This window comes from Sphingobium sp. FG125 (genome assembly GCF_057809795.1).
Window position 1 is genome coordinate 1 of sequence record NZ_JBMDKQ010000001.1, and the last position, 111682, is coordinate 111682.

The 111682-nt window shown below is 62.5% G+C and carries 116 protein-coding genes, 3 tRNA genes and 1 pseudogene (1 of these 120 cut by a window edge); 55 read left to right on the forward strand and 65 right to left on the reverse strand.

Translation table 11 applies throughout. The features are described from left to right. Positions 1-24 precede the first annotated feature (24 nt). Both ACODSR_RS00005 and ACODSR_RS00010 read right to left on the reverse strand, forming a co-directional pair. Positions 25-339: a hypothetical protein gene (locus ACODSR_RS00005; RefSeq protein WP_489072540.1), complete on the reverse strand. Its 315-nt coding sequence runs from the start codon at positions 337-339 to the stop codon at positions 25-27. 63 nt (positions 340-402) lie between these two features. Beyond that, entirely contained in the window at positions 403-918 is a 516-nt protein-coding gene (locus ACODSR_RS00010) for a MarR family winged helix-turn-helix transcriptional regulator (RefSeq protein WP_489072542.1), read from the reverse strand. A 123-nt stretch (positions 919-1041) separates the two neighbouring features. On the opposite strand from ACODSR_RS00010, the gene ACODSR_RS00015 reads away from it, so the two are divergent. Then, positions 1042-1116 (forward strand) — tRNA-Gln (locus tag ACODSR_RS00015). Between the two features lie 84 nt (positions 1117-1200). Here the strand turns inward: ACODSR_RS00015 and ACODSR_RS00020 are convergent. The 8 genes from ACODSR_RS00020 to ACODSR_RS00055 all read right to left on the reverse strand — a co-directional run bounded on the left by ACODSR_RS00020 (position 1201) and on the right by ACODSR_RS00055 (position 12700). Beyond that, positions 1201-5865: an NAD-glutamate dehydrogenase gene (locus ACODSR_RS00020; RefSeq protein WP_489072544.1), complete on the reverse strand. Its 4665-nt coding sequence runs from the start codon at positions 5863-5865 to the stop codon at positions 1201-1203. Positions 5866-6397: 532 nt separating this feature from the next. Next, positions 6398-6673, reverse strand: a complete 276-nt coding sequence (locus ACODSR_RS00025) for a type II toxin-antitoxin system RelE/ParE family toxin (protein ID WP_489072546.1) — start codon at positions 6671-6673, stop codon at positions 6398-6400. After that, the gene (gene relB, locus ACODSR_RS00030) at positions 6673-6855 is read right to left on the reverse strand and encodes a type II toxin-antitoxin system RelB family antitoxin (protein WP_489072548.1); all 183 of its coding nucleotides are present in this window, start codon (positions 6853-6855) and stop codon (positions 6673-6675) included. Before relB ends, ACODSR_RS00025 begins: the two co-directional genes overlap by 1 nt. Before the next feature lie 76 nt (positions 6856-6931). After that, positions 6932-7150, reverse strand: coding sequence for a DUF433 domain-containing protein (locus ACODSR_RS00035; protein WP_489072550.1), 219 nt, complete (start codon positions 7148-7150; stop codon positions 6932-6934). Between the two features lie 79 nt (positions 7151-7229). Then, positions 7230-8327, reverse strand: coding sequence for a ComEC/Rec2 family competence protein (locus tag ACODSR_RS00040; RefSeq protein ID WP_489072552.1), 1098 nt, complete (start codon positions 8325-8327; stop codon positions 7230-7232). Next, positions 8311-8943, reverse strand: coding sequence for a hypothetical protein (locus ACODSR_RS00045; RefSeq protein WP_489072554.1), 633 nt, complete (start codon positions 8941-8943; stop codon positions 8311-8313). Before ACODSR_RS00045 ends, ACODSR_RS00040 begins: the two co-directional genes overlap by 17 nt. Before the next feature lie 30 nt (positions 8944-8973). Next, the gene (uvrA, locus tag ACODSR_RS00050; protein ID WP_489072556.1) at positions 8974-11958 is read right to left on the reverse strand and encodes an excinuclease ABC subunit UvrA; all 2985 of its coding nucleotides are present in this window, start codon (positions 11956-11958) and stop codon (positions 8974-8976) included. Between the two features lie 601 nt (positions 11959-12559). Then, positions 12560-12700: a hypothetical protein gene (locus ACODSR_RS00055; protein WP_489072558.1), complete on the reverse strand. Its 141-nt coding sequence runs from the start codon at positions 12698-12700 to the stop codon at positions 12560-12562. Between the two features lie 135 nt (positions 12701-12835). Here ACODSR_RS00055 and ACODSR_RS00060 point away from each other — a divergent pair, with 135 nt between their 5' ends. After that, positions 12836-13168, forward strand: a complete 333-nt coding sequence (locus tag ACODSR_RS00060; protein ID WP_489072560.1) for a UrcA family protein — start codon at positions 12836-12838, stop codon at positions 13166-13168. Between the two features lie 129 nt (positions 13169-13297). Here the strand turns inward: ACODSR_RS00060 and ACODSR_RS00065 are convergent, their stop codons facing one another. Both ACODSR_RS00065 and ACODSR_RS00070 read right to left on the reverse strand, forming a co-directional pair. Next, positions 13298-14041 carry a LytR/AlgR family response regulator transcription factor gene (locus ACODSR_RS00065; protein WP_489072562.1) on the reverse strand — a complete coding sequence of 248 codons (744 nt, stop codon included), beginning with the start codon at positions 14039-14041 and terminating at the stop codon, positions 13298-13300. A 5-nt stretch (positions 14042-14046) separates the two neighbouring features. Beyond that, positions 14047-15159: a sensor histidine kinase gene (locus ACODSR_RS00070; RefSeq protein ID WP_489072565.1), complete on the reverse strand. Its 1113-nt coding sequence runs from the start codon at positions 15157-15159 to the stop codon at positions 14047-14049. Between the two features lie 138 nt (positions 15160-15297). Between ACODSR_RS00070 and ACODSR_RS00075 the strand changes: the two genes are divergently transcribed. The 3 genes from ACODSR_RS00075 to ACODSR_RS00085 all read left to right on the forward strand — a co-directional run bounded on the left by ACODSR_RS00075 (position 15298) and on the right by ACODSR_RS00085 (position 16545). After that, complete coding sequence (locus tag ACODSR_RS00075) at positions 15298-15510, forward strand: hypothetical protein (protein ID WP_489072567.1); 213 nt, start codon at positions 15298-15300, stop codon at positions 15508-15510. Positions 15511-15593: 83 nt separating this feature from the next. Continuing rightward, positions 15594-15848: a hypothetical protein gene (locus ACODSR_RS00080; RefSeq protein WP_006963603.1), complete on the forward strand. Its 255-nt coding sequence runs from the start codon at positions 15594-15596 to the stop codon at positions 15846-15848. 148 nt (positions 15849-15996) lie between these two features. Further along, complete coding sequence (locus ACODSR_RS00085; protein WP_217672843.1) at positions 15997-16545, forward strand: hypothetical protein; 549 nt, start codon at positions 15997-15999, stop codon at positions 16543-16545. A gap of 180 nt (positions 16546-16725) precedes the next feature. Here ACODSR_RS00085 and pgl read toward each other — a convergent pair whose 3' ends face one another. The 5 genes from pgl to ACODSR_RS00110 form a co-directional block, all read right to left on the reverse strand. Further along, positions 16726-17415 (reverse strand): 6-phosphogluconolactonase, encoded by a 690-nt coding sequence (gene pgl, locus ACODSR_RS00090; RefSeq protein ID WP_489072569.1) that lies wholly within the window; start codon positions 17413-17415, stop codon positions 16726-16728. 4 nt (positions 17416-17419) lie between these two features. Beyond that, the gene (locus tag ACODSR_RS00095) at positions 17420-17896 is read right to left on the reverse strand and encodes a YbaK/EbsC family protein (RefSeq protein WP_489072571.1); all 477 of its coding nucleotides are present in this window, start codon (positions 17894-17896) and stop codon (positions 17420-17422) included. Then, entirely contained in the window at positions 17893-18891 is a 999-nt protein-coding gene (gene galE, locus ACODSR_RS00100; RefSeq protein ID WP_489072573.1) for a UDP-glucose 4-epimerase GalE, read from the reverse strand. Before galE ends, ACODSR_RS00095 begins: the two co-directional genes overlap by 4 nt. A 95-nt stretch (positions 18892-18986) precedes the next feature. After that, positions 18987-21164, reverse strand: a complete 2178-nt coding sequence (locus ACODSR_RS00105) for a 3-hydroxyacyl-CoA dehydrogenase NAD-binding domain-containing protein (RefSeq protein WP_489072575.1) — start codon at positions 21162-21164, stop codon at positions 18987-18989. A gap of 119 nt (positions 21165-21283) precedes the next feature. Continuing rightward, positions 21284-22492, reverse strand: a complete 1209-nt coding sequence (locus tag ACODSR_RS00110) for an acetyl-CoA C-acetyltransferase (RefSeq protein ID WP_489072576.1) — start codon at positions 22490-22492, stop codon at positions 21284-21286. A 181-nt stretch (positions 22493-22673) separates the two neighbouring features. Here ACODSR_RS00110 and ACODSR_RS00115 point away from each other — a divergent pair, with 181 nt between their 5' ends. Beyond that, positions 22674-24335: an MFS transporter gene (locus tag ACODSR_RS00115; protein WP_489072577.1), complete on the forward strand. Its 1662-nt coding sequence runs from the start codon at positions 22674-22676 to the stop codon at positions 24333-24335. Positions 24336-24600: 265 nt separating this feature from the next. Here the strand turns inward: ACODSR_RS00115 and ACODSR_RS00120 are convergent, their stop codons facing one another. Continuing rightward, on the reverse strand, positions 24601-25203 hold the full coding sequence (locus ACODSR_RS00120) for a nucleotidyltransferase family protein (RefSeq protein WP_489072579.1): 603 nt from the start codon (positions 25201-25203) through the stop codon (positions 24601-24603). A gap of 158 nt (positions 25204-25361) precedes the next feature. Here ACODSR_RS00120 and folE point away from each other — a divergent pair, with 158 nt between their 5' ends. The 5 genes from folE (at position 25362) to ACODSR_RS00145 (ending at position 31504) form a co-directional block, all read left to right on the forward strand. After that, a complete protein-coding gene (folE, locus tag ACODSR_RS00125) occupies positions 25362-25967 on the forward strand; it encodes a GTP cyclohydrolase I FolE (protein ID WP_489072581.1) in 606 nt (201 codons plus the stop codon). Continuing rightward, a complete protein-coding gene (locus ACODSR_RS00130; RefSeq protein WP_489072583.1) occupies positions 25964-26800 on the forward strand; it encodes an SDR family oxidoreductase in 837 nt (278 codons plus the stop codon). The genes folE and ACODSR_RS00130 overlap by 4 nt, the downstream gene beginning before the upstream one ends. Before the next feature lie 82 nt (positions 26801-26882). Further along, on the forward strand, positions 26883-27659 hold the full coding sequence (locus ACODSR_RS00135) for an enoyl-CoA hydratase-related protein (RefSeq protein ID WP_489072585.1): 777 nt from the start codon (positions 26883-26885) through the stop codon (positions 27657-27659). Positions 27660-27890: 231 nt separating this feature from the next. Further along, on the forward strand, positions 27891-30275 hold the full coding sequence (locus ACODSR_RS00140; protein WP_489072587.1) for a TonB-dependent receptor: 2385 nt from the start codon (positions 27891-27893) through the stop codon (positions 30273-30275). Continuing rightward, positions 30275-31504 carry a dipeptidase gene (locus ACODSR_RS00145; protein ID WP_489072589.1) on the forward strand — a complete coding sequence of 410 codons (1230 nt, stop codon included), beginning with the start codon at positions 30275-30277 and terminating at the stop codon, positions 31502-31504. Before ACODSR_RS00140 ends, ACODSR_RS00145 begins: the two co-directional genes overlap by 1 nt. A gap of 110 nt (positions 31505-31614) precedes the next feature. Here ACODSR_RS00145 and mmsB read toward each other — a convergent pair whose 3' ends face one another. The 3 genes from mmsB to ACODSR_RS00160 form a co-directional block, all read right to left on the reverse strand. Continuing rightward, entirely contained in the window at positions 31615-32622 is a 1008-nt protein-coding gene (gene mmsB / locus ACODSR_RS00150; RefSeq protein WP_489073130.1) for a 3-hydroxyisobutyrate dehydrogenase, read from the reverse strand. A 21-nt stretch (positions 32623-32643) separates the two neighbouring features. Then, positions 32644-33702 (reverse strand): enoyl-CoA hydratase/isomerase family protein, encoded by a 1059-nt coding sequence (locus ACODSR_RS00155; protein ID WP_489072591.1) that lies wholly within the window; start codon positions 33700-33702, stop codon positions 32644-32646. 175 nt (positions 33703-33877) lie between these two features. Further along, positions 33878-35020 (reverse strand): acyl-CoA dehydrogenase family protein, encoded by a 1143-nt coding sequence (locus tag ACODSR_RS00160; protein ID WP_489072593.1) that lies wholly within the window; start codon positions 35018-35020, stop codon positions 33878-33880. 25 nt (positions 35021-35045) lie between these two features. On the opposite strand from ACODSR_RS00160, the gene ACODSR_RS00165 reads away from it, so the two are divergent. After that, entirely contained in the window at positions 35046-35402 is a 357-nt protein-coding gene (locus tag ACODSR_RS00165; protein WP_489072595.1) for a GIY-YIG nuclease family protein, read from the forward strand. Between the two features lie 71 nt (positions 35403-35473). On the opposite strand, the gene ACODSR_RS00170 is transcribed toward ACODSR_RS00165, so the two are convergent. Beyond that, the gene (locus ACODSR_RS00170) at positions 35474-36970 is read right to left on the reverse strand and encodes a CoA-acylating methylmalonate-semialdehyde dehydrogenase (RefSeq protein ID WP_489072597.1); all 1497 of its coding nucleotides are present in this window, start codon (positions 36968-36970) and stop codon (positions 35474-35476) included. Between the two features lie 108 nt (positions 36971-37078). Here ACODSR_RS00170 and ACODSR_RS00175 point away from each other — a divergent pair, with 108 nt between their 5' ends. The 4 genes from ACODSR_RS00175 (at position 37079) to ACODSR_RS00190 (ending at position 40422) form a co-directional block, all read left to right on the forward strand. Continuing rightward, entirely contained in the window at positions 37079-37981 is a 903-nt protein-coding gene (locus ACODSR_RS00175) for a LysR family transcriptional regulator (protein WP_489073132.1), read from the forward strand. A gap of 38 nt (positions 37982-38019) precedes the next feature. Further along, a complete protein-coding gene (locus ACODSR_RS00180) occupies positions 38020-38649 on the forward strand; it encodes a class I SAM-dependent methyltransferase (RefSeq protein WP_489072599.1) in 630 nt (209 codons plus the stop codon). Positions 38650-38722: 73 nt separating this feature from the next. Beyond that, positions 38723-39655, forward strand: a complete 933-nt coding sequence (locus ACODSR_RS00185) for an ABC transporter ATP-binding protein (RefSeq protein WP_489072601.1) — start codon at positions 38723-38725, stop codon at positions 39653-39655. Next, a complete protein-coding gene (locus tag ACODSR_RS00190; RefSeq protein WP_489072603.1) occupies positions 39652-40422 on the forward strand; it encodes an ABC transporter permease in 771 nt (256 codons plus the stop codon). The genes ACODSR_RS00185 and ACODSR_RS00190 overlap by 4 nt, the downstream gene beginning before the upstream one ends. 148 nt (positions 40423-40570) lie before the next feature. Here the strand turns inward: ACODSR_RS00190 and ACODSR_RS00195 are convergent, their stop codons facing one another. The 6 genes from ACODSR_RS00195 to ACODSR_RS00220 all read right to left on the reverse strand — a co-directional run bounded on the left by ACODSR_RS00195 (position 40571) and on the right by ACODSR_RS00220 (position 44651). After that, a complete protein-coding gene (locus tag ACODSR_RS00195) occupies positions 40571-40891 on the reverse strand; it encodes a hypothetical protein (protein WP_294130888.1) in 321 nt (106 codons plus the stop codon). A gap of 79 nt (positions 40892-40970) precedes the next feature. Next, complete coding sequence (locus tag ACODSR_RS00200; protein ID WP_489073134.1) at positions 40971-42281, reverse strand: MATE family efflux transporter; 1311 nt, start codon at positions 42279-42281, stop codon at positions 40971-40973. Positions 42282-42478: 197 nt separating this feature from the next. Further along, on the reverse strand, positions 42479-43408 hold the full coding sequence (locus tag ACODSR_RS00205; protein ID WP_489072605.1) for a DUF808 domain-containing protein: 930 nt from the start codon (positions 43406-43408) through the stop codon (positions 42479-42481). Positions 43409-43706: 298 nt separating this feature from the next. Beyond that, positions 43707-43940, reverse strand: coding sequence for a hypothetical protein (locus ACODSR_RS00210; protein ID WP_489072607.1), 234 nt, complete (start codon positions 43938-43940; stop codon positions 43707-43709). Beyond that, positions 43937-44266: a hypothetical protein gene (locus ACODSR_RS00215; RefSeq protein WP_489072609.1), complete on the reverse strand. Its 330-nt coding sequence runs from the start codon at positions 44264-44266 to the stop codon at positions 43937-43939. Before ACODSR_RS00215 ends, ACODSR_RS00210 begins: the two co-directional genes overlap by 4 nt. A gap of 55 nt (positions 44267-44321) precedes the next feature. Beyond that, positions 44322-44651, reverse strand: coding sequence for an ArsR/SmtB family transcription factor (locus tag ACODSR_RS00220; protein WP_489072611.1), 330 nt, complete (start codon positions 44649-44651; stop codon positions 44322-44324). Positions 44652-44938: 287 nt separating this feature from the next. Here ACODSR_RS00220 and ACODSR_RS00225 point away from each other — a divergent pair, with 287 nt between their 5' ends. Then, the gene (locus ACODSR_RS00225; RefSeq protein WP_489072613.1) at positions 44939-46069 is read left to right on the forward strand and encodes a site-specific DNA-methyltransferase; all 1131 of its coding nucleotides are present in this window, start codon (positions 44939-44941) and stop codon (positions 46067-46069) included. 95 nt (positions 46070-46164) lie between these two features. Next, entirely contained in the window at positions 46165-47292 is a 1128-nt protein-coding gene (folP, locus tag ACODSR_RS00230) for a dihydropteroate synthase (protein ID WP_489072615.1), read from the forward strand. Positions 47293-47441: 149 nt separating this feature from the next. On the opposite strand, the gene ACODSR_RS00235 is transcribed toward folP, so the two are convergent. Together ACODSR_RS00235 and ACODSR_RS00240 are read right to left on the reverse strand one after the other, a co-directional pair. Beyond that, positions 47442-48077: a hypothetical protein gene (locus ACODSR_RS00235; protein WP_489072617.1), complete on the reverse strand. Its 636-nt coding sequence runs from the start codon at positions 48075-48077 to the stop codon at positions 47442-47444. Positions 48078-48136: 59 nt separating this feature from the next. Continuing rightward, positions 48137-49585 carry a sigma-54-dependent transcriptional regulator gene (locus ACODSR_RS00240; RefSeq protein WP_489007558.1) on the reverse strand — a complete coding sequence of 483 codons (1449 nt, stop codon included), beginning with the start codon at positions 49583-49585 and terminating at the stop codon, positions 48137-48139. A 153-nt stretch (positions 49586-49738) separates the two neighbouring features. Between ACODSR_RS00240 and ACODSR_RS00245 the strand changes: the two genes are divergently transcribed. The 6 genes from ACODSR_RS00245 (at position 49739) to ACODSR_RS00270 (ending at position 53907) form a co-directional block, all read left to right on the forward strand. Next, complete coding sequence (locus ACODSR_RS00245; protein ID WP_119744163.1) at positions 49739-49864, forward strand: aa3-type cytochrome c oxidase subunit IV; 126 nt, start codon at positions 49739-49741, stop codon at positions 49862-49864. 36 nt (positions 49865-49900) lie between these two features. After that, a complete protein-coding gene (locus ACODSR_RS00250) occupies positions 49901-51022 on the forward strand; it encodes an NAD(P) transhydrogenase subunit alpha (RefSeq protein ID WP_489072619.1) in 1122 nt (373 codons plus the stop codon). Then, complete coding sequence (locus tag ACODSR_RS00255) at positions 51019-51396, forward strand: hypothetical protein (RefSeq protein ID WP_489072620.1); 378 nt, start codon at positions 51019-51021, stop codon at positions 51394-51396. The genes ACODSR_RS00250 and ACODSR_RS00255 overlap by 4 nt, the downstream gene beginning before the upstream one ends. Continuing rightward, entirely contained in the window at positions 51396-51680 is a 285-nt protein-coding gene (locus ACODSR_RS00260; RefSeq protein ID WP_006950157.1) for a proton-translocating transhydrogenase family protein, read from the forward strand. Before ACODSR_RS00255 ends, ACODSR_RS00260 begins: the two co-directional genes overlap by 1 nt. Continuing rightward, positions 51680-53101 carry an NAD(P)(+) transhydrogenase (Re/Si-specific) subunit beta gene (locus ACODSR_RS00265; protein WP_489072622.1) on the forward strand — a complete coding sequence of 474 codons (1422 nt, stop codon included), beginning with the start codon at positions 51680-51682 and terminating at the stop codon, positions 53099-53101. The genes ACODSR_RS00260 and ACODSR_RS00265 overlap by 1 nt, the downstream gene beginning before the upstream one ends. A gap of 116 nt (positions 53102-53217) precedes the next feature. Beyond that, a complete protein-coding gene (locus ACODSR_RS00270) occupies positions 53218-53907 on the forward strand; it encodes an aspartate/glutamate racemase family protein (protein WP_489072624.1) in 690 nt (229 codons plus the stop codon). Between the two features lie 11 nt (positions 53908-53918). Here the strand turns inward: ACODSR_RS00270 and ACODSR_RS00275 are convergent, their stop codons facing one another. The 9 genes and pseudogenes from ACODSR_RS00275 to ACODSR_RS00315 form a co-directional block, all read right to left on the reverse strand. Then, positions 53919-54296: a SpoIIAA family protein gene (locus ACODSR_RS00275; protein ID WP_489072626.1), complete on the reverse strand. Its 378-nt coding sequence runs from the start codon at positions 54294-54296 to the stop codon at positions 53919-53921. 91 nt (positions 54297-54387) lie between these two features. After that, positions 54388-54804 (reverse strand): DUF2147 domain-containing protein, encoded by a 417-nt coding sequence (locus ACODSR_RS00280; RefSeq protein WP_489072628.1) that lies wholly within the window; start codon positions 54802-54804, stop codon positions 54388-54390. A gap of 131 nt (positions 54805-54935) precedes the next feature. Then, positions 54936-55925, reverse strand: coding sequence for a type II secretion system F family protein (locus ACODSR_RS00285; protein ID WP_489072630.1), 990 nt, complete (start codon positions 55923-55925; stop codon positions 54936-54938). Between the two features lie 15 nt (positions 55926-55940). After that, positions 55941-56939 (reverse strand): type II secretion system F family protein, encoded by a 999-nt coding sequence (locus ACODSR_RS00290; RefSeq protein WP_489072632.1) that lies wholly within the window; start codon positions 56937-56939, stop codon positions 55941-55943. Between the two features lie 53 nt (positions 56940-56992). Beyond that, positions 56993-58288: a pilus assembly protein CpaE gene (locus ACODSR_RS00295; RefSeq protein ID WP_489072634.1), complete on the reverse strand. Its 1296-nt coding sequence runs from the start codon at positions 58286-58288 to the stop codon at positions 56993-56995. Position 58289: 1 nt separating this feature from the next. Continuing rightward, complete coding sequence (locus ACODSR_RS00300) at positions 58290-58934, reverse strand: CpaD family pilus assembly protein (RefSeq protein ID WP_489072636.1); 645 nt, start codon at positions 58932-58934, stop codon at positions 58290-58292. A gap of 16 nt (positions 58935-58950) precedes the next feature. After that, the gene (locus tag ACODSR_RS00305) at positions 58951-60480 is read right to left on the reverse strand and encodes a type II and III secretion system protein family protein (protein ID WP_489072638.1); all 1530 of its coding nucleotides are present in this window, start codon (positions 60478-60480) and stop codon (positions 58951-58953) included. A 1-nt stretch (position 60481) separates the two neighbouring features. Then, positions 60482-61495, reverse strand: coding sequence for a Flp pilus assembly protein CpaB (gene cpaB / locus ACODSR_RS00310; RefSeq protein WP_489072640.1), 1014 nt, complete (start codon positions 61493-61495; stop codon positions 60482-60484). A 51-nt stretch (positions 61496-61546) separates the two neighbouring features. Beyond that, a pseudogene (locus ACODSR_RS00315) lies at positions 61547-62024 on the reverse strand (A24 family peptidase). Between the two features lie 41 nt (positions 62025-62065). Between ACODSR_RS00315 and ACODSR_RS00320 the strand changes: the two are divergent. The 3 genes from ACODSR_RS00320 to ACODSR_RS00330 are packed head-to-tail and all read left to right on the forward strand — an operon-like array spanning position 62066 to position 64329. Next, entirely contained in the window at positions 62066-63028 is a 963-nt protein-coding gene (locus ACODSR_RS00320) for an alpha/beta hydrolase (protein ID WP_489072642.1), read from the forward strand. Further along, the gene (locus tag ACODSR_RS00325; RefSeq protein ID WP_489072644.1) at positions 63025-64128 is read left to right on the forward strand and encodes an NAD(P)/FAD-dependent oxidoreductase; all 1104 of its coding nucleotides are present in this window, start codon (positions 63025-63027) and stop codon (positions 64126-64128) included. The genes ACODSR_RS00320 and ACODSR_RS00325 overlap by 4 nt, the downstream gene beginning before the upstream one ends. Positions 64129-64152: 24 nt before the next feature. Then, positions 64153-64329 (forward strand): YegP family protein, encoded by a 177-nt coding sequence (locus ACODSR_RS00330; RefSeq protein ID WP_489072646.1) that lies wholly within the window; start codon positions 64153-64155, stop codon positions 64327-64329. A gap of 166 nt (positions 64330-64495) precedes the next feature. On the opposite strand, the gene rplI is transcribed toward ACODSR_RS00330, so the two are convergent. Genes rplI through rpsF form a run of 3 tightly spaced genes read right to left on the reverse strand, consistent with a single transcriptional unit; the run spans position 64496 to position 65784 of the window. After that, the gene (rplI, locus tag ACODSR_RS00335) at positions 64496-65092 is read right to left on the reverse strand and encodes a 50S ribosomal protein L9 (protein ID WP_119744142.1); all 597 of its coding nucleotides are present in this window, start codon (positions 65090-65092) and stop codon (positions 64496-64498) included. A 13-nt stretch (positions 65093-65105) separates the two neighbouring features. Further along, the gene (gene rpsR / locus ACODSR_RS00340; RefSeq protein ID WP_006950194.1) at positions 65106-65330 is read right to left on the reverse strand and encodes a 30S ribosomal protein S18; all 225 of its coding nucleotides are present in this window, start codon (positions 65328-65330) and stop codon (positions 65106-65108) included. A gap of 13 nt (positions 65331-65343) precedes the next feature. After that, on the reverse strand, positions 65344-65784 hold the full coding sequence (rpsF, locus tag ACODSR_RS00345; RefSeq protein WP_489073136.1) for a 30S ribosomal protein S6: 441 nt from the start codon (positions 65782-65784) through the stop codon (positions 65344-65346). A gap of 278 nt (positions 65785-66062) precedes the next feature. Between rpsF and ACODSR_RS00350 the strand changes: the two genes are divergently transcribed. Next, positions 66063-67463, forward strand: coding sequence for a GntP family permease (locus ACODSR_RS00350; RefSeq protein WP_489072648.1), 1401 nt, complete (start codon positions 66063-66065; stop codon positions 67461-67463). Between the two features lie 6 nt (positions 67464-67469). Here the strand turns inward: ACODSR_RS00350 and ACODSR_RS00355 are convergent, their stop codons facing one another. From ACODSR_RS00355 to ACODSR_RS00380, 6 genes are all read right to left on the reverse strand, one after another. Beyond that, complete coding sequence (locus ACODSR_RS00355) at positions 67470-67877, reverse strand: BLUF domain-containing protein (RefSeq protein WP_489072650.1); 408 nt, start codon at positions 67875-67877, stop codon at positions 67470-67472. Between the two features lie 145 nt (positions 67878-68022). Further along, positions 68023-68427, reverse strand: coding sequence for an RcnB family protein (locus ACODSR_RS00360; RefSeq protein ID WP_489072652.1), 405 nt, complete (start codon positions 68425-68427; stop codon positions 68023-68025). Between the two features lie 197 nt (positions 68428-68624). Next, entirely contained in the window at positions 68625-69830 is a 1206-nt protein-coding gene (locus ACODSR_RS00365; protein WP_489072654.1) for an ABC transporter permease, read from the reverse strand. A gap of 193 nt (positions 69831-70023) precedes the next feature. After that, positions 70024-70725 (reverse strand): ABC transporter ATP-binding protein, encoded by a 702-nt coding sequence (locus ACODSR_RS00370; RefSeq protein ID WP_489072656.1) that lies wholly within the window; start codon positions 70723-70725, stop codon positions 70024-70026. A gap of 5 nt (positions 70726-70730) precedes the next feature. Next, entirely contained in the window at positions 70731-72212 is a 1482-nt protein-coding gene (locus ACODSR_RS00375; RefSeq protein WP_489072658.1) for an efflux RND transporter periplasmic adaptor subunit, read from the reverse strand. Next, a complete protein-coding gene (locus ACODSR_RS00380) occupies positions 72209-73675 on the reverse strand; it encodes an efflux transporter outer membrane subunit (protein ID WP_489072660.1) in 1467 nt (488 codons plus the stop codon). The genes ACODSR_RS00375 and ACODSR_RS00380 overlap by 4 nt, the downstream gene beginning before the upstream one ends. A gap of 158 nt (positions 73676-73833) precedes the next feature. Between ACODSR_RS00380 and fabD the strand changes: the two genes are divergently transcribed. From fabD to fabG, 4 genes are all read left to right on the forward strand, one after another. Continuing rightward, a complete protein-coding gene (fabD, locus tag ACODSR_RS00385; protein ID WP_489072662.1) occupies positions 73834-74769 on the forward strand; it encodes an ACP S-malonyltransferase in 936 nt (311 codons plus the stop codon). Then, positions 74760-75566: a crotonase/enoyl-CoA hydratase family protein gene (locus ACODSR_RS00390; RefSeq protein ID WP_489073138.1), complete on the forward strand. Its 807-nt coding sequence runs from the start codon at positions 74760-74762 to the stop codon at positions 75564-75566. Before fabD ends, ACODSR_RS00390 begins: the two co-directional genes overlap by 10 nt. A gap of 144 nt (positions 75567-75710) precedes the next feature. Continuing rightward, the gene (locus tag ACODSR_RS00395) at positions 75711-76130 is read left to right on the forward strand and encodes a GxxExxY protein (protein WP_489072664.1); all 420 of its coding nucleotides are present in this window, start codon (positions 75711-75713) and stop codon (positions 76128-76130) included. A 12-nt stretch (positions 76131-76142) separates the two neighbouring features. Beyond that, the gene (gene fabG, locus ACODSR_RS00400) at positions 76143-76880 is read left to right on the forward strand and encodes a 3-oxoacyl-[acyl-carrier-protein] reductase (protein WP_294131028.1); all 738 of its coding nucleotides are present in this window, start codon (positions 76143-76145) and stop codon (positions 76878-76880) included. A gap of 116 nt (positions 76881-76996) precedes the next feature. Here the strand turns inward: fabG and ACODSR_RS00405 are convergent, their stop codons facing one another. Together ACODSR_RS00405 and ACODSR_RS00410 are read right to left on the reverse strand one after the other, a co-directional pair. Further along, the gene (locus ACODSR_RS00405) at positions 76997-77386 is read right to left on the reverse strand and encodes a hypothetical protein (RefSeq protein ID WP_489072666.1); all 390 of its coding nucleotides are present in this window, start codon (positions 77384-77386) and stop codon (positions 76997-76999) included. Positions 77387-77446: 60 nt separating this feature from the next. Then, on the reverse strand, positions 77447-78226 hold the full coding sequence (locus ACODSR_RS00410) for a glycosyltransferase family 87 protein (RefSeq protein ID WP_489072668.1): 780 nt from the start codon (positions 78224-78226) through the stop codon (positions 77447-77449). Positions 78227-78431: 205 nt separating this feature from the next. Here ACODSR_RS00410 and ACODSR_RS00415 point away from each other — a divergent pair, with 205 nt between their 5' ends. The 3 genes from ACODSR_RS00415 to mltG all read left to right on the forward strand — a co-directional run bounded on the left by ACODSR_RS00415 (position 78432) and on the right by mltG (position 81267). Continuing rightward, complete coding sequence (locus tag ACODSR_RS00415; protein ID WP_006950224.1) at positions 78432-78665, forward strand: acyl carrier protein; 234 nt, start codon at positions 78432-78434, stop codon at positions 78663-78665. A gap of 179 nt (positions 78666-78844) precedes the next feature. After that, positions 78845-80104 (forward strand): beta-ketoacyl-ACP synthase II, encoded by a 1260-nt coding sequence (fabF, locus tag ACODSR_RS00420; protein ID WP_489072670.1) that lies wholly within the window; start codon positions 78845-78847, stop codon positions 80102-80104. Positions 80105-80295: 191 nt separating this feature from the next. Continuing rightward, on the forward strand, positions 80296-81267 hold the full coding sequence (mltG, locus tag ACODSR_RS00425) for an endolytic transglycosylase MltG (RefSeq protein ID WP_489072672.1): 972 nt from the start codon (positions 80296-80298) through the stop codon (positions 81265-81267). 97 nt (positions 81268-81364) lie between these two features. Here the strand turns inward: mltG and ACODSR_RS00430 are convergent, their stop codons facing one another. Both ACODSR_RS00430 and ACODSR_RS00435 read right to left on the reverse strand, forming a co-directional pair. Further along, complete coding sequence (locus ACODSR_RS00430; RefSeq protein WP_489072674.1) at positions 81365-81784, reverse strand: sugar transporter; 420 nt, start codon at positions 81782-81784, stop codon at positions 81365-81367. 43 nt (positions 81785-81827) lie between these two features. Further along, on the reverse strand, positions 81828-82247 hold the full coding sequence (locus tag ACODSR_RS00435; protein ID WP_489072676.1) for a sugar transporter: 420 nt from the start codon (positions 82245-82247) through the stop codon (positions 81828-81830). 110 nt (positions 82248-82357) lie between these two features. Here ACODSR_RS00435 and ACODSR_RS00440 point away from each other — a divergent pair, with 110 nt between their 5' ends. Continuing rightward, complete coding sequence (locus ACODSR_RS00440; protein ID WP_489072678.1) at positions 82358-82897, forward strand: peroxiredoxin; 540 nt, start codon at positions 82358-82360, stop codon at positions 82895-82897. After that, entirely contained in the window at positions 82894-83397 is a 504-nt protein-coding gene (locus ACODSR_RS00445; protein ID WP_489072680.1) for a 2'-5' RNA ligase family protein, read from the forward strand. The genes ACODSR_RS00440 and ACODSR_RS00445 overlap by 4 nt, the downstream gene beginning before the upstream one ends. 134 nt (positions 83398-83531) lie before the next feature. Here ACODSR_RS00445 and ACODSR_RS00450 read toward each other — a convergent pair whose 3' ends face one another. The 5 genes from ACODSR_RS00450 to ACODSR_RS00470 all read right to left on the reverse strand — a co-directional run bounded on the left by ACODSR_RS00450 (position 83532) and on the right by ACODSR_RS00470 (position 89631). Next, positions 83532-84758 (reverse strand): NAD(P)/FAD-dependent oxidoreductase, encoded by a 1227-nt coding sequence (locus ACODSR_RS00450; protein WP_489072682.1) that lies wholly within the window; start codon positions 84756-84758, stop codon positions 83532-83534. Positions 84759-84892: 134 nt separating this feature from the next. Continuing rightward, positions 84893-85699, reverse strand: coding sequence for an ABC transporter ATP-binding protein (locus tag ACODSR_RS00455; RefSeq protein ID WP_294131059.1), 807 nt, complete (start codon positions 85697-85699; stop codon positions 84893-84895). 13 nt (positions 85700-85712) lie between these two features. Further along, entirely contained in the window at positions 85713-86669 is a 957-nt protein-coding gene (ntrB, locus tag ACODSR_RS00460; protein ID WP_489072684.1) for a nitrate ABC transporter permease, read from the reverse strand. 14 nt (positions 86670-86683) lie between these two features. After that, positions 86684-87967, reverse strand: a complete 1284-nt coding sequence (locus ACODSR_RS00465) for a CmpA/NrtA family ABC transporter substrate-binding protein (protein WP_489072686.1) — start codon at positions 87965-87967, stop codon at positions 86684-86686. Positions 87968-88302: 335 nt separating this feature from the next. Further along, a complete protein-coding gene (locus ACODSR_RS00470) occupies positions 88303-89631 on the reverse strand; it encodes a PAS domain-containing protein (RefSeq protein ID WP_489072688.1) in 1329 nt (442 codons plus the stop codon). Positions 89632-89820: 189 nt separating this feature from the next. On the opposite strand from ACODSR_RS00470, the gene ACODSR_RS00475 reads away from it, so the two are divergent. Continuing rightward, positions 89821-89896 (forward strand) — tRNA-Thr (locus ACODSR_RS00475). Positions 89897-90041: 145 nt separating this feature from the next. On the opposite strand, the gene ACODSR_RS00480 is transcribed toward ACODSR_RS00475, so the two are convergent. The 4 genes from ACODSR_RS00480 to ACODSR_RS00495 all read right to left on the reverse strand — a co-directional run bounded on the left by ACODSR_RS00480 (position 90042) and on the right by ACODSR_RS00495 (position 91633). Next, a complete protein-coding gene (locus ACODSR_RS00480) occupies positions 90042-90566 on the reverse strand; it encodes a hypothetical protein (protein WP_489072690.1) in 525 nt (174 codons plus the stop codon). Between the two features lie 36 nt (positions 90567-90602). Further along, positions 90603-91061, reverse strand: coding sequence for a GIY-YIG nuclease family protein (locus tag ACODSR_RS00485; protein WP_489072692.1), 459 nt, complete (start codon positions 91059-91061; stop codon positions 90603-90605). A 20-nt stretch (positions 91062-91081) separates the two neighbouring features. Then, entirely contained in the window at positions 91082-91267 is a 186-nt protein-coding gene (locus ACODSR_RS00490) for a hypothetical protein (protein ID WP_489072694.1), read from the reverse strand. A 147-nt stretch (positions 91268-91414) separates the two neighbouring features. Further along, a complete protein-coding gene (locus ACODSR_RS00495; RefSeq protein WP_489072696.1) occupies positions 91415-91633 on the reverse strand; it encodes a helix-turn-helix domain-containing protein in 219 nt (72 codons plus the stop codon). Positions 91634-91786: 153 nt separating this feature from the next. Between ACODSR_RS00495 and ACODSR_RS00500 the strand changes: the two genes are divergently transcribed. The 11 genes from ACODSR_RS00500 to ACODSR_RS00550 all read left to right on the forward strand — a co-directional run bounded on the left by ACODSR_RS00500 (position 91787) and on the right by ACODSR_RS00550 (position 100428). Further along, complete coding sequence (locus ACODSR_RS00500) at positions 91787-92143, forward strand: hypothetical protein (protein WP_489072698.1); 357 nt, start codon at positions 91787-91789, stop codon at positions 92141-92143. Positions 92144-92157: 14 nt separating this feature from the next. After that, positions 92158-92676 carry a DUF4352 domain-containing protein gene (locus tag ACODSR_RS00505; protein WP_489072700.1) on the forward strand — a complete coding sequence of 173 codons (519 nt, stop codon included), beginning with the start codon at positions 92158-92160 and terminating at the stop codon, positions 92674-92676. Continuing rightward, positions 92673-93305, forward strand: coding sequence for a DUF4230 domain-containing protein (locus tag ACODSR_RS00510; RefSeq protein WP_489072702.1), 633 nt, complete (start codon positions 92673-92675; stop codon positions 93303-93305). The genes ACODSR_RS00505 and ACODSR_RS00510 overlap by 4 nt, the downstream gene beginning before the upstream one ends. 80 nt (positions 93306-93385) lie before the next feature. Next, positions 93386-93739: a hypothetical protein gene (locus ACODSR_RS00515; protein ID WP_489072704.1), complete on the forward strand. Its 354-nt coding sequence runs from the start codon at positions 93386-93388 to the stop codon at positions 93737-93739. Positions 93740-93846: 107 nt separating this feature from the next. Further along, complete coding sequence (locus ACODSR_RS00520) at positions 93847-94224, forward strand: hypothetical protein (protein WP_489072706.1); 378 nt, start codon at positions 93847-93849, stop codon at positions 94222-94224. Between the two features lie 511 nt (positions 94225-94735). Continuing rightward, positions 94736-96082, forward strand: coding sequence for a VapE domain-containing protein (locus ACODSR_RS00525; protein ID WP_489072708.1), 1347 nt, complete (start codon positions 94736-94738; stop codon positions 96080-96082). 238 nt (positions 96083-96320) lie between these two features. Further along, positions 96321-97487, forward strand: a complete 1167-nt coding sequence (locus ACODSR_RS00530) for a site-specific integrase (RefSeq protein ID WP_489072710.1) — start codon at positions 96321-96323, stop codon at positions 97485-97487. An 88-nt stretch (positions 97488-97575) separates the two neighbouring features. After that, on the forward strand, positions 97576-97986 hold the full coding sequence (locus ACODSR_RS00535; protein ID WP_489072712.1) for a hypothetical protein: 411 nt from the start codon (positions 97576-97578) through the stop codon (positions 97984-97986). A gap of 102 nt (positions 97987-98088) precedes the next feature. Next, the gene (locus tag ACODSR_RS00540) at positions 98089-99117 is read left to right on the forward strand and encodes a DNA cytosine methyltransferase (RefSeq protein WP_489072714.1); all 1029 of its coding nucleotides are present in this window, start codon (positions 98089-98091) and stop codon (positions 99115-99117) included. 58 nt (positions 99118-99175) lie between these two features. Continuing rightward, positions 99176-100078 (forward strand): NaeI family type II restriction endonuclease, encoded by a 903-nt coding sequence (locus ACODSR_RS00545; protein WP_489072716.1) that lies wholly within the window; start codon positions 99176-99178, stop codon positions 100076-100078. Between the two features lie 125 nt (positions 100079-100203). Continuing rightward, positions 100204-100428: a hypothetical protein gene (locus ACODSR_RS00550; protein ID WP_489073140.1), complete on the forward strand. Its 225-nt coding sequence runs from the start codon at positions 100204-100206 to the stop codon at positions 100426-100428. 353 nt (positions 100429-100781) lie between these two features. On the opposite strand, the gene ACODSR_RS00555 is transcribed toward ACODSR_RS00550, so the two are convergent. Then, complete coding sequence (locus tag ACODSR_RS00555; protein WP_489072718.1) at positions 100782-103229, reverse strand: TonB-dependent receptor; 2448 nt, start codon at positions 103227-103229, stop codon at positions 100782-100784. Between the two features lie 86 nt (positions 103230-103315). Beyond that, positions 103316-104206 carry a LysR family transcriptional regulator gene (locus tag ACODSR_RS00560; protein WP_489072720.1) on the reverse strand — a complete coding sequence of 297 codons (891 nt, stop codon included), beginning with the start codon at positions 104204-104206 and terminating at the stop codon, positions 103316-103318. An 86-nt stretch (positions 104207-104292) separates the two neighbouring features. Between ACODSR_RS00560 and ACODSR_RS00565 the strand changes: the two genes are divergently transcribed. Then, positions 104293-105438: an isovaleryl-CoA dehydrogenase gene (locus ACODSR_RS00565; protein ID WP_489072722.1), complete on the forward strand. Its 1146-nt coding sequence runs from the start codon at positions 104293-104295 to the stop codon at positions 105436-105438. Between the two features lie 122 nt (positions 105439-105560). On the opposite strand, the gene ACODSR_RS00570 is transcribed toward ACODSR_RS00565, so the two are convergent. Further along, positions 105561-105899, reverse strand: coding sequence for a DMT family protein (locus ACODSR_RS00570; protein ID WP_489072724.1), 339 nt, complete (start codon positions 105897-105899; stop codon positions 105561-105563). A gap of 203 nt (positions 105900-106102) precedes the next feature. Between ACODSR_RS00570 and ACODSR_RS00575 the strand changes: the two genes are divergently transcribed. Then, positions 106103-107704: a carboxyl transferase domain-containing protein gene (locus ACODSR_RS00575; protein ID WP_489072726.1), complete on the forward strand. Its 1602-nt coding sequence runs from the start codon at positions 106103-106105 to the stop codon at positions 107702-107704. Positions 107705-107846: 142 nt separating this feature from the next. Here ACODSR_RS00575 and ACODSR_RS00580 read toward each other — a convergent pair whose 3' ends face one another. Further along, positions 107847-108164 carry a GIY-YIG nuclease family protein gene (locus ACODSR_RS00580; protein ID WP_489072728.1) on the reverse strand — a complete coding sequence of 106 codons (318 nt, stop codon included), beginning with the start codon at positions 108162-108164 and terminating at the stop codon, positions 107847-107849. A gap of 67 nt (positions 108165-108231) precedes the next feature. Between ACODSR_RS00580 and ACODSR_RS00585 the strand changes: the two genes are divergently transcribed. From ACODSR_RS00585 to ACODSR_RS00600, 4 genes are all read left to right on the forward strand, one after another. Beyond that, a complete protein-coding gene (locus tag ACODSR_RS00585) occupies positions 108232-110076 on the forward strand; it encodes an acetyl/propionyl/methylcrotonyl-CoA carboxylase subunit alpha (RefSeq protein WP_489072730.1) in 1845 nt (614 codons plus the stop codon). Between the two features lie 238 nt (positions 110077-110314). Beyond that, positions 110315-110767, forward strand: coding sequence for a MaoC family dehydratase (locus tag ACODSR_RS00590; protein WP_489072732.1), 453 nt, complete (start codon positions 110315-110317; stop codon positions 110765-110767). 84 nt (positions 110768-110851) lie between these two features. Next, positions 110852-110927 (forward strand) — tRNA-Ala (locus tag ACODSR_RS00595). A gap of 138 nt (positions 110928-111065) precedes the next feature. Then, positions 111066-111682, forward strand: partial view of a threonine ammonia-lyase gene (locus ACODSR_RS00600; protein ID WP_489072734.1) — the 5' portion only. The gene runs 370 nt beyond the window's last position; the window shows 617 of its 987 coding nt (coding positions 1-617); it begins with the start codon at positions 111066-111068; its stop codon lies beyond the right edge, outside the window.

Sequence of the window (111682 nt, forward strand, 5' to 3'; positions counted from 1 at the left end):
TGTGGGCCGCCCACCCCGGACAGATCATTCGTTCTTCAGGTCCTTGCCTGCTTCTTCCAGCGACGCGCCGACATCGCGCTTGGCGGCGTCCGCCTTGCGTTCTGCGTCGCTGGTTGCCTCGCTCGTCGCCGCGCCGATCTTGTCCGCGCCTTCGTCGATCGCGCGTCCGGCCTTGTCCAGCCCATTGTCGATCTTGTCGCCTGCGCGATCGACCGACTGGCTGATATCATTGCCGATCGAAGCACCGGCATTTTCGACGCTATCCTCGGTCTTTTCCGAGCAGGCCGACAGGCTGGCGACCGACAGGACCGCAAGTGCGGCCAGAACAGATGTGCGCATGATGGCTCCTTTTCCCATTTGCGTGGAGTGACATAAGCGCAGCAGGCGCGATAAGGTTGCGTGCTATCCGCCGCGTAGCCCGAACACCATCGACCGGTCCTGATCGGGGATCAGCCCTTCCAGTACCCGCCAGAAGCCGGTGACGGACCCTTGCCCGGCCTGCGCATAGGCGGCCGCCATCTTCTCGCGCAGCGCGCGGAACAGTTCCGCCTCCAGCGCCGCGCCCGCCGCGCTCAGCCGCAGCAGTTTCTGGCGGCGGTCGTTGGGACCGGGCCGCGTTTCGATATAGCCGCGCTCGATCAGGTCATTGAGCACCCGCCCCAGCGATTGCTTGGTGATCGCCAGCAACCGCAGCAGATCCTTGACCGTCAGGTCAGGCTGGCGCGAAATGAAATAGAGTGCGCGATGATGCGCCCGGCCCAGCCCCAGCGCCGCCAGCCCCTCGTCAATCGACCGGGTCAGCGCCGAATAACCGAAATAGAGCATCTCGATCCCGCGCCGTATCTCATCCTCGCGCAGGAATAGCGGGGAGGCGGGCGACATTTGGGCCGATGAAGGGGACGAACTCACGATGGTCATGGCGGCGATCATCCAGCACGGGAGGAAAGTGTCTTATTGCCGTCGCAAAAGGATGATGACTAGGCTTTCCTTTCGCTAATCACACGCTATATGCCTGACCGCGCCAACGAAAGTTGGCCCTGCTGGGGCGTCGCCAAGCGGTAAGGCAGCGGCTTTTGATGCCGCCATGCGCAGGTTCGAATCCTGCCGCCCCAGCCAATTTTCCTGAACATCACCGAATCACCCTGACATGGGGAGGCGGAGAAGGTTTCTACCTTTCGCGCCTCCCGTCATGGGCCTGTCTTACCGCCCCAGCAGCCCGCGTGCCTGGCCCGCAATCTCCGCCAGCATGGCGACATTGGGCGTCGCCGCCGCCTTGGCGCGCTGCACCAAAGTGCGGAATTGGCGGATGCGGGGACCGCGCTGGATCAGCCAATGTTCGACATGGTCTGATATGTCCTTGCCCTTGCCTTGCGCCAGGAAGTCGAGCCGCACCTGTTGCATGTCGCGGGCGACGCCGGAAATCAGCAGCCGTTCCCACGGGTCGGTCGGTTCCATGCGCGCGGCGGCGGACTGGACCCAGTCGATGCCCACCGCTTCGCCCAGATGGGTGAAGGCGCGGGTCAGCGCGATTTCGTCCACGCCCATCTTTCCGGCCAGCGCTGCAATGCCGACAGCACCGTCCAGTTTGAACAGCCCTGCTGTGCGCCGCGCCAGCGCCTCTGGCGCGCCAAGCGCCAGCAGCCTGTCCGTCACCGCATTGGTGCGGCGCTGCGCCTCGCTGGTCAGCAGATCATCGACCTGCGCCGCCAGTGATCCGACGCCCTGGGTCAGCGCCGCCAGCCCTGCGCTCGGCAGCGTGCCTGCTGGCTGGCTGCGCAAGATATCGGCAATCTGCGCCCTCATGCCCCCTGCAATATCGCCGAACAAGGCGAGCCGCGCGCTTTCCGCCATCTCGGCGGCGTCAATGTCCGCCCATAGCGTGCCGATGTCATAGAGCCGCTCGGCGATCAGGAAAGCGCTGGCCATGTCGCCCAGCGAACAGCCTTCCTCCTCCACCAGCTCGAACGGATGGATCAGGCCCAACCGGTTGACGATGCGGTTGGCGACCTTGGTGGCGATGATTTCCTTGCGCAGGGCATGGGCAGCGATCGCGTCGGCCTCCTTCTCCTGCATCGCAGGGGGGAAGGCGGCCATCAACTCGCCGATCATGCTTTCATCACTGGCCAGGTCGCCTTGCTCGATCGCATCCTGCAAGGTCAGCTTCGCGGTGGAGAGCAGCACGGCCAGTTCCGGCCGGGTCAGCCCCTGTCCATCCTGTCCGCGCCGCAGCAACTGGTCATTCGCGGCCAGTCCTTCAACCTGCCGGTCCAGTCGCCCGCTTTCCTCGAACGTCTCGATCAGCCGCACATAGCTGGCCAGATCCGCCGCGCCGCCGCTCTCGGCAATCGACAGGCCCAGCGCCTGCAAGCGGTTATCCTCCAGCACGATGGCGCCGACCGCATCGGTCATGCTTTCCAGCAGCGCGTTGCGCGCCTCAAATGGCAGGCGACCTTCGGCCATCTCCTTGTTGAGGGCGATCTTGATATTGACCTCATTATCCGAACAATCGACGCCTGCGCTATTGTCGATAAAGTCGGTGTTGATCCGCCCGCCACGCAGCGAAAAGGCGATACGCCCTGCCTGTGTCGTACCCAGATTAGCGCCTTCGCCAATTACCTTGACCCGCAATTGCTCTGCATTGACGCGCAGCCGGTCATTGGCCGGATCACCCACATCGCCATGGCTCTGCGCCGTCGCCTTCACATAAGTGCCGATGCCACCGAACCAGAGCAGGTCGGCAGGGGCTTTGAGGATCGCGGAAATGAGCGCCGTCGGCTCCATCTCCGCTTCCGTCACGCCCAGTATCGCCTGGATTTCTGGGGTCAGCGGGATGCTCTTGAGCGCGCGGGAAAATACGCCGCCACCCTTCGAGATCAGCGCCTTGTCATAATCTTCCCAGCTCGACCGGGGCAGCTGGAACAGCCGGTTGCGCTCCTCCCAGCTCGTGGCCGGATCGGGAGCCGGGTCGAAGAAGATATGGCGATGGTCAAAAGCGGCGACCAGTTTGATCGCCTTGCTGAGCAGCATCCCGTTGCCGAACACGTCACCCGACATGTCTCCACAGCCCACGACGCTGACCGGCTCGCTCTGCACATCGACGCCCATTTCGGCAAAGTGCCGCTGCACCGAAATCCACGCGCCGCGCGCGGTGATGCCCATCGCCTTATGGTCGTAACCATTCGACCCGCCGCTGGCGAAGGCGTCGCCCAGCCAGAATTTGCGGTCGAGGGCGATGGCGTTGGCGACGTCGCTGAAGGTCGCGGTCCCCTTGTCGGCGGCGACCACGAAATAGGGATCGTCGCCGTCGCGCACCACGACTTGCGCCGGATGCTTCACATGGTCGTTGACGATATTGTCCGTTACCGACAGCAGCGCGCGGATGAAGATGCGATAGCTTTCCGTCCCCTCCGCCAGCCAAGCGTCGCGATCAGCCTGCGGATTGGGCAATTGCTTGGGATAGAAGCCGCCCTTCGCGCCGGTCGGGACGATGACGGCATTTTTGACCCGCTGCGCCTTCATCAGGCCCAATATTTCGGTGCGGAAATCGTCGCGGCGGTCGGACCAGCGCAGCCCGCCGCGCGCCACCGGCCCGGCGCGCAGATGGATGCCCTCGACCCGCGGGCTATAGACCCAGATTTCGCGCCATGGCAGCGGCGCGGGTAGGCCGGGAACCTGCGCACTGTCCAGCTTGAACGCCAGCGCCTCGACCGCCGCCTTGCTGAAGAAATTGGTGCGCAACGTCGCATTGATGACCGCGCGCAACAGGCGCAGCACCCGGTCCTCGTCAATCGCGGTCACCGCTTCCAGTCCGGCATCGATCGCCGCCTGCGCATCCGCCACCCGTGCGTCCGCGCCATCGCGCGCGGCGGGATCGTGCAGTGCTTCGAACAGGGTGATCAGATTGACCGCAACCCCCTGTGCGCGGCGCAGCGTTTCGGCAAAGGTCGCCATGCCATAGGCCATGCCCGTCTGGCGCAGATAGCGGAACAGCGCGCGGAACAGCACCACCGATCGCGGCGTCAGCCCGGCGGTAACGATCAGTTCGTTGAACCGGTCATTTTCCGCCCGGCCTTCCAGCACCTGCGCGATCGCTTCGGTGACGATGTCGGCACGGGCCACCACGCCCTGCGCATCGCCGCCCGCGGGCAGTTCCAGCACGAAACGCTGGACATGGCCCAATGCGCCGCCATCGATCGCCGTCGTCATCTCCTCGATCACGCGGAAACCGAAATTCTCGAACGCCGGGACCACTTCGGACAAAGCGATCGTCACATGGCTGTATAGTTTGAGCCGCAGCCGTTCGGCGCTGTCCTCCGGGTTGCGATAGATGCGGATCGCCTTGTCGCCAGCCCCCGACAGGCCGTGGATCATGCGAATGTCGATCGCAGCTTCGGCTGGCCCCGCGCCATTGCGATAGACCGCCGGGAAGCCTCCGGCGTAACGCTGCGCCAGCGCAGCGGCCCGGCCCGGCTCCTCGGTCTGGGTCAGCGCTTCCTCGACAGCGGGCAGCCAGCCGCGCACCATTTGCTTCAACTGATGGTCCAGCGCCACATCGTCAGGCACCACGCCGCCTTCACGCAGGTCGAGCGTGATGCGCAGCAGCGCGAGGCCACCTTCCTCCAGCGCGATCGACCAACTGAGCACCGGGCCATTGGCGGCTTCCGACAGCATGTCCTGCACCGCCAACCGGCGCGCGGTCGATAATTCGTCGCGCGGCAGCCAGACGAAGGCGTAGAGGTGGCGTGCCAGCGCGCTGGTCGCCAGCGCCAGCTTGGGCCGGGGGCGGTCGGTCAGCGACATGAAGGTCAGCGCCAGCCGCTCCAGCGTCTCGCGATCGAAACCGATGGTAATGTCATGGGGCAGGGCGGTCAGCGCATGAGCCAGCGTCTTGCCCGCATGACCCGCCGGGTCAAAGCCGAACTTGTCCATCAAATTGGACAGCGTCGATCGCAGCAACGGCACCTTGTCCGGGGTCGCCGACAGGCCCGAACTGGTCCACATGCCCGCATGGATCGACAGCGCCTTGACCTCGCGCCCTTCGCGCACGGGGATGATGATCAGGTCGAGCAGCACATGGCGATGGATGCGCGAGATGCGGCTGGACTTGATGATCAGCGGCGTGCGCTTGCCTTCCTCGAACCAGACGAACGCCGCCTCCAGCGATGAGGGCGCGATCAGCGTCTTGTCGCGCAGCGTGCAGATGCCCAGCCGCGACTGGCTGGTGCCATCGCGGTGGCACAGCTCATGTCCGGTCTGGGTGAAATGGCGCGCCAGGAACCAGCGCAGCAGCGCCGCGCCTTCCTCGTCCGGCACCGCGTCGGCGTCCGCCGCCATCGCCGCCTGCATCGGCGCCCAGTCGGCCACTGCCGCCCGCACGTCCGTCAGCGTATCGCGCAGCGCCTTTTCCAGCGCCCGGCGCGCCTTGGCGTCGGCCCGGTCGGCCTCGATATAGATCATCGATTCGCGGCGCGCACCCGGCACGTCATCGTCCAGGATCGCGGCGAGCGTTCCGTCGGCATGGCGCGTCACCGACAGGACGGGATGCAGCAGGCGGTGGATGGTGATGTCGGCGGCGGCCAGCGTGTTGGCAATGCTGTCGACCAGGAACGGCATGTCGTCATTGACGATCGCGATCCGCATATAGCGGCCATTGGCGCCTTCGCCCAGCGTTTCGACCATGATCGCGGCGTCGCCCGGCTTGCGCCCGTTGGCGGTGCGGCCCAGAAAGGCGGCGGCGGCCGCTATGCCCTGTTCGTCCAGTCCTTCGCGTTCGCCGGGCAAGGCACCCCGCTCCAGCGCTGCCTCCAGCGCCTCCCGGATGAACGTATCGACTTCCTTGATGTTCGCGTCCGCCAGCGCCGTCATTCGTCTAACCTCTCACGCGGGCTTGTCCCGCTTGGAATTGAACGGAGGAGACGCTGGATCGCCGCCATGCGACTCCTCGGCTTTCGACCGTCTATATGCCTCCGCCCATGGGGAGGCTCAACCCTGTTTGTGAAATAAAGTGTCTTAGCGTTGAAATAATATGATGCAGCGCAACATGCTCCGCGCGTGGTGGCGGGCCAAGTGGTGGCGCGACTATCGGCCAGCCCGCGCCGCATGTCGAGCGCGGATAAGGGCGCTTCTGGAGCATTTTACCGCGATCCGCACCGACCGGGCAGCGCGTCGTGCTGCCCCGCCCAAAGGGAGGGCAGCCCCTATTATTGCGTGAACATATTTTTGCCGGTGACGACCAGGTTGGTGACGCCGCAATAGTCGACCGGGTTGTTAAATTCGCTGGCGTCGGCAAAGACCACGCGGGTCCGCACTTCGCAGCGTTCGTCGCCTGCCAAGAATGTGAGCGCGCGGGTAGCTGCGAGCTTGGGTCAAGGGGTTAGCCGGTGTTGGCAGGTGTGGACTAGGGATATTGTTGGCGGGTGTGGACGACGGCCAGAATTTCTATGGCGTTGGCCCCGACCCGATAGACGAGCATATAGTTGGGCGTAACAATCGCTTCCCGCGTGTCCGGCAGGCGCCCGGCACGATACATATAGGGATGGTCGGCCAGTCGTTCGGCGCAATGCTGGAACAGGTCGGCATGGCGCAGAGCGGCGGCAGGATTGCGCTCCGCAATATAGGCGGTGATCCGGCGTGCATCCTCTCGCGCCGTTTTGCGCCAGACAACATGCGGCATTAGGCTTGGCTGGCCGTTTTCGCTTCGATGATCGCGCGTAGTTCTGCCATCACCTGATCATGCGGAATGGGCGGTGTCGTATCAACCAAGGATGCCTCGACCTTTGCACGGAACCATGCGTCATAGGCTTCGGCTTCCTCCGTCGTCGCGAATTCGGACTCGATGGGGGTGAGCTTAGTCATGGCAAGATGATAGCAGGTTGCTGTGAGTTTATCCATATCTGGGACCGTGCGAACGTCTTGATCCGTCCATAATGGATCAGGCGGCTTGCACGACCGTATGATCGACAGCCCGTGCGCCATAGCTCAGACAGGCATGGACGTCCTCACGGGTGAGATAGGGGAAGTCGGCCAGCAGTTCTTCGATCGCCACGGACGATGCCAACGCGTCAAGCACGTCGCTGACGCGCATCCGGGTGCCGACGACAATGGGCCGACCGCCGCAGACGTTTGGGTCGATGACGATGCGCGTGGTCATGGGTGGATTATGTGGGGGCGGTGAGGGCAAGTCCATGTGCTTTTTAGCGATCGAATAAACTGAGAACGGAATTCCAACGTCATTCCTCTTGCTCGTTAGGATAGGGGCGTGACGGAACCACGCTCCACCCTGCTCGATCGGGAGCATTCCAACCAGTACTCTTATTACTTCCTTCCGTAGCAATAACGCATCCGCCACGATGATGCATTGCTCGCTCTACGGCTTTGCGGGGGTGATCAAGGTCCGCCTCTGCCGAACTTATCAAAGCTGTAAAAATTTCATTCCCTGCCCCTAAATGGTAATCCAATCTAGGCCCAAGTATCTGATCGAGCAGTTCTGTTGAAACATTGCGTCGAGATCCGTGATGAGGAACTTGAAAGCGATGGATTCCAGGCAGAGCGATACCTACAGAAGGAGCGTAATCTACAGCTTCGGCTAATGCCTCTCGCCCCGCATCCCCAGTTAGAAGAATTTTTAATCCACCAATTTCTGCATACTGAATTAAACTCATCTCATTTTCGCAGCTTGTACCGGAAGATGAGAAGATTTCCTCTCCCCATGCTGCCTGAAGCAGATTCGATGCTGCATTTATGACAAATTGTAGCGATTCTAGCGCCTTTGTTAACGCTCGTGCAGTCGTTACTTTAGCCGATGGGGTCTTATCAGAGTCGACTATAAGATCTAAATACCTATTATAAGATGGAGAAAGTACTCTGAAATGGCCAATGGTCTCGCCTTGGAACGCTTCAAATATCGGAATTTCTCGTTCGAGAGCTATATCTTCGAGTGCGGCGACGTTGGGATAGCACTCGCGTAACTTTGTCCGTAGATTATTAACATTAGTAAAATTAGAGAACCGATCTATGATTTGATCGGCATACAGCCAAGGCCTATTCATCCAAAGAGCTCTAACCGTTTTGTTCTCCAGAACGTACTTAAGGCCACGAGCATGGTCCCCGTCAGGGTGAGTTAAGACAACGTTATCTATATATGGTTGATTAGTATAATATTTTTCTAAGTGCTCGACAATTTTTTCACCCATATCGGTGAATCCGCCATCGATAACATTTATGTATTGGATACCGTCTATAGCTGATCTCATTGTAATCGCGTCACCGCTTTTTGCAGTTTCTACAGCTAAAAAATCTAACTCGAAAAAGTTATTCGGATACGTCATGGGCCCCCTCCCTAGTTTCGTACGAAAAAACCTGAAAAATAAGTTCTTGCGCGGATTGGCGCGCTGCAAATGAAGTAAATAGAAAACCAACAAATGTTCCGGCTGTTAGCTTAAGTGATATTGCCAGCGGAAAATCTCCTATCCCATGGGCTGATGGAGCCGTTATAATAGTAAGTATCATAAGGATAGTTGATGAATCCCGCCACGCTAAATACCGAAAACTATAATGCTCAACACTTGGTTCATTGGAAAATTTTTTGTAAAGCGAGTAGAATATTCTTTGCTGGCTTGCGCTGTCCAGCATTCCAAGTGCTGACCAATTCAATATCTTAAAATAGTCAAATCGATCAGGTCGTTCGAATTGTGCGGAGAAAGCGCGATGCCCAGGCAGGCGATCATTAAATCTAAAAAACACCAAGGACTCTTTAAGCCACTTTGGAATCAAATCCTGAGCCAATGCCATGGCAGCGACCAAACCCGCCACCCCACCTGCATAAGGGGCGAGCTGCTCAACGTTAACGTGTTCACCCGTAAATAAATACGCCGCAAGTGTAAAATAACCAAGCGCGATCGGCGTAAGATATTGGATAACCACCTTCGTTTTGTGACTTAGCATTGCCCCCTCCAATTCCCCGATCTAGACTCATCACTCCGCCGCCACACTCTCCAACCCCAGCAACGGCGCGAGATAGTGCCCGGTAAATGAGCGCGGCTCCTTCGCGACCTTTTCCGGCGTGCCTTCTGCCACCACTTCGCCGCCCTTGACGCCGCCCTCTGGTCCCATGTCGATGATCCAGTCGGCGGTTTTGATGACGTCGAGATTATGTTCGATCACGACGACGCTATTGCCCTGGTCGACCAGCGCGTGGAGGACTTCGAGCAACTTTCTCACATCCTCGAAATGCAGGCCGGTGGTGGGTTCGTCGAGGATGTAGAGGGTCTGGCCGGTGGCGCGGCGGGCGAGCTCCTTGGCGAGTTTGACGCGCTGGGCTTCGCCGCCTGACAGGGTCGTGGCCTGCTGGCCGACCTTGACATAGCCCAGGCCCACTTCGGCGAGCATGGCCATCTTGTCGCGGATCGGCGGGACGGCCTTGAAGAATTCGACCGCATCCTCGACCGTCATGTCCAGCACGTCGGCGATCGAGTGGCCCTTGAACTTCACCTCCAGCGTTTCGCGATTGTAGCGCGCGCCGTGGCACACGTCGCAGGTGACATAGACGTCGGGAAGGAAGTGCATCTCGATCTTGATCAGGCCATCGCCGGTGCAGGCTTCGCAGCGGCCGCCCTTGACGTTGAAGGAGAAGCGGCCGGGTTTGTAGCCGCGCGCGAGGCTTTCGGGCAGGCCCGCGAACCAGTCGCGAATGTTGGTGAAGGCGCCGGTATAGGTGGCCGGGTTGGAGCGGGGGGTGCGGCCGATGGGCGACTGGTCGATGTCGATCACCTTGTCGCAATGTTCGAGGCCCGTCACCTTGTCATGCGCGCCAGCCAGGATGCGCGCGCCGTTGAGGGCGCGGGCGGAGGCGGCGTAAAGCGTGTCGATGGTGAAGCTGGACTTGCCGGAGCCGGAGACGCCGGTGATGCAGGTGAAGGTGCCGAGCGGGATGGACGCGGTCACGCCGGTCAGGTTGTTGGCGCGGGCGTTGTGGACGGTGATCTTCTTGCCATTGCCCTTGCGGCGCTTGGCCGGCACGTCGATACGGCGGGTGCCGTTGAGATAATCGGCGGTGAGGCTGTTTTTGGCTTTCAGGATTTCAGGCAGCGTGCCTTGCGCCACGATCTGGCCGCCATGGATGCCTGCGCCCGGACCCATATCGACAATATAGTCGGCGTGGCGGATCGCGTCCTCGTCATGCTCGACGACGATGACGCTGTTGCCCAGGTCGCGCAGGCGTTTGAGGGTCACGAGCAGACGGTCATTGTCGCGTTGGTGCAGGCCGATCGAGGGTTCGTCGAGGACGTAGAGAACGCCGGAAAGGCCGCTGCCGATCTGGGAGGCGAGGCGGATGCGCTGGGATTCGCCGCCTGACAGGGTGCCGGACGTGCGGTCTAGGTTGAGATAATCGAGGCCGACATTGTTGAGGAAGCCGAGGCGCTCGACAATTTCCTTGAGGATGGCGCGGGCGATCTGGTTCTGCTGGTCGTTCAGCTTGTCCGGCATGGCAGTGAAGAAATTGAGCGCGTCCACCACCGAGCGGCGGGTGGAGAGGGAGATGTCCTCGCCCGCGATCTTGACCGCGAGCGCTTCGGGTTTCAGGCGCGCGCCGTGGCAGGTTTCGCAGGGCTGGGCGCGCTGATATTTGCTGAGTTCCTCGCGCATCCAGGCGGATTCGGTCTGGAGAAGGCGGCGGTTCAAGTTGCCGATGACGCCCTCAAACGCCTTCTTCACCTCATAGCTTTTGCGGCCGTCCATGAATTTCAATGTGACCGGCTTGCCGCCGGTGCCGTGGAGGATGATGAGCTTTACCTCGCCGGGCAGGTCGGCCCAGGGGGTGTCGAGGCTGAACCCGAATTCCCTGGCGAGGGAGCCGAGGACTTGCATATAATAAGGCGATGGCGGGTTGGATTTGGCCCAGGGGACGACCGCGCCTTTTTTGAGGGACAGGGCTTCGTTGGGGACGACCAGTTCGGGGTCGAATTCCTGCCGTTCGCCAAGCCCGTCGCAGGCTGGGCAGGCGCCCATCGGAGCGTTGAAGGAGAAGAGGCGCGGCTCAATTTCCGCGATCGTGAAGCCGCTGACGGGACAGGCGAATTTCTCGCTGAACACGATGCGGTTGGCGGGGACTTCTGCGCCTTTCATTTTCTTCTTTTCCGTCATGCCAGCGGAGGCTGGCATCTCAGGCGTCAGCGCGCCATTGCCTGAGGCCCCAGCCTGCGCTGGGGCGACGGCGGAAGTAAGGTCGGCGACAGTGCCGTCGGCCAGATCGACAAATGCCAGCCCGTCCGCGAGTTTCAGCGCCTGCTCGAAGCTGTCGGCGAGGCGCGTGCCCATATCGGGTTCCACGGCCAGGCGATCGACTACGACTTCAATGTCATGCTTATATTTTTTGTCGAGCGCGGGCGCGTCCTCGATCAGCATCATTTCGCCGTCGATGCGGACGCGGGTGTAGCCCGCCTTCTGCCATTCGGCCAGTTCCTTGCGATATTCGCCCTTACGCCCGCGCACGACGGGGGCGAGGAGGTAGAAGCGCGTGCCTGCGGGCAAGGTCGCGACGCGATCGACCATCTGGCTGACGGTCTGGGCGCTGATCGGCAGGCCGGTCGCGGGGCTGTAGGGGATGCCGACGCGCGCCCACAGCAGACGCATATAATCGTAGATTTCGGTGACGGTCGCGACGGTGGACCGCGGATTTTTCGACGTGGTTTTCTGCTCGATACTGATCGCGGGGCTTAAGCCTTCGATATGCTCGACATCGGGCTTCTGCATCATCTCCAGAAACTGGCGCGCATAGGCGGACAGCGATTCCACATAGCGCCGCTGCCCTTCGGCATAGATGGTGTCGAAGGCGAGCGAGCTTTTGCCCGATCCCGACAGGCCGGTAATGACGATCAGGCTGTCGCGCGGCAGATCGACATCGACGCCCTTGAGATTATGCTCGCGCGCGCCGCGGACGGATATGTGGGTCAGACTCATGGGGCGTGTTGTTCCATATTTGTTCTGATCGGGCAAGACCATCTGCCGGTCGCCCCGACAAATGGGGCGAGGGCATGGATTTGAGAAGGGAAAATCCGCAGGGTGGGGCGGAAAGGGGTTTGTCCTGTACCAAAGACATGGGCGCGCGGTCAGATGCTATGTCGGATTTTCTTAGCCATGACGTAGCGTTATCGGCCCAATTCGAGGGTGCGCTGGCTATCGCTGGATGGCCGCCGTTGGACGCATGATGTCGTTGGTGGATGCAGGTTGACGGTTTGTCGCCCGATCATGCTGCCGGGCGTGTTGCGGGGGCAGATTGTCGAACGGCGGGTTCGCGGGGCCGTATTGCGGTTATGATGGGCGTCATAGGGAATACGGTTTCGCCCAAGTGGCATCGTCCTTCCCGCAACAGTTCATCCTGATCCCGGTGCCCGACAGCATCCTGGATACGCCCCCGGCCATCCCTTGCGCCGGGGGCGTTTTTGCGTCTGGGCGATGGGGCATCCCGTCGATGAGAGGGTGGCGCCCCTCCGTCACGCCTTCGCCGCGCGCCCCTCCCCGGCAAGGGGAGATTTGTTGTCATTGCGATTCCCGCTTTCCGTTACGGCAGATGTCGTTTGGCGGGGCGTTGATGTCGTTCGTCGCGCTGTTTGTCTGTGCCGCGCGGCGCTTTGTCGATGGCAGTGTCGTTGGCCGATGCGGGGTGCTGCCGGTCGAAGCGGGCGGGCGCGCTGACCGCCATGCGCCTAAACAGGATGGGCGAACGGGCGATGGCGCCGCCCCAAAGACCCAAAGGCCCGCCCCGTTCGCACCCGGACCGCCGCCAGCCCCTAACAGGCAGCGGCCGGGCCACAGCAGATTTTGAGGAGACAAGCCGATGTTCCGTTCCACCCTTTTCGCCGCGCTGGGTTCGCTCGCGCTGATCGCCACCGCCGGTTCGGCCAGCGCCGGAGAATTTATTTCCAACGGTCGTACGAGTGAAGTGCGCCATGGTGACCTGGACCTGTCCAAGGCGTCTGACCAGCAGCAACTGCGCCAGCGCATCGCCCGCGCGGCAAGCAAGGTGTGCAAGTCTGACGACCGCTCCACCGCACAGGCGTGCAAGGCTATGGCGATCGCGCAGGTCGAAGCGCCGATCAGCGCCGCCATCGCCCGCGCCGAAACCAGCGAACGCTATGCCGATGCAGGCGCGAAGGGCTTGCAGAACTGATCGCGGCAATGCCAGCCCCCAAGTGAAGAAGCCCGGTGATTGCCGGGCTTTTTTCGTGGGGCTTGTGCCATGGCCCCCCGTCAACGCTTCGCGCTGCCACCTCCCCAAGACAAGCTTGGGGAGGATTTTTTAGCGCCCAGTCATGGCTCTGGCGTTGGCGAGGAAGGTGCGGCCGATGCGGATTTCATTGCCGTCGGTTAGGGCGGCGAACCAGACGCCGCTGCCGTCGTGGCGCAGGCGGGCGATATGGTCGCGGCGGACGATGTGGGAGCGGTGGAGGCGGACGAATTGCTGCGGGTCGAGCCGCTCCTCCAGGCTGCTGATCGTCTGGTGTAGCAAATAGCTGTGGCTGCCGACATGGAGGCGCATATAGTCGCGCTCCGCCTCTATCCGGTCGATCTGGTCGGTGGCGATGCGGATCAGTTCGGAGCGGTGGGGCACCCAGAATTCCTCGGCCCAGGCGGGTTGTGGCTCGGCAGGGGCGGGGGTGCCTTCGGGCGCGCGGTTGCGCAGCGCCGCCTCGACCCGGTCGATCGCACGGGTCAGGCGATCATGCGCGACGGGCTTGAGCATATAGTCGATGGCGGCAAGGTCGAAGGCTTCGACCGCGAAGCCCTCAAAGGCGGTGACGAAGATGACGGCGGGGCGGATGCCCATGCGCCCGACCGCGCGGGCGACGCCGATGCCGTCGAGCAGAGGCATGGCGATGTCGAGCATGACAAGGTCGGGCTTCAGCCCCTCGATCAGGCGCAGCGCGGCCTCGCCATCGGTGGCGGTGCCGACCAGGGCAATGCGCGGTTCGCGCGCGCACAGCATCTGGAGCCGCTCGACTGCGAGGGGTTCATCGTCAACGATCATGGTGCGGATGGGCATAGGCGTCAGCAACCCCGGCGGATGATGGGCAGGGTGAGAAGGACGGAAAAGCCCTTCCCCTCGCGGGGACCATAGGCGATTTGGCCCTGATCGCCAAAGCGCGCGGTCAGCCGATCCCGCACATTGGCCAGGCCAATGCCGCTGCCGCTGTCCGACAGGCTGGGCGGGTTGTCGCCATCGTCGGTGACGGCGATGTGCATCAAGCCGCCATCCTCCCGCGCTGTGATGCGGATCTCGACCGGGCTGGAGGTGCGCGAAACGCCATATTTGATCGCATTCTCGACGAGTGGCTGGAGGATGAGGCCGGGGACGCAGGCGCTCATCAGGGCGGGGGGGATGTCGATCACCGTATTGAGCCGGTCGGGGAAGCGGACCCCTTCAATATCGAGATAGAGTTTCTGGAGATGGACTTCCTCCTCCAGCGGCACGTCGTCCAGCGGATCGCCGGTCAGGCTGGTGCGGTAGAAGTTGGAAAGCGACATGATCATCTGCTCAGCCTCGTCCCGCCGATCCTTCATGACCAGAGAGGAGAGGGAGTTGAGCGTGTTGAACAGGAAATGCGGGTTCACCTGATAGCGCAAGGATCGCAATTCGGCCTGCTGGGCGGCGCGCTCCAGCCGGGCGGCGCGGCGTTCGGTGCGGTGCGCTTCGCTGGCGTAGGAGAGGGCGAGATAGAGACCGGCCCAGGCGGCGAGGAAGAAATAGCGGCTGATCGCGTCTTCCACGATTTGGATCAGGGCGAAAGCTTCTTCGCTGGCATATTTGCCACGGTCGCCGTCGGCAAAGATGTTCACCGGGTCATAGACGTTGAACATGTAGAAATTGGCCGACGCCATGGCGAGCGCGAAGGGCGCGGCAAGCGAGAAGGCGGCGACGATGCGGACGCTCAAGGGCTTGGCGTCGAAGCGGCGCAGTACCAGATAGAGAATCCAGGTGACGACGATGCCGATCACCGTGACGACGGCGCGGCGGACGCCCAGTTCACCCTGCGATTCAAAGCCCATCACGGCGGCGCGCAGGGTCACGAGTATGGCGTAGAAGAGCCAAAAACCCAGGATGGAGTAAAGCGCGATCGCGGGCGATACGCCGCGTTCGCCGTCGTCGGGAAGGCTTGTCATCCTGTCCTTTTACGCGCGGCTGCGGGAAATGTCGCCCCAGCCGCGCGTAGCTGGTCGAACTGGCCCGACAGTTGGTCGAACGGAGCGGGGAACCGCAGTCCTCCGCTACCCGTTGATCAGGGGAATGAGGAGAGAGCGATGAACGAGCAAGATGGCGTCCGTCCCAACAGCCGCGAGGAAGTAGGCGACAACCGCGAATCAGATGCGCAGGACCATGTGCTGAGCGAAGAAGAGAAGCTGGATGAAGGGCTGAAAGATTCGATGGATGCGTCCGATCCGCCCGCGGCGACGAGGCCGGGGGATCATGGTAATCCGGTGCCGTCATCGGGCTTTAAACAGCATCAGGATTGATGGTTATTTGCCGGGAATCATGCTAGTTTTGGTTCGCAGGACAGCGAATACGCGCCTGCGCTTTTGAGAGGAGCGACCAATCCATGCCGACATCTGCCACCCCCGCGATCGAACGCATTGCCCGCGTCTTGGCCGGCCGCCAGCTGAGCCATAATGGCGGCGGCAGCGATCCCCATGCGGCCGGCGCAGTGGATGCGGCATGGCCCAATCATGTCGATGACGCCTATGCCATATTACACACGCTGCGTGAGCCGGATGCGCAGATGGCGCAGGCCGGCGACGTGGCAGTATGGCGCAGCATGATCGGGGCAGTGCTGGAGCGGCGACCGGGCGCGTGACGGTCCCTGGAAGGCTGTGACATTTTCATGTTGCGCCGCACAAAAAAATCTGGTCCCTTGTGAATGGCCGTGGAACAGGTGCTTAAGCCTATAGTAACCATAACAGGCGCATGTTCTGACGATCGACTTCAAGTCGGAGGGCATGACAATGGGTACGAGTGCAAGACCTGCGGACGGGGCCGTTACCTTGGCGGAATTGCGTGAATTCGCCAGTTTCCCGTCTGCCACACAACGCTATATTCGCCGGTCGCTCGACATCGGCCTGCATCGCCGCGATGCGATGAAGCTATGGTCGCGCGATCTGGTGGAGGAAGCGTCCATCCGGGCGCAGGCGCGGATCTATGGCCGGATCGAGGAAATCAAGGCGCGCGTCCCCGATGACAGCGGGCTGGACCAGGTGGAGCCATTCATGGCCCCGCTGGTGACCATCTCAGCCTTCGACCTGGGGCAGGACCGGCTGGCGAGTTTTTCGGCCTATCGTTTTCTCTATGAGCGGCTGCTGGGTGCGGGCGCGCGGCCATGGTTGCCGGGCGCCTTCTGCGCGGCGGCAAGCCTGCCGCATCTGCATCCTGAAAAGCGCCGCGTGCTGCTCCAGTCGATCAGCGAAGCGGCCGCGACAGCGGTGGGCTGGTCCAACCGCGAGCCGACCTTCTACCCTGAATGGGTGGAGAAGGTGGATTTGAGCAAGGCCAACTGAGGCCGGGCAGGGCGCCGCTTCCGGGGGGAGGCGGCGTTTTGTCGTGAATCCTCCCCTGTAAGGGGAGGTGGCTGGCCGTAGGCCAGGCGGAGGGGGGATGCGTTCGCTCCCAGAGGGTGGGTCAGGACGCCCGCCCCCTCCACCGGCTTCGCCGATCCCCTCCCCGTGCCGGGAGGAATTTTAGGCGCTGATCCAGACTTCTACCGGGGTTTCGCCTTGCAGCAGGGCGAGGCGGATCGGGAGCTGTTCTACTGGGCCTTCCTCCAACGCCTGCGCATAGACGCCCTTTTTGGCGTCTCCGCTGATTTGCAGAAACACATGGCGCGCTGCCAGGATTGCGCTGGCGGTCAGTGACATACGCTGGTGTGGCGCGGCGGGGGGCGTGATGGCGATGGTGCGGGCGGTGCTGGTGAGGCCGCTGGCGAGTTCGGTAGCGGCCGGGAAGAGCGAGGCCGTGTGGCCATCCTCTCCCATGCCCAGCAGCACAATATCGAGTGGCCAAGGGATGGCGGCGAAGGCGGCTTCGACGGCTGGCTGACCGGCATAGGCGTCGGGCGCGTCATTCTTCATCGGCACGAAATGCGCGGCGGCGGCGGGGCCGGTCAGCAGGGTTTCGCGCAGCAGCCGTTCGTTGCTGTCGGGCGCATCCGGGGCGACCCAGCGTTCATCGACCAGAGTGACGACGACCTTGCTCCAGTTGAGCGGGGTGCGGGCCAGCGCCTCCAGCACGGGCTTGGGCGAGCGACCGCCGGACAGGGCCAGGCTGGCAGTGCCGCGCGTGGCGATCGCTTCGCCCAGCAACGTGGCGATGCGGGTGGCGAGGTGTGCGGCGGCGTCATCGCCGTTGGCAAAATGATATTCGGTGGGCATGCAATTATTCCACGGTTTCGGGCAGGGTGCAGATGTCGATCCATTTGGCATCGGTCAGATCAGCGAGGCGTAATGGACTGAGTTCGACCGAGCTGGTGCGTGACCCGGCGGCGGGAAAGACGGTGGCGAAGGCTTGCAGCGAGACGTCGCAATAGACGGGCAGGGGCGTGGCGAGGCCGAAGGGGCAGACGCCGCCGACCGGGTGGCCGGTGATCGCCTCTACTTCGTCCGCGCCCAGCATCCGGGGTTTGGCACCGAGTGCGGCTTTTGCCTTGGCATTGTGCAGTCGCGCGTCGCCGCGGGTGCAGACCAGCGCAACCATTTCGCCGACGCGCAGCGACAGCGTCTTGGCGATGCGGGCGGGTTCGACGCCCAGCGCTTGCGCAGCCTCGATCACGGTCGCGGTGCTGACGCCCTGGTCGATGATGGCGATGTCGGGTGCATTTACGGCGAAGAAGGCGCGGACAGAGGCTTCGCTCATGCGCGTTCGCTTAAAGTCCGCTCCCACGCCAGCGCATGGCGGACGATAAGGTCCAGGTCGGCGTAGCGCGGCTCCCATGGAAAGGTGGCGAGGATGGCACGATTGTCGGAGATCAGCGCGTCTGGATCGCCCGCGCGGCGCGGTCCCATGGTGCGCTCGATCGTCATGTTGGTGACGCGATCGACCGCGTCCAGCACTTCGAGGACCGAAAAGCCCTTGCCATAGCCGCAGTTGAGCAGATGGCTGCGCGTGGGATCGGCGATCAAGGCTTCGAGGGCGAGGACATGAGCGGCGGCCAAGTCGCTGACATGGATATAGTCGCGCACGCCGGTGCCGTCGGGGGTGTCGAAGTCGGTGCCGAAGACCGAGACGCTCGCGCGCTTGCCCAGCGCTGCTTCGACTGCGACCTTGATCAGGTGGGTCGCGCCAGCGGTCGACTGGCCGCTGCGGCCCTGCGGGTCGGCACCCGCGACGTTGAAATAGCGGAGCGCACAGAAGTTCATCGGGTGGGCCGCGGCGACGTCACGCAGCATATACTCGGTCATGAGCTTCGACATGCCGTAGGGATTGATTGGCCGCTGCGGCGTTGTTTCCTTGACCGGGCTTTCTTCTGGGATGCCGTAGGTGGCGGCTGTCGATGAGAAGATGAAATGTTTGACGCCGATGCGGACTGCGCTTTCGATCAGGTCGCGGGTCTTGGCGCTGTTATTGTGATAATATTTGAGCGGATTTTCGACCGATTCCGGCACCACGACCGAGCCTGCAAAGTGCATGATGGCGGTGATATTGTGATCGCGCAGGGTAGCTTCGACCAGCGGCTGATCGGCAATGTCGCCGCGCACCAGCGGCACGCCATCCGGCACGGCCCAGTCGAAGCCGGTGACCAGATTGTCGATGACGACGACGCCATAGCCTGCGTCCTTGAGCGCCAGCACGGCATGGCTGCCGATATAGCCTGCGCCACCTGTGACCAATATGGTTGGCTTTGTGGTCATGCTCTCACCCCATAATGTGGCGTGTTCCCGCCTGCGCGGGAACACGATGTATGGGAGGGAGACCTAAACGAGGGACGTTACGAATTACAGTCTTTTCATGCTGCGGCGCGGGACGGGGTGGGGCGGTAGAAGGTGCCGCCGGTCGCCGCCATGGCGCGCAGTTGCTCGGTCGCGGCGAAACGCTCGCCATGGGTGGCCCGCAAGCGGTCCAGCACAGCGACGACGTGGGCGATGCCGACCGTGTCCATGTGAGCAAACGGCCCGCCGGTATAGGGCGCAAAGCCCCAGCCGAAGATCGCACCAATGTCGCCATCTTCGGGTGTTTCCAGCACGCCTTCCTCATGGCAGCGCGCGCATTCGACCAGCTGACGATAGAGGAGGCGTTCCTTCACTGCTTCGACATCGGGCTGGTTGTCGGCGCGGGGGAAACGGTCGGCAATGCCGGGCCAGAGCGCCTTTTTCCCGTTTTCAGGATAGTCGTACCAGCCCTTGGCATTTTTGCGGCCCAAGCGGTCGAGTTCGACCATCTGCGTCATAACGTCGTCGGAGCGTTGCGGGACATAGGCGTCGCCCAGTTCCTTCTTCGCCGCCGTCATGACCTTATAGCCCAGTTCGATCGACACTTCGTCGCTGACGGCAAGGGGGCCGACCGGCATCCCCAACTGCTTGCCCGCATTTTCGATGAGCGCGGGGTTGATCCCTTCGGCGACCAGTTCTGCGCCCTCCTGCACATAGGTGCCGAAACAGCGCGAAGTGTAGAAGCCGCGCGAGTCATTGACGACGATCGGCGTTTTCTTGATCTGGGCGACGAAATCGAGCGCCTTGGCAATGGCGGCAGGGCCGGTCTGTTTGCCAAGGATGATTTCGACCAGCGGCATTTTTTCGACCGGTGAGAAGAAATGGACGCCGATGAAATTTTCGGGCTTGCCCCAAGCGCCTGCCAGTTTGGTGATGGGCAGGGTGGAGGTGTTGGAGCCGAAGATGACGTCCGGGCCAAGGATCGCCTCGACTTGTTTCGTGACTTCGGCCTTGATCGCGACATCCTCGAACACCGCTTCGATTACGAAGTCCGCGCCTGCGAGGTCCGCATAGCTGGCGGTGGGGGTGACGCGGGCCAGCGTCGCCGCCAGCTTTTCGGGCGTCATGCCCTTGCCCAGACGCTTGGACAGGACGGATTCGACATGGGCCTTGCCCTTTTCCGCATAGGCGATGTCGCGGTCGAACAGAATAACGTCCATCCCCGCCTGCGCGGCGACGGTGGCGATGCCCGCGCCCATCATGCCCGCGCCAAGCATGGCGAGCTTCATGGTGGGGGCCTTGGGCTGATCCTTGGGACGGCGCGCGCCGCGTTCTGCGGCCTGTTTGTTGACGAAGAGGCTGCGGATCATGTTGCCGGCTTGCGGATCGGCGGCGACTTTCGCGAAATATTTGCTTTCGATGCGGATCGCCCGATCGAAGGGGAGTTGCGCGCCTTCATAGACGGCAGAGAGCAGCGCGACAGGCGCGTTCATGTTGCGCTGGGTCTGCTTGAGCGTCATCGGCAACGCACCGACCATGGTTTGCACGAAGCCGGGATTGAACTGGCCGACGCCGCCGGGGAATTTGAAGCCCTTGACGTCCCAGGGCTGAGTGGCGGCGGTGGGATTGGCCTTGACCCATTCGCGGGCGGTTTCCAGCGCGGTGCCTTGCGGCACGACCTGATCGACGGCTTTCAGCATCGCGGCTTCGGCGGGGCGGAACAGCTTGCCTTGGAGCATATACATGAGCGCGGCCTGCACGCCGATCAGGCGCGGCAGGCGCTGCGACCCGCCGCCGCCGGGGAAGAGGCCGATGAGGATTTCGGGCAGGCCCAGTTGGGTTTTCGGGCTGTCGCCGACGATTCGGCGGTGGCAGGCAAGGGCGAGTTCAAAGCCGCCGCCAACGCAAGTGCCTTCGATCGCGCAGGCAATGGGCTTGCCGCAGGTTTCGAGGCGGCGGAACAACTGGTTGAGGACGAATAGCTGGTCGAAGATCGCGGCTGGCTGCGGGCGGCTGCCATCGCCGGTCGCGAGCATCGAGCCGAAATATTTCAGGTCCATGCCCGCCATGAAGCCGCTGTCCTTGCCCGACGCGATGACCGCGCCCTTGATCGAGTCATCCGACGCGATGCGGGTGATGGCGGCGTCCAGATCGGCGATGAAATCGGGACCGATGACGTTCATCGACTGGTCGGGGACGTCGATCATCAGGGTCGCGATGCCGTCGGCGTCAGTGGTGATATTGATGGTGTTCATTTTGATCTCCTCTCCCCCGTTCGCCCTGAGCCTGTCGAAGGGCTCGCCTGAGCGGAGCGAAGGCATCTCACTGCGTTCGATGGGGGGCTTCGACTTCGCTCAGCCCGAACGGAAATTCACTAAATACGTTCGATGATGATGCCGGTGCCCATGCCTGCGCCCACGCACAGGTTGATGAGCGCGGTGCCTTTGCCCGACCGTTCCAGTTCGTCGAGCGCGGTGCCCAGCACCATCGCGCCGGTCGCGCCGAGCGGATGGCCCATCGCGATCGCGCCGCCATTGACGTTGATCTGGTCGTGGCTGAGGTTCATCGCCTGCATGTAGCGCAGGACGACGCTGGCGAAGGCTTCGTTGAGTTCCCATAGATCAATGTCGGCGGTGGTCATGCCTGCGCGCTTGAGCAGCTTGCCCGCGACAAATTCCGGGCCGGTCAGCATGATCAGGGGTTCAGAGCCGATCGAGGCCATGGCCCGGATGCGGGCGCGGGGCTTGAGGCCATATTTGTCGCCAATATCCTTGCCACCGACCAGTACTGCAGCGGCACCATCAACGATGCCGCTGCTATTGCCGGCGTGGTGGATATGGTTGACGCGCTCCAGTTCCGGGTAGCGCAGCAGGGCGACGGTGTCGAAGCCGGGCATGTCTTCGCCCATGGCGGTAAAGCTGGGCTTCAGCGCGCCCAATGACTGCATCGTGGCTTCGGGGCGCATATGTTCGTCATGGTCGAGAACGACCTGGCCGATCACGTCGCGGACCGGGACGATCGACCGGGCGAAGCGGCCCTCGTCCCACGCCATCTTGGCGCGCTTCTGGCTTTCGACGGCATAGGCGTCGGCATCGTCGCGGCTGATGCCGAATTTGGTGGCGATGACGTCGGCACCGATGCCCTGCGGCGCGAAATAGGTCTTGTAGGCGACCGCCGGGTCCATCGCCCAGGCACCGCCGTCCGAGGCCATCGGCACGCGACTCATCGATTCGACGCCGCCACCAATGGCGAACAAAGCCTCGCCCGACATGACCTTGGCCGCCGCGATGTTGACGGCTTCCAGGCCAGAAGCGCAGAAGCGGTTGACCTGGACGCCTGGCGTGGTCTGCGCATAGTCGGCGTTGAGGACGGCGGTGCGGGCAATGTCCGCGCCCTGTTCGCCGACCGGGGTGACGCAGCCCAGTATCACGTCATCAACATCGGTGGTGTCGATTGCCGAGCGATCGCGGATCGCCTCCAGCACTTGCGTTGCCAGTTGGACGGGGGTGATTTCGTGCAGAGACCCGTCGGCCTTGCCACGGCCACGGGGCGTCCTGACGGCGTCGTAAATATAGGCTTCCATAAGATTTTCCCTCTCCGTGGGTCACCCTTGCCGGGCGCATCGGATACGGACGTGAATGTATTTACGTTTACGTAAAGTGCAAGCGGGAAATGCGGTTTTTTGCGCACTGCCGCCATGACGTAGGGGCAGGGCGGACGAGTCGCGGGTTTGACGCTTGGGCCATATTCCGCTTCATGGAGGCGTGTCCGATGTCGATTCCCCCAAAGCCCCGTCGCCACTCTCCATCCCCATCTTTCGCGCGATCTGGACAGCCAGTCTGGCGTCCAATTTCGGCGGACTGATCCAGTCGGTCGGCGCGGCGTGGATGATGACGTCGCTGTCAGCCTCTCCACTGCTGATCGCGCTGGTGCCGGCGGCAACGACGCTGCCGATCATGCTGCTGTCGCTGTGGGCGGGGGCGGTCGCGGACAATCTGGACCGGCGCAAGGTGATGATCGGATGCCAGCTGGCGATGCTGGTCGTGTCGGCGGCGCTGGCGGTGACGGCCTGGGCGGGGCTGATTACGCCCTGGTTGCTGCTGGCCTTCACCTTTGCGCTGGGCTGTGCCACGGCGATCAACGGTCCGGCCTGGCAGGCGTCGGTCGGGGACATGGTGCCGCGCGCGCTATTGCCCAGTGCGGTGGCGATGAATTCGATGGGGTTCAACCTGGCGCGCAGCGTCGGTCCGGCGTTGGGCGGTGTCATCGTTGCGACGGCAGGGGCGGCGGCAGCGTTCCTGACCAATGCAATGAGTTATGTCGCGCTGCTGACCGTGCTGTTCCGCTGGAAGCCGGACCTGCCGCCCAAGCTGTTGCCGCGGGAACGGCTGGGCGTCGCGATGCGGGCAGGCGTGCGCTATGTCGCGATGTCGCCAAAGATCCAGTTGGTGCTGCTGCGCGCAAGCGTGTTCGGCATCGGCGCGAGTGCGGTGTCGGCGCTGATGCCGCTGGTGGCGCGCGACATATTGGGCGGCGGTGCGCTGACATTCGGCGTGACCAGCGGCGCTTTTGGCATCGGGGCGGTGATCGGGGCGCTGTCCACTCGCTACCTGCGGTCGCGCTTTTCGATCGAAACGATCGTGCGCAATGCGGCGTTGATACTGGCGCTGGGGACGGCGATTACCGGGGCGAGTAGTTGGCTGGCGCTGGCGTTGCTAGGCTATTTGCTAGCCGGGTTCGGCTGGGTCACGGCGCTGGCGACGTTCAACGTGTCGGTGCAGATGTCCGCGCCGCGCTGGGTGGTGGCGCGAGCGGTGTCGCTCTATCAGATGACGGCGTTCGGCGGCATGGCGATCGGGGCTTGGCTGTTTGGCTGGCTGGCCGAGCATCATGGCGTGGTCGAGGCGCTCTATGCGTCGGCAGCGGCGCAGTTTGTCGCTGCGATGATCGGCCTGGTTCGTCCGTTGCCGCAGATTGGCGATGATAATCTGGACCTGCAAAATAGCTGGCGTGAACCGGACACGGCGGTGATGGTCGAGCCGCGCAGCGGACCGGTGGTGGTGACGATCGAATATCGTATTCCAGCCGGGTCGATCGTGCCGTTTCTTGCCGCGATGAGTGAGCGGCGGCGGATCAGGCGGCGTGACGGCGCACATGGCTGGTCGTTGATGCGGGATCTTGGCGATCCTGAACTATGGGTCGAGCGCTATCATGTATCGACCTGGCTGGATTATGTGCGCCACAACCAAAGGCGCACCGTGGCCGATATTGCCAATAGCGATGCGATCTGGGCTCTGCATACTGGGCCAGTCCCGCCGGTCGTCCACCGGATGCTAGAGCGGCAAACCGGATCGCTGCCAATCAGCCGCGCGCCCGATCCGCGCGAAATGGGCGATGCGATGACCGACCCGACGCGGTCGAGTTAGGGTGCAGACCCATAAATTCCGAGGTCGAGATGGAGACGAAAATGGCTGGTGGAAGGGAGAGCGCGCAGCAAGATAGCGGGATTATCTTGCAAGCGTTCGTCCGCTCCACCAGTCATTTTCGTCCCACCCCTCCGGGGCAGGATGGTCCGGGTCCTGTGGCGCGTCGAAGCCCTCGACCGGGCAATTTTGCCCGCTCTTCGCGCTTCTCTTCCCACAGAATCCCGGACCATCCTGTCCCGATCCTCGTCATTTATGGGTCTGCACCCTAATCTTCGGACGTGGCTGGCCGCCAGCCGGGCAGGTCCTCCGGCGTGTCGATGTCATGCAGGACTTTGCCGGTGGTTTCGATCTGAAGTCCGTGACTGAGCAGGGCGCGCGCGCCCTGGTCGCCCTTGAGCGCCAGCAATTCGGGGAAATGCTTGCGGCCAATGAAGGCGGGGGGGGATGAGGAGAAGCCGTCGGTGCTGGCGACGACCGAACGTATGTCCTCAGCGGCCAGGCAGATGCGGTTATAATGGGTTTGCGGCACGTCAGGCATGTCAGCCAGGCAGATGAGGATGCCGCGGATGCGGTTCATCGGCATGACATGCTCGACGGCGCGTACGATGCTGCCCGAAACCCCCTCTTCGGGGCGGTCGTTGACGATGATGGTGTAGCCGCGCCGGTCGAGCTTGCGATGGAGGACGGGAGCGACCTCTATCGGGCGGACGACGGCGATCAGTTCGGCAAAGGCCATCGACGCCACGGTTTCGAGCGTATGGGCAGCCAGCGGTTTGCCGCGCAGTTCCGCCATCAGCTTGTCCTCCTCGCCAAAGCGCGACGAGGTGCCAGCCGCCAACAGGACGGCAGCGATCCGTTCAGTACGCATTTGGGGAGAGGATGAAAGACATATTGTACATTGGCGACCCTGATTTTTGTCCGATTTGCCACCAGTGCGATGTTGTGTCCACCGCTGTGAAAGGGTCTGGTCATCGGCGGGGCTAATCGCCATATGCGGGGCCGATACGATAAGGAGTGGCCCTGTTCATGGCATATGACCCCGATGCGGAGATGGTTGGCGAAGGCAAGGAGCCGGTTCCGGCGGACGTTTCGGAAGCGATCCGCACGCTGATCCGCTGGTCGGGCGATGTGCCAGAGCGCGAAGGGCTGGTCGAAACGCCCGAACGGGTGGCGCGGGCCTGGCGCGAATATTGCCGCGGCTATGGCGACGATCCTGCCTATCATCTCTCGCGCATCTTCCATGAAGTCGGCGGCTATGACGATGTCGTGCTGTTGAAGGACATACCGTTCCAGTCGCATTGCGAACATCATATGGCGCCGATCGTGGGGAAGGCGCATATCGCCTATCTGCCGGGCGATTATGTGGTGGGCATATCGAAGCTGGCGCGTGTGCTGCACGCCTATGCCAACCGTTTGCAGGTACAGGAACGGCTGACGTCCGAAGTTGCCAATTGCATCTGGGAGCATCTGAAACCCCAGGGCGTGGCCGTGGTGATCGAGGCGACGCATGGCTGCATGACCGGGCGCGGGGTGCGCACCCCCAATGTCATCATGAAAACCAGCCGTATGCTGGGCGTATTCCGCGACGATGAAAAGTCGCGCGAGGAAGTGCTGAAACTTATCGCTTCATGAGCGAGGAGGACGTCCCCTATCGCCCATTGGGCAGCGCGCGTGTGGCGGCGGAGACTGGTGCCTTGCCGATCGCGGGCAAGCGACTGGCGCTGGTGACGGGCGGTCACAGGCGGCTGGGCGGGATCATAGCCGCAGCGTTGGCGAAGGCGGGCCATTCGCTGGCGATCCATGGCAGTCATGACACGCGGCTCGATTCGCATCTGGCGCTGACGCTGGAGGAGCAGGGGACGCAGTGGGAAGGGTTCGTCGTCGATTTCGCCGACCCGGAAAATGCGGAGGAACTGATCGCGCAGGTCGCGGCGCGCTTTGGCCGCCCGCCCGACATTCTCGTCAACAGTGCCGCGATGTTCGGGCAGGACCGGCTGGACAGCGTGACCGCGGATGATCTGATGCGCCATTATGCGGTCAATTGCGCTGCGCCCACCATGCTGACCAAGGCGTTTGCGACAGTGCCAGCGGGCGTGGGCGACCGGTGCATCATCAACATATTGGACCAGCGGATCGACCATCCCCATGGCGACCAACTGGCCTATACATTGTCCAAGCTGGCGCTGGCGGGATTGACGCGGACGAGCGCGAGCAGCTTGGCGCCGCAAGTGCGGGTCAATGCGGTCGCGCCGGGGCTGACGATCGCAACGCCCGATTATGACGCGGATCAGATGGAGCGGCTGGAACAGATGATGCCGCTCGGTCGCCTGCCGCAGGCGGAGCAGATTGCCGAAGCCGTGCTGTATCTGGCCAATGCCAGCGCGGTGACCGGGCAGACGCTCTATGTCGATGGCGGCGCACATATGCGCAGCTACGACCGGGACTTCATGCATCTGTGCCGATAGGTGCGGCGCAAATGCGGGGCAGCGGGGACTGGATGGCGCGCGTCGGCCATAGAGCAGACCCGAAGGCATAAGGGAGATGGCGATGACCTATGAAACGATTTTGGTGGAACAGCGCGACGCGGTGACGCTGATCACGCTCAACCGGCCGCAGGCACTCAACGCGCTCAACGGCCAGGTGCTGAGCGACCTGAGCGCGGCCTTTGCCGCCTATGACGCCGACCCGACCCAGCATTGCGCGGTCCTGACCGGCAGTGAAAAGGCGTTTGCGGCTGGCGCCGACATCAAGGAGATGGTCGACAAGGACGGGGCCGATTTCTTCCTGCAGGATTTCTTTTCCGGCTGGCAGACCCATGTTGTCGCCACCCGCAAACCCTGGATCGCGGCTGTGGCCGGTTTCGCGCTGGGCGGCGGGTGCGAACTGGCGATGATGGCGGACTTCATCATTGCGGCGGATACAGCGAAATTCGGTCAACCGGAAATCAAGCTGGGCGTCGCGCCGGGCATGGGCGGATCGCAGCGACTGACCCGCGCGGTGGGCAAGGCCAAGGCGATGGATATGTGCCTGACCGGGCGGATGATGGGCGCGGAGGAGGCCGAGCGCTCCGGGCTGGTCAGCCGGATCGTGCCCGCCGCCGATCTGCTGGACGATGCGCTCAAAACGGCTGCGGCAATTGCCGCGATGCCGCCCATGGCCGCGATGATCAACAAGGAAATGGTCAATATCGCGTTCGAGACGGGCCTGGCCCAGGGGCTGCTGACCGAACGGCGCATGTTCCAGATACTGACCGCGACGCAGGACAAGAAGGAAGGCATGACCGCCTTTATCGAGAAGCGGCCCGGCGTCTGGAAAGGCCGCTGAGCGGTTCGGGCGCGACCTGTTCCCGCGAAGTTGGGAGGCCATTCCAGCCCGTTGGACCGGGTTCCCGCCTGCGCGGGAACATGGCAGCTGATCGCATGCTGAAAAATTCTCATTGGTTTATGGCGGTATTTCCCGGCAGTTTCGTTTCACAAGGAAACTGAACAACAGACATGGAGAGGTGTGGCGCCGTGCGCTGCCCTGAACGGCTCATAATATCCAGGGAGCCTCTTCATGTCCGTTTTCACCGTCCGCTTGTCCTCCCGCGCGCTGCTGCTCGCCTGCGCTGCCGGAACGCTCACCCCGGCGGCGTTTGCGCAAGAGCCGGTCGCCGATGACGAGACGAACATCACCGTCACCGGCCGCCGCATTTCCCAATCGGCCGAAGCGATCGGCGAGGACAAGGTGAGCAATGTCGTGGCGGTCACGCGCGAGGCTTTGCTGTCGGCCCCTTCGGGTATTTCGGGCCTGAAAATGCTGGAGCAATTGCCCGGCTTCAACGTCCAGACCGACGGGGCGCTGGGCCTCTACGAATTCGGCAACAGCGTCCAGACGCGCGCCTTCAACCTGGACCAGATCGGCTTTATAGTCGATGGCATCCCGACCGGGCGCAGCGACGCCTTTGGCGGCAGCCCGGTGTTCCGCTATGTCGACAATGAAAATCTGGGCGTGGTGGAAGCATCCGTCGGTGCAGGCGAGGTCAGCCTGCCGAGCTATTCTACGCTGGGTCCGGTGGTGCAATATAACAGCATAGCGCCGCAGGACGAGATGGGCCTGTTCGTGTCGCAAAGCTTCGGCGATTTCGATATGAAGCGCACCTTCATTCGCGCGAGCACCGGGCAGGTCGGTCCGTTCAGAGCCTATGTCAGCCGTACCAAGCTGGACACCGACCTGTGGCGCGGCGCGGGATCGGTGGACCGGGAACATTGGGAGGCGATGGTTCACGCCGATCTGGGCGGGGATAGCTGGGCACGGCTCAAATTCGTGTCGAACAAGTTTTTCGATTATGATTCGCCGTCGCTAAGCCGTGGGCAATATTTTTCTTCCACCCCCGATCTGGGCGGCGAAACCGGTCGAGACCGGGGATATATAGAGGTCGTTCCAAATACCACGCCCGGCTTTGCGCCGGTCACTGGCGGTCCGGCCTATTCCAGCGGCAGCTATACCTACACCTACAACCTTGCTCTGAATGTACGCGACGACAAGCTGTATGGCGGTACGATCCATGCCGGTATCGCCGATGGAGTGTGGGCGGAGGCAACGGCCTATTATGAGGACAAGGCGGGCTATGGCGTGTCGCCCGACAGCTATAGCAACAGCCTGACACAATATACGCGTCAGTTGGCGGCGGGCCTGCCGGTCAACGCGCCCAAGGGGACGCAATATGGCCTGTCGACCGTGGGTGGCGAACGCTATGGCCTGACCAGCAAATTGCATTGGGAATTGGGTGCCCACACGATTGAAACCGGAATTTGGGCCGAAGTCGATAAATATGACCGCACCCAGGCCCGTTACAACACGACGGACGGTTCCCCCGCCAGCGCGCCCAATCTGAATGATCTGGTCTATTTGCGCCGCGATTATTCGACCGAACGGAACACGACGCAGGCGTTCATCAGGGACCGCATCGCATTGATGGACGACAGCCTGATCTTCGACCTAGGGGTCAAGGCGCTGCACATCGACTACCGCCAGACCGGCTATCGGGACTTTAACGACTATTATCGCAACGCCGGGACGGCGCTTGCGCCCGTCTGGGTCGCCGGCTGGGGTCCAAAGACCAACAATGCCAGCTATGGCGACGGTTTCCTGCCGATGGCAGGGATACTCTACAAGATCGACAACCAGACGCAGCTTTTCGCATCCTATGCCGAAAATATGGCGCTGCCCAAGGGCATGGACGACATCTTCTCGGTCTCGCTGAACAGCAGCGCGGCCTTGGTTCCCGCGCCTGCGCCAGAGCGGTCGCAGAATTTCGAGGCGGGTATTCGGACCAATCAGGGGCAATTTTATGCGTCGCTGGCGGGATATTATACCAAGTTCAAAAATCGCATTCAGTCGATCAGCGCCATCTTGCCGGGCACGACCAATGTGACCGAAACATTTTTCCAGAATGTCGGTCGGGTAACGGCCTATGGCGCGGAATTCAGCGGCACATTCAAGCCGACGGCACTGAACGGCCTGGCCTATTTCAACCTGAACGCCACCTATAATATCGCCAAGTTCAAGGACGATATCGTCACTGCGACAACCACCTTTGCTACGGACGGAAAATATATTCCCGACAGCGCCAAATGGGTGGTCAATGGCGGCGTCACCATCGAACCGGCGAGCTGGTTGGTCGGGAATTTTTCCGGCAAATATACCAGCAGCCGCTTTTCGACATTCGACAATACACCGGGATCAAGCGTGCCGGGCTTCACCATCTTCAGCGCCTATGTCGATATTGGCGACGGATTTTCTCTGGGTCCGATCAAGAGCATGAAGGCGCGCTTCAACGTCGACAATATTTTCGACAAGGATGTGCTGTCCTTCATGTTCACGTCAGTGACGGGCGACGGCTTTTTCCGGCCGCAGTCCCCGCGCACCTTCCAGTTCACCATTTCGGGCGAAATCTGATGCGGATGGGTGTGGTGATGGGGGCAGCGCTGATTGCGCTGCTCCCGTTCGCGGCGTCGGCGCAGGTGGTGCCCAAGAAGGTGGCGCAGTTGCATCAGAAGTTGCTGACGCTCGACAGTCACCTCGACACACCCGCTTCGCTCGATCTGCCGGGCTGGTCGATCGACGAGGAGCATGGGGTCCATCTGGATTATACCCAGGTCGATCTGCCGCGCATGAAGAAGGGCGGGCTGGATGGTGGCTTCTGGGCGATTTACACGTCGCAGGGGCCGCTGACGGTCGAGGGGTTCCGCAAGGCGCGCGATTTCGCTTTGCTGCGCGGGGTGTCGATCCGCGAGATGGTGGCGGCGGACCCGGCCAATTTTGCGCTGGCGCTGGACGCCAAGGATGCGGTGCCGATCGCCGCGGCGGGCAAGCGGGTCGTCTATATGTCGATCGAGAACGCCTATCCGCTGGGCGAGGATGTGTCGCTGCTCCAGACATTTTACGACATGGGCGTGCGGGTCGTGGGCTTTGCCCATTTCGCGCATAACCAGTTCGCCGACAGTTCGACCGACCCGTCCAAGAAGCCGCGTTTTGGCGGGCTTAGTCCGCTGGGCAAGCAATTGCTGAGCGAGATGAACCGGCTGGGGGTGGTGCCGGATGCGTCGCACAGCAGTGACCAGGTGCTGGACGATCTGCTGGCGCTGTCCACCACCCCGGTGCTGCTGACTCATTCGGGCTGCAAGGCGGTTTATGACCATCCGCGCAATATAGACGACGCGCATTTGAAGGCGCTGGCGGCGAAAGGCGGCGTCATTCAGATGAACGCCTTTGGCACCTATCTCAAGGCGTCGAAGCCCAACCCGGAGCGCCAAAAGGCGATGGGCGCGCTGTTCGCGTCGATGCGCGAAGGGGCGAAGATGTCTGCCGAGAAGCGGGCCGAATTGCTGGCCAAGCGGCAGGAGATTGACCGGCTCTACCCCGATACCGACCGGGCGACCTTTGACGATTTCATGGCGCATATGCTGCATGCGTTGAAGGTCGTGGGACCGGACCATGTCGGGATCGGCGCGGACTGGGATGGCGGCGGCGGCGTGGTCGGCATGGAGGATGTGCTGGACCTGCCCAAGATCACCGACGCGCTGCTCAAGGCTGGCTATAGCGAGGCGGATGTCGCGAAAATCTGGTCGGGTAATGTGTTGCGGGTTCTGGCGGCGGCGGAGGCGGGGAAGGGGAAGGGGAAGTGATGCGCCGTTCGCCCTGAGCGAAGTCGAAGGGTTCGACCGAGCGGAGCGAGGTCATGCTTCGCTTCGCTCAGCAGAAGGCTTCGACTTCGCTCAGCCCGAACGGCTTTGTATCACTTCCCCTCCAGCATCTCGATCATCAGCGAGAAGTCGCGACCGCCTTCGCCCTGGTTGGCGAGCAGCTGGTAGAGGGATTCCGCCGCATTGCCCATTGGCACCGATGCGCCGACCAGGGCGGCGGCTTCGGTAGCGAGTTTCAAATCCTTGAGCATCAGGCCGACGGCGAAGCCGCCCTGATAGCCATTGTCGGACGGGCTTTGCGGCCCGACGCCGGGGACGGGGCAGTAGCTGGTCATCGACCAGCTCTGGCCGGACGAGACGCTGGAGATGTCGTAGAAGGTCTGGGGATCGAGGCCCAGTTTCTTCGCCATGGCGAAGCTTTCGCAGGTGGCGACCATGGTGGCACCCAGCAGCATGTTGTTGCAGATTTTGGCGGCCTGACCATTGCCAGCGCCGCCCGCATGGATCACGGCCTTGCCCATGGCGGACAGGATGGGCTTTGCCTTCTCGAACGCTGTATCCGTGCCGCCGACCATGAAGGTCAGCGTGCCGCCATTGGCTGCGGCGATGCCGCCGGAGACGGGGGCGTCGACCATGTCGAAGCCGCGATCCGTGGCGGCTTCGATCACGCGGCGCGCGGTGGCGACGTCTATGGTGGAGCAGTCGAGGAACAAGGCACCAGGATTGGCCGCGCCATAGACTTCGCCGGCATAGACGCTTTCGACATGCTTGCCCGCGGGCAGCATGGTCACGACGGCGTCGGCTCCGGTAGCGGCGTCAGCAGCGCTGGCGGCGCGGGTTGCGCCGTGCGATTCTGCCTTGGCCAATGCCTCCTCCGACAGGTCGAAGGCGCGGACGGCATAGCCGTTCTTGAGCAGATTGGCGGCCATGCCGCCGCCCATATTGCCAAGGCCGATAAAGGCGATCGTCTGGGTCATGATGGCATTTCTCCTGCTTAACTTCGCATATTTCCCGGTAAATCGGACATATTCTTGCGCGGCCCTGATCCTATCGGAAAGCGGGCGGCATCTGGCAGGCAGCGTGCGTTGGAAGCATAACAGGCACCTGCCATGTAGGACAGATCAGGGCGCGACGGCGGGCAAGGGCGTCCATCGCCGGTCGTCGGGTAGGGGGGTGAAGATCGCGTCGATCATCGCGTCGCTCACTTGCTCCAGCGTCGCCGGGTTCCATTGCGGCTTATTATCCTTGTCGAAGATCAGCGCACGGACGCCCTCGACCAGATCGGGGCGGCGGATCACCGCGCAGGCGAGACCATATTCCATCGCCATGTTGGACGCGAAATCGGGCTGGGCCGCGCCCTCGATCAGCTGGCGCAGGGCGACCTTGATCGTCTGGGGCGATTTGGTGGCGAGGGTGGCGCGTTGCTTGGCGGCCCATTCGCCACCGTCCGCTTCGAGCGCGGCGACGATCTCCTCCGCCTTGTTCGAGGCGAAGAGGCGGTCGATGTCGGGGCGGGCGGCCTCCAGCTGTGAGGGCGGCGGCGTCTGCGCGGCGGCGTCGAGGATCGCGGCGAGGCTGGCGGGGTCGGCGAGGATGCGCGCCTTGACGTCTTCCAGCGTGTCGGACGGCATATAATGCGTGGCGATGCCGATGGCGGCGCAATCCGCCCCGTCGATCCGCGCGCCGGTGGCAGCCAGGCATGCGCCGACCCGGCCGGGCAGGCGGGGGAGATACCAGCCGCCGCCGACATCGGGGAACAGGCCGATGCCGGTTTCAGGCATGGCGAAGGTCGTCCGCTCGGTCGCGACGCGGTAGCGGGCGGGGAGCGAAATGCCGACGCCCCCGCCCATGACGATGCCGTCGATGAAGGCGACGATCGGCTTGTCATAGACGAACAGCAGATGGTTCATGCGATATTCGAGGTGGAAGAAGCGTTCCGCCTCGACGCAGTCCGTCTTGGCGCTGTTGGCGATCAGCGCTATGTCGCCACCCGCGCAGAAGCCGCGGCCTTCTGTGTGATCGATCATGACGGCGGTTACGCTGTCGTCCGTCCGCCATGCGAGCAGGGCGGCGTTGATCGCGTCGCACATATCGGGCGTCAGCGCGTGGATCGCCTTGGGCCGGTTCAGGCGGATGCGGCCGATATTATTTTCGATGAAGGTCAGGACTTGGTCGGTCATTCGTTTCTCCTTCCTCTCCCCATGGGGGAGAGGGATGCGAAGACTTGGCAGCTTGCTGCCTAGTCGAAGCTGGGAGAGGGGAGGCGTGCGGTGCCAAGCCCCTCTCCAACTGCGCCTAGGCGCGTTCCGCGCCAAGGCTTCGTATCCTCTCCCCCAAGGGGGGCGAGGACCAGTCTCAATCCCGCAACATATCCCGCGCGATGATCATCCGCATGACCTGGTTGGTGCCTTCCAGGATGGAATGGACGCGCAGGTCGCGCCAGAAGCGTTCGATGGGATAGTCCATCAGATAGCCATAGCCGCCATGGAGTTGCAGCGCGCGGTCCACCACCGACGATCCGGTGTCGGTGGCGAAGCGTTTGGCCATGGCGGCGAAGCGGGTCTTGTCAGGGGCGTTATCGGTCACCTTGACGGCGGCGGCGTAAAGGAGCGTGCGGGCAGCCTCCAGCTCGGTCTGCATGTCGGCCAGGGTGAATTGGGTGTTCTGGAAGTCGGCGATGGATTGGCCGAACTGCTTGCGGTCCTTGGTATATTGAACCGCTTCGTCGATACAGCGCTGCGCGCCGCCCAGCGAACAGGCGCCGATATTGAGGCGACCGCCGTCGAGACCGGCCATGGCGATGGCGAAGCCCTGACCTTCGGCACCGACGAGATTGGCGATGGGTACGCGGACGCCATCGAAATTGACCTGTGCGGTGGGCTGACTGTGCCAGCCCAGCTTGCGTTCCTGCGCGCCGAAGCTGACGCCGGGCATATCTTTGTCGATGACGAGGCAAGAAATGCCCTTCGGCCCATCCTGCCCCGTGCGGACCATGACGACATAGACTTCATTCTCGCCGCCGCCGGAGATGAATTGTTTGGACCCGGTGACGACATAATGGTCGCCGTCGCGCACCGCCCTGGTCTTGAGGCTGGCGGCGTCGGACCCTGCGCCGGCTTCGGTCAGGCAATAGCTGGCGATGCGGGTCATGGGGATGAGATCTGGGAGATAGGCGTCCTTGAGCGCCTGACTGCCGAAACGGTCGATCATCCACGCACCCATATTGTGGATAGAGATGAAGGCGCTGGTCGAGGGGCAGCCATAGGCCATGGCTTCCATGATCAGCGCGGATTCCAGCCGACCCAGACCAATGCCGCCGGATTCTTCGGAAACGTAGATGCCGCCAAAGCCCAGCTCCGCCGCCGCGCGGATCGTGTCGCGGGGGAAGATATGCTTTTCGTCCCACTCCGCCGCATGGGGCGTGATCGCGTCGGCGGTGAAGCGACGGGCTAGATCCTGGATTTCGCGCTGGTCGTCGGTCAGGTCGAACTGGGTCATAATTTCCTCATCCCCAACTGGCGTCATGCCGGACTTGATCCGGCATCCATTTGGCGCTTCCTATGCGATTATGTCGAACCAGCCATGCGTCTATATTCTTGCCAGTGGTCGTCATGGCACATTGTATATCGGTGTAACCGGTCATTTGGTCGAGCGGGTCCACCAACATCGCTCCGGCGTAGTCGAAGGTTTCACCAGCCGCCATGGGGTCCGTCGCCTGGTCTGGTTCGAGCATCAGCCGGACTTTCCTACAGCCATTGCGCTTGAGAAAAAGCTCAAGAAGTGGAGGCGCGACTGGAAAGTTGCGCTGATCGAGAAAGATAATCCCTTCTGGGAGGATCGGGCTATCATGCTCGGTTTTCCGCCACTGGAACGAGGGTAGGGTGAATGGATGCCGGATCAAGTCCGGCATGACGACAGGTGGGGAGAGGTGCGACCTCTCCCTCAACCCCCTTACCCCATGGTCGGAATAACAAACGCGCTGTCGGCTGATGCGCCGCCGTCGGGCCAGCGTTGGGTGATCGTCTTTACCTTGGTCCAGAATTTCACGCCTTCCATGCCGTGCTGGTTGGTGTCGCCAAAGGCGGAGCGCTTCCAGCCGCCGAAGCTATGGTAGGCGACCGGAACCGGGATCGGCACGTTGATGCCGACCATGCCGACGTCGACGCGGGCGGCGAATTCGCGGGCGGCGTGGCCGTTGCGGGTGAAGAGGGCGACGCCGTTGCCATATTGATGCTGGCTGGGCAGGGCGACGGCTTCCTCGAAACTGTCGGCGCGGACCATCTGGAGGACCGGGCCGAAAATCTCTTCCTTATAGGCGCTCATGTCGGTGGTGACATGGTCGAACAAAGTGGGGCCGACGAAGAAACCTTCCTCATGCCCTTGCAGTTTGAAGCCGCGACCATCGACCACCAGTTCCGCGCCTTCGTCCACGCCGGTCTGGATCCAGTTTTCGATCTTCTGCTTGTGCGCGGCGGTGACGACCGGGCCATAATGGGCTTCGGCATCGGTGGAGACGCCGACGCGCAGCGCTTCGATCGCCGGGATCAGCTTTTCGCGCAAGGCAATGGCGGTCTTTTCGCCGACGGGGACGACGACCGGGAGCGCCATGCAGCGTTCGCCCGCCGAACCGAAGGCCGCGCCGGAGAGGTCGTTCACCACCTGATCAAGATCGGCGTCGGGCATGACGATGCCGTGATTCTTCGCGCCGCCCATTGCCTGGACGCGCTTTCCGGCAGCGACGCCGCGATTATAGACATAATGGGCGATGTCGGAGGAGCCGACGAAGCTGACGCCCTTTATATCTGGGTGGTCGAGGATGGCGTCGACCATTTCCTTGTCGCCCTGAACGACCTGCAAAATGCCTTCGGGCAGGCCTGCTTCCAGGAACAATTCGGCCAGACGGACGGGGACCGAGGGGTCCCGCTCGGAGGGTTTCAAAATGAAGGCGTTGCCGGTGGCGATGGCGACGCCCGACATCCATAGCGGGATCATGCCGGGGAAGTTGAAGGGCGTGATGCCCGCGCCGATGCCGATCGGCTGGCGGAAGCTGTACACGTCGATGCCCGGACCCGCGCCCTGGGTATATTCGCCCTTCAAGACATGGGGGATGCCGCAGCAAAATTCGATGACTTCCAGACCGCGCTGAATGTCGCCCTTGGAATCGGCGATCACCTTGCCATGTTCGGAGCTGAGCAGATGCGCCAGCTCGTTCATGTTCGCTTCGACCAGCGCCTTGAAATTGAACATCACGCGGGCGCGACGCTGCGGGTTGACGGCGGCCCAGACGGGCTGCGCCTTCTTGGCGGCGGCGACGGCGAGGTCGAGCAGGGCAGCATCGCCCAGTGCCACGCGGGCCTGCACGCCGCCATTATTGGGATCGAACACGTCGCTGTAGCGCGTGGGGGGCGTGTCGTGGACGAAGGCGAGCTTGTGCGAAATCTCACGCATGGGGAGGCATCCTCTGGGTTGGTTGCCGCCTTTTAGGCGCCTTGCGTTATTGCAAGCAATGGTGAAGTCTTGCATAGACAGGCTGCAAATTTGCAGGTGGCGGCGACGATGTTCGACTGGGACGATCTGAGGGTATTTCTGGCGGTGGCGCGGGCGCGCAAGGTGGCGCCGGCGGCGCGGGCGCTGGGGATTGACGCGACCACCATCGCCCGGCGGCTGGTGCGACTGGAGAAAGCGCTGGACGCCGAATTGTTCGAGCTGGGCGCGGGGGAGCGGACGCTGACGGCGCGGGGGCAGGAATTGCTGGGCCATGCCGAGGCGGCGGAAAGCGCGGCGCTGGCGGCGATCGAGGATGCACAGGGACAGGAGCATCGGCTGGCCGGGCAGGTGCGGCTGTCGGTGGCGGAGGGGTTTGGCACCTGGGTGCTGGCGCCGGGGATGGGCGATTTCAACCGGCGGCATCCGGGCATCCGGCTGGACCTGATCACCGCATCGGGCTTCCTCAACCCGTCCAAGCGCGAGGCGGACATGGCGGTGATGCTGGCGCGGCCGCAGCGTGGGCGGTTGATGGTGCGGCGGCTGGGGGATTATCGGCTGCATCTTTATGCCTCGCCCGATTATCTGGCGCGGGCGGGGCGGCCCGATCGGGCGGCGCAGTTGAAGGATCATACTTTGATCGGCTATGTGCCAGAATTCATCTTCTCGCCCGAACTGGATTATCTGGACGAGGTGGAGGCGGGGCTGGAGGCGACGTTGCGGTCGACCAGCATCATCATGCAGCAGCGGATGATCGCGGAAGGGGCAGGTATCGGCGTATTGCCGGACTTTATTGGGCGACGCGACGCGGCTCTGGTGCCGCTGATGCCCGATCAGGTGGAGATCACCCGCAGCTTCTGGCTGGTCATGCATGGCGACCTGCGCAAGCTGGCGCGGATCGCGGCGGTGGCGCAATGGCTGCAAGAACGCATCGAAACGCTAAAGCCAATCGACGGCACGGCTTATGCTCGTTAAGGGAGTCGGGATGGATAGAGAGCGGTCGCATTTCGCCCATGCAGCATAAGCCCAAGCGCAGCCGGGCAATCGCTTTGCCGAGCGGGGAATTTCGCGCCCGCGCCACCGAATATCTCGATTTTCTGGCGGCCTGGGTGCAAAAGCCCCGCCAGACCGCGTCGGTCGTGCCGAGCAGCCGCTATCTGGCGCGGCTGATGGTGGCGCAGATCGACCCGGCCGATGGCCGGGTGCTGGAATTGGGCGGAGGCACCGGGGTGTTCACCCGCGCGATATTGGGCACTGGCCTGCCACCCGAAAAGCTGGAGGTAGTGGAGATCAACCCCGCCTTCGCGCGCGGGCTGCGGCGGCATTTTCCCCATGTGTCAGTGCTGGAAACCCCGGCCCAGATCGTGTCGACGGCGGCGGCGGGCGAACCGGGCAGTTACCAGACGGTGGTGAGCGGCCTGCCGCTGCTGGCCATGGACCGGCATGTGCATCTCGACATATTGTCCGAATCCTTCCGCATGTTGCAGCCGGGCGGCAGTTTCGTGCAGTTCACCTATTCGATGCGCCCGCCGGTCAGCCGCGAGGTGATCGAGACGCTGGGGCTGGATGTGGTGCGGGTCGGCCAGACGGTGCGCAATTTTCCGCCCGCGACGGTTTTCCGCTTCACCCGCCGGGAAGAATAGGGCGCGGCTAATAGGTTGCGTTTGGCAATCTGCCTCCTATCTTTGCCGCAACGCAAAAGGGGTAGAGCCATCCATGGCATCCATCATTGAAATTGCAGGCCTGACCAAACGCTATGCGTCGGGGTTCGAGGCGCTCAAGGGCGTTGACCTGACCATCGAGGAAGGCGAGATTTTCGCGCTGCTGGGACCGAACGGCGCGGGCAAGACGACGATGATCTCCATCATCTGCGGCATAGCGCGGGCGACCGGCGGCAGCGTGAAGGTGGCCGGGCATGACATCGTCCGCGACTATCGCGGCGCGCGCGACGCGATCGGGCTGGTGCCGCAGGAATTGTCCACCGACCAGTTTGAGCGGGTGATCGACACGGTGACGTTCAGCCGGGGGCTGTTTGGCAAGCCGCGCAATCCCGCGCATATCGAGAAAGTACTGCGCGACCTGTCGCTGTGGGACAAGCGCAACGCCAAGATATTGGAACTGTCGGGCGGGATGAAGCGCCGGGTGATGATCGCCAAGGCGCTGAGCCATGAGCCGCGCGTGCTGTTTCTGGACGAGCCGACCGCGGGCGTGGACGTGGAGTTGCGCCGCGATATGTGGAAGCTGATTGGCGAACTACGGGAAACCGGCGTCACCATCATCCTGACCACCCATTATATCGAGGAGGCCGAGGAAATGGCCGACCGGGTGGGGGTGATCAACCGGGGTGAGCTGATGCTGGTCGAGGACAAGACCGCGCTGATGAAGAAGCTGGGCAAGAAGACGCTGACCGTGGTGCTGGCCGAAAAGCTGGCGACGGTGCCGGTGGAACTGGCGGAGTGGGATGTCACGCTGAAAGGCGATGGCCAGGAGATCGAATATATTTTCGATACCCAGGCGGAGCGGACCGGCGTGTCGTCGCTGCTGCGGCGGCTGGGGGACCTTGGCATCGGCTACAAGGATCTGAACACGGCGCAGAGCAGCCTGGAGGATATTTTCGTGGAGTTGGTGCATCAGGAGAAAGCGGCATGAGCCTGTCCAACCTGCGCGCCATCGCCGCCATCTACAAGTTCGAGCTGCATCGCTTCCGCCGCACCCTGCTGACCGGCCTTTTGGTCCCGGTGATTACCACGACGCTGTATTTCGTTGTGTTCGGCGGGGCGATCGGGTCGCGGATGACACAGGTGGACGGCATCCCCTATGCCGCTTTCATCGTGCCGGGCCTGATCATGATGGCGATGTTCACCGAAAGCATCTTCAACGCCAGTTTCGGCATCTACATGCCCAAATTCACCGGCACTATCTATGAATTGCTGTCCGCGCCGGTGTCCGCGACCGAGACGATCATCGCCTATGTGGGCGCGGCGGCGACCAAGTCGCTGATCATCGGCACGATCATTTTCCTGACCGCCCATCTGTTTGTTGATGTGCCGGTGGCGCATCCGTTGGCGATGGCGGGCTTCATGATCCTGATCGCGATCAGTTTCTGCCTGTTCGGCTTCATATTGGGCGTATGGGCGCAGAGTTTCGAGCAGTTGCAGGTGATCCCGATGCTGCTGATCATGCCGATGACGTTTCTGGGCGGGGCTTTCTACTCTGTGCAGATGCTGGCCGAGCCGTGGCGCACGATCACTTTGTTCAACCCGATCGTCTATCTGATTTCGGGGTTTCGCTGGACCTTCTTCGGCAAGGGCGATGTGGCCATCGAGTTCAGCCTGATCTTTGTCGCAGGGATGCTGGCGGTGTGCCTGGCGATTATCGGCTGGATGTTCAGGACGGGCTATCGGTTGAAGAAGTGAGGCTTTGCGACAACCCCGTCCGTTCGGGCTGAGCGAAGTCGAAGCCCTCCACTGAGCGGAGCGAAGTCGCCTCCCTATCGGTCGGCAGAACCCTTCGACTTCGCTCAGGGCGAACGGGTAATGTGCGTGATGGGCAACCGCCCGCCAATCAGGCGGCGGCGCTCTCCGGCGCGACGGCGAACAGGGTGACGTTCCGATATTTGTCGTCATTCTGGTCGTAGAGGCCATGCATCGCCTCGAACGGCTGGTCCAATACCTTAAGGTCGGACAGGCCCACCAGCTTGAACGTGCCGAGTTTCAGTTCGCGCGGCGGCTTGCCGTCGCGGTCCACAGTCACGGCGTCGATGAACAATTCATCATGGCGCGTGTAGAGGATGTGCGGGGCCAGGGTGACGACCATCTTGTTATAGGTCACCATCAGGCACTTCTGGAGCGCGATCGCTTCAAAAATCTCGGTCGGGGCTTGCATGATGGCCTTTATCTGACCGATTTTGCCGATTCGATCAATTGCTTTGTGCGCTGCACCATTTCTGCGTCGCGCAATCCTGTCAGCCGCGGACCAGTCCCAGTCGTTCGCGCAAGGACCAGCGGGTGACCAGCAGCACGGCAACCGATCCAAGGCCTGCGGCCAGGCCCAGCCAGATGCCGAGGCCAGCCATCCGCAGCGGGAAAGCGAGGATGGTGCCGACGCCGATGCCCACGACCCAATAGCCGATCATCGCGAATATCATCGGCACCCTGGTGTCCTGCACCCCGCGCAAGACGCCTGCGCCGACGGCCTGCGCGGCATCGACCAGCTGGAATAAGGCCGCGACGGCGAGGAAGCTGACAGCGAGCTGGACAGTGCGCGCATTGGCGGGATTGTTGAGGTCGAGAAAGGCCGAAACAAGCGTGCGGGGCAGGAGGATGAGGGCGAGGGCGGCGCAGCAGGCAAAGCCGGTGCCGATGATCAGGGCCAGCCAGCCTGCACGCCCCACGCCCGCGCGATCATGGCGACCATAGGCAAGGCCGACGCGGATCGTGGCGGCCTGGCCTATGCCCATGGGGACCATGAACACTAAAGCGGCGATCTGGATCGCGACGGCATGGGCGGCGAGCGAATCGCGGTCGATGAGGCCCATCAGCAGCGCTGAGGCATTGAACACGGTGGTTTCAAAGCCCAAGGTGATGGCGATGGGCAGGCCGAGCGCCCAGACCTGGGCATGACGCTCACGGTCGCGCGACCAGAAGCGACCGACCAGCCGATAGCGGCGGAAGCGGCGGTCGATCAGGATGACGGCAAGCAGCCCGAAGAAAAGGAAACAGGAAGAGGCGGTGCTGGCCAGCCCCGCGCCGAACAGGCCGAGCGGGGGGAAGCCCAGATGGCCGAAAATGAGCGCCCAGCCCGCCAGGACATTGAACGGGATGGCGGCGAGCATGATGAGCAAACCCCAGACCGGGCGTTCCAATGCGGCAATGAAGGTGCGCAGCGTCGTGAAGCCCAGGAAGGGGAGTAAAGCCCATTGCAGGCCGCGCATCAGCCGGCCTGCGCCATGGGCGAGATCCGCGTCCTGCCCCATGGCGAGCAGGATCGCCTCGCTCTGCCACAATATGAGCCAGGCGGGGATGACGAACAGCGTAGCGGCACGCAGCGTCTGGTGAACGGTGCGGCGGACGTCGCGCACCGAGTGGCGGCGGCGACCCCGTTCGCTGGCGATCAGCGGCGAGGCGGCGGTGACCAGCCCCATGCCGAACAGCAGCAGCGCGTGGAACAGGTTGATGCCCAGCGCGCCCGCTGCCACGGCCTCCGCACCCAGTCGGCCAAGCAACAGCAGATCGGTCGCGGCGATCGCCGACCAGGCGATATTCCCTGCGATCATCGGTAGCGCGAGGGCGACAAGGGCGGTGGCTTCGATGCGCCAGGGGGAGGGGCCGGGGTGGGTCACTTTGCTAGTCTCGAAACTCTAGCCGTTCGCCCTGAGCCTGTCGAAGGGTCGTCCTTTCTCTCGCGAAGAAGGACAAGGCTTCGACAGGCTCAGCCCGAACGGATTTTAGATGGCTTGCCGGGGCATATGGCTCAATGCTTTTTGAACAGATGCAGGGCGGCGACGATGATGCCGCCGACGACCAGCCCGACGATCGCGCCGCCGATGGCGTTGACGGTCCAGTCAATGAGCGGGCCGATGGCGGGCAGGGCGCTGGCGGCGGCCTGCGCAGCGTGGTGGATCGTGCCGGGGATCATATCCCAGTGGAACTCGTGCAGGCCATGGACGATCAGGCCGCCGCCGACCCACAACATCGCCGCGGTGCCGACGACCGCCAAAACGCTCATGATGACCGGCATCGCCTTCACCATCCCGCGCCCTATCACGCGGGTTGCGGCGGACGCACGGGTCGCCAGATGCAGGCCGATATCGTCCATCTTCACGATGAAGCCGACGACGCCATAGACGCCTGCGGTAATCAGCAAGGCGACGACCACCAGAATGATGGCCTGTTCCCAGATCGGTTCTGCTGCGACGGTGCCGAGCGAAATCGCCATGATCTCGCCTGACAGGATGAAGTCGGTGCGGATCGCGCTCGATACTTTCTGGTTTTCCAGATCGGCCGAGCTGTGTGTTTCCAGCGCCTCCTGCGCGACATCATGGCCGCCCTGGATTGCCTCCAGCAGTTTTTCCGCCGCCTCGTAGCACAGGAACGCGCCGCCCAGCATGAGGAGCGGGGGCAGCAGCCAGGGGGCCAGCGCGCTGATCAGCAGCGCGGCGGGCAGCAGAAACAGCAGCTTGTTGCGCAGCGATCCCTTGGCGATTTTCCAGATGATCGGCAGTTCGCGGTCCGGGGTCAGGCCCATGACATAGCGCGGGGTGACGGCGGCATCGTCGATCACCACGCCCGCCGCCTTCGTTCCGGCCTTGCCAGCAGCAGCGGCGACATCGTCCAGCGAGGTCGCGGTCAATTTAACGATGCCCGCCACATCATCCAGCAGCGCGATCAAACCCGAAGGCATAAGTTGAGAATCCCCTGTTCAGGACGACACCGTCCTTCATGCCGCCTCAATAGGGGGCGGGCGGGGCGGGGGCAAGGAAGGGGTGTATTCTAAATCCTCCCCTGGAAATGCAGAGCTATCGCACACGACGTTCTGTTATACCTCCAACGTCATGCTGAACTTGTTTCAGCATCCATCGCGCCCCAAATGCCTCCGCTCGTGACGAGAAATGGACCCTGAAACAAGTTCAGGGTGACGATGATGGAGGGAGCAGTTTCATATGCATAGCCCTGCCCTAAAGGAGAGTATTTAGCCCCCGTCAATAATTGCCCGGCGGGTCGCTGGCGGGGAAGGATTCGTCGGATTGTTCGTCGACCATGTCCCAATCCTTTGCCGCCACTCCCTCCTGAGGTCCGGCGTCGCGGACGATGCCGGACGAGCCGACCGGGCCGCGATCGTCCGCCGGTATCGCGGTGCCCATCCAGTCGCGCCATCCCTTGACCGCGAACGCGCCGAGGCCGGTGACGATGGCGAGTTTGATCAGCCCCTTCATGGCGATGTCTCCTGTGGCGTTTGCAGATGGACCCAGTCGGCGCGGTTGTTGCCGACGGCATCGGGGGACAGGCGGATTTCGCCTTCCTCATCGGACCCGGCAGATGGCTGATCATCGGCGGCAGGCGGGGTAACGGTCCAGCGTTCGCGCAGCGCGGCGTCGATCATCGCTTCCCATGCGCTGGCGTCCCCTGCGGCCAGCATGGCGCTGTCGGGTTGCTTCAGGATCGCCAGGATGCTGGCGGCATCCTCGACACGGGCGGGCCAGTCGTCCGGCGTGGCGGCGAGGTGTCGGGCGAGGCGTTCGATGAGGGGGCGGTGTTCCATCACGGGCAAACGCGCCTTACCGACCTGTGTTCCGCGCCATCATGACGCTATCGCATCATTCGCCGATCCCCTCCAGCGCGGTGAAGCGTTGCGACCAGAGCGCGCCATAGACCGCCATCCACTGCACCACCGGGGCCAGCCCCTTGGCACGGGCGCTATACCAGGTTTCGCGGCCGGTGCGGCGCGCGGTCACGAGCGCGGCCCGTTTGAGCTTGGCCATGTGGCGCGACACCATGGGTTGCGATACGCCGGAAATGGTGGTCAGGGCGTGGACGCTCTGTTCGCCCTCGCGCACCAGATATTCGAGCAGGGCACGACGGGTGCCGTCGGACAGCGCCTTGAACTGGGCGTCGATCGTGGCGGGGGTATTGGGGCTGTTGGTCATCGCCGTGGAATAACCATATGGTTATGATATGGTCAAGCCAGCGTCCGCTTTTGCCCGTCCTTGTCCCGTTAACCAAAAAAAGTCTGGCGGGCGATGGGCTGAGTCTTTTGCGTCACACTGGCCGATATTGAGTCCCGCTTGGGCGGCGCGACTCAACATATAGTGGCTACCCCCTTCGTTCCGCCCCATGTTAACCATTTTAAGAAAGGTTAACGCTAAGCTGCTGATCTTGACGGGAGTCTGCCAAGGACTCATCGCTGGGCCTCAGATCGAACGGGGGTTGCATTATGGGTGTCATGGAACGGGTCGCGCCGCGGCGGAAGAAGGCGGTTGCTCTCGCGCCAGTCACGATCGAGGCGGATCGCCTGTTGCGGGGCGACTGCATTTCCGAAATGGCGAAACTGCCCGATGGTTGCATCGACATGATCTTTGCCGACCCGCCCTATAATCTGCAACTGGGCGGCGACCTGTTCCGGCCCGAAGGCGGGCGGGTGGACGCGGTCGATAATGACTGGGACAAGTTCGACACGCTGGGTGCCTATGATCGTTTCACCAAGGCGTGGCTGGCGCAGGCGCGTCGCATTTTGAAGCCCAACGGCACGATCTGGGTGATCGGCAGCTATCACAATATCTTCCGCGTCGGCACCGCATTGCAGGATGAAGGCTTCTGGATCCTCAACGACATCATCTGGCGCAAGGCCAACCCGATGCCCAATTTCAAGGGCACGCGCTTTACCAATGCGCACGAAACCCTGATCTGGGCCAGCCAGGGCGAGGATGCGAAATATACGTTCAATTACAAGGCGATGAAAACGCTGAACGATGAATTGCAGATGCGGTCCGACTGGGTGCTGCCGATCTGCGGCGGGCAGGAGCGGTTGAAGCGCAACGGGACCAAGGCGCATCCGACGCAGAAGCCGGAATCCTTGCTCTACCGCGTGATGCTGTCCTGCACCAAGCCGGGCGATGTGGTGCTTGATCCGTTCTTCGGCACCGGCACGACGGGCGCGGTGGCCAAGCGGCTGGGGCGCAAATGGATCGGCATCGAGCGTGAGGACGCCTATATCGAGGTCGCGCTGGAACGGATCGAGGCGGCGCTGCCGCTCGATGAATCCTCGCTCACCATCATGCAGACCGCGCGGCAACAGCCCAAGGTGGCGTTCGGCACGCTGGTGGAAACCGGCTATGTCGCGCCCGGCACGAAGCTGAGCGACGTCAAGCGCCGCTGGAGTGCGGAGGTGCGGGCCGACGGATCGCTTTGCGTGGGGGCGGACAGCGGATCGATCCACAAGATGGGCGCGACCTTGCAGGGCGCGCCGAGCTGCAATGGCTGGACCTTCTGGCATGTGGAGATTGACGGCAAGTTGCAGCCGATCGACACGCTGCGGCAGACCTATTTGCTGGCGAACGAACCTTAAAACTCTACATCCGTTCGCCCTGAGCCTGTCGAAGGGTCGTACTTTTCTTCCAAGAAGAACAGGGCTTCGACAAGCTCAGCCCGAACGGAGATTTTATGGTCGCTCTCCCCACCATCCCCGCCGACGCCCGGCTCTATCTCCGCCCGGTCTGGTTCGTGCCGACGCCCTTTGGCTTGGCCGATGGCGCGGCGGCGCGGATGGGGAATGGGTTGTTGTGGTTTCAAGGCTATGAACTGACCGCGCTGCGCGGGCGCGACCGGGTGGCGCGGGTGACTATTCCGGTGGCGGAATTTGACGCGGCGGTGGCGGGCCTGCCCGACCCGCTGGCGCAGCGGGCGCGAACATTGGCCGCCAATATCTCGGCCCAGCGCGCGCCGTTGGTGCTGGGGGAGCGGACGATCCGGTTCGACGGGCCGCAGGTGATGGCGATATTGAACATCACGCCCGACAGCTTCTCCGATGGGGGCAAGCATGTCGGCGATCCGCAGGCGGCGGCGGACGCAGGCTTTGCGATGGCGGCGGCGGGGGCGGCGCTGGTCGATGTGGGGGGCGAATCCACCCGACCGCGCGCGGAGAAATTATGGGAGGGCGACGAGATTACTCGTGTCGTGCCAGTGATCGAGCGGCTTGCGGCGGCGGGCGTGCCGGTGTCGATCGACACGCGCAAGGCGGCGGTGATGGAAGCGGCGCTGGGCGCGGGGGCGAAAATCGTCAATGATGTGAGCGCCCTCCAGCATGACCCGCGCGCGATGGAAGTGGTCGCCGCGGCGGGCTGCCCCGTCATCCTGATGCACGCGCCATCGGCGGGCGATGACCCGCATGACAATCCGGGCGGCTATGGCGATGTGGTGGCGGACGTGTTCGACCATTTGGAGGCGCGGGTCGCTGCGTGCATTGCGGCGGGCGTTGCGCCTGAAAAGATTATGGTCGATCCGGGACTGGGTTTTGGCAAGGGGCTGGCCGACAATCTGGCGCTGGTGAACGGGCTTGCGACCTTTCAGGGTCTGGGCGTGCCTTTGCTGTTTGCGGGCAGTCGCAAGCGGTTGATCGGTGCGCTGTCGAACGAGGCGCCTGCGTCGGACCGGCTGGGCGGATCGATCGCGCTGGCTTTCCGCGCGGCGGAGCAGGGCGCGCAGATGGTGCGGGTACATGATGTGCGCGAAAGCGTGCAGGCGCTGCACCTGTGGCGCGGTCTGGCTGATGCGGGGCTGAGCGCGGTTTAGCGGGCGATAAAGCCGAGACCCTGTGTCATCCTCCCCTTGCAGGGGAGGTGTCAGCGCGTAGCGATGACGGAGGGGTGTTGCCCTATCGAGAGGGGGACACCCCTCCGTCTGGCCTGCGGCCAGCCACCTCCCCCACAGGGGCAGGATGTTTAGGGCGCGACCGGCTTTGCTGCCACGCCGTTGCCCGCTTCCGCCGGAGCCGCTTCCGCCTCGCCCTTGGGCGGAAATACGCGCAGGCTGGCGAGAGTCTTGTCGACGATCGGCTGATATTGTTCGCTCAGCATTTCGGGATAGACGAAGGTGGCGGTCACGATCGATCCGTCGGGCTGTTTGAGCAGGCGGACCGCGACATTATTGCCTTCGCCGTCATTGGCGGTGCCGCGATATTCATTGTCGCCGATATAATCGCCATCGACCCCTTCGGCCCCGCTGCTGACCGCTTCGACGATCTGCTGGAGCGTTTCGTCATTGTCATTCTTTTGCCAGAATACGCGCACGTCCGCGCCCGCGCCCTTATCTTCATAGACGGCACCGTCGGCGGTACTGGCTTCCGCATTCTTCATCCAGCCTTCGGGGAAGCTGACCGAAAAACCGCGTTCCAGATTGACGTAATTGCGCGGTTCGGCATCCTCGGCGGCCTGTTGCGTGGCCAGCGCGCTGGCAGCAGCCGCGTTGGCGGCGGCGGCCAGTTCCTCCTGGCTCGGCATGTCGGCCACCGGTTCGGTGCGACCGCAGGCGGCAAGGAGCAGGACGGGCAGGCAGGCGATGAGCGCGGCGTTTTTCATGCGCCGATCCAAAGCATAGGCAGCACGAGAATACAACGGTCGAGCGACGGAGGGCCGTTTCAGGCCGCGCTGTCGATGCCGAGTTCGGCGAGTTTGCGGTAGAGGGTGGATCGGCCGATGCCCAGGCGGCGGGCGACTTCGGTCATGCGGCCGCGATAATGGCCGATGGCGAGGCGGATGACGTCGGCTTCGATTTCGGCAAGCTGGCGGACATGGCCGTCGCCCTCAAATAAAGTAATGCCTGCGCCGTCGCGGTGCGGCTGGCTGGCGGCGCGCGGGCGGATGGTGAGACGGTCGATCGGGTCGCCCGCGCGGATTTGCGCCGCGATCTGCGGGAAATCCTGCGGCGTCAGCGCGTCGCCATCGCACAATACGGCGGCGCGAAAGAGGGCGTTTTGCAGCTGGCGGACATTGCCCGGCCAGCCATGCTGCATCAACAGGGCCAGCGCATCGTCGGTCAGGCCCAAGCCGCGCAGCCCCGGCTGGGTGGCGATCCGCGCGAGCAAATGGCGGCAGAGCGCGGGAATATCGCCCATCCGTTCGCGCAGGGGCGGGATGGTCAGCTGGACGACGTTGAGGCGGTAATAGAGATCCTCGCGGAAGCGACCTGCCTCTATTTCCTCGATCAGGCGCTTGTTGGTGGCGGCGATGACGCGGACGTCGACATGGATCGGGCGGCGCGCGCCGATCGGCTGCATTTCGCCATCCTGCAACACGCGCAGCAGCTTGACCTGCGCATCGAGCGGCATCTCGCTGACTTCATCGAGGAAGATGGTGCCGGTGTCGGCGCTGGCGAATTTGCCGACATGGCGGTCGAACGCGCCGGTAAAGGCGCCGCGTTCATGGCCGAACAGTTCGGATTCGACCAGATTGGCGGGGATCGCACCGCAATTGACCGTGACCATCGCCTGTTTGTGGCGGGGGGAGGCGGCATGGATGGCGCGGGCGATGACATCCTTGCCGACGCCGCTTTCGCCCTCGATCAACACCGGCACGCGGGCGCGGGCTGCCTTGGCCGCGATGGCGAGCGCGGCGCGGAACTGCGGGGCGGAGCCGACCACATCCTCGAAGGACAAGGGCGCGGTGATCTTTTCGGTGAGCGGGCGCAGTTCGCCATGGGCGGCGCCTTCGCTGATCGTCGCATTGAGCGCGGCGAGCAGTCGTTCGGGCGCAATCGGTTTGGACAGATAATCGGTCGCACCAGCGCGCATCGCCTCTACGGCAACGGCGACATTATTATGGGCGGTGAGAATCAGGATGGGCAAAGCAGGGCGACGTTCGCGAATCTCGCGGATCAGGCCAGCGGGCTCATAATCGGGACTCCACTGGTCCAGGATGATCGCATCAAGCTGCATCCCGTCCTGCGTGCCGAGCGTCGCAATGGCGGTTTCGCCGTCGCCCGCAAAGATCGTCCGCCACCCGGCGCGCGCCGCCAGCGCCGAAACCAGCCGCCTTTGCGCCGGTTCGTCGTCGATCAGCATCAGCATCGGTATGCCGTCGCGCGCCATTTATACCCCTCAATAGCTTCAGGCGACCTATGGTAAGGACGGGGGGTAAAGGCGGGCTTAACCGCGAAAGATTTTCTTGTGGCGCTACGGGTTGAGGGGGGGGGCGCGACAGGATAAGAGGTTCGCCGCAACCGCCACAGAAGGGGACCGGACATGGCGTCAGACGGAAATATCAAAAGTGCGACCGAAACCTATGCCGGTTTCATTGGCGTGATGAAGTGGGGCACGATCGCATCGATCGCGGTGGCCGCCCTCGTGGTGCTGCTGATCTCGGGCTAAATCCGGGACGCACAAACAGGAGGGGATGCCATAATAATGAAAATTGCAGTGTTGAAGGAGCAGGCCGCGGGTGAAGCCCGTGTTGCCGCTACGCCGGAGACGGTGAAGAAATTTATCGGCCTGGGCGCGCAGGTGTCGGTCGAGGCGGGGGCCGGGCTGACAGCGTCTGTCGCTGACGCTGATTATGCCGCCGCCGGGGCCAGTGTGGCCGATCGGGCCGCGACGGTGGCTGGGGCGGACATCGTCCTGGGCGTGCAGGGGCCGGACATTGCCAGCATAGCGGGTGCCAATCCGGGTGCGTGGATCGTGGCGGGCCTCAATCCGTTCGGGGAACGGGCGCGGGTCGATGCCTATGCGGCGGCGGGCTATGAAGCGCTGGCGATGGAGTTCATGCCGCGCATCACCCGCGCGCAGTCGATGGATATCCTTTCGTCCCAGTCGAACCTGTCGGGCTATAAGGCGGTGCTGGATGCCGCCAGCGAATATGGCAAGGCCTTCCCGATGATGATGACCGCAGCGGGCACAGTGTCTGCGGCGCGGGCGTTCATCATGGGGGTGGGCGTCGCGGGTCTCCAGGCGATCGCCACCGCGCGCCGTCTGGGCGCGCAGGTCAGCGCGACCGACGTGCGGGCGGCCACCAAGGAGCAGATCGAATCGCTGGGTGCCAAGGCGATCTTCGTCGAGAAGGTCGCGGGTATCGAGGGTGAAGGCTCTGGCGGTTATGCCACGGAAATGTCGGACGAATATAAGGCGGCGCAGGCTGAACTCATATCGTCGCACATCGCCAAGCAGGACATCGTCATCACCACCGCGCTCATTCCGGGTCGCCCCGCGCCGCGCCTGATCACCGACGCGCAGATCGCGTCGATGAAGCCGGGCAGCGTGATCGTCGATCTGGCGGTCGAGCAGGGCGGCAATGTCGAGGGCGCAGTGGCGGGCGAAGTGGTCGTGCGCCACGGCGTCAAGATTGTCGGCCATCGCAACGTGCCATCGCGGCTTGCCACCGACACATCGGCCCTGTTCTCGCGCAACCTGTTCAACTTCCTGTCCGCCTTCTGGGACAGGGAAAAGGGTGCGCCGGTGCTGGACGAAGAAATCGGCAACGCCATCCGCCTGACACAGGGCGGCAAGGTCGTGAACGAGCGGCTGCTGGGATGATCACGGTCGGATTGCTGTCAATGCTATTGGCAGCGCCGAGCGGGCAAGTTGCCAGCGAAGATGCTTGGTTGGATGCGGTAAGACTGTCAGGCTTAAAATCGGCCCAAGCAGGACTATCGGTTTGCCATGACCCGAAGCTGGAGGCACGTTGGAAGCAGGTAGATGATCGCCGGATCGCTCTCCTTGAGCCATTTGCGGATTGGTTGCGGCAAAATCCTAAAAAGAGCCAGAGGGCGATTTCGCCGATCCTCACGCTGCCTGAAGCAAAATGCCCTGAAGATAAGATACATTTTGACGATGCGTTGAATCAATATTCCATAAGTGTGGACCAGCTCTTGGTTGCTACTAAGAACTGGTCGGGGAGGATAAGCTAATGGACTTTATTTCCATCCTGTCGGTTTTCGTGCTGGCATGTTTTGTCGGCTATTATGTGGTGTGGTCGGTGACGCCTGCGCTCCACACACCGTTGATGGCAGTCACCAACGCCATTTCGTCGGTCATCATCGTCGGCGCGCTGGTCGCGTCGGCGGAAGCGGGGAGCGCGGCGGCCAAATATCTGGGCTTGCTGGCGGTCGTCTTTGCATCGGTCAACATCTTCGGCGGCTTTGCGGTCACCGAGCGGATGCTGGCGATGTACAAGAAGAAGGAGCGCAAGTGATGCATGAGATCGCACAGATCCCATGGGGCGTGAGCCTGGCCTATCTGGCCGCGGGCGTCTTGTTCATCCTTGCCCTTCGTGGCCTATCCAGCCCGGCGACCAGCCGTCGCGGCAACCGCATGGGCATGATCGGCATGGCGATTGCCGTGGGGACTACGCTTTACACCCATGATGTGGTGAGCCTGCCCGAAATCATCGGCGCGATCGTCATCGGTGGCGGCATCGGCTTCATCATCGCGCGGCGGATCGCGATGACGGACATGCCGCAGTTGGTGGCAGCGTTCCACAGCCTTGTCGGCATGGCCGCTGTGCTGGTTGGCGCGGCAGCCTATCTCAATCCCGGCGCGTTCGGGATATTGGATGCTGCAACCGGCGAGATCCACAATGCCAGCCGCGTCGAAATGGGGCTGGGCGTGGCGATCGGCGCGATCACCTCCTCCGGCTCGATCATCGCCTTCCTGAAACTCAACGGCAATATGTCGGGCAAGCCGATCATGCTGCCGGGGCGTCACCTGATCAACCTGGGTACGCTGGCCGCGATCCTGGGGCTGATCGGCTATTTCGTGACCGATCAAAGCCCATGGGTATTCTGGACCGTGACGGCGCTCAGCTTCATCATCGGTTTCCTGCTGATCATCCCGATCGGCGGGGCGGACATGCCGGTGGTGGTGTCGATGCTCAACAGCTATTCGGGCTGGGCCGCCGCCGCGATGGGCTTTACGCTGGGCAACAGCGCGATGATCATCACCGGCGCGCTGGTGGGGTCTTCGGGTGCGATCCTGTCCTACATCATGTGCAAGGCGATGAACCGCAGCTTCATCAGCGTGATCGCGGGCGGCTTTGGTGCCGACGCGGGACCGGCGGGGGCAGGCGGGCCGGTGATCGACCGTGCCTACAAGCGCGGATCGGCGGAGGACGCCGCCTTCCTGATGAAACAGGCCGACAGCGTCATCATCGTGCCGGGTTACGGCATGGCGGTGAGCCAGGCGCAGCACGCGCTGCGCGAAATGGGCGACCTGCTCAAGGCTGAAGGCGTGAAGGTCAAATATGCGATCCACCCCGTGGCGGGTCGTATGCCAGGCCATATGAACGTGCTGCTGGCCGAAGCGAATGTCTCCTATGACGAAGTGTTCGAGCTGGAGGATATCAACAGCGAGTTCAGTCAGGCGGACGTGGCTTTCGTCATCGGCGCGAACGACGTGACCAACCCGGCGGCCAAGACCGACAAATCGTCGCCCATTTACGGGATGCCGATTCTGGATGTCGCCAATGCCAAGTCGGTGCTGTTCGTGAAGCGCTCCATGGGCGGGGCTGGCTATGCCGGCGTCGACAATGAGGTGTTCTACATGGACAACACCATGATGCTGCTGGCCGACGCCAAGAAGATGGTCGAGGAAATCGTCAAGGGGCTGGCGCACTAAGCGCGCCTCTCTTGCCCGTCATTCCAGCGAAAGCTGGAATCTCTCTTTTCTTTCGCTACTAAGCAGGGAAGAAGTGAGATCCCGGCTTTCGCCGGGATGACGGAATAGGGGTAGTAATGCACAAACTTGGTCTGATCGGCGGTCTCAGCTGGACGTCCACTGCCCGCTATTATGAGATCATCAACCAGGCGGTGCATCGCGCGCGCGGCGGGCAGCATAGCGCGCCGCTGCTGATCGAAAGCCTGGACTTTGCCACCGTTGCGGCCTGCACCACCGATGAAGAGTGGGACAGCGCGGCGAACGTGCTGATCGAGGCGGCGCGGCGGCTGGAGACGGCGGGGGCGGGCGCGCTGCTGATCTGCGCCAATTCGATGCACCGCGTCTATGATCGGGTGCAGGGCGCGGTGAACGTCCCCATCCTCCATATCGCCGAGCGGGTGGGCAAGAAGATGCAGGCCGACGGCATCGAAAAAGCCGCGCTGATCGGCACGCGCAATGTCATGACCGAAAAATTCTACCGCCAGCGGCTGGTGGCGCATGGCGTGTCGCTGCTGCCCGCTGACATGGAATTGGCCGAGCGGATCGACCGCATCGTCTATGACGAACTGACCGTGGGCAAAATCAGCCGCGAATCCGAACGCTATATGAAGTCGGAAATGACCGACATTGCCAAGCAGGATGTGCAGGCGGTGGTGCTGGCCTGCACTGAACTGGAACGGATCGTCGATGTGAAGGCCAACATACTGCCGATCTACGACTGCACGTCGATCCATGCGAAGGCCGGGGTGGAGTTCATCCTGGGATAGGCAGGCGACCGTCAGGCCGGCAGGCTGCCATCCTCGGACAGCCAGGCCATGGCTTCGTCCGGGTCGGTAAAGACCTGGATATGGGGCTGTGGCAAGGTACGCTTGGCTTGCAGCTTGTTCAATATCGAGCTTGCGACAATCGCATAGCGGCCTTTGCTTTCAGCCATGATCGTTGCGAATAATTGCCCAAATGCTTCGCCGATTTCGGGGGATTGAACCGGGAAATCGCGGCAATCAGCCAGGACGCGGTAATCGCAATGCACCTTGCGGATAGTCATGTGCAATGTGATGAATTCGGATTCAAACGCGCGGAAATCGGCCAGCGACCAATAGCCCTGTTGAACCAGACGTATCAAATTCTCGTCTGGATCATAGGAAAAATCAAACATCGGCCCCTCCCATTTATAGATTTTTATACTGTGTAGCATGTCTGTAGGACGAGCTGTATATGCCCGTTGCTATATGGCTGATATGCCGATCCTACCGCACTGCCGTCCAAGTCTGTGTCTTGCAGAAGAACGCGATGCAACCTTGCACTTTCAGGCTTCCATTGGGGTTACGGCTGATTTTGGACGTGTAGCTCTTGCCGCTTTCGGGGTCGTAAATCGTACCCTTCCAGATGCTGCCCGCGTCGGAAAAGCCGGTCAGCAGAGGCAGACCCAGCAACGGGCGGGAACGCAGAGCGGGATCGGCATTTTCCACGTCGGTCAGCGGGCGGCCCGGCGTGGGCTTGAGGATTTTTTCGATTTTACCACACAGGCTTTTGCCGCAGGGGGCGATCTGAACGATCGCCTTGGCATCGACCGTGGCCCAGCGACCAGTGACCGGTTGTGCGGCATAAGCAGGCAGGGCGATGGATGCAATCAGGGTGGCGAGGGCAAGGCTTGCAGCTTTCATGCGATCCGTTTCTCCATGTCTTTTGCGAAAGGATAAGCCGCAAATGACGACGCCCGCCACCGCCTTTTTGGGCGGAAGCGGGCGGACTGGGTCAGAACGCTACGGCGGCGGGCCGCGGCGCGCTGAAATTTTCAGAAGGCCGTGCTGATCGAGCAGGCGGCTGGACCCAGGATAACGACGAACAGCGTCGGCAGGATGAAGAGAATCAGCGGCACCGTCATGATCGCGGGCAGGCGGGCAGCCTTTTCTTCGGCGCGCATCATGCGTTCGTGGCGGAATTCAGCCGACAGCACGCGCAGCGCCGAGGCAAGCGGGGTGCCGTATTTTTCGGTCTGGATCATGGTGGTGACCACGCCCTTGACCGCATCCAGCTTGACGCGGGTGGCCAGATTTTCAAACGCCATGCGCCGTTCGGTCAGGAAGCTGAGTTCAATCGCCGTCAGCTGAAATTCGTCGCCCAGTTCGGGATAGGCCTTGCCCAGTTCGCGCGCGACCCGGTTGAAGGCAGCATCGACGGTCAGGCCTGCTTCGGCGCAGATGACCAGCAGGTCGAGTGCGTCGGGCAGCCCCTTGCGGATCGCGGCGGAGCGTTTCTGCACCTTGTTGTCGATGAAGATATCGGGCGCCTTGTAGGACAGCAGCAGCGCGACAGCGAAGGCGAAGAAGCGCTTGACCGGACCCCATTCTGGCTCGATGCCCACGCCATAGAGCAGCAACGCTGCGCCGCCGCCAATGACGATCGGCATGATCATGCGGCCAAAAATGACGGCGACGGCCATGTCCTTGGACCGGATACCGGCCTGCGCCAGACGGATCTGCGCATCCTTGAGCTGATCGTCCTGCAAAACCTTCAGGCTCGACAGGAAAGACCGCATATGATCGGTCGTCTGGTTGCGTTGGACCAGCTTGGCGCGGCGCTTGGCGGTCGAGGCGGTGATACCGGCTTTGAGCTGTTCGCGCCGGTCGTTCAGCGCCTTGACCCGCTTGGCCATGGGATCGCGCACGGTCATTACCGCATAGAGCGCAAACAGCATGGCGAGCGTTGCCAGCGCCGCGAGCAGCGTGCCGAAATCGGTGGCGGTCATGCCGAAAAGCGTGCCGGCTGGGGTAGGGGCGTCCATGTCTCTTATCCCCGATCAGATTTCAAAATTGACCATCTGGGCCATGATGAAGGCGCCAATCGCCATCCAGCACATACCCCCGATGCCGATCACCTGCATCAGCGAAAGCCCGAAAATGCCCGCCGGATCGGGCGTGAAGAAGGGGCTCATATAGTTGAAGTTGATGTAGCAGATCATGAAGAACACAAGGAAAGGCAGGCAGCCGATGATGTAGGCGGATGCCTTTGATTCCGACGACATGGCGCGGATCTTGAGCTTCATCTGCGCGCGCTGGCGCAGCACGGTGGCCAGGTTCGACAGGGTTTCGGCCAGGTTGCCGCCGGTTTCCCGCTGGATCGCCAGGGTAATGACGAAGAACTGGAATTCGGGCGTGCCGAGGCGATCGGCGGTTTCCTGAAGCGCCTGCTCCATCGTCTTGCCGATCTTGATCCGTTCGGTGATCAGCTTGAATTCCTCGCCTACCGGCCCTGGAATTTCGCTCGACACGATGCCCAGCGTTTCAGCGATGGGGAGGCCGGAGCGCAGGCCGCGCGTCAGCAATTCGAGCGCGTCGGGGAATTTGGCGTTGAAGCGGTTGATCCGCTGCTTGATCAGGCGGCTGACCCACCAGTGCGGCAGAAACAGACTGGCGGCCAGACCGACCATGACGGCCATGAGGAAGGGGAAGCCACGTACCATCAGCAACGCCGACAGCACCAGGAATATGCCCGCGCTCGCGGTCATATATTGGCTGAGCGTCCACTTCTTGCCGGTCATCCTGATCCGCTTGGTCAGATTTTCCGGGTTGGGGATGAGCGACACCAGCATCTTGGCTTCGACGCCGGTTGTGCGGTTGGAAATCACCTTGCGCATCCGCGCTTCCAGCAGCGCTTCGGCCGATTCGCTGTGGCGGCCCCGGATCATCGCGACCCGGCGCTTGCGCGCCTTTTCCGGCGAAGGACCGGCGAAGGCTATGATGGCAAGACCCAGCAGGGTCGCCACCAGCACCACTATCAGGATGAAATTGCCGTCCATCTGTTCGCCCGTTCCCCAGTCAACGCCGCCGCCCGGTCAGGCGGCGTGCGCGGTCAATCTTCCAGTGCGGCTATCTTGGCCTTGCGGCGCGACGGCATCATGTTGCGGAAATCGCCGATCTTGCCGAGCAGGGAGTCGCCCTTTTTGCGCGCAGCAGCGCCGCCAATAGGAACTTCTTCTGCACTCGCCGCGCCCAGCACCTGATCGAGCAGGGCGATGCAGGCTGCGCCGACCTTGCTGCCCTTGGCGGTTTCCGCCAGCGTCTTGCCAAGCTTCGCCGCCTGTGATCCAATGCGCAGATCGAACGGGATGAGGACGTCGACCTTGCGCTCGATCGATGTCTCGAAATCCTTGCGGCTGATTTCGGGCGAGCCGGGATGGACGCGGTTGGCGACCACCAGCACGCGCGATTGCGGCGCATTGCTCTTGAGCCAGGACAGGATGCGGATGGTGTCGCGCGCTGCGGCCAGCGTCAGTTCGGTCACGACCAACGTGACATGCGCGTCGGTCATCAGATGCGGATGCTGGATCAGCATGTTTCGCGGCAGATCGACGACGCTGCATTCAAACACCTGACGGAATTCTTCCAGCAGCTGGTAGAAAGCGCCGCCATCGGTCAGCATCGGCTGGCTGATCGGCGCTTCGGCCGACAGGATCGCCAGCGTGTCGCTCGCCCGCACCATGGCGCGTTCGATGAACAGGCCGTCGATGCGGCTGGGATTGTCGATCGCGTCGGTCAGGCCACGACCCGGTTCCAGATCCATCGCCAGCGCATTGGTGCCGAAATGGACGTCCAGGTCGAGCAAGGCGGTCGGGCGCTTCTTTTTTTCCGACAGCATCCATGCCAGCGAGGTGGCGATGCTGGACGCGCCCACGCCGCCGCGCGTGCCGATGACCGCGACGGTCATGTGCGGGCGTTCGGGCGCGGCGTCGCGCGGGGCCATGAACACGGCCTGCGCATTGGCGAGGGCATCGCGCAGCTGGTCTGCGCCAAATGGCTTGAGCAGATAATCCTGAATGCCGCTGGCAACCAGGTCGCGATAGAGGCGCACGTCATTGACCTGCCCCGCCGCGATGACCACGGTGCCAGGTTCGCACACTTCGGCCAGGCTGTTAATGTCGTTGAGCGGATCGCCGCTTTCGGACATATCGACGAACAGGATTTGCGGGGACGCGGTGATCGACAGGCTCTGGACCGCATTGCGCATCCCGCCCTTGTTCACCTTTTCCGGTGCCCAGCCCAGTTCGGCACAGACCGACCGGACCAGATCATAGCTATGATCGTCGCAGACGAAGGCGTGAAAGGGATCACGCGGGCCGGTGTGGCCGGGTTTCCATGGCGCGTTCATATCACTGGCCTCCCGCCGTCATTTGCTTGAGATCGCCAGCACCCGTCGGCGGCTTGTCGCGATAGGTGGAAATGGCGCGGTTCGAGGTGGCCGTGCGCAAATTGCTGTCGGTGCCCTGACCCCGGACGAGGTCTTCGGGATTGGCGACCATCGCGGCCAGATTGCTGTTCGTGCCGCAGCCGAAATTGGATGTGGCGCCCAGGTTCATGTCGGTTTCCTGCTTGCTGCTCCAGTCGGGGCAGCCCGGCACGCTGGCGGTGGCGCGGCGCACGATCAGGCGGACGCTGCCCTGCGGCGCGTCGCCAGCGGCAGCCGAGCTGTCGTCGGCGACCAGCAGGCCATGGCGGGCGACGACATCGGCAATCCCCTCACGCAGGCCGGGGCTGTAATAGCCCGCGTCCGTGACGATCGCGACCTGATCACCATAGCCAAGGCCGATGGAAGCGAACCAGTCGTTGAGGCGGCCCGCTTCATAGGCCGACAGCGCGTCGCCGCTGGCCTGCACGTCGAACGTGTAGGCGGCGTAGCTGACGACCGGCTGATGCACCGATTCGACGCTGCGGTTGGGGCTGTCGGTTACGCAGCCGGCGAGCGGCAGCGCCAGTATGGCGATGGCCGTGAGGGTCTTGGCGGACAGATAGGTCATGTCTTTGGTCCTTCCGTCAGAAGCTGAAGCCGGGGGCGGCTTTGCCGGGCTTGCCCGACTTGGCGCCTGGCGTGGCGACCGGCGCAGTGGCGGACGCCTGCGGGCCGGGGGTGACCGGCGTGGGTGATCCGGGCGCGCGGCGCGGCATTTCGCCGCGCTTGCCGCTGATCCCGTCATTGCCCTGCTGGAGCAGCAGCCCCTGGCCGACATTGGCGTTGCGGAAACCGTCGGTCGGCAGGCGCACGTCCGATGCGTTCATCGGCTTCACCAGATAGGGGGTGACGACGATGACCAGTTCGGTCTCGCTGCGCTGGAACTGGCGCGACTTGAACAGGCTGCCCAGGATCGGCAGGTTGCCGATGCCCGGCACCTTGTTGATGCCGTTGCTGGTTTCATTGTTGAGCAGGCCCGCAATCATGAAGGCCTGACCCGAACCCAGCTCCACCGTGGTTTCGGCGGTGCGGCTTTTCAGCGCAGGGACGCTGGCGTTCAGCGTGAAATCCAGGCTGGAGACGGTCGGGCGGACGCGCAGCGAAATGCGGCCGTCGGCCAGCACCGTCGGCGTGAAGGCCAACTGCACGCCATATTGCTTGAATTCGATGCTGTTGCCCTGCGTGCCATTGCTGATCGTGTAGGGATATTCGCCGCCTGCCAGGAAGCTGGCGGTTTCACCCGACAGCGCGGTCAGGTTGGGCTGAGCCAATGTGGTGGCAAGGCCGCTCGATTCGGCCAGGTCCAGCGCACCGGCAATGTCTATACCCAGAATGCGCGCCACGCCACCTAGGCTGTAGCCTCCATCCGTCGGCGCATTGAACGCCCATTCCGCAGGCTTTGTTACAAGCTGCGTTATCGGATCAATCTCAGGCTTTGTATAGTTGAAGAAATTGCGGGTCCCGCCACCAACGAAGCCCTTACTACCCAGGCTGTTATCGACGCTGCCAAAATTCGTGCCGATCTTGTGGCCGACATCCTTGGCGACCTCGGAAATCTTGACCTGGAGCATCACCTGCAAGGGTGTTGCCATGCGCAGGCGGCTGACCACGGTGGTTTCCTTGCCGACAAAGGCCTGCGTCAGCCGTTCGGCTTCGGCCGCATCTTCGGGTGCCTGGATCGTGCCGGTCAAAAGGACCATGCCGTTCATCTTGTTGACCGCGATGTTCGCGCCGGGCATCGCCAGGCGCAGCATGTCGTCGATGCTGGTCAGGTTGTTGCCGACCCGGACCGTGCCCGAAAACAGCACCTTGCCGTTGGGGGCGGTGGCGAACACCGTGGTTTCGCCCGCCTTCTTGGCGATCAGGTAGAGCTGGTTCTGCGAGCGGACATGGACGTCGACCACTTCGGGGTTGCCGATCACCACGTCGGACATCCTGTCCGACAGGTTGACGACGCGGCTGCCGCCGACCGACATCAATATCGCATTATCTTGCGCGCTGGAGGGGGCGGCGTTGAGTGCCGTTCCGGGGACTGCGGCCATGGCAACGGCCAGGCCAAGCGCGATCGCGGGTCCGGCAACCTTGCGCCCGGACAAGTGGAGCATCGACTTCATCTTACTTCCCCCCGACCGGAACTTCGGTCACGCTGGTGCCGCGGGCCACGCGGATGACCGGGCCTTTGACGACGACCGGCGCAGTGATCTGGGCACCAGTGCCAATCATCTGGTTGCCCTGGTTTTCGGCCTTGGCCGGGACCGAGCTGCGCTGGTAGCGCGAGACGTCGGCGCCGGTTGAATAAGTGGAGCCGCGATCGACGGGGCGCGACGCGATCTTGGCGATGATCGCCTTTTCCGCGTTCGGGCTGGCGCCATCGGGCAGGTCAACGTCTGCGCCGGCAATGGCGGCGTCAAGGTCCGACGCGGTATCGGCGATCGAGCGCAGCGACATCGACAGCGATCCGATGGTCTGGGCTACGGCGATCTTTTCCGCGATCTTGGGCGTTACTTCGATCGTGACGTTGGAATAGGTGCGCACTTCCGGCTTCCCGTCCGCGCCCATCGCATCCATGCGCTGGTCGGTGGCAAGAACGCGCAGGTTGCGCAGGATGGTTTCGGAGACTTTGAGCGCTTCGCCATCGCCGCCGCCCGCAACGCTCTGCGTCAGGACCAGGTCGATGCGGTCGCCGGGAAAGACGAAGCCTGCGACCGAGCTTTGCGCCGAGACAGGGACGGTGACCGCCCGCATCCCTGCGCCGAGCGCCGCCGCCAGGAAGCCGCGATCGCCGGGCTTGACCAGGCCGCCCTGGGTCAGCGGCTGACCGGCCGAGATGGCGGTGCGCACGACGCTGCCTGCCAGCTTTACTGGATCAGCCTGACCCTTGAGATAATAAGCCTGTTCGATCAAATCCTTGGGCCAGGGCTGAAAGCGGAAGCTTTCCGCGTCCAGGATGGTGCCGACCGGCAGAGCCTTGGTCGCGACCAGCACATGGGGCTGGTCAGCCTCCACCGGCATCGACGCGGCATTGACCTGCGGTGCGCTGGATGAGCTTAACATGCTGCGCGCAAGCAAGGCTGTAGTGACCGCTATGATAAGCGCTCCAACCAGCAGCACGATTTTCTTGGCATCCATGACGAAATTCGCCTCCCTGTAGTGGGTGCACTGCCCCCAGTGCTTCACTCATCACGTAAATTGGTTAAGATATCGTTGGCCACGGCAGCAGCCACAGCGCCGCGAGCGAGATCGCCACGCCATAGGGGATTTCCGGCTGCCCCAGCCGTCGGGTCATGCGGTGGTGGATGACCGTCACCAGCGTGACCACGCCGCCGAGCAGCGCCATCAGCACGACCAGCGACAACACCGCCTGCCATGGGAACCACAGCGCGAGCGCGGTCAGCAGTTTCACGTCGCCGCCGCCCATCATGCCCAGCGCGAACAGCGCGGCAAACAGGGTGAAGATCGCCGCGCCGACCAGCAGTTGCACCGCCATGTCGGGCCACAGCGCATAGCCATTGGCCAACCACCAGAGCGGCGCGAGGGCCGCGACCGCCAGATTGAGCCGGTTGGAGATGATGCGCGCGCGCAAATCGGTGATCGCCGCCGCGATCAGCAGCGCGCCAAGGGCGCATAGCAGCGCCACCCTGAAATATTCGCCCGTCATGGGATTTGACCCTAGACCCGATGGCTTACCAAACCGTAACCATGACCCGCATGGATTCGCCCCTTTTCAACGCACCGCTGTTCGATCGCCGCGCCTGGCCGATGGGTGGGCGGCTGGACTATTGGACGGCGCCCGACGGCTGGCAAATTCGGCGCTATCAACTGGGCGACGGGACGCGCGGGCGGATGCTGGTGCTGGGCGGTCGCGGCGACATGATCGAAAAATATCTGGAGGTGATCCACCATTGGGCCGAGCGCGGATGGGCGGTCACGACATTCGACTGGCGCGGGCAGGGCGGGTCGGGGCGGCTGACCGATGATCCGATGACCGGGCATATAGGTGATTTTGCCGACTGGATAGCGGACCTGAACGCGCTGGCGGCGGACTGGCGCGCGGAGGGGCGTGGACCCTATGTGATGGTGGCGCACAGCATGGGCGGGCATTTGCTGCTGCGCGCGCTGGCGCAAGGTATGCGATCGCCCGACGCCGCCGTGACGGTCGCGCCGATGCTGGACGTCCATAGCGCGCCCCTGCCGCGCTGGTTTGCGGTCGCGCTGGCCCGCGCCATGCTGTGTCTGGGCCGGGGCGAGCGGCAGGCGTGGACGCAGAAGGAAGGGTCGGAACGGCAGCGGCGGATGCGGCAGAAGCGATTGACCCATGACCCGGATCGCTATGCCGACGAACTATGGTGGCGCGACCATAGCCGTGACATCGCGCTGGGACCGCCAAGCTGGACCTGGGTCAGTCAGGCGCTGGAATCGACGCGGGCCTTGGCGCAGGATGATGCACTGGCGCGCCTTGCCGTGCCGCTGCTGATATTGGCGACCCGTGCGGATCAACTGGTATCCACCCCGGCGATCCGCCGCGTCGCCGCGCGGATTCCGGGCGCGCGGCTGCATATTTACGGGCGGGAGGCTGCGCATGAGATATTGCGCGAACTCGATCCCGTCCGGCTGGATGCGCTCGCCCGGATCGACGCCTTTCTGGATGAGGTGGCGGCGTGAGCCAGGCTGATATCGTCATCGTCGGGGGCGGCATTGCCGGGGCCAGCCTGGGCGCGGAGCTGGCGGCCCATGCGCGGGTCGTGCTGCTGGAGATGGAGGATCGCGCTGGCTATCACGCCACGGGGCGTTCAGTCGCTTTCTGGGAGGAAAGCTATGGCGGCGCGGTGGTGCAGCCTTTGACCACCGCATCAGGGCCGTTGCTAAGCGCGCCGGACCCCGATTTTCATGACGGCAGTTTCCTGTCGCCGCGCGGCACGCTGCATATCGGTCGGGCGAGGGATGAGGGGCATCGCGATGCGCTGATGGCGGAATTTGCGGGCAAGGTGGTGCTGGAGCCGGTCGATCCTGCCGCGCTGGTGCCGGGGTTGCGGTCGGACTGGACCATCGGGTTGATGGAGGCCAGTTGTCAGGACATTGATGTGGCGGCGCTGCATCAGGCCTATCTGCGCCAGTTCCGTCGGCGCGGCGGCGAGGTGCGGCTGGCGACACAGCTGAGCGCCGCGCGGACAGATAGCGGTGGCTGGCAGGTCGAGACGCCGGCGGGGAGAATCGCCTGCGCTGTGCTGGTCAATGCCGCGGGGGCGTGGGCGGATGATGTCGCGCGCGCCTGTGGCGTTGCACCGATCGGCATGACGCCGCTGCGCCGCACGGTGGTGCAGTTGCGTGTGCCGTCCATGCCGTCGCCCGACCTGCCACTGATCATGGACCTGGCCGGGCAATTCTACTTCAAGCCGGAGGGGCAGGGGCGCATCTGGCTGACCCCGCATGACGAGGCGCCATCCCCCCCTTGCGACGCTGCGCCCGAAGAATTGGCGGTGGCGCAGGCGATTGCGCGGTTCGAGGAAGCGGTCGACTGGCCGATCGCCAGGGTCGAGCATAAATGGGCGGGACTGCGCAGCTTCGCGCCGGATCGTGCGCCGGTGTACGGGTTCGATCCTGACGCACCGGGCTTTTTCTGGTTTGCCGGGCAGGGCGGTTTCGGCATCCAGACGGCCCCTGCCGCCGCGCTGCTGGCGGCTGCTCTGGTGCGGGGCGAGGCGCTGCCGGAAAGCGTTGCGGGGATCGCCGCGGCTGCCTATTCTCCGACCCGGTTTCGCTAACGGAACGAGTCTGGAGAACGGTACATGGCGCACAAGTTCGTGATCGAGAAGAACAAGGCTGGCGAGTTTGTCGCCAAGTTCAAATATAATAGCGAAGTGATTTTCTGGACCGAAGGCTATAGCAGCAAGGCAGGCGCGAAAAATGCGATCGAGTCCGTGCTGAAGAACGGGCCGGGCGCGGAGATTGAAGAGGCGGAGTAAGGCTTCCTCCGGTTAGCCGATGAAATAGCGATGTTGGCGTGTTGCAAAAAGCCCATCCTCCCCTTGCAGGGGAGGATTTTGATGCCGGGCTTGTACAGAATAGGAATGCCAACAAAAAAGCCGCCCGTTGCGGGGCGGCTTTTTCATTTGGTCCTTACGGAAAAGCTCAGGCTTCTTCAGCCGGGGCTTCTTCGGTGAACGCGGCGAGATCGCCGGGTTCTGCGTTGGGATCATAATCTTCGGTGAAGCCGGCTTCGTCCTTTTCGAACAGGTCGGCCATGACGTCGACGCCCTGGCTTTGCAGTTCGGCCTCTTCAGGCGAGCGCGCCACGTTCACCTTGATGGTGACGGCAACTTCGGGGTGCAGCGCGACCTTGACGTCGAACACGCCGAGCGTCTTGATCGGGCGTTCCAGAACGACCATCGCCTTGGTGACGATGGTGACGCCCTGCGCCTGCAGCGCTTCGATGATGTCGCGAACCGCGACCGAACCATAGAGCGCACCAGCGTTGGACGACTGGCGGATCAGGACGATCTGCGTGCCATTGACGCTGTCGGCGGCCGCTTCGGCATCCGAACGGCGAGCGGCATTGTCGGCCTCGATCTTGGCGCGGTTGGCCTCGAACACCTTTTTATTGGCGTTGTTGGAGCGCAGCGCCTTCTTGTTCGGCAGCAGGAAGTTACGGGCGTAGCCGTCCTTGACGGTCACGATGTCGCCAATGGCGCCGAGCTTCTCGATGCGTTCGAGCAGAATGATTTCCATGGGGCTTACTCCCTTACTTCACGATGTAGGGCAGCAGGCCCAGATGACGGGCGCGCTTGATCGCCTGCGACAGTTCGCGCTGCTTCTTGGCAGAAACGGCGGTGATGCGGCTGGGGACGATCTTGCCGCGTTCGGACACGAAGCCCTGAAGCAGACGGACATCCTTATAATCGATCTTCGGCGCATCCTTGGCGGCGAAGGGGCAGCTCTTGCGGCGGCGGAAAAATGGGCGTGCCATGATCTATGTCTCCTTATTCGCCAGCGGTTTCTTCGCGGCGCGGGCCACGATCACCACGGTCGCCGCGATCTTCGCGCGGACCACGATCACCGCGGTCACCACGGGGGCCGCGATCGCCACGGTCGGGGCGGTCCTGCTTGCGCATCATGACCGACTGGCCAGCTTCCAGCTCATCGACCTTGACGGTCATGTAGCGGATGATGTCTTCGTTGATCTGGGTCTGGCGCTCCAGTTCCGCGATCACGCCGCCGGGGGCGTCGATGTTCAGCATCACATAGTGCGCCTTGCGGTTCTTGGCGATCTTGTAGGCGAGCGAACGCAGGCCCCAGGTCTCGACCTTGGTCACCTTGCCGTTGTTTTCTTCCACGATCTTGGTGGCGATTTCCGCCAGGGCGTCCACCTGCGCCTGTGCCAGATCCTGGCGCGCAAGGAACACATGCTCATAAAGAGCCATGATTATACCTTCTTCTGTTGGCCGATTGCTGACGCCCACCCCATGTGGAACGCCCCTCCGGCTGTCGTCTTTCATGCTCCGCACACGGGCCGAGTCACCTCTGGCCCGATGCGAAGGCGCGCCTATGGCGGAAAGGCGGGGGAAAGGCAAGGGTGGTGGGCAATAAACACCATCCGTTCGGGCTGAGCTTGTCGAAGCCTTGTCCTTTCTTCTATCCCTGTGGAGAAGAAGGCCAGCACTTCGACAAGCTCAGTGCGAACGGTTGAGAGGGTTAGCTTATGGCAGTCGGCATTGCAGCATTATCCCTCATCCTGCTGATGATCGCCGCCTATCGGGGCATGAGCGTCATCATCATGGCACCGCTGCTGGCGATGCTGGCGGTGTTGCTGACCGATCCCGCCGCAGTGCCCGCTGCTTTTTCCGGCCTGTTCATGGAAAAGGTCGGCAGTTTCCTCAAACTCTATTTTCCGGTGTTCCTGCTGGGCGCGTTGTTCGGCAAGCTGGTCGAGATTTCGGGCTTTTCCCGTGCGATCGTGACGGCGGTGATCGGCATTGTGGGCGCAGGGCGGGCAATCCCGGCGATCATGGCGGTCACCGCGCTGCTGACCTACGGCGGCGTGTCGGTGTTCGTCGCGGTGTTCGCCGTCTATCCCTTCGCTGCCGAGATGTTTCGCCGCGCCGACATTCCCAAGCGGCTGGTCCCGGCGACGATTGGGCTGGGGGCGATCACCTTCACCATGGATGCGCTGCCCGGCACGCCGCAGATTCAGAATATCATCCCGACCAGCTTTTTCGGCACCACCGCCTGGGCCGCGCCGGTGCTGGGGCTGATCGGTTCTGCCTGTATCGCGGCGATGGGGCTGGCCTATCTTGGCTGGCGGCGGCGCGCGATGATGGCGGCGGGCGAGGGCTATGGCGCGCCCGACACGCTGGTGAACGAGCCGGAGCCTGTGGATGACGCGGCAAAGGTGCATCCTTTGGTGGCGCTGTTGCCCTTGCTGGTGGTGGGCGTGGGCAATCTGCTGCTGACGATGGCGATCCCGCGCTGGGTGAGCGGCGATGTCGTCACTTTGTCGCTGGTCGGCATGGCCGAGCCGGTCGACGTCAAGGTGGCGCAGGTGTCGGCGCTCTGGGCGGTCGAGGGGGCGCTGTTGCTGGGTATCGCGACGATATTGCTGTTTGCCTATCGCACCGTGGCGAAACGCTTTGCCGAAGGATCAAAGGCGGCGGTTGGCGGCGCACTGCTGGCGGGGATGAATACCGCGGTTGAATATGGCTTTGGCGCGGTGATCGCGGCGCTGCCCGGTTTCCTGATCGTCAAGGAAGCGCTGCGCGCGATCCCCGATCCGCTGGTCAATGAAGCGATTACCGTCACATCGCTGGCCGGGATCACTGGGTCAGCGTCCGGGGGCCTGTCGATCGCGCTGGCGGCGATGGCGGACCAGTTCATCGCTGCGGGCGACGCGGCGGGCATATCGCGCGAGGTGCTCCACCGGGTCGCGTCGATGGCGTCGGGCGGCATGGACAGCCTGCCGCATAATGGCGCGGTCATCACCCTGCTGGCGGTAACCGGCCTGACCCATCGGCAGGCCTATAAGGATATTTTCGCGCTGACGTTGATCAAGACGGTGACGGTGTTCATCGTGATCGCGGTCTATTATCTGACCGGTCTGGTGTAGCGCGGATCAGGCCGCCGGGCGGTGCAACTCCGCCGATCCCATGAAATGGGCGCGGGTCGAAGGACCGGCGCTGGCCAGCAAGGCGGCGACCACATCCTTCAGATTGTCGGCGGGGCTGAGCGGATCGTCATAGGCCATGGCCCATTGGCCGAACTCGCGGCTGTCGATCGCGCCCTCGCGCAGCTTGACCACGGCGCGATGGCGGCTGTCGCCATGGATGCGGGCAAAGATGCGCTCGACCGCCTCCTTTGGGCCTTCCAATACCTGAAGGAAGCGGCGGGAGTTGAACAGCAACAGGCCAGTGACGTCGTCGCGGCGGTTGCTGATCGCCGATGCGCGCGCGATGGCGGCGCAATCCTGCGGCGTGACCGTTCCGGTGACGGAGCTGATATACATGATCTGATGCAGTGACATAGTCGTTCCCGATGCGCCCCCCGGCTTGGGACTTATGCGGGACAATCCCTTAATATCGGGTATTTAACCTGTGTCAGACGCACGGACACGCAAAAATGCCCCAGGGGAGGAGAGTTCCCTGGGGCATGTTGCAGACTTGAAGGCCTTAACGGATTGCGCCGCCGATGACCGCGCCGATGATGCCGCTGGTGATGGCGATCAGCACCGCGTCATTACCCGACTGGACCCACTGATAGCCGCGCGGCGGGGCGTTCAGGCGATAGCCGCGATAATTGTTGATGACGCGATAGTTGGCTGCCTGGCGCCGGTCGAAGCGCTGGCCCTTGGCCCAGCGATGATTGGCGATGGCCTTATGATTGTTGCGGACATCCTTGCGAACGATGGTCTTCTGCTTGACCACGGTGCGACCGTTGGGCTTTTGCTTGACGACCGTGCGGGTCTGTTCCTGACGATGCGGCTGGCCATAGCCTTGCGCCTGCGCCTGGCTGCTGATGATCGGGCTGGCGACCAGGGTCGTGGTGGCCAGCGCCATGAGGATTTTCTTGAACATGCCTTGCTCCTTTGCCGTGTTTCGGGCGCCCTTTGCGGCGTCGAGAACAGAGATAGGCGGTGCTTGTCGCAGCCATGTGTCGGGGAAGGGCAAAGAGTGTCGGAAATTGTAACAGATTGAAATTTAATATGAATGTCTGTTCATCTTCGCCGATTTCGGCGCCCGCCGTCAGGATAATACCGATCGGGCCTTACGCGCTATTCGTGGCGTAGGGCGTCGATCGGGTTGAGCGCGGCGGCGCGGCGGGCGGGGAAATAGCCGAATACGACGCCGATGACGGCGGAAAAGACGAAGGCGATCAGATTGACCTTCAGGTCGAAGATGAAGGGCACCTGCATCAGCGGGGCTATCGCCCAGGAGGCGACGAGGGCGATCAGCAGGCCGATCACCCCGCCCAGGCAGGACAGCACGATCGCTTCGACCAGAAACTGCATCAACACTTCGCCCGCGACCGCGCCGATGGCGAGGCGGATGCCGATCTCGCGCGTGCGTTCGGTCACCGACACCAGCATGATGTTCATGATGCCGATGCCGCCAACCAGCAGCGATATGGCCGCAACCGCGCCGACGATTTGCGTCAGGATGGTGGTGGTGCCGGTCAGCGTGTCGCTGATCTGCTTGGTATCGAACACGTTGAAATTATCTTCGCCCCCGGCTTTGATCTGGCGGCGTTCGCGCATCAGTGCTTCCAGACTTTGCTGCACCGTCGACGTATCATAGGCATCGTCCACCGCGATCATGATCTGGCTGATGTCGCGATTGCCGGTGAAGCGGCGCTGGACGAATTTGATCGGCATGACGACGACATCGTCCTGATCGCCAAAGCCGCCCTGGCCGCGTGTCGCCAGCGCGCCGATCACCTGACAGGATACGCCCTTGATCCGCATCCGCTGGCCGATCGGGTCGCCGCCTTGGAACAGGTTGGTGCGCACCGTATTGCCGATGATGCAGACCGGGCGACCGGCCTCTTCCTCTTCGGGCATGAACAGGCGACCGCTGGTCACCTTCCAGCTTTGCACCTCGAAATAGGCGGCGGTGGTGCCATAGACGGTGGTGGACCAGTTATTGCCTTCGTAAATGGCAGTGCCGCTCGATTGCGCCATGGGGGCGACGGCGCGCACACCGGTCAGCTGGTTTTCGATAGCGGTCAGGTCCGCCGGTTTGAAGTCTGGTGGACGTGGCCCCCCGCCGCCACGGCCAAAGCCCTGGCCGGGGCGCAATTGCAGCACGTTGGCCCCCAGCGAGCTAATCTGTTCCCGCACCGCCGCGGTCGCGCCATTGCCCAGCGTCACCATGGTGACGACCGCAGCCACGCCGATGATGATACCCAGCGTCGTCAGGAAACTGCGCAGCTTGTGCCGGTTGATCGCGCGGAAGGCGAGGATGATGGTGGTGCCTAGCATGACGATCCTTTCCTTCTCCCTTGAGGGAGAAGGTTGCGCAGACTTGGCAGCTTGCTGCCTAGTCGGAGCTGGATGAGGGTGCTGCGACCTGTCGATGGCGCCCAGCCCCCTCTTCCAACTTCGCCTATCCCGCTGCGCGGGTAAGGCTGCGTATCCTTCTCCCCTAGGGGAGAAGGTTTGACTTGCGCGCCGCTCACGCTGCCAGCCCCTTCTCGACCCGCTCGACCAGCCCGTCGCGGAAATGCACGATGGTGCGCGCGAACGCTGCCATGTCGGGTTCGTGCGTCACCATCAGCACGGTGATGCCGCTATTCCGATTGAGGTCGGTCAGCAATTCCATGATCTCGATCGAGCGTTCCGAATCGAGGTTGCCGGTCGGTTCGTCGGCCAGCAGCACATCGGGGCTGGTAACGATGGCGCGGGCGATGGCGACGCGCTGTTGCTGGCCGCCGGACAGTTCGGCGGGGGTATGATCCCACCATTGTTTAAGGCCCACCTTGTCGAGCGCGGCCATGCCCATGTCGTATCGGGTCTGCTTGTCCTCGCCGCGATAGAGCAGGGGCAGTTCGACATTCTCCAGCGCGCTGGTGCGCGAGAGCAGGTTGAAGCCCTGGAATACGAAGCCCAGATAGCGGCGGCGCAGCAGGGCGCGCTGGTCGCGGTCCAGCGTTTCGACATGATGGCCCTTGAACAGGAACTCGCCCGCAGACGGCACGTCGAGGCAGCCAAGGATGTTCATCGTCGTCGATTTGCCGGAGCCGGACGGTCCCATGACCGCGACGAAATCGCCCTGCGCAATGTCGAGGTCAATGCCCTTCAAGGCCTGAAATTCGGTCGCGCCGCTGCCATAGACTTTGGTGACGCCGCGCAAGGTGATGATGGGATCGGCGCTCATGGCGATCAGGGCTTGGCCGCCACGGGCGCGGTTTGCGGTGGCGCATCGCCCGAATTGCCGAGCTTCCCAACGGTGGCGGGCGTGCCGTCGGTCGCCGGATTGCGCGGCGCGCTGTCCTTGCGCGGCGCGCGCTGGTCTGCGCCATTGCGGGCCTGATCCTCGGCGGGCGGCTGCTGGCCTGCCGCCAGTTGCCCGGTGATGACGCGCATTCCCGGCTTCAGATCGCCGCCGGTAATGACGGTACGCGACCCGTCGCTGGCGCCGACGACGACCTGGATCGCCTTGGGCTTGCCATCCTCACCCACGACATGAACCGTCTGGCTGCTACCCGCGCCAAAGCTGACTTCGCGGGTCGGGCGATTGCCGCGACGGCGGGGCATCAATGTGCTGGCGATGCCGCCGCCTGAACTCGCGCCATTGCTGGGCTTGAAGCGCAGCGCGGCGTTGGGGACGAGCAGCACGTCGTGCAATTCCTGCGTCACGATGTCGGCGGTCGCGGTCATCCCAGGACGCAGCATCTCGTCGCCATTATTGACGGTCAGCACGGCGGTATAGGCGACCACGGTGCCAGACGCACTGCTGGTGGTGCTGGTCGTGGACGAGGATGTGCTGGCGCTGTTCGACCCGACATTGACCCGCGTGACCCTGGCCGGGAAGCTGCGGCCGGGGAAGGCGTCGACGGCGAAGGTGGCGCTCTGGCCGTCCTTGACCTGACCGACATCGGCTTCGTCTACCGACACCTCGACCTCCATCTGGGTCAGATCTTCGGCCAGGGTGAAGAGGACCGGGGCGTTGAGCGAGGCGGCAACGGTCTGCCCCGGCTCTATGTCCCGCGACAGGACCACGCCGTTCACCGGGGACACGATCTGGGCGATCGTCAGGTTGGTCTGGGCGGAGGACAACTGAGCGCGGGATACGTCCACCTGCGCTTGTGCCGACCGCAGCGAAGCAACAGCGCCCTCATAATTGGCGCGGGCCGAATCGATCTCGGTCTTGGCCGGCACCTTGCCGCCCGACAGCTGGAACACGTTAAGCTGCCGGTCGAGCGTTGCCTTGGCCAGCGCGACCTCCGCCTGTGCCTGCGCGACTTGCGCCTGCGACGCCGACAGCTGCGCGCGGTTCTGGTTCACCGTATCGACCAGACGCCGCGTGTCGAGTTCGGCCAGCCGCTGGCCCTTCACCACCCGGTCGTTTACATCGACATAGACGGCGGTGATCTTGCCCGACTGTTCGGAGCCGACATCGACCTGATTGACGGGCTTCAAATTTCCGGTCGCCGATACGCTGACGGTCAGGTCGCCCTTGCGGACCTCGCGGGTCGCATAATTGGGCTGATCCTCGTCCGCGAAACAGCGGCTGACGAGCAGAACGAGCAGCAGCAGGCCAATGCCGACCGCACCGCGCACAGCCCATTTGCGCCACGGCTTGGCCGGTTTCGCGCCCAGAAATGCGTCCAGCGCCGGATCGGTGGTGGTGTCATTGCTCATTCGGGACGGCTTTCCATGCTCTGCCAGCCGCCGCCCAGCGCATTGTAGAGCTGGGCGAGGGCAAGGATTTCGTCCGACCGCGCGCCAGCCAGGCTGTTGCGCGCGTTCAAAAGGGTGGATTCGCTGCTGGACAGCGTCTGGAAGTCGGTCAGGCCCGCCTGATACTGGCTGCGCGCCAGGATCGCGGCATTGTTCGACGCATCATAGGCCGTCGCGAACTCCGCCTTGCGCAAGCGGGCGCTGGTCAGCGACGCCATGGCGTTCTCGACATCCTCCAGCGCGCCCAGCACGCTTTGCTTATAGGCTGCGAACGCGCCGTCGGTCGCGGCCTTCTGCGCGCGGACTTGCGAGGCAAGACGGCCACCGTCGAAGATGGTCTGCGCGACATTGGCGAACACGCCGCCGGTGATCAGGCTGAACAGATCGCTGAACGCGTTGGAGGTGGTGCCGATATTGCCGCTGATGCCGAGCGAGGGATACAGCTGCGCCTGCGCCACGCCGATCCGCGCGGTAGCGGCGGCGAGGTTGCGTTCGGCGCGGCGCACGTCGGGTCGCTGGCGCAGCGTGTCGGCGGGGATGCCGGTGGCGATGTCGATCGCGGCGGTGGGAATGGGGGCGGGGGTTTCGAGCGCGCGGGTCGCAGCGCCCGGCGCTTGGCCCGTCAGCACCGCGATGCGATTGAGGCTGCCGCGCAGGCTGGCCTCGATCTGCGGGATCGACGCGCTGGTCTGCGCCAGTTGCGCGCGTGCCTGCTGTTCATCGAGCGAGGAGACGAGGCCCGCCTGCAACCGCCAGCGGGCAATGTCATAATTATCCTGCTGCACCTGCCGACTGTCGCGGGCGACACGCAACTGCTCCTGCGCCAGCCGCGCCTGCACATAGTTGGTGACGAGTTCGGATATGATCGTCATCCGCACCGTCGCCAGATCATAGCCCGACGCGGCAAGGCCCGCCCGTGCCGCTTCGGCGCTGCGCGACAATTCGCCGAACAGGTCGATCTGCCAGCTGGCGTTGGCGTTTACGGAATAGCTGGACGACCAGTTGCTGGCGCCGGTGCTGATGACATTGCCATTATTGTCGACGCGGGTGCCACCCGCCTGGCTGCGGTAATTTTTGCCGCCGCTGGTGGAGCCGCTGATCTGGGGCAGGAAGGACGCATTGGTCTGCGCCAGCGATTCCCGCGCCTGCCGTAACCGCGCCTGCGCCTGCACGATGTCGAGATTGGCGGTGACGGCACTGTCGATCAGCGCGGACAGAGCGGGATCGTTAAGGCGCGTCCACCATTGCGCAAGCTCTGCATCGCTGACCGGCGCGCCGCTGCCCTGATCATAGGCGGCGGGGATGCCGAGCGCGGCAGGCTGCGGCGCGCGATAGTCCGGCCCCGCTGCACAGGCGGACAGGGCAAGCGCCGTCGCCGTGATCCAGACAATGCGATATCGCACCTTTTCCTTGCACTCCGTCATTGTTACAGGGGCCGTTTCAATCCCCCCGACAAAGGGGGTGGGGTGTCGGATGCCTGCCTGCCGCAGTCATGTGTATGCCTCAATGCCATTTATGTCTCAAAGTGTAACACTATTGAAATTACGCGCTTTTTTTCAGCGCTTGGGTCAGGGGATGACGAATGCGGGCTTTTCTATTTCCGGGGCAGGGCAGCCAATCGGTGGGCATGGGCAAGGCGCTGGCCGATGCCAGTCCCGCCGCGCGTGAGCTGTTTCAGGAAGTCGATGACGCGCTGAAACAAAATTTGTTCCGCATCATGATCGAAGGGCCGGAGAGCGACCTGACCCTGACGGAAAATGCCCAGCCCGCCATCATGGCCAATGCCATCGCCACGCTCCGGGTGATGCAGCGCGAGGGCGGCTTTTCGCTGAGCGACAAGGGTGATTATGTCGCGGGCCACAGTTTGGGCGAATATAGCGCGCTGTGTGCGGTGGAGGCGATGGACGTCGGCACCACTGCGCATTTGCTCAAGCGCCGGGGCTACGCGATGCAGGAAGCCGTGCCGGTGGGCGAAGGCGCGATGGCGGCGCTGCTGGGGGCGGACATTGAAAAGGCGCAGGCTCTGGCCGACGCAGCGGCTCAAGGCGAGGTCTGCACCGTCGCCAATGACAATGACCCAAGCCAGGTCGTCATTTCCGGCCATCGCGGCGCGATCGAGCGGGCCGTGGCGATGGTGAAGGAGCATGGCATCAAGCGCGGCATGTTGCTGCCGGTGTCGGCGCCCTTCCATTGCCCGCTGATGCAGCCAGCTGCTGACGTCATGCAGCAAGCGCTCGCGGAATCCGTCATCAACGCGCCACTGCTACCGGTTTACGCCAATGTACTCGCCGCCCCCATCGCCGACCCGGACGAGATTCGCGCGCGGCTGGTCGAGCAGGTGACGGGCCGGGTGCGCTGGCGCGAATCCGTTGCCGCCATGTGGGAAGCGGGCGTGACCGATTTCGTCGAGCTGGGCGGCAAGGTGCTGGGTCCGATGGTCAAACGCATTGCGCCCGACGCCACCGTGCGCAGCGTCGTGACGATGGACGATATCGAGGCCGCGCTGGGATCGCTGTGAGCGCGGTTCTCACCCAGCGCGACGGGCCGGTGCTGACGGTCACGCTGAACCAGCCCGACCGGCGCAACCCGATTTCCGACCCGGCCATGGTCGATGCGCTGTGCGCGGTGTTCGAGCAAGCCGAGCGTGACATCTCGATCCATGTCGCCATCCTGACCGGGGCGGGCAGCGCCTTTTCGTCGGGCGGTGATCTGAACGCGATGCGGCCCGACGCTGGGGGGCTGCGCGCCGGACTGCCCGCGCAGACGCGCCGCAACTATCGCGCGGGCATCCAGCGCCTGCCGCTCCTGTTCCAGGCGATCGAACTGCCGGTGATCGCGGCGGTCAACGGCCCGGCGATCGGGGCAGGGATGGACCTGACCTGCATGTGCGACGTGCGGATTGCGGGCCAGTCGGCGCGCTTTGCCGAAAGTTTCGTGAAGCTGGGGCTAGTGTCGGGCGATGGCGGCGCTTGGCTGCTGCCACGCATTGTCGGCTTTTCCAAGGCCGCGCAATTGTCGCTGACCGGCGAGACGATCGACGCCGCCGAAGCGCTGCGCATCGGTCTGGTGAGCGATGTCGTGGCGGACGAGGATTTAATGGCCGCGGCGCGTAAACAGGCCGACGCCATCGCCGCCAATCCGCCCCACGCGACGCGCATGACCAAGCGGCTGCTGCGCGCGGCGCAGACGGCGGAGCTTTCACATATATTGGAAATGGCAGGCGCCATGCAGGCGCTGGCCCATGCGACGGCGGACCATGATGAGGCCATCAACGCCTTCTTCGACCGCCGCCCGCCGACTTTCAAGGGAGACTGAACGGCGTAGCGGTGCAATATGGGGCGGCTCGATTTTGTTCACGCGGAGACGCGGAGACGCGGAGACGCGGAGGGAATTTGGTCGAGGCTGCACTTGGGGGCAATGTAAATTTTCGCGCAGAGGCGCAGAGGACGCGGAGAGACGATGAAGCCGATCGATGATATCACGCGGGATGTCATTGGCGTCGCGATGGCTATCCATCGGGATCTGGGTCCAGGTCTGCTGGAGAGCGTTTATGAGACCGTGCTAGCAGGCAAGTTGGCACATATGGGGTATAAGGTTGATCGGCAAAAGCCGATCAACATTGAGTTTGATGGTCTAACATTTGAGGCTGCATTTCGCGTAGATGTCATGATCGATGGCCGCCTGGTCATAGAGATAAAGTCGGTTGATCAGCTTCAGAGAGTTCATGCCAAACAATTGCTGACCTATCTGCGTCTGACGCGGCAATCGGTAGGATTGATCCTGAATTTTGGCGGAGAGACAATGAAGGAAGGCATACGCCGCCTTGTAAACAACCACTTGGACTCTGCGTCCTCTGCGCCTCTGCGCGAACAAATTTAAGGGAGTAAAGGGATGTTCGATCTGACAGGTATGACCGCGCTGGTGACTGGCGCTTCGGGGGGGATTGGCTCTTCCATTGCCAAGGCGCTGGCTGCGCAGGGGGCGACGCTGGCTCTTTCGGGCAGCAATGAGGATAAGCTCAAGGCGTTTGCGGCGGAACTGGGCGGGGATCACAAGACGATCGTCTGCAACCTGTCCGACCCTGCATCTGTCGATGCGCTGGTGCCGCAGGCTGTGGAGGCGCTGGGGAAGATCGACATCCTCGTCAACAATGCCGGCGTCACCCGCGACAACCTCATCCTGCGGATGAAGGATGAGGAATGGTCGAGCGTCATCGCGATCAATCTGGAGGCCGCTTTCCGCCTCTGCCGCGCAGCGGCCAAGCCGATGATGAAGGCGCGCTTTGGCCGCATCATCTCGATCACGTCCGTGGTCGGCGTTACCGGCAATCCGGGCCAGTCCAACTATTGCGCGTCGAAGGCGGGCATTATCGGCATGTCCAAGTCGTTGGGCCAGGAACTCGCCAGCCGCGGCATCACCGTCAATTGCGTCGCCCCCGGCTTCATCCGGTCGGCTATGACGGACGCGCTTAATGATGCGCAAAAGGGAGCGATCCTCCAGAAGATTCCGGCAGGCGATCTGGGCGATGGCGATGATATCGGCGCGGCGGTGGTATATCTGGCGAGCAAGGAAGCCGGTTACGTCAACGGCCAGACGCTGCATGTGAATGGCGGAATGGCGATGATCTGACGCTGGAAAGCCCCTCCCTTCCAAGGGAGGGGTTGGGGTGGGTGGGAGCGAAGCGAGCCTCCGTCGAAGGCACCCACCCCCGGCCCCTCCCTTGGAAGGGAGGGGAGAAGAAGGGATCAAGCGGCTCTCATACGTGCCATGTGACGCTTGATGGGCATCCACGCGCCATCCAGCACCACAGCGCGCCGGCTCGCCAGCGCCAGCACGGCGATGGCGGCGATCAGGTTGACCGGGATCAGCGTCCATTCCGACACGGCCCGCCCGAACAGCGGGGCGATCCACGCATAGGCAAGCCATGTCGGCTCCCAGCGCAGCACGCCTCGTGCCGCCATGTCCGCGGCGATGAAAGCGATGGCGACGCCCAGCAGCACGAAATCATAGTCCAGCACATAGGGCGTGCAGAGCAGAGCGGCGCTCAGGGCCGCAGCGCCGCGCACCGCCATCGACCCGCGCCGCGCCGCCAGCCCCGCCGCGGCTATGGCGAGGGTGGAGACGATTGCCTGCACAGCATAAGCGGCGGAGATCGACCCGCCCCATTGGCGGATGGCGGCGAAGGGGCTCTGGATCTATTCCCATCCCGTCGCACCCGCCTCTATGATGATATGGCGTGTCAGCGGCAGGGACTCGATAAAGGCCTGCCATACCGGCCAGCCCCAGATCGCCAGTGTCAGCAGGCACAGCGCCGTCACGGTCAGCCCCGCCGACAGGAAAGCGCGCATATTCCCCCGTGCCAGAATCAGCACCGGGATCAGCACGGCAAATTGCGGCTTATAGACCAGAGCGCCGAGCAGCATCCCCGCGACCCATGGCCGCCGGTCCAGCAGCAGCATCCCCGCACCCAGCAGGCTGGCGGTCAGAAAGGCGTTCTGGCCATGGCCCAGGCACACCAGCACCACCGGCGCGCCGAGCGCCACCAACATTGCGTCGCGATCGTCGGGCAGGATGCGCCGCACCAATGTCAGGCATAAAGTCAGGCTCAGCCCCTGCCAGATCAGCAGTGCCACGACATAGGGAAATTGCGCCAGCAGCGTGGCGATGATCAGGAAGGGCGGGGGGTAATGCCAGCCGTAAAAGGGGATGGCGTCATCATGATGGACCTGTTTTTGCACTTCATGCTGGGTCGGCCAGTCCCATGCTTGCGGCGCGCGGCCCTGATCGGCCATCTGTCCTGCGGTCCAGACGTTGGAAAAATCGGTTCCGAGCGGCCGCCCCAACGAATCCACCGTGCCATGCGCGGTGGCAAACAGCGTGCAAAGGCCGATGATCGTCGCCGCCAGGACCAGCATCGCGGTCAGCCGGACGCGCGCACGGGTAATGAAGCGGTCGGGGGCTGGCGGCATGATCATGCTCAATCCCTCGCACAAGCCGCTGAAATTTTGGTAAATGAAGCGTTGCCATGGCCCGATTGACGCTATTTTGTTGCGGAATCATTGCCTGGCGCGAATGTGGGGGCTTGGCGGCCTTGCCTCTTGCCTGTATCGGCGCTTGGCACTAGGGCTGCCTTAACAGTTATTCAGACCCACCAACGATACCAGTCAAGAAGGACCACTCATGAGTGAGACCGCGGATCGCGTAAAGAAAATCGTCGTCGAGCATCTGGGCGTTGAAGCCGAAAAGGTGACCGAGGATGCCAGCTTCATCGACGATCTGGGCGCTGACAGCCTCGACATCGTTGAGCTGGTGATGGCGTTCGAGGAAGAATTCGGCGTCGAAATCCCCGACGATGCGGCTGAGAAGATCGGCACCGTCAAGGATGCGATCGACTATATCGACAGCAAGCAGTAAGGCGTATTGCGGCCTGCCCCATGGGCGGCGGGCCGGTAATGCGTTGAGAGAAACGGCTCCTCCTGTCCGGTGATTCCGGGGTGTGGGGAGCCTTTTCGTATCTGGCGCGCCGTTCACAACTGTCGCACAAGCGGCTAAGGGAACGGCCAGGCGCCAACAAGGAATTTCGGAGCTAGCATATGCGTCGTGTCGTCGTAACCGGTCTTGGCATGGTGACCCCGCTGGGCGGAGATGTCGAAACCACCTGGAAAAACATCATCGCGTCCAAATCCGGCGCGGCGACGATCACCCGGTTCGACCCCACCGACTATAAATGTCGCATCGCCTGCGAAGTGAAGCCCAAGGACCATGAATACGGCTTCGACGCCAATCTGGAGGTGGATCACAAGGTCCAGCGCCAGGTCGATCTTTTCATCGTGTTCGGCATTGCGGCGGCGAGCGAAGCGCTCAAGGATGCGGGCCTGCTCAACATGAGCGAGACGGAGCGGCTGCGCGCCGGTTGCTCGATCGGTTCGGGCATTGGCGGCCTGCCGGGCATCGAAAGCGAATCGCTCGTGCTGGCGAACAAGGGACCAAGCCGGGTCAGCCCGCACTTCGTCCATGGCCGCCTGATCAATCTGATTTCCGGCCAGGTCAGCATCAAATATGGCCTGATGGGGCCTAACCATGCCGTCGTCACCGCTTGTTCGACCGGCGCCCATTCGATCGGTGACGCCGCGCGGATGATTGCGATGGACGATGCTGACGTCATGCTGGCGGGCGGCGCGGAAAGCGCGATCTGCCCGATCGGCATCGCCGGCTTCTCGCAGGCGCGCGCGCTCTCGACCGGCTTCAATGACGATCCGACCCGCGCCAGCCGCCCCTATGACGTCAACCGCGACGGCTTCGTCATGGGCGAAGGCGCAGGCGTGGTCGTGCTGGAAGAATATGAACGGGCCAAGGCGCGCGGCGCGAAAATCTATGCAGAAGTGCTGGGTTACGGCCTGTCGGGCGACGCCTATCACGTCACCGCCCCGCATCCCGAAGGCTCCGGCGCGTTCCGCTCGATGGCGATGGCGCTCAAGAAATCGGGCCTCGCACTCGAAGATATCGACTATGTGAACGCCCATGGCACATCGACCCCGCTGGGCGACGAGCTGGAACTGGGCGCGGTCCGCAAGCTGTTCGGCGACCAGATCAGCGCCATGTCGATGAGTTCGACCAAATCGGCGATCGGCCATTTGCTGGGCGGCGCGGGCGCGGTGGAAAGCATCTTCTGCATCCTGGCCATGCGCGACGGCATCGTGCCACCGACGCTGAACCTGGATGAACCGAGCGAAAGCTGCAAGGGCGTCGACCTGGTCCCCCATGTCGCCAAGCAGCGCAAGGTGCGCGCGGTGCTGAACAACTCGTTCGGCTTTGGCGGCACCAACGCCTCGTTGATCATGAAGGCGCTCTGAAGAAGTAAAATCCTCCCCTGATAGGGGAGGTGGCAGCACGAAGTGCTGACGGAGGGGTGTCACCCTCTCGATAGGGCGACACCCCTCCGTCTGGCCTTCGGCCATCCACCTCCCTTTAACGGGGAGGATCGCATATAGCATTTTTTGGTCGGGCGGTTGTGATGATGGCGAGACGATCCGGCGCAAATCCCATGCAGAAGCTTGGCTGCATCATCTTGGCTGTCGGCCTGGCCGTTGCGGCCTTCATCGCCTTTCGTTTCGTGGCTGGTTGGACCGAGCAAGGCCCGGCGAAACAGGATGTCAGCATCGTCGTGCCGGACGGGGCGACGCTGTCGGATGCCGCGGTGCTGCTCAAGCGGTCGGGCGCGGTACTGTCCGCCGATGCCTTCCTGACGCGGGCGAAGATATTTGGCGGCGGCACGTCGATCAAGGCGGGCGAGTTCGTCATCCCGGCAGGCGCCAGCAACAGCGATATTCTGTCGATCCTGCAAGGCGGCAAGACGCTCACCCGCCTGATCACCATTCCCGAAGGGATGCCGTCGATCCTGGTGCATGAGCGGCTGATGGCCAATGACCAGCTGACCGGCGACATCAAGGTGCCGGAGGAAGGCAGCGTGCTGCCCGACAGCTATGCCTTCGACAAGGGCGAGCGCCGCGCGGCGGTGCTGGCGCGGATGCAGGCGGCGATGGACAAGGAACTGGCCAAGCTCTGGGCCGAACGCGCGCCCAACACGGTCGCCAAAAGCCCGCGAGAGGCGATCATCCTGGCCAGCATCGTCGAAAAGGAAACGGCGCTCCCGTCCGAACGACAGATGGTCGCGGGCGTCTATAGCAACCGGCTGCGCACCAACATGATGCTCCAGGCCGACCCCACGATCATCTACCCGATCACGCGGGGCAAGCCGCTGGGCCGACGCATCCGCAAATCGGAAATTGCGGCGGTCAACGACTATAACACCTATGCGATGGTCGGCTTGCCCAAGGGACCGATCGCCAATCCGGGCCGCCTGTCGATCGCCGCCGTGTTGCACCCGGCCCAGACCAAGGCGCTCTATTTCGTCGCGGACGGCAAGGGCGGCCATATCTTCGCCGATACCTACCAGCAGCATAATGAAAATGTGCGCAAATGGTTCGAGATCAGGCGATCGCGCGGCGAACTATAAAGCTGCTGTCATCCTGACGAACGTCAGGATCCAGGGCGTCGGAAGGCCATGCGGGCCGCTCTGGATCCCGCATCAAGTCCGGGATGACGGACGTGTTTTACCCGAAAACCCCCTTCGCCTTCATCGCCCGCGCATAGAGCAGTTGCGCAACCCCCGCGACAAAGATCAGCGCAGGCACCAGCACCGCGTCCCATCCCTCCACCGCCAGCATGTCAGTCGCCAGGAAATTCTGCGCGAACAGCAGGATGATCGCCACCAGCGACAGTGTATAGACCGGCACCGCCAGCGCCTTCTTCATGAGCAGCAGCACCGCCCCCAGCGTCCCGGCACCTACGGCAAGCGCGAACACGGCCCAGACCCAGCCGGGCATCTGGCCATAGACCCGCGCGCTATCGGGCGCGGTTCTCGCCAGTTCGTCCATGTCCATCGCATATTGGGCGGCAAAGGACATGCCGCCCAGCAGGTTCCACGCCAGCGCGGCGAGACCAACGGCCCAAAAAGAACGCGGCGTCTGCATGATCCAGTTCCTTTCCCGCCGGCTCGCCGCGCTGGCGTGTCGATTAGCGCAGCACGCCCTTGCCCACCAGATTACGGGCGTAGAGCAACTGGATGATCGCCATTACCACGATGAAGGCGGGGAAAGCGAACACCGACGGTCCCTTCACCGCCAGCAGATCGGTGCCCAGGAACGTATAGCCAAATTGCACGATGACCGCGATGACGGACATCAGGAACAGGCTGGCGGCGGCGGCCTTCTTCATCAGCAGCGCGATCGCCCCCAGCGTCCCTGCGCCAACAGCGATGGCATAGGCGATCCACACCCATGGCGGCATGGCCGCAAAGGCCTGCGCCGTCGTTGGATCGGTCTTGGCCAATTCGGTCAGATCAGCTGTATATTGCATGACGAAGGCGGCCAGCCCCATCAGGTTCCACAGCAGCAGGATGATGGCGATGATGGTGAAATATCGTGGTGTATTCATGATCCAATCCCCTCCCATTATGACGTGTCCCGTTGCAGGGCCGCCGTTGACCGATCATATACTTGTTGCAGGCCGCGCGGAAGCGGCGAGACGAACAAGGGACATGAGCCATGCTGGGACGATCCGTACCGAATGTAACCCTCAAGACGCGCGTGCGGGACGAGAGCGTAGAGGGGCCGAACCCCTTTCGCTGGCAGGATGTGCAGACGGGCGATCTGTTCGCGGGCAAGCGGGTGGTGGTGTTTTCGCTGCCCGGCGCCTTCACCCCGACCTGCTCGACCGAACAATGCCCGGCGTACGAGCGCACTTATGATGATTTCAAGGCACTGGGCGTGGACGATGTCTATTGCATATCGGTCAACGATGCCTTCGTCATGTTCCAGTGGGGCAAGCAATTGGGGTTGCAGAAGGTCAAGCTGCTGCCCGACGGGTCGGGCGATTTTACCCGCCGCATGGGGATGCTGATCAAGAAAAATCACCTGGGTTTTGGCGACCGTAGCTGGCGCTATGCGATGGTCGTGGACGACGGCAAGATTGTCGGCTGGTTCGAGGAACCGGGGATTAACGACATTGGCGACGATGAGGACCCCTATGGCGAATCGATGCCCGAACCGGTGCTGGACTGGCTGAAGGCGCATCCCGCCGGGTGAGCGCCCCGATCATCGTCAGCGCCTTGATGGGTGCGGCGGACTTTGCCTGGGCGGACGGACTGCGCCGCGCGCATTTCCCGCCCGACCGCAACATGCTGTCGGCACACATCACCCTGTTCCACCATCTGCCGCCCTCTGCGCTGGGGGAGGTAGGGGACCGGATCAAGGCGCTGTGTCGGGGCCGCGCGCCGGTCGCTCGGCTGAGCGACGTCATGCTGCTGGGGCAGGGGGTCGCCTACCGGATCGACAGCCCAGACCTTATGGCGATGCGTGACGAACTGGCCGACGCCTTCACCGGCCTGTTGACGCCGCAGGATCAGGCCCGACCGCGCCTGCACGTCACGGTCCAGAACAAGGTGAAGCCCGCGGAGGCCAAGGCGCTGGCGCAAATGTTGCGCGCTGATTTTCAGCCCCGCCCGTTCGCCATCGCCGGGCTGGCCGCCTGGCATTATCGCGGTGGCCCGTGGGAACTGGCGATGAAGGCCAGTTTTCGGGGGTAGGGCCATTCCTCCCCTGCAAGGGGAGGTGGCAGCACGAAGTGCTGACGGAGGGGTGTCGCCCTAACGATAGCGAGATACCCCTCCACCACTCGCTTCGCGAGCGGTCCCCCTCCCCGATGGGGGAGGAATTTATGTTACGCCAGCCCGACTTCCTTCAAAGGCACACTCGCATCCGCCAGTTGCGCCTGATCCAGCGCCGCGCCCGCCAGCACATGCGCGCGGCCCTGGACATAGTCCTTGACCATATTGACGCAATCGAGCGCGATGACCTTGCCGCCCTTGAGATAGACGACCGAAAAGCTGCGCATCGCGGGATCGCCGCGCAGGATCGCCTGATCATAGCCGGTCGAAAGGCCCACGGTCTGGAGTTTCAGATCATATTGGTTCGACCAGAACCATGGCACAGCGTCATAGGCCTCTTCCTTGCCCATGATGTGCGCCACGGCGGTCTTGGCCTGGTCATTGGCGTTCTGCACCGATTCCACCCGCATCTGCGCGCCACCGGCAAAGCGGTTGGCGTGCGCGGCGCAATCGCCCACGGCATAGATGTCCGGCAGGCTGGTGCGGCAATATTCGTCCACGTCCACGCCATTGCCGCCGGCTGCGCCTGCCGCGATCAGCGGGCCGGTTTCGGGGATGATGCCGATGCCGACGATCACCATGTCGGTGGCGATCCGCTCACCGTCCTGCATCAGCACGGCGGTTGCCTTGCCATCGGTGACCTCGATGCAGTCCATCCGCGCGCCGGTGCGCAGGTCCACGCCATGGGCGCGATGTTCGGCCTCGTAGAAGCGCGACAATTCTTCGCCAGCGACTCGCGCCAGCACCCGGTCGAGTGCTTCGAGCAGCACGACCTTCTTGCCGAATTTGGACAGGACAGCCGCAGCTTCGAGGCCAATATAGCCGCCGCCGATGATCGTCACATGGTTGATGCTGTCGATCTTCGCCATCATGGCGTCGACATCATCGCGGCGGCGCACGGCATGGACATTGGCGGCGTCCGCGCCATTGCAGGTCAGCATCCGGGGATTGCCGCCAGTGCACCAGATCAGCTTGCCATAGCCGATTTCCTCGTCACCCGCGGTCACGAATTTGCCGACCGCATCGACGCTCTTGACCCGGCGACCGAGTAGCATGTCGACATTGCGCTCACCCCAGAAGGTGGCGGGGCGGATCAGGATGCGGTCGAAGCTCTTGTCGCCCGCAAAATATTCCTTGGACAGCGGCGGACGCTCATAGGGCGGGTCTTTTTCGTCGCCGATCATCGCGACCGAACCGTCAAAGCCCGACTGGCGCAGGGAAATCGCGGCCTGCGCCCCCGCATGGCCCGCGCCCACGATCAACACGTCATAATAGCTCATTGGCCCGCTATCCTCTTTATCCCCGTTGCGCCGCTGATTGGCGCGCTTTGCCGGTGGTGGCAAGGGGGGATATGCGGCGATCCCGGCCAAAAAGGGCGCGGCTTCCTGCCGCCGCGCCCCTTATGTCGCCTTAATCAGGCCGCGCGGCCGACCGTCGGGTTGCGATAACGTTCGTGCAGGAAATGCACCACCGCATGACGCGCGGCAGCATATTCGGCCATGTCGAGCGCCTTCAAGCGATCGCGCGGACGGGCCATGGCCACCGCATGATCCTCGCCAATGCGTGCCGCCGGGCCGTTGGTCATCATGACGACGCGATCGGCCAGCAGCACGGCTTCATCGACATCATGGGTGATCATCAGCACGGTGTTGTTCAGGCTTGCCTGCAACTCCATGACGACATCCTGCAACGCTGCCCGTGTCAGGGCGTCGAGCGCGCCAAAGGGTTCGTCCATCAGCAGGATGCGCGGCTTCATCGCGATGGCGCGGGCGATGCCGACGCGCTGCTTCATGCCGCCCGACAATTCGCCCGGCCGCTTGCGCGCGGCATGGGCCATCTGCACCAGTTCCAGATTGTGCAGCACCCAGTCGCGCCGCTCCGCCTTGCTCTTGTCCCCGGCGGTCTTGTCGACGGCGAGTCGGACATTCTCCTCCACCGTCAGCCAGGGGAGCAGCGAATGGTCCTGAAACACCACGGCGCGGTCAGGGCCGGGGCCGCTGATGACGTCACCGTCCAGGAACAACACGCCCCGGCTGGGCTTCACCAGCCCCGCCACGACATTGAGCAGGGTGGACTTGCCGCAACCCGAATGGCCGATCAGCGCCACGAACTCGCCGCGCTCGACCGACAGGTCGATCGACTGGAGCGCGCAGAACGGACCCTGTTTGGTCGGAAATTCGACCGTGACATCCTCGATCGCCAGATAGCTTCTCTGTTTCATGGAACCGGTCCTTTCAGTTCGATCGGGCGACGACGCGGCCAATGGCGGCGACGATGCGGTCCAGGGTGAAGCCGACCATGCCGATCCATAGCAAAGCGACGATGGTGTCGGTCAAAAGCGAGCTGTTATAGCTGTCCCAGATGAAGAAGCCGACGCCGGTGCCGCCCTGCACCATTTCGGCGGCAACGATCGCCAGCCAGCTCATGCCGATGCCGATACGCAGTCCCGTGAACATCGGCGGCACGGTGGCAGGCAGCATGATGCGCAGGAAATATTCGATCGGGTTCAACCCCAGCACCTTGGCGACGTTGCGATAGGCCAGCGGGATTTGCTGGATGCCCGACGCGGTGTTCAGGATGATCGGCCAGATGGCGGTGATGAAGATCAGGAACAGCGCCGATGGTCCGGCCTTCTGGAAAATCGCCAGGCTGATCGGCAGCCAGGCCAGCGGCGGCACGGTGCGCAGCACCTGAAACAGCGGATCGAGCGCGCGATAGGCGAACGGACTTTGTCCGATCAGCACGCCCAGCGCGATGCCAGCGACCGCCGCCATGCCATAGCCGATCATGACCCGCGACAGGCTGGTCAATATGTGGCCGGCAATGCCGACATCGCCCTGTTCTTCGATATGCAGGCCCGATGCGTCGAATGTGATGCCCTTGAACGGATGGATGATCACCTCATGGCTTTCTTCCCAAACCTTGACCGGGCTGGGGAAGCTGGCGTCGGGACCGCTGCAACTGAGCTGCCAGACGAACAACAGGCCGACGATCATCAGCATGGTCGGCAAGACGGACGCGGCGACATTGCTGCCGCGATCCAGCCATTTCTGCGCCAGCCCGGCAACCGGGGCGGCGGGTGCAGCCACCGGCGCGACAAGCGCCTCGACCGGTGCCGGAGCCACTATAGCGGCGGCCTGTGGGTCGTCCCGTATCAACGGAACGACCTTGAGTGAGGAAAGAGAGGGCATGGGGACACTCCGGTTCAGATCTTCTTGATCTTCAGGCTGGCCAGATAGGCTTTGGGATTGGCGGGATCGAACGTCTTGCCATCGAAGAATTTTTCGACGCCCCGGCTGTCGCTGGCCGGACCCTTGCCGCCCAGCACCGCCGCCGCCTTGCGCCAGATGTCGGCCCGGTTGACCTTGGCGATGATCGCGCTGGTGTTGAGGTTGGCGGGCAACTGGCCCCAGCGCTGGTTTTCCGTCAGGAACCACAGGTCGTGGCTCTTGTAGGGGAAGGATGCATAGCCGCTAAAGAATTTCATCTTGAATGGCGCGTTGGGATATTTGCGTCCGTCGCCCATGGTGAAATTGCCCTGCAAACGGTCGGCAATGTCGCTGACCGGGCATTTCAGATAATCGCGGCCCGACACCATCATCGCCAGGCGAGAGATATTGGCCGGATTGTCGGCCCAGCGCTGCGCTTCCAGCACGGCGGCGGTGATGGCGATCGCCGCGCGCGGATTTGCGGCTACCCAGTCGGCCCGCATGGTAAAGCTTTTTTCGGGATGGTTCATCCACAGCTGGCCGGTCGAAACCGCCGTATAGCCCAGCTGCTGCGCGACCAGCTGGTCGTTCCACGGTTCGCCCACGCAAAAGGCGTCCATCGTGTCGGCCTTCATATTCGCGACCATCTGCGGCGGCGGGACGGTGATCAGGCTGACATCGACGTCGGGGTTGATCCCGCCCGCCGCCAGCCAGTAGCGCAGCCACAGGTCATGGGTGCCGCCGGGGAAGGTCATGGCCATGGTGACCTTCTTGCCTGCATCTTTGCGTTGCTGGATCACGCCCTTCATCGCTGCGGCATTCAGTCCGGCCTTGGCCGACAGATAGTCTTTCGACACCGAAATGCCCTGACCATTGACGTCCAGCCGCGCCAGGATGTTCATCGGCGTCTGCTTGGCGGCGACGCCCAGCGACAGGAAATAGGCCATCGGCGTCAACAGATGTGCGCCGTCAATGCCGCCGCTGCCCGAACCCAGTACCAGATTGTCGCGGGTCGCGCCCCAGCTGGCCTGCTTGGCGACGACCACGTCGGGCATCCCATGCTTGGCGAAGAGGCCGAGTTCCTTGGCCACGATCAGCGGCGCGGCATCGGTCAGCGCGATGAAGCCGAGCTTGGCCCCCTTCACTTCCGGTCCGGCACCGGCGGCAAACGCGCCAGACGGAAATGCCTGATGCGCGGCGGTCAGCAGCGCGGCGGTGCCTGCGCTGCGAATCACCTGCCGCCGGTTCGGTGTGCTGCTCTTGTCGGTCTTGTTATCCATGGCGAAGCCCCCTTCGGAAAAGTCGATGATGGTGAAAGCAGTTCGGCGGAGCAGGCGGGTTGATCGCAACGCCCGACGCCAAAACGAAAAAAAAGCCGCAGGCCAGACCTTCGCATGTGCGAAAAGCTGGACAGCGGCTTTGCTGTTTCATGAGGGGCGTCCCGTTCCCCCGTCGGAAGGAACACCCATAAGGCACGTCATCGCGCCGACACAGACTATCCGTCGATTCGCGTTTCGACGCAAGCGGATATTTGGTGCGCTGCAAAATCGAACGGGGCGGCGGCGCACCGGTGCATCGCGGGCGGATATTTCAGCGCGTCAAGCGCCGCGCTGACTTAACGTGCCGCGGCCAGGATCACCCGCTGCGCCAGTTCCGACCCTTCGGGCAGGGCTGCGACCAGCACCACCGTGCCGTCAGCCTCGCGCCGTGCGACGACGATTGCCAGCCCGTCCGCATCGGTGGCCAGTGCCTGCGGGTCGATCGCAGCGGCGGCCTTCATCGCGCTGCGCGCGCTTTCGCGCTTGTCCGGGCGCGGTGGGGCTTCGGCCCGGCGCAACGCCCGCTCGTCGCGCACCAGCGCCTTGAGGCCGCCTGTATAGTTGGACAGATGGTCCGCCAACATGCCCACGCCCAGGCCCAATGCCCAGCCATGGTCGAGCGCGGTCGCATATTCGGTGATCCGGGTCTTGTCATAAGCCGCGCCGAAAACCAGCTTGATGATCGCGGTCATCGGGCTGCGGGCCTGCACCTTGATGCCACAATCGGCCAGCAGTTCGGCATAGTCGTCTGGCCGGGCCTGCGCCACCAGCGCGAAATCATAAGCCAGGCCAATCGCGCGATAGAGCGCGGCATGACTGCGCGCCTCGCTGGTGCGGACCTGATCGGCGCCATCGCGCGCCAGCGCCAGCCAGTCGGCCAGCGGTGCGTCCTCGGTCGGGCTTTCCATGCCGGACAGGTCCAGCGGCTCCTCATCGAACGATGCGGCTGGCGTAGGCACGGCAAAGGGCAGGGGCGCCGAATCGACCGTCTCGCCGCCCGCCGGACCATCGGCCCATACCGGCGCGTCGCTGCGCCCCGGCATGGCGTTGGCGAGCGCCGCACTGACTTCCATTTCCAGCGCCTGCCGCTCGTCGCGGCTGGCCAGTTCCTTCCAGTTGATCACGCCGAACACGAAATCGATCGTCTCGTCATCGGACGAAAAGGGCATCAATATGCCGCGATATAATATCTCTGCATCGCGCTGGTTGACGAATTCCGCCTCAAACCCGATCGGCGCGGCATTGGCGACGATCTGGAGATAATGGTCGGTCAGCCGCGACAGCAGCGACCGAGCGGGCACATCGTTGATATAGCTGATGTTGCCTTCAATCTCGCACTCCTGCCGCAAGGCGGTGCCCAGATAGACGATGGCCGGATTGTCGAGGCCGGTGGAAAAATCCAGCAACACGCTGTGCGGTCCGAAATCCTCCAGCTGGTCGGGCGACAGATCCTCGATCGATGGCAGCGCGCGGTCACCCAGCAGCGACGCCCAATAATTATAGGCGCGCACCTGCATCCGTCGCTCGTCCGACACCACCGTCAACGGTGCGTCGATTGCCGCATCCTCGACATAATCGAAGTCGTCCTGGTCGTTGGCGACGTCATGCCCCCGCAGAGTGTCCATCCGGTCGGTCCCTATTTCAGGCAAAATTCTACCTCTTTGGGACTCGACAGTGGCACCGGATGGTAAATTTGCCGTAAAGATGCTGGCGATCAACGCCCCGCCCGCCGCGCTCCCCACAAAAAGACCGGCCCGACAATGCAATTGCCCGCTTGTCCTTAGGCCCAACCACTGTTATCTGCCCGCCGCAACGCCGCTTTAGCTCAGTTGGTAGAGCATCGCATTCGTAATGCGGGGGTCACAGGTTCGAGTCCTGTAAGCGGCACCAGCCCTTCCATAGGCAACTTTCAGAAATCAAAGGGAAAGTGCCTTCCGGCTTAGGGCCGATGGGTTGCCTTGTTTATGGGCCTTTGGGCTTGATTCCGGTGCGTCCCAGTGGGTGGCACGTGGGGCGGGAATGGGTGTAAACAGCGCTATCGACCAGCAGATTCAACGAACGCCGTTATCCCTCCGCTGGCAAGCGCGCCAAGAATGAGGAGCGCGGCGGCGTAAAGAATAGGATGACGTTCTATCCATGGTTTGTGGCGGGGAGCCGTCCACCCTTCACGATACGCAGAAATTTGGTCTGTCATATCCCGGTGAACGGTTGCAATTAGGGATTCAGCGTCTCGTGGCCCGGTTCGGCTTGCAAGCAGCAACGTTTTTTCTAATTCAGGGTGATGGGAGGCGAAATAGCGATCGGCCGCTTCCTCCACGTCATCGACCATACTCCGCCACTTCCGGCCGCGATGTTCGACGCGTACGCCGATCTGGTTGAGGGCATTGCCAGTCGTAGCCAGTGTAAGTTCGTGGAATATAGCCACTGCCCGCCGAATAGTGGCACCGCTTTGCAAGACGCCTTCTGCTGAGTGTCTTGCACGCAAGGCATTTAGGGCAACCCCCATCTCCTCTTCCGCGCGAGCATACAGTTGGTCTGCTCGTTGGCTAATCGTCTGCATAACCTCACCCATTTTCAGATAATGCCGACCACCCGTTCAGTGAGTATCAAATTCGTCAAGCGGCAGGTCCAGTTCCATCGCTGTGTAAAGCTCCAACAAATATTGATCTATCGGTGATTTTACAGCTAGATAGCGCATCGTCATTTGCCGTAATCGGTTGGACTGCGTGTCGAATGCTGCCCTGAATTCTGGATCTGCAAATAGGGCTGCCCTTGAACCTTCGGGGCGATACGTTGCCTTTAAAGCCATCACACGCCGGGTTTGCTTGAACGCAAACGACGCTGAATAATGGCTCGCAGTCAGGTGACCACGGATACGGGCTTGAAGATTTCTCGTTCGTCCAACGTGTTCAGGGCTGTCGTCGTAATAAAAGACGTAGATCGCACCCAGATTCTTCCAAGCTGACAACGGCGCGATAGGGATTGCTTCGCTTGAAACTAAGCTACTGAAAAGTTGAGGCATACGGCCAGCGTGTTCGGCAAAATCTTCGTTCAACAGACTACTTCCGTTCAGTTTCACACTACAGAAAAGCGCGGGAATCCAGCCATCTTATATGAATAGGCCACAGCAAAGGCTTGTTGCGCGCCTGTTCTAACTCCGCTGCCTTTCGGTAGCGTTTCACTGCCTTCAACCGCCTCCGGATTTTCCTGGGGCTTTTTTGTGTCCAAAGGAAATAGCCATGATTGAACTACAAGCTTCATCCCCCTCGATGTTTACCATCCTATCGTTCACCGACGCTTCGCTGCAAGCCCTCGTGGCACAACGGCTGGTGAGGTGCGACGATGACAGTACGATCGACAGCGACCTGATCGACCTTTGCCGCCGCTACGCCGGACACGAACGGGCAGTCAGCCTTCGAGGTTTGCCAAAAGAAGTTCGTGCGGCTGGACACCTAAAGCATCTGCCAACCGTGCCACCGCCCGAACGGATGGATTGCGAGTGCCACGCTCCAAATCGCTGACGTAGCTACGCTCCATGCCCGCATCGAGGCCAAGCTGCTCCTGCGTCATGCCCTTCAGCTTCCGATAGTGGCGCACATTCGCACCTAGAAGCTCGACAACATCCATGCAGCGAGATGGCCGGAAGGCCACGCCTACGTCTGTATACCAATCGTGTCATTTTCGCTGGCCTTGGCAGCATGTTCCGATAAATCAGGTCGGGACGTGGGTGCCTCAACGCGCCGTCGCTTTGGCGGTCATCCCATGAAAGGGGAAATACCAATGAACAAAGCCATACCCTTACTGTGTCTAGCGGTCTTGTCCGCCTGCACCACGCCTGCCGATGTCTCCAAGCCGCTGACGGCTGGCGGAGATAAGAATGCCAAGTTCGAGATTAAGGACACAGCCAACGGCTTCACGGTCGATCTTCGCTATTCGCGCTATCAGTTCGTGCCGGAAGCGGACGCCTTGCTGGTGGCCTGCCGATCGATCGCGACAACACGCGCCTATGAGGAAGCCAAGAGCCGGGGCAGGGAAATCCAGCCCATCAACGAACAGACCCTGCGTGTCTCGGTCGGCCGGAACATCATCAACGCGAGAACAGCCTGCCGCGCCTTCGTCGAAGCGGTCTGGAAATGAATAGGAGAGAACCCATGCACAAATCATCCATCTTCGCGGCGCTGTTGCTGGTGTCCGCTTGCGGCCAAGCGCCGACATCTCAAACGACTGGCGGCGAGGCGACTGCTCAACCGGAAGTTAAACCCATTGCTTTGGGGGAAACCGGCAAAGCGGCTGGCGTCGAAATCACGATCGACACCGTAAAGACCATGGGTCAGATCGGCCCTGCTGGTATCGGTCCCAAGGCTGAACCGACCGAAACTTTCGTGGTCATCAAATATCGGCTCAAGAACACGGCGGACAAGGCGCTGGGGATCGCGGAAAGGCCAACCCTGTCCTTGGCTGACGGAAACGGGCAGAGCTATACCGTTGATGACATGGTTGGAGCCATGGCGATGGATTCAGCAGATGCGGCAAGCTTCACCGTCGATCTAAATCCGGGCGTAGCAACCAAAGTCGTATCGGTCTGGAAAATCGCGAAAGCCGGTTTCGATAAGGCAACGTGGAAGGTGACGGCCAACACCGATCCCGCGATGACCTTCGCCCTCCAGTGACCGGGACGCAAGTTCCGATCCCCGGCCTGTTGCTGGCCTGCGCTGTCACGTTCGGCGTGGGCTACTGGGTGGCACCGCGCGAGATGCTGGACGAGGAAGTCCATTATGACGGCATCTTCCGCACCGACACCAGCAAAGTTCTGTCCACCACGGTCGAAAGCCTGCGGCAGGAAAACAAACTGCTGGTGTTCACCTACAAGGGCGGGGCGCGAGTCTGGGCCGAACGAACGCGGTGGATCATCCTCCACGGTCGTCAGGAACTCTATGTCCCAGCCGTGGTCAGCTACCATGTCGATCTGTCCAGGCTGACGATGGCGAATGTCAGTTTCGACGAACAGGCAAAGCTGGTGCGGGTGAAGCTGCCGCCGCTGGAGGTGGGCGAGATTGCCTTCCAGCCGGAGAACGCCACCACGCTCAACGGCGGCCTTCTCACCTTCGACCAAGCTGAAATCGATGAACTCAACCGCCTCAATTACACGACGGCGCGCAAGACCATGGTGAAGCAGGCCCAGCAAGCCAGCCTCATCGACATGGCCAAGCGCCGGGCGCGAGACAACATCACCAGCTTCTTCGAAATACCGCTCCGCATCGCGGGGCAACCGGACGTCAAGGTCATCGCGACCTTCTAATTCCGATCTACCATCAACCTTTGAAGCCCCGTTGGTCCAGCGCCAGCGGGGTTTCTTTTTGCGCGTAAAAGGAACAAACCATGAATATTATTCGCACTTGGGCGGAACTGGCCGCCTGGCTGGATCACGCGATCGATCCCGACATTGCCTCCCTGTTGCAACTCCGGCGCGCCGAATTGATCGAGTGCGGCGAACTGACGGGCATCGGCACTTTCGCCATCGTGGAGCAGGGCGACATGCTTGGCGACATCGAAACCGCGCTTGGCGTTCCAGTCGTTATAGACGGTGCACCGACCTTTGAATGGGTGATGCGACACGGCAAAACCTATGAAGCGCCCATCATCGTCTCGGACGGGTTCGGCCATGTCCTGATCGTGCCGAACGTGGAAGGCATTGACCCAAGGCTGCTGGCGCTCTGTCGCGCCCACGTCTGACTCTTTCATCATCAATCGCACGAGGCGCTTTTCAGCGCCTTTTTTGTGCCCGTCAAAGGACGACCGAAATGCTCTCACTACCCGATCGTGTCGCCATGGTTCACGCCTTGATCCTGCCGCTGCGCCCCGACATCAAAACTTTGCTGCAACGGCGCATTGCACAAATCTTTGAAGCTGGGCTGGCCAATCACACTCATCTGGTGGTGCTGACCGCCGACGACACTGAAGCTGCGCTGGTGGAAGAAATCGGCTTCTCCCCTTTGGAAGCGGATGGCCATCGCTTTGGCTCACCATCCTTTGTCCCGCGAGTGGATGTGCTGCACGACCATGGCGGCTTCTTTGAGTGGACCGTTTGCATCGGCAACAGTGGCTTCGCCTTCGTGCTGCTGATCGAGGATCGGGAAAGCCCAAACGGATTGGCGAAGCTTTGCCGATCGATCCTGCGGGCCACATCCGCAAACAGTTACGAAGGGCGACGCCAATAGCACGCACTGGCGTTGCCGTTAACTTTCATCGGCATCGCACTGGTCGAACCCGGCCGGGGGGGGTGGGGGGAGGGGGGCGACTTTCGCAACTTCCTCCGCCCAACGACAATTCATCAAGAATATTTATCGGCTCATCGGAACCTTACCCCAGGCCATCTATTATTGCCTTGCTCTGTGGCGGAGACGACCGGCAACGCTGCATAATCGGAGCAGGATGTAGATACCGTCTCTTCATCTCTACGCGGCTGGTTGTTAGATCAGTTTAATTGCTGACTTGAGATTGCTGCGTAGCTTGCCGATTGTCATCGGCCACGGACTTCTGTGAAAAAGAGATCGGACGCTTTCTGTTAAGAGGCGCCAGGATTTTTGGCTTCGCGTGACCTTATCGGTAACGCATTCTCAACTGATCGCGAACTCGCCTGACATCGGAAACACGGAATAGACAAGCGACGCCTTCGCTTAAGCTAACCTGCCATGATTTCTCGCGAAGCTCTCTTCTAGGAGTTCGCAAATGCCCACTGAAAATTTGAACAACATATCACCACAATTAAATGACGCTCAGCGGAAATCCGTTTCCACGGCGCTCCAGCTTGTGCCCGAAGAGCATGTGATAAAGCTCGTCGCCTTTCCTGACGAAGGAGATCGCTACCAATATACCCCCGCGACTATTCCCAATCTCAAGGCCATCTTGAAGGCCCACGGGATAGTCGTGCAATATAATCTGATTAAAAAGCGCGCCTATGTGACCATTCCCGGCCATCGGGGAACTATCGACAATGCAGCGGAGGTGACACTTGCCAAGGTCATCAGCCTTGCGGCCTCGTACAACATGCCCATCGGCACCGTTCCCATGTTTCTCGACGCGATCGCGGACGAGCATGCTTTCAATCCAGCGGCAGACTGGATCAGGAGCAAGCCATGGGACGGAGAGGATCGGCTTCCAGCCCTGTACGAGACGATCCAGGTCCGTGAGGGTTATCCTCCATCGCTTCGTGACCTGCTCTTGCGGAAGTGGATGTTGAGCGCCGCCGCCGCAGCCCTCATGCCTTCCGGTTTCAAGTCGAGAGGCGTCCTGACCTTGCAGGGCAAGCAGGGTATCGGCAAGACATCCTGGCTGAAATCTTTGATCGACGATCCGGAATTGCGCGACGACATAGTCAAGGTCGATCATCATTTGGACCCAAGCAACAAAGACTCGGTCATGATCGCCACGTCACATCTGCTTGTGGAAATCGGTGAGGTGGACTCGTCCTTCAAGAAGGATATCGCCCGGCTCAAGGGTTTCCTCACCAGCGATTTCGACAAGATCCGCAAACCCTATGGTCGTCGCGAGACAGATCAGCCACGGCGCACCGTGTTCATGGCCAGCGTGAACGAAACCAACTTTCTGGTCGATCCGACCGGCAACAGCCGGTGGTGGACGATCCGTGCGGAATCGATCGACTTCAACCATGGTATCGACATGCAGCAAGTGTTTGCGCAACTTGCGGACATGCTGGACGGCGGTGCAATCTGGTGGCTCGACCCGACCGAAGAAGAGGCGCTGGAGGCTGAGAACAGCCAGCATCAGATGGTTAGCGTCGTGGAAGAAAGCTTGATGGCGGCGATCGACCTGGACGTTTCGGAAGAAGATCGGCTCCAGCGCCCTGCCGTGGGCGCGATGCAGTTGCTTGTGGATGTTGGCATCGAGAGGCCGACCAACGCGCAGGCGAGGGAGTGCGGAAGTATTCTGCGCAAGCTCTACGGCGATCCAAAAAGGATCAAGGGCAGCGACAAGTGGCGTGTTCCGCTGCTGTCCTACAAGGAACCAAGCGGTCAGCGTTCAACAAGCGGCAAGCCAAAGCCCCGATTCGATTAGCTTTGGTGCTGTCGGGGTAAAGGAGGCACGGAGGCAGGGCAAATCTCGCCCGGCTGCCTCCCCACCCCCCACCTTGTCCGACTGCGCGCTGTGGTCGGGCGGGGTCCGTCAGCGTCGGACCGCTCGTGCGGCCGATCCTCCGAACGCAGCAGACCCGAACCGCTCATCCGGCACCTTCACCCTTCAACTGACTCGGTCGCGTCCCAGCGGCCTCAACATTTGAGAAAAGGACAATGCAATGGCTATTCAACATTTGACGGCGGACTTTTGCCGCTCGGTCCAGTGCGACCCTGAAAAGGACAAGGAAACCTATTATGATACGCTAATCAAAAACTTCTTTCTGGAAGTTCGATCCAGCGGCGGAAAGACGTTTTACTATCGGTATAAAAACCAATTTGGTCAGACAAAGGATAAGAAGGTTGCCCGCTATGGCGACCTTACTGTGGACAAGGTGCGGAAAGAGGCGGAGCGTTTAAGGTCGGTGGTGGCGCTCGGCGGCGATCCAATCGCGGAAAAGGCGGAGAAAAAGGCCATCCCGCTTTATTCGACCTTGGCCGATCAACATCTTGCCCACGCCAAAACGTATCAGCGATCATACGACACGACCGCCATGTATGTGAACCGGCATATTCTGCCGAAGTGGGGGAAGCACCGACTCACCGACATTACGCAGCAGGGTGTTGCTCAGTGGTTGGCCGACAAAGCAGGGGAGGGGCTTGCGCCCGCCACGGTTGAGAAGATCAGGGTTATCCTGGGCCGATCGTTCGAACTGGCCAAGCAGTGGGGTATGGCGGGCAGCGACAAGAACCCGACAAGGGGCATCCCTCGCAAGCCGATCAACAATGCCCGCGAACGGTTCTTAAATGCGGCGGAAGCAAAGCGGCTGCAAACGGCGGTTGCGGAGTCCCGCAACACCCAACTAAAATTCATCGTTGGTCTGCTACTCCTGACTGGCGCGCGGGTGTCGGAATTGCTGCAAGCCAAATGGGAGCACATCAACCTGGAACGACGCGCGTGGCTGATCCCGACATCGAAGACGGGAAAATCGCGGCATGTGCCCCTGAGCCAACCGGCGGTCGACCTGATCAAGTCGGTGCCCACGTTCAAGGACTGTCCCTACCTGCTGCCGAACCCCGATACCAAGCTTCCGTTCGTCACGATCAAGCATTCATGGCAGACGGCGCGGGATGAAGCTCTGCTGCCAGACCTGCGCATCCATGACCTTCGTCACAGCGCGGCATCGTTCATGATTAATGCGGGCGTGGATCTTTTCGCGGTCGGCCGGGTGCTGGGTCACGCCGATCACAAGAGCACGATGCGCTACAGCCATCTGGCGAACGACACGCTGCTGGCCGCAGTCGAGGCCGGAGCGAAGAAAATGAAGGGCAGCCCTGCTCTTCGCTGAAAATTGATCCTCCCGTCCGTGTGCTGGCCTTTGTGGGTTAGTACGCGGGCGGGACCGGACGACGCCTCACTATTTTTTGGAGATCATCATGAACGACATAGTTGACGAGGGAATTTGGACGCGCGTTATCGGTGTTCGCACCGTTGCGGAATGGGATAAACGCTGGCAACTGGTGCCATACTGGCGGACGGCTGATACGCCTGAACTGCGACGAGGACGCGGTATCGTGCGCTTTTGCCTACACGGAGAGGTTGTGGCGATCGCGCGTGCGTCCGATAACCAGCGCGGTTTTTTGAAGAAGTTCAGCGATTACGTCCGGCCAAGCTCCAGCAGCCGCGATCATCCGATGGGGCGGCGGATTTATGAAAGCCGATACAATTTGACGGCAGAAATCATCGTGACCGGAGAGAGCAAGGACATGGAACGGGTCAACATTGCGTTGAAGGACGCGATGGTCGAACTGTATGCACCCGTTTGGCTGGTCTCGGCCATCATGTAAACTCGATCCCCATCCTAGGCGGGCATCGTGGCCAGTGCATGGGTGAGGCCTTTGGTTTTATTTTTTCGTGGCAGGTGAGCTAGGTGGCAAACCGATGCTGATTTGCCTATTGCATCGGTCAATCAAGTCCGCAATATCCAGTCGGAACAAACCATGAATCAAGGGACAATTATGCTCACTTCGCTGGAATTGTGCGCTGGTGCCGGAGGACAAGCGCTGGGTCTCGAAAAGGCAGGTTTTGAGCATGAAGCGTTGGTCGAAATTGATTCTAGTTGCTGTGACACACTTCGCGAAAATCGACCCCATTGGAATGTTATTGAAGACGACCTGAGAGTTTTCAAGGAGCGAGCATCCGATTTCAGGGGTGTGGATCTCATCGCAGGCGGGGTGCCGTGCCCGCCATTTTCTTTGGCTGGCAAACAACTTGGTGAGCGAGACGAGCGCAACCTATTTCCTGATGCTCTGGACATAATCGACGCAACTCGACCGCGTGCTGTCATGATCGAGAATGTGCGAGGGTTTCTTAGCGCCGTATTTCATGACTATCGGGAAGGGTTGAAGAAGCAGCTGAAAAAGTTGGGATACGAAACGGATTGGCGACTGCTCAATGCCTCCGATTTCGGTGTTTCTCAGTTGCGCCCGCGCGTTGTCATCGTTGCGCTGCGCTCTGAGTATGTTGATGCTTTTGCATGGCCGGAAGGGGATGGCCGCAATCCTCCTACGGTCGGCCAATGCCTTTACGATCAGATGGCTGCCAGCGGTTGGCGTGGGGCAAAGAAGTGGCGCGATCATGCTGACGAAATCGCGCCTACGTTAGTGGGCGGTTCTAAGAAGCATGGTGGTCCCGACTTGGGGCCGACCCGTGCAAAAGCTGCGTGGGCTACCTTGGGAGTTAACGGAATGTCACTGGCTGATGCAGCGCCTGAGCGTGATTTCGTTGGTATGCCGCGTCTTACGGTTCCAATGGCCGCAAAGCTGCAAGGTTTCCCGAACGACTGGAAGTTCGTTGGGCGCAAAACGGCCGCCTACCGGCAGGTTGGAAATGCCTTTCCGCCTCCTGTTGCCCAAGCTGTCGGGGAGAAGGTAGTTGCGGCCCTTGCGAACCCCTCATCCGTTAAGCGACGTGCATGACCTTCAACAGTTTCTAACGATGTGATAGCCACCCCTAACAGTTTCGTTGGGGGTGGTTTTGCGCAAGAAGATTCCGGCATCTGCAGTCGTTCCAGGGCATCCTGATTATGCTCTGCTAAACAGCCTTGCCGATGAAATCGAAATCCGGGCGGGCGGGCAAGCCTCTCTGAAAGCTGAGATTCCAATCATGCTTCGGGAGTGCATCGACTCGCTCATCAACACACCGCGCACGGGGCGTCGCGATTTCAACGAGTTGGAGAAGGTCGAAAAGACTTTCATCGGCACTCATGTCGAGATCGTCATTCGTAAGTTTCTTCGCCTCGAAAAAGGTATTCTAGATACCGTCATTCTCGGCCATGACGTGGACATCAAGTTCACGACAGGCGACAATTGGACTATCCCCCCGGAGGCCTACGGGCATCCTTGTCTCGTCATTGCGGCGGATGAAGAGCGTTCCCTCTGTTACATGGGGCTGATCATCATTCGAACTGAGGTTATGCATGGTGGAGCGGGAAATCGTGATGCCAAGCGGGGGATCAGCACGGAAGGTTTCAGCAACATCATGTGGTTGCTTTGCGATCACCCGTATCCGCCAAATTTTTGGCGCACAGTCGAGAAGGCAGCAATTGAACGCATCACATCTGCACGCTCTGGCAACGAACGTGTGTCGGCACTTTTTGAAGAGGTGCAGGGGAGGCCGATTTCTCGCGATGTTATCGACGCAACCGCAAGGCAAAAGGATTTTACCCGCCGCACGCGATCAGATAATGGCCGTGGAAGCAGGGACACGCTGCTGGAGCAAGGAATTCTGCTACTAACCGGCACGAAGCATCCTGCGCTGATTGACGCGCTGGGCCTGCCTTCCTGTCGCCGGGGTGAGTATATTTCCTACGCACCCAAAACCGAAGCGGAGTGGGTCATCGCAGCGGAGCATGGTGTCAACCGGCCGAAGGTGCGATAACGTCTCTTATGATGAATGGCACCAAGTACCTGGACAGATTGCGCAATTTGCTGATATTTTGAGATCTGGCATCAGATAGGGCGTTAGCATTGGACAACCTAAGAAATATCGAGACGGCTTGCGAAGTGCTTGCCCACGGTGCTTGGACCGGTATCGACATTGCATTAGCGCTAAAGATGCCGCGTGGAAGAACGAAGCGATGCCCTGAGTGCCATGGGCAGGTCAGAGCGCATTCTGCAGGCACAAACGGCATGAAAGCACATATGGAGCATTTCACGCGGCATCGCGGTTGTTCCCGTGGTGATTGCTTTGACGGAACGCCTCGACAACATCCCGATGCGATTAAATAGTTCACCCACCGCATGGACAGCGACGATCGCGCAACTCATCCGGGTATAGCGCAGGTCGGATTTGAAATCGCTTCCTACCAAAGTGCCTTTAAAAGGAAACCGCGCAAACCGGACTTCTCCTGCGTTTGGGTCTGGCGTGGGTGAGGGCGGAAATACCTTCCCGCTTTGCCCCAGAACTGGCTAAAAACTTCGCTTTTCGGGGATTGCTTCCAAGGCCTTCGTAATGCGGGGGTCACAGGTTCGAGTCCTGTAAGCGGCACCATTTTCCGGCCCTGACTGCCGGCTTTTCCGAAATTCATCGCTTCATATGCTCACCCGCGCCGGAGCATTTCGCCCCGGCGCAGGCTGCGTGGTCAGAATTTGTAGCCCAAAGTCACGCCATAGGTGCGCGGCGGCAGGTAGGTGACGCCGATGATGCGGCCGGTGGAGATCGCAAAGGTGCTGCTTTCGCGCAGCGTGTTGTTGATATTCTTGATCCACAGCGACGCCGTCACCGTGTCCGTCCGGTCGATCCAGCGCAGGGATGCGTCGAACATCGTATAGGCCCGCGTGCCTTCCACCAGCCGCTTGAACTCGGTGAAATAGACATTGCTCTTGCCCGACAAGTCCCCGCTCAGCGTCAGCGTGCCGGTCTCGGTCAGGACCGGCAGGTCCACCTCAATCCCCGCGCTATAGGCCCATGTCGGCGAATTGCGCGTGGGGTTGCCCGCCAGCTGGATGTTGCACGGTGCATTGGCGTTGAGCGCGCCGGGGCCACATGGCGCGCCAAAGGCCGTCGGGTCGGAATTGGTGACGGGGTTATAGGCGGGCTGCCCCGCCTGTGCGACGTTGACCGGGTTCAGCGGATCGACGGTGATGAAGTCGTCATATTTGCTGTCGGTGTAGGACACGGATCCGCGCAGGCGCACGCCATCGACCGGACGGGCCATCAGGTCCGCCTCGACACCGGTGGCTGACGTCTTGGCCGCATTTTCAAAGATGGTGGTAAAGCCCGCGGGGCCGCCGCCGATCGTCTTGTTGATCTGCAAATCGTCCAGCTTGTAATGATAGGCCGCCAGATTGATCTGCAAGCGCCGGTCGAGCAATTCCGCCTTGATGCCCAGTTCGTGGTTCTTCATCTTTTCCGGCCGCACGATCGTGGTGCTGCCCGCCGCATTCTCGCCCGAACCAGCCTTGAAGCCTTCCGAATAGGTATAATAGAGCAGCAGGTCGCGGTTGGGCTGCCATTGCAGGCCGATTTCCGGGGTGAAATCCTTGAACGTCTTTTCGCGGTAAGTGCCTGCAACCGTCGTCTTGCGCACCTGCGCCACGGCGGGATTGCCGTTGGCGGTCAGGATGATCGACGGGTTGGCGCTGTCCACCTTCTCATGGCTGTAGCGCCCGCCCAGTTTCAGCGACACGCCATTGAGGCCAAACGCCTCGCCCATGTCGAAATTCAGCTGCCCGAACGCGGCATAGGCGCGGGTGCCAAGGCTGGATTTCAGGCAGACGCGGTTGGGCGACGTTCCGGCGGGGAAGTTGCACATCGCCAGCGCTTCGGCCAGCGTCACCGATCCTACGGGCGCTGCGACATTGTCGACGAAGGTCGGCCGCGTCGCCAATACGGTGATGTTGGACGCCAGGTCGTTGGTCGAACTCAGGCCAACCTGATCGCGCGGCCGCTGCCGCTCATGGAAATAATAGAGGCCGACGACGCCCTTCACGATGGCGCTGTCATATTTGAATTGCAGCTCGTTGCTGAACTGCTGCGCATCGATCGTCCGGGTCTGGATCGACGTCGAATTGGGCAGGGTGGCGACCAGCGCCGACCCGTCGAGATCCTGTATGAGCTGCGTCTTGAAATCGCGATAATTGGTGATGTTGCCAATGCTGAAAGCGTCGCTCAGCTCGATATTGAGCGTGCCGGTGACCGAATAGCTTGTGGTATCGACCGAGGGCGGCTCGTCGCTGCCCAGATCGCGCGGGTTGGTGGCAAAGCCGCCGGTGCCGGTCGGGGCCAGCCGGGCGACGCCGGGAAAGGCGGGGCCGCGATAATGGACCGCGCCGCTATTGTCATTCTGACGGAAATATTCGCCCGACAGCAGGAAATCCACCTTGTCCGACGCGATCAGATGGACCTGCCCACGCACCATGTAACGGAACAGGTCATCGACATCGCTGCCGCCCTTGAACGGGTTGCCGCCATAGCCATCGCGCGCCTCGACCTTGCCCGCCAGACGAAAGCGGATGGCATCGACGATCGGGCCACCGACCGCGGCTTCGGCGGTCATGGCATTATAATTGCCATAGCCGATGCGGGCGTAGCCTGCGAATTCAGCAGTCGGCTTGGCGGTGATCAGGTTGATCGAACCGCCAACCGCGTTGCGGCCATAGAGGCTGCCCTGCGGCCCGCGCAGCACTTCGACCCGCTCCAGATCGAACAGGGACGTCAGTTGCGCTTCGGCACGGGCGACATAGGCGCCATCGACATGCAGCGCGACGCCAGTGCTGGACCCGGTCGTGGAGGTATTGGCCCCCACGCCGCGAATGAACACTTTGGCCTGGTTGAAATCATTGCCGAAGGTGACCGATGGCACCAGCTGCTGGATGTCCTGCAAATTGCTGACCCCGGCATTGGCCAGCTGATCCCCGCTGACCGCCGACACCGCGACGCTGACGTCCTGCAAGGATTGGCTGCGTTTCTGCGCGGTGACGATGATGTCCATGCCGTCGGTCTGCGCCTGAACAAGGGGGCTCAGCCCAATGCTGGAAACCGATGCGAACAAGGCGCACATGGCGCGCGCATTGATGGATGCTTTCAAAGCGTCTCTCCCTGGAACCGGACATCGTGAAATTGTGTCCTGGGAATACAATTATCACGGTGTGTTGGTGCGCACAATCGGCCCCATCACCTGTCTTTAGGATCATGTGGCTTATTGGCCACTATCGCCTCCAGCGCCGTCAGGATCGGCGGCATTGCCTGGCTCAACCCTTGCGCACGCGGGCTGAACAACAGGCCGATCGTGCGCCGCGCGCCAAAATCCTTGAGCGCCGCGCGCGCCATGCCCGGCCAGCCATAGCCCATCGGCATCACCGTCACGCCCAGCCCCGCCGCGACCATCTGCATCACCCGCTCGTCATTGGTCGCGCGAAAGGCGAAATGCGGGCGCACGCCGCGATCGACGAAATAGCGGCTGGTCGCCGACAGCGCCTCGCAATGGCGGCGCACGATCATCACCTCGCCCGCCAGCTCCTCCGCCGCGATCATGGCCCGCCCGGCCAGTGCATGGCTGGCGGGCAGGGCCAGGCCATAGCCTTCCTCCGCGATCGGGCGCACCGCATAGCGATCCGTCCCATCGCGCACCAGGGTCAGCGCCACGTCGATCCGCTCCGCGTCCAGCCGCGCCAGCAACTCGCGCTCGGTTCCCGGCACCAGCTCCAGCGCCTGCGCATCGCTGGGCGCGCAACCCGCCACTGCCTGCGCTACCAGCGCGCCGGGAATGCTGGTCAGCAGGCCGATGCGCAGCGGCGCGCCCCGTGCCGATCGCGCGCCTGCCTGCTCGGCCAGGTTGAATTCCCGCTCGATCCGCCGCGCATGGCCCAGCAGCCGCGCCCCCGCGCCGGTCAGCTCGACCCGCTGGTTGCTGCGCAGGAAGAGCGGCGCGCCGACCGTCTGCTCCAGCTTGGCGATGCCCACTGATAGGGTCGGCTGCGACACATGGCAATGCGCCGCCGCACGGGAAAAATTGCCCTGGTCGACCACGGCCAGGAAATAGCGCAGCAAATAGCGTTCGATCATAGATAGAAACTATACACTATGCCGCGCCCTTTCAATTTTTCTCTTGGGCTGCCAACCGCTAGGATGGGGACAATGGAGAGATGCCAATGACCGATTTCGATTTTGCCCTGGGCGAGACTGCGGACATGATCCGCGACACCACCCGCCGCTTCGCCGATGACCGCATCGCCCCGCTGGCTGGGCGGATCGACGCGGAGGACTGGTTCCCCCGCACGCTGTGGCCCGAAATGGGCGAACTTGGCCTGCACGGCATCACCGTCGATGAGGCGGACGGTGGCCTGGGCCTTGGCTATCTGGAGCATGTCGTCGCGCAGGAGGAAGTCGCCCGCGCGTCCGCCTCCATAGGTTTGAGCTATGGCGCCCATTCCAACCTCTGCGTCAACCAGATCCGCCGCTGGGGCAATGCCGAACAGAAGGCGCGCTACCTCCCCAAACTCATTTCCGGTGAGCATGTCGGCAGCCTCGCCATGTCGGAAGCGGGGGCCGGGTCGGACGTCATGGCGATGAAGCTGCGCGCCGACAAAAAGGGCGACCACTATATCCTGAACGGCACCAAATACTGGATCACCAATGCGTCGGAAGCCGACACTCTGGTCGTCTATGCCCGCACCGGGGACGGGTCCAAGGGGATCACCACCTTCCTCATCGAAAAATCCATGCCGGGCTTTTCGATCGGGCAAAAGATCGACAAGGTCGGGATGCGCGGATCGCCCACCGCCGAACTGGTGTTCGACGATTGCGAAGTGCCGGAAGCCAATATCATGGGTCCGCTCAATGGCGGCGCGGGCGTTTTGATGTCGGGCCTCGACTATGAACGCACCGTGCTGGCGGGCATCCAGCTTGGCATCATGCAGGCCTGCCTCGACGTCGTGCTACCCTATGTCCGCGAACGCCAGCAATTCGGCAAACCGATCGGCGCATTCCAGCTGATGCAGGCTAAGATTGCCGATATGTATGTCGCCCTCAACAGCGCGCGCGCTTACGTCTATGCCGTCGCCAAGGCATGTGACGCGGGGCGCACCACCCGCTACGACGCGGCGGGCGCGATCCTGCTGGCCAGCGAAAATGCGGTGAAGGTCGCGCTCGAAGCGGTGCAGGCGCTGGGCGGCGCGGGCTATACCAGGGGCTGGCCGGTCGAACGCTTCATGCGCGACGCCAAGCTGCTCGACATTGGCGCAGGCACCAATGAAATCCGCCGCATGTTGATCGGCCGGGAACTGGTCGGGGCATAGAATATGGTCGAGTTAGGCTGTGACAATCTCGTCCGTTCGTTTCGAGCGAAGTCGAGAAACCCCAGCACAGCGATAACGGCTTCTCGACTTCGCTCGAAGCGAACGGAGGTTGGTTTGACGGATCAGGCCTTACCCACGAACAGGAACGCCACTCCCGCCATGATGCAGGCAAAGGCAGCGAAATGGCGCCATTGCAGCGGTTCGCCCAGCACCACGACCATGAACCCGCCGAAGATCACCAGGGCGATGGCCTCCTGTGCGACTTTGAGTTGCCCCGCCGACCAGCCATGGGCAAAGCCGATGCGATTGGCGGGCACGGCAAAACAATATTCGACCAGCGCGATGCCCCAGCTGATCAGGATGACCAGCACCAACGGCTTGGTCATCCCACCTTTCAAATGCCAGTACCAGGCGACGGTCATGAAGAGGTTTGAAATGACAAGGAGAGCGATGGTGGGCATGAGCGGCCTCGAACAGGGCAGGGCGCACAGATGTGGCACCACCGGGCGCGGGAGCGCAAGGGTGCACGCCTCATCGGCATCCTCCCCTTGCAGGGGATGTGGCTGGCCGCAGGCCAGACGGAGGGGTGTAACCCTCTCGATGGCTCGACACCCCTCCGTCACGCCTTCGGCGCGCCACCTCCCCTTAAAGGGGAGGATTTGAGATGAGTGCGCCGATCCTCGACACCAAAGTCTTCCCAGACAGCGAAGCCTTCCGCAACAACGCCGCGCACAACCGCGCGCTGGCCGAAGACTTGCGCGCCAAGGTCGCTACCGCAGCGGCAGGCGGCTCCGCCAGCGCCCGCGACAAGCACACCGCACGCGGCAAACTCCTGCCCCGCGACCGCGTCGAGCGTCTGCTCGACCCCGGCTCGCCTTTCCTCGAAATCGGCCAGCTTGCCGCCAATGGCCTTTATGGCGATGAAGTCCCCGGCGCGGGCCTGATCGCGGGGATAGGCCGCGTCGCGGGTCGTCAGGTCATGATCGGCTGCAACGACGCCACGGTAAAGGGTGGCACTTACTACCCCGTCACCGTGAAAAAGCATCTGCGCGCGCAGGAAATCGCGCTCGAAAACCGGCTGCCCTGCATCTATCTGGTCGACAGCGGCGGCGCGAACCTGCCCAACCAGGCGGAGGTTTTTCCCGACCGCGACCATTTCGGCCGTATCTTTTATAATCAGGCGAACCTGTCGGCTCAGGGCATCCCCCAGATCGCCTGCGTCATGGGCAGCTGCACCGCGGGCGGCGCTTACGTCCCCGCCATGTCCGACGAAACCGTCATCGTCCGCAATCAGGGGACGATCTTCCTCGCCGGTCCGCCACTGGTGCAGGCCGCGACTGGCGAAGTCATCACGGCGGAGGATCTGGGCGGCGGCGACCTGCATGGCCGCAAGTCGGGCGTGGTCGATCATGTCGCCGACAGCGACGATCATGCGCTGACCATCGTGCGCGACATCGTCTCGACCCTGCAACCCGATCGCAAACCGGACCTGAACCTGCGCGAACCCCGCCCGCCCAAATATGACGCTAGCGACCTGTACGGCATCATCCCTGACGATGTCCGCGCCCCCTATGACGTGCGCGAAATCATCGCGCGGATCGTGGACGGCAGCGAATTTCACGAATTCAAGGCGCTCTACGGCACCACGCTCGTCTGCGGCTTTGCCCATATCTGGGGGATGCCGGTCGCCATCATCGCCAATAATGGCGTCCTGTTCAGCGAAAGCGCGCAGAAAGGCGCGCATTTCATCGAACTCGCCTGTCAGCGGCGTATCCCCTTATTGTTCCTCCAGAATATCTCCGGCTTCATGGTCGGCGGCAAATATGAGGGCGAGGGGATCGCCAAGCATGGTGCCAAGCTGGTCACCGCCGTCGCCACCGCGCAGGTGCCCAAGATCACCGTCCTGATCGGCGGCAGCTTTGGCGCAGGCAATTACGGCATGTGCGGTAGAGCCTATCAACCCCGCTTCCTCTTCACCTGGCCCAATGCCCGCATCAGCGTGATGGGCGGCGAACAGGCCGCGTCCGTGCTGGCCACCGTCCACCGCGACGCGGCCAAATGGAGTGCAGAGGAAGCCGAAGCCTTCAAGGCCCCCGTCCGCCAAAAATATGAAGAAGAAGGCAACCCCTATTACGCCACCGCCCGCCTGTGGGACGACGGCGTCATCGACCCCGCGCAAACCCGCGACGTACTGGGCCTGGCCTTTGCGGCGACGCTGAACGCGCCGGTCGGCGAGAGGGCGCAATTTGGCGTGTTTCGGATGTGATGGGGGTGGGTACGCCCCTAAAATTCCTCCCCCAGCTTGTCTGGGGGAGGGGGACCGTCCGGCGCAGCCGGATGGTGGAGGCGCGCAAGCCTCGTTTCTGGCACACCAAATTGCTCAGCACTTTCGTCATGCTGAACTTGTTTCAGCATCCATCAGGCCGCAAAGGCGGAAGCCCGATCGACGGCGCAAGGTCCACCCAATGCGGATTGTCGCTCTCGATCAGGTTGATCTTCCATTGGCGATGCCAGCGCTTGAGCTGCTTTTCCCGCAGGATCGCCCGCTCCATATCGCCGAACATCTCGAACCTTACCAGATGATGGACATCGTACCGGCTCGTGAAACCCGGAATATTGCCGGTGCGGTGTTGATAAAGGCGACCGATCAGGTCGGATGTCACACCGATGTAAAGCGTCCCATAGGACGCGCTACTCAGAATATAGACGCACGGTTGCTTTTCCATCGCAGCACCGAGCCTGCCGCTAAATGGATGCTGAAACAAGTTCAGCATGACGGATTGGGAGATCCCTGTGCTTGAATCCCTCCTCATCGCCAATCGCGGCGAAATCGCCTGCCGCATCATCCGCACAGCGCGCGCGATGGGCATCCGCACGGTGGCCGTCTATTCGGACGCCGACGCCCAAGCCCTCCACGTCCGCTCCGCCGACGAAGCCGTCCATATCGGCCCGTCCCCGGTGCGCGAATCCTATCTGCTGGGCGACCGCATCATCGCCGCCGCCCTCCAGACCGGCGCGCAGGCGATCCACCCCGGCTACGGCTTCCTGTCCGAAAATGCGGAATTCGCCCAGGCGGTCATCGACGCAGGGCTGATCTGGGTCGGTCCCAACCCCTCCTCCATCACCGCCATGGGCCTGAAGGACGCCGCCAAGCAACTGATGCAGGACGCCGGCGTCCCCACCACGCCCGGCTATCTCGGCGCGGACCAGTCGCCCGCCTTCCTCGCGGCCCAGGCTGACGCCATCGGCTACCCTGTCCTGATCAAGGCGGTCGCGGGCGGCGGCGGCAAGGGTATGCGCAAGGTCGATGCCCCCGCCGATTTCGCCGACGCACTCACCTCTTGCCAGCGCGAAGCCGCGTCGAGCTTCGGCAATGACCATGTGCTGCTCGAAAAATGGGTCACCAACCCGCGCCATATCGAGGTGCAGGTGTTCGGCGACAAGCACGGCAATGTCGTCCACCTGTTCGAGCGCGACTGCTCGCTCCAGCGTCGCCACCAGAAGGTGATCGAGGAAGCCCCCGCACCCGGCATGGACGCCGCCACCCGCGACGCCATCTGTTCCGCCGCCGTCCGCGCCGCCAAAGCGGTCGATTATGTCGGCGCAGGCACGATCGAATTCATCGCCGACGGATCGGAAGGCCTGCGCGCGGATCGGATATGGTTCATGGAAATGAACACCCGGCTTCAGGTCGAACATCCGGTGACCGAAGAAATCACCGGCGTCGATCTGGCCGAATGGCAACTCCGCGTCGCATCGGGCGAACCGCTGCCGCTGGCGCAGGACCAGCTCAGCATCAACGGCCACGCCATGGAAGCGCGGCTTTATGCGGAAGACCCGATCAAGGGCTTCCTGCCCTCCATCGGTCGCCTCGACACGTTCGACCTAGGCGAAGGGTGTCGTATCGACACCGGGGTAGGGCAGGGGGCGGAGATTTCGCCCTTTTACGATCCGATGATCGCCAAGATGATCGCCCATGGCGAGACCCGCAACGACGCGCGCGAAACCCTCGCCGCCGCGCTCGACGATACCGCCATCTGGCCGCTCAAGACCAATGCCGGTTTCCTCGTCAAGGCGCTGGAGCATCCTGATTTCGTCGCTGCCCGGCTCGATACCGGGCTGATCGCGCGCGAAGGCGATGCCCTGATGCCACCCCATCATCCCGATGCCGAAGCGCTAGCCGACGCGGCGGCTGCGCTTACGCCGGGCGGCGTGCTGGCGGGCTTCCGTCTCAACGCGCCGGTGCGGGCGGAGGCACCCTTCTTGCTCGACGGCGAGACCGTCACCATCGCCTTCGACCCACGCGGCGGGGAGGCTGATCCCAACCATGAGGATGTGCTGATTGCACAAGCGGGTCAGGTCTGGCGGTTGGCCCCATGGCGCGCGACCGGCGGCGCAGGCGGCGCAGCCTCCGACGGCGCGATCCTCTCCCCCATGCCCGGTCGCATCATTGCCGTGTCGGTCGCGGCGGGCGACGCGGTGGTCAAGGGCCAGAAACTGCTGACGCTGGAAGCCATGAAGATGGAACACAGCCTCATCGCCCCCTTCGACGGCACGGTCGCTGAACTCAATGCCAGCGAAGGTGGACAGGTGAGCGAAGGCGTCTTGCTGGCAAAGATCGAGAAGGCGGAGGGGTAAGGCGCGCATCACGCCCTCCCGCCGTTCGTTTCGAGCGAAGTCGAGAAACTGTTGAGCGACGTTTCTCGACTTCCCACGAAACGAACGGGCTGTGTGTTCTATTGGGCAGAAAAACGGGGAACCTGCTGTCCTATCGAACTTCCATCCGCTATAACCAACTGTAATCACTAAATTTTCGATTAAATCTCATCGCGCACATGGGCGAAGATCGAAAAGTTAGACCCAAGAGGGGGCAAAAATGGCCGGACGTTATTTCGACCAGTGGACCATCGGCGACACGATCGCCCACGACATCCGCCGCACCGTGACCGAGACGGACAATCTCCTCTTCACGACGATGACCCATAATCCCCAGCCGCTCCACCTCGACGCGGAAGCCGCCAAAGCCTCGGAATTCGGCCAGATTCTCGTCAACGGCACCTTCACCTTCGCGCTGATGATCGGCCTGTCGGTGGGCGACACGACGCTCGGCACGCTGGTCGCGAACCTGGGTTATGACAAGCTCGTCATGCCAAAGCCGGTGTTCATCGGCGACACCATGCGCTGCGAATCCGAAGTCACGGACCTGAAGGAAAGCCGGTCCCGCCCGGACGCTGGAATCGTCACTTTCACCCATCGCCTGATCAATCAGCGCGACGAAATCACCTGCCAATGCCTGCGTATGGCGCTGCTCAAGAAGGCGACGGCCTGAGCGATGATCGGGCGGCCCATGGCCAATATTTTGCGCAAAAGACCGTTGCCAGCCCGATTTCCCTCGCCTATAGCCGCGCACATCGGGGCCTTAGCTCAGCTGGGAGAGCGCGTCGTTCGCAATGACGAGGTCAGCGGTTCGATCCCGCTAGGCTCCACCATCATTCCAGAAAAGCCGGATTTCGCGTTTGAGCGAAGTCCGGCTTTTCCCGTTCGCGCCCGGCTCCAGTCAGGCCACAATGGCTCTTCTTTCGGTCGGCCTGCCGCACTAGACCGGCGGAAATAAGGGGGATCAGTCCATGTCCAACGCGCCTTTCGCGATCACCGCCGACGATGTAGCCGACGCCGCCCGCATCATCACGCCCGCCGCCATCGTCACGCCGCTGCTGGAAAATGCGGCTCTGAACGCTTTGGTTGGCCGCAGAGTTTTCCTGAAGTTCGAGGGCGCCCAACATACCGGATCGTTCAAATTCCGCGGCGCCTATAACCGTCTCGCCCGGCTGAACGCAGCGGAACGCGCGGCGGGTGTCGTCGCCTGGTCATCGGGCAATCATGCGCAGGGCGTGGCCGCCGCCGCCCGGCTGCTCGGCATCCCCGCGATCATCGTGATGCCCGCTGACGCGCCCGCGATCAAGCTGGCCAACACCCGCGCGCTGGGCGCTGATGTCGTGACCTATGACCGCCATCGCGACAGCCGCGAAGCCATAGCGGCCGAATTGGCGGGCGAGCGCGGCGCGACCATCGTGCCGTCCTTCGACGATCCTTTCATTATCGCCGGGCAGGGGACAGCGGGACTGGAAATCATGGCGCAGGCGCAAGCCGCAGGCGCATCGGTCGGGCAGATACTCGTCTGCTGCGGCGGTGGCGGGCTGACCGCCGGGATCGCAACGGCGGTGAAAGCGCGGTCACCCGACAC

Bases quoted from the DNA above. Each gene is read 5' to 3' on its own strand.
- ACODSR_RS00005 (WP_489072540.1), bottom strand. From the start codon at position 339: ATGCGCACATCTGTTCTGGCCGCACTTGCGGTCCTGTCGGTCGCCAGC.
- ACODSR_RS00010 (WP_489072542.1), bottom strand. From the start codon at position 918: ATGACCATCGTGAGTTCGTCCCCTTCATCGGCCCAAATGTCGCCCGCC.
- ACODSR_RS00020 (WP_489072544.1), bottom strand. From the start codon at position 5,865: ATGACGGCGCTGGCGGACGCGAACATCAAGGAAGTCGATACGTTCATC.
- ACODSR_RS00025 (WP_489072546.1), bottom strand. From the start codon at position 6,673: ATGCCGCATGTTGTCTGGCGCAAAACGGCGCGAGAGGATGCACGCCGG.
- relB (WP_489072548.1), bottom strand. From the start codon at position 6,855: ATGACTAAGCTCACCCCCATCGAGTCCGAATTCGCGACGACGGAGGAA.
- ACODSR_RS00035 (WP_489072550.1), bottom strand. From the start codon at position 7,150: ATGACCACGCGCATCGTCATCGACCCAAACGTCTGCGGCGGTCGGCCC.
- ACODSR_RS00040 (WP_489072552.1), bottom strand. From the start codon at position 8,327: ATGACGTATCCGAATAACTTTTTCGAGTTAGATTTTTTAGCTGTAGAA.
- ACODSR_RS00045 (WP_489072554.1), bottom strand. From the start codon at position 8,943: ATGCTAAGTCACAAAACGAAGGTGGTTATCCAATATCTTACGCCGATC.
- uvrA (WP_489072556.1), bottom strand. From the start codon at position 11,958: ATGAGTCTGACCCACATATCCGTCCGCGGCGCGCGCGAGCATAATCTC.
- ACODSR_RS00055 (WP_489072558.1), bottom strand. From the start codon at position 12,700: ATGGCGGTCAGCGCGCCCGCCCGCTTCGACCGGCAGCACCCCGCATCG.
- ACODSR_RS00060 (WP_489072560.1), top strand. From the start codon at position 12,836: ATGTTCCGTTCCACCCTTTTCGCCGCGCTGGGTTCGCTCGCGCTGATC.
- ACODSR_RS00065 (WP_489072562.1), bottom strand. From the start codon at position 14,041: ATGCCCATCCGCACCATGATCGTTGACGATGAACCCCTCGCAGTCGAG.
- ACODSR_RS00070 (WP_489072565.1), bottom strand. From the start codon at position 15,159: ATGACAAGCCTTCCCGACGACGGCGAACGCGGCGTATCGCCCGCGATC.
- ACODSR_RS00075 (WP_489072567.1), top strand. From the start codon at position 15,298: ATGAACGAGCAAGATGGCGTCCGTCCCAACAGCCGCGAGGAAGTAGGC.
- ACODSR_RS00080 (WP_006963603.1), top strand. From the start codon at position 15,594: ATGCCGACATCTGCCACCCCCGCGATCGAACGCATTGCCCGCGTCTTG.
- ACODSR_RS00085 (WP_217672843.1), top strand. From the start codon at position 15,997: ATGGGTACGAGTGCAAGACCTGCGGACGGGGCCGTTACCTTGGCGGAA.
- pgl (WP_489072569.1), bottom strand. From the start codon at position 17,415: ATGCCCACCGAATATCATTTTGCCAACGGCGATGACGCCGCCGCACAC.
- ACODSR_RS00095 (WP_489072571.1), bottom strand. From the start codon at position 17,896: ATGAGCGAAGCCTCTGTCCGCGCCTTCTTCGCCGTAAATGCACCCGAC.
- galE (WP_489072573.1), bottom strand. From the start codon at position 18,891: ATGACCACAAAGCCAACCATATTGGTCACAGGTGGCGCAGGCTATATC.
- ACODSR_RS00105 (WP_489072575.1), bottom strand. From the start codon at position 21,164: ATGAACACCATCAATATCACCACTGACGCCGACGGCATCGCGACCCTG.
- ACODSR_RS00110 (WP_489072576.1), bottom strand. From the start codon at position 22,492: ATGGAAGCCTATATTTACGACGCCGTCAGGACGCCCCGTGGCCGTGGC.
- ACODSR_RS00120 (WP_489072579.1), bottom strand. From the start codon at position 25,203: ATGCGTACTGAACGGATCGCTGCCGTCCTGTTGGCGGCTGGCACCTCG.
- folE (WP_489072581.1), top strand. From the start codon at position 25,362: ATGGCATATGACCCCGATGCGGAGATGGTTGGCGAAGGCAAGGAGCCG.
- ACODSR_RS00130 (WP_489072583.1), top strand. From the start codon at position 25,964: ATGAGCGAGGAGGACGTCCCCTATCGCCCATTGGGCAGCGCGCGTGTG.
- ACODSR_RS00135 (WP_489072585.1), top strand. From the start codon at position 26,883: ATGACCTATGAAACGATTTTGGTGGAACAGCGCGACGCGGTGACGCTG.
- ACODSR_RS00140 (WP_489072587.1), top strand. From the start codon at position 27,891: ATGTCCGTTTTCACCGTCCGCTTGTCCTCCCGCGCGCTGCTGCTCGCC.
- ACODSR_RS00145 (WP_489072589.1), top strand. From the start codon at position 30,275: ATGCGGATGGGTGTGGTGATGGGGGCAGCGCTGATTGCGCTGCTCCCG.
- ACODSR_RS00155 (WP_489072591.1), bottom strand. From the start codon at position 33,702: ATGACCGACCAAGTCCTGACCTTCATCGAAAATAATATCGGCCGCATC.
- ACODSR_RS00160 (WP_489072593.1), bottom strand. From the start codon at position 35,020: ATGACCCAGTTCGACCTGACCGACGACCAGCGCGAAATCCAGGATCTA.
- ACODSR_RS00165 (WP_489072595.1), top strand. From the start codon at position 35,046: ATGCCGGACTTGATCCGGCATCCATTTGGCGCTTCCTATGCGATTATG.
- ACODSR_RS00170 (WP_489072597.1), bottom strand. From the start codon at position 36,970: ATGCGTGAGATTTCGCACAAGCTCGCCTTCGTCCACGACACGCCCCCC.
- ACODSR_RS00175 (WP_489073132.1), top strand. From the start codon at position 37,079: ATGTTCGACTGGGACGATCTGAGGGTATTTCTGGCGGTGGCGCGGGCG.
- ACODSR_RS00180 (WP_489072599.1), top strand. From the start codon at position 38,020: ATGCAGCATAAGCCCAAGCGCAGCCGGGCAATCGCTTTGCCGAGCGGG.
- ACODSR_RS00185 (WP_489072601.1), top strand. From the start codon at position 38,723: ATGGCATCCATCATTGAAATTGCAGGCCTGACCAAACGCTATGCGTCG.
- ACODSR_RS00190 (WP_489072603.1), top strand. From the start codon at position 39,652: ATGAGCCTGTCCAACCTGCGCGCCATCGCCGCCATCTACAAGTTCGAG.
- ACODSR_RS00195 (WP_294130888.1), bottom strand. From the start codon at position 40,891: ATGCAAGCCCCGACCGAGATTTTTGAAGCGATCGCGCTCCAGAAGTGC.
- ACODSR_RS00200 (WP_489073134.1), bottom strand. From the start codon at position 42,281: ATGATCGCAGGGAATATCGCCTGGTCGGCGATCGCCGCGACCGATCTG.
- ACODSR_RS00205 (WP_489072605.1), bottom strand. From the start codon at position 43,408: ATGCCTTCGGGTTTGATCGCGCTGCTGGATGATGTGGCGGGCATCGTT.
- ACODSR_RS00210 (WP_489072607.1), bottom strand. From the start codon at position 43,940: ATGAAGGGGCTGATCAAACTCGCCATCGTCACCGGCCTCGGCGCGTTC.
- ACODSR_RS00215 (WP_489072609.1), bottom strand. From the start codon at position 44,266: ATGGAACACCGCCCCCTCATCGAACGCCTCGCCCGACACCTCGCCGCC.
- ACODSR_RS00220 (WP_489072611.1), bottom strand. From the start codon at position 44,651: ATGACCAACAGCCCCAATACCCCCGCCACGATCGACGCCCAGTTCAAG.
- ACODSR_RS00225 (WP_489072613.1), top strand. From the start codon at position 44,939: ATGGGTGTCATGGAACGGGTCGCGCCGCGGCGGAAGAAGGCGGTTGCT.
- folP (WP_489072615.1), top strand. From the start codon at position 46,165: ATGGTCGCTCTCCCCACCATCCCCGCCGACGCCCGGCTCTATCTCCGC.
- ACODSR_RS00235 (WP_489072617.1), bottom strand. From the start codon at position 48,077: ATGAAAAACGCCGCGCTCATCGCCTGCCTGCCCGTCCTGCTCCTTGCC.
- ACODSR_RS00240 (WP_489007558.1), bottom strand. From the start codon at position 49,585: ATGGCGCGCGACGGCATACCGATGCTGATGCTGATCGACGACGAACCG.
- ACODSR_RS00245 (WP_119744163.1), top strand. From the start codon at position 49,739: ATGGCGTCAGACGGAAATATCAAAAGTGCGACCGAAACCTATGCCGGT.
- ACODSR_RS00250 (WP_489072619.1), top strand. From the start codon at position 49,901: ATGAAAATTGCAGTGTTGAAGGAGCAGGCCGCGGGTGAAGCCCGTGTT.
- ACODSR_RS00255 (WP_489072620.1), top strand. From the start codon at position 51,019: ATGATCACGGTCGGATTGCTGTCAATGCTATTGGCAGCGCCGAGCGGG.
- ACODSR_RS00260 (WP_006950157.1), top strand. From the start codon at position 51,396: ATGGACTTTATTTCCATCCTGTCGGTTTTCGTGCTGGCATGTTTTGTC.
- ACODSR_RS00265 (WP_489072622.1), top strand. From the start codon at position 51,680: ATGCATGAGATCGCACAGATCCCATGGGGCGTGAGCCTGGCCTATCTG.
- ACODSR_RS00270 (WP_489072624.1), top strand. From the start codon at position 53,218: ATGCACAAACTTGGTCTGATCGGCGGTCTCAGCTGGACGTCCACTGCC.
- ACODSR_RS00275 (WP_489072626.1), bottom strand. From the start codon at position 54,296: ATGTTTGATTTTTCCTATGATCCAGACGAGAATTTGATACGTCTGGTT.
- ACODSR_RS00280 (WP_489072628.1), bottom strand. From the start codon at position 54,804: ATGAAAGCTGCAAGCCTTGCCCTCGCCACCCTGATTGCATCCATCGCC.
- ACODSR_RS00285 (WP_489072630.1), bottom strand. From the start codon at position 55,925: ATGGACGCCCCTACCCCAGCCGGCACGCTTTTCGGCATGACCGCCACC.
- ACODSR_RS00290 (WP_489072632.1), bottom strand. From the start codon at position 56,939: ATGGACGGCAATTTCATCCTGATAGTGGTGCTGGTGGCGACCCTGCTG.
- ACODSR_RS00295 (WP_489072634.1), bottom strand. From the start codon at position 58,288: ATGAACGCGCCATGGAAACCCGGCCACACCGGCCCGCGTGATCCCTTT.
- ACODSR_RS00300 (WP_489072636.1), bottom strand. From the start codon at position 58,934: ATGACCTATCTGTCCGCCAAGACCCTCACGGCCATCGCCATACTGGCG.
- ACODSR_RS00305 (WP_489072638.1), bottom strand. From the start codon at position 60,480: ATGAAGTCGATGCTCCACTTGTCCGGGCGCAAGGTTGCCGGACCCGCG.
- cpaB (WP_489072640.1), bottom strand. From the start codon at position 61,495: ATGGATGCCAAGAAAATCGTGCTGCTGGTTGGAGCGCTTATCATAGCG.
- ACODSR_RS00320 (WP_489072642.1), top strand. From the start codon at position 62,066: ATGACCCGCATGGATTCGCCCCTTTTCAACGCACCGCTGTTCGATCGC.
- ACODSR_RS00330 (WP_489072646.1), top strand. From the start codon at position 64,153: ATGGCGCACAAGTTCGTGATCGAGAAGAACAAGGCTGGCGAGTTTGTC.
- rplI (WP_119744142.1), bottom strand. From the start codon at position 65,092: ATGGAAATCATTCTGCTCGAACGCATCGAGAAGCTCGGCGCCATTGGC.
- rpsR (WP_006950194.1), bottom strand. From the start codon at position 65,330: ATGGCACGCCCATTTTTCCGCCGCCGCAAGAGCTGCCCCTTCGCCGCC.
- rpsF (WP_489073136.1), bottom strand. From the start codon at position 65,784: ATGGCTCTTTATGAGCATGTGTTCCTTGCGCGCCAGGATCTGGCACAG.
- ACODSR_RS00350 (WP_489072648.1), top strand. From the start codon at position 66,063: ATGGCAGTCGGCATTGCAGCATTATCCCTCATCCTGCTGATGATCGCC.
- ACODSR_RS00355 (WP_489072650.1), bottom strand. From the start codon at position 67,877: ATGTCACTGCATCAGATCATGTATATCAGCTCCGTCACCGGAACGGTC.
- ACODSR_RS00360 (WP_489072652.1), bottom strand. From the start codon at position 68,427: ATGTTCAAGAAAATCCTCATGGCGCTGGCCACCACGACCCTGGTCGCC.
- ACODSR_RS00365 (WP_489072654.1), bottom strand. From the start codon at position 69,830: ATGCTAGGCACCACCATCATCCTCGCCTTCCGCGCGATCAACCGGCAC.
- ACODSR_RS00370 (WP_489072656.1), bottom strand. From the start codon at position 70,725: ATGAGCGCCGATCCCATCATCACCTTGCGCGGCGTCACCAAAGTCTAT.
- ACODSR_RS00375 (WP_489072658.1), bottom strand. From the start codon at position 72,212: ATGAGCAATGACACCACCACCGATCCGGCGCTGGACGCATTTCTGGGC.
- ACODSR_RS00380 (WP_489072660.1), bottom strand. From the start codon at position 73,675: ATGACGGAGTGCAAGGAAAAGGTGCGATATCGCATTGTCTGGATCACG.
- fabD (WP_489072662.1), top strand. From the start codon at position 73,834: ATGCGGGCTTTTCTATTTCCGGGGCAGGGCAGCCAATCGGTGGGCATG.
- ACODSR_RS00395 (WP_489072664.1), top strand. From the start codon at position 75,711: ATGAAGCCGATCGATGATATCACGCGGGATGTCATTGGCGTCGCGATG.
- fabG (WP_294131028.1), top strand. From the start codon at position 76,143: ATGTTCGATCTGACAGGTATGACCGCGCTGGTGACTGGCGCTTCGGGG.
- ACODSR_RS00410 (WP_489072668.1), bottom strand. From the start codon at position 78,226: ATGATCATGCCGCCAGCCCCCGACCGCTTCATTACCCGTGCGCGCGTC.
- ACODSR_RS00415 (WP_006950224.1), top strand. From the start codon at position 78,432: ATGAGTGAGACCGCGGATCGCGTAAAGAAAATCGTCGTCGAGCATCTG.
- fabF (WP_489072670.1), top strand. From the start codon at position 78,845: ATGCGTCGTGTCGTCGTAACCGGTCTTGGCATGGTGACCCCGCTGGGC.
- mltG (WP_489072672.1), top strand. From the start codon at position 80,296: ATGCAGAAGCTTGGCTGCATCATCTTGGCTGTCGGCCTGGCCGTTGCG.
- ACODSR_RS00430 (WP_489072674.1), bottom strand. From the start codon at position 81,784: ATGCAGACGCCGCGTTCTTTTTGGGCCGTTGGTCTCGCCGCGCTGGCG.
- ACODSR_RS00435 (WP_489072676.1), bottom strand. From the start codon at position 82,247: ATGAATACACCACGATATTTCACCATCATCGCCATCATCCTGCTGCTG.
- ACODSR_RS00440 (WP_489072678.1), top strand. From the start codon at position 82,358: ATGCTGGGACGATCCGTACCGAATGTAACCCTCAAGACGCGCGTGCGG.
- ACODSR_RS00450 (WP_489072682.1), bottom strand. From the start codon at position 84,758: ATGAGCTATTATGACGTGTTGATCGTGGGCGCGGGCCATGCGGGGGCG.
- ACODSR_RS00455 (WP_294131059.1), bottom strand. From the start codon at position 85,699: ATGAAACAGAGAAGCTATCTGGCGATCGAGGATGTCACGGTCGAATTT.
- ntrB (WP_489072684.1), bottom strand. From the start codon at position 86,669: ATGCCCTCTCTTTCCTCACTCAAGGTCGTTCCGTTGATACGGGACGAC.
- ACODSR_RS00465 (WP_489072686.1), bottom strand. From the start codon at position 87,967: ATGGATAACAAGACCGACAAGAGCAGCACACCGAACCGGCGGCAGGTG.
- ACODSR_RS00470 (WP_489072688.1), bottom strand. From the start codon at position 89,631: ATGGACACTCTGCGGGGGCATGACGTCGCCAACGACCAGGACGACTTC.
- ACODSR_RS00480 (WP_489072690.1), bottom strand. From the start codon at position 90,566: ATGCAGACGATTAGCCAACGAGCAGACCAACTGTATGCTCGCGCGGAA.
- ACODSR_RS00490 (WP_489072694.1), bottom strand. From the start codon at position 91,267: ATGAAGCTTGTAGTTCAATCATGGCTATTTCCTTTGGACACAAAAAAG.
- ACODSR_RS00495 (WP_489072696.1), bottom strand. From the start codon at position 91,633: ATGGATGTTGTCGAGCTTCTAGGTGCGAATGTGCGCCACTATCGGAAG.
- ACODSR_RS00500 (WP_489072698.1), top strand. From the start codon at position 91,787: ATGAACAAAGCCATACCCTTACTGTGTCTAGCGGTCTTGTCCGCCTGC.
- ACODSR_RS00505 (WP_489072700.1), top strand. From the start codon at position 92,158: ATGCACAAATCATCCATCTTCGCGGCGCTGTTGCTGGTGTCCGCTTGC.
- ACODSR_RS00515 (WP_489072704.1), top strand. From the start codon at position 93,386: ATGAATATTATTCGCACTTGGGCGGAACTGGCCGCCTGGCTGGATCAC.
- ACODSR_RS00525 (WP_489072708.1), top strand. From the start codon at position 94,736: ATGCCCACTGAAAATTTGAACAACATATCACCACAATTAAATGACGCT.
- ACODSR_RS00530 (WP_489072710.1), top strand. From the start codon at position 96,321: ATGGCTATTCAACATTTGACGGCGGACTTTTGCCGCTCGGTCCAGTGC.
- ACODSR_RS00535 (WP_489072712.1), top strand. From the start codon at position 97,576: ATGAACGACATAGTTGACGAGGGAATTTGGACGCGCGTTATCGGTGTT.
- ACODSR_RS00560 (WP_489072720.1), bottom strand. From the start codon at position 104,206: ATGATCGAACGCTATTTGCTGCGCTATTTCCTGGCCGTGGTCGACCAG.
- ACODSR_RS00565 (WP_489072722.1), top strand. From the start codon at position 104,293: ATGACCGATTTCGATTTTGCCCTGGGCGAGACTGCGGACATGATCCGC.
- ACODSR_RS00570 (WP_489072724.1), bottom strand. From the start codon at position 105,899: ATGCCCACCATCGCTCTCCTTGTCATTTCAAACCTCTTCATGACCGTC.
- ACODSR_RS00575 (WP_489072726.1), top strand. From the start codon at position 106,103: ATGAGTGCGCCGATCCTCGACACCAAAGTCTTCCCAGACAGCGAAGCC.
- ACODSR_RS00580 (WP_489072728.1), bottom strand. From the start codon at position 108,164: ATGGAAAAGCAACCGTGCGTCTATATTCTGAGTAGCGCGTCCTATGGG.
- ACODSR_RS00590 (WP_489072732.1), top strand. From the start codon at position 110,315: ATGGCCGGACGTTATTTCGACCAGTGGACCATCGGCGACACGATCGCC.